This is a genomic window from Nocardia amikacinitolerans (assembly GCF_900215415.1).
Taxonomy (GTDB): Bacteria; Actinomycetota; Actinomycetes; order Mycobacteriales; family Mycobacteriaceae; genus Nocardia; species Nocardia amikacinitolerans.
Map to the genome: position 1 here is coordinate 1,137,731 of NZ_OBEG01000001.1, position 115,343 is coordinate 1,253,073.

At 66.9% G+C, this 115,343-nt stretch carries 97 protein-coding genes and 1 riboswitch (2 of these 98 running past the window's edge); of the genes, 33 read left to right on the plus strand and 64 right to left on the minus strand.

Annotation, left to right across the window (positions count from 1 at the left end; genetic code table 11):
- Positions 1 to 384, plus strand: partial view of a lipid-transfer protein gene (locus CRP45_RS05460; RefSeq protein WP_097244041.1) — the 3' end only. Its footprint begins 819 nt before the window's first position; the window shows 384 of its 1,203 coding nt (coding positions 820-1,203); the start codon falls outside the window, past its left edge; it ends in the stop codon at positions 382 to 384.
- 156 nt (positions 385 to 540) lie between these two features.
- Here the strand turns inward: CRP45_RS05460 and CRP45_RS05465 are convergent, their stop codons facing one another.
- On the minus strand, positions 541 to 1,149 hold the full coding sequence (locus CRP45_RS05465; RefSeq protein WP_218841081.1) for a malonic semialdehyde reductase: 609 nt from the start codon (positions 1,147 to 1,149) through the stop codon (positions 541 to 543).
- Between the two features lie 31 nt (positions 1,150 to 1,180).
- The gene (locus CRP45_RS05470) at positions 1,181 to 1,600 is read right to left on the minus strand and encodes a nuclear transport factor 2 family protein (protein WP_097244043.1); all 420 of its coding nucleotides are present in this window, start codon (positions 1,598 to 1,600) and stop codon (positions 1,181 to 1,183) included.
- A gap of 174 nt (positions 1,601 to 1,774) precedes the next feature.
- Here CRP45_RS05470 and CRP45_RS05475 point away from each other — a divergent pair, with 174 nt between their 5' ends.
- Positions 1,775 to 2,557 (plus strand): SDR family NAD(P)-dependent oxidoreductase, encoded by a 783-nt coding sequence (locus tag CRP45_RS05475; protein WP_097244044.1) that lies wholly within the window; start codon positions 1,775 to 1,777, stop codon positions 2,555 to 2,557.
- 18 nt (positions 2,558 to 2,575) lie between these two features.
- Positions 2,576 to 3,070, plus strand: a complete 495-nt coding sequence (locus CRP45_RS05480) for an acetyl-CoA carboxylase biotin carboxyl carrier protein (protein ID WP_097244045.1) — start codon at positions 2,576 to 2,578, stop codon at positions 3,068 to 3,070.
- Between the two features lie 9 nt (positions 3,071 to 3,079).
- Here the strand turns inward: CRP45_RS05480 and CRP45_RS05485 are convergent, their stop codons facing one another.
- A complete protein-coding gene (locus CRP45_RS05485; RefSeq protein WP_097244046.1) occupies positions 3,080 to 3,469 on the minus strand; it encodes a lipocalin-like domain-containing protein in 390 nt (129 codons plus the stop codon).
- A 29-nt stretch (positions 3,470 to 3,498) separates the two neighbouring features.
- Positions 3,499 to 3,993 (minus strand): luciferase domain-containing protein, encoded by a 495-nt coding sequence (locus CRP45_RS05490; protein WP_097244047.1) that lies wholly within the window; start codon positions 3,991 to 3,993, stop codon positions 3,499 to 3,501.
- Between the two features lie 102 nt (positions 3,994 to 4,095).
- Between CRP45_RS05490 and CRP45_RS05495 the strand changes: the two genes are divergently transcribed.
- Complete coding sequence (locus tag CRP45_RS05495) at positions 4,096 to 4,464, plus strand: winged helix-turn-helix transcriptional regulator (protein ID WP_097244048.1); 369 nt, start codon at positions 4,096 to 4,098, stop codon at positions 4,462 to 4,464.
- A 50-nt stretch (positions 4,465 to 4,514) separates the two neighbouring features.
- Here the strand turns inward: CRP45_RS05495 and CRP45_RS05500 are convergent, their stop codons facing one another.
- From CRP45_RS05500 to CRP45_RS05530, 7 genes are all read right to left on the minus strand, one after another.
- Positions 4,515 to 5,276 carry an alpha/beta hydrolase gene (locus CRP45_RS05500; protein ID WP_097244049.1) on the minus strand — a complete coding sequence of 254 codons (762 nt, stop codon included), beginning with the start codon at positions 5,274 to 5,276 and terminating at the stop codon, positions 4,515 to 4,517.
- Between the two features lie 2 nt (positions 5,277 to 5,278).
- Entirely contained in the window at positions 5,279 to 6,535 is a 1,257-nt protein-coding gene (locus CRP45_RS05505; RefSeq protein WP_097244050.1) for an FAD-dependent oxidoreductase, read from the minus strand.
- A complete protein-coding gene (locus CRP45_RS05510; RefSeq protein WP_097244585.1) occupies positions 6,523 to 7,449 on the minus strand; it encodes an MBL fold metallo-hydrolase in 927 nt (308 codons plus the stop codon). The genes CRP45_RS05505 and CRP45_RS05510 overlap by 13 nt, the downstream gene beginning before the upstream one ends.
- Positions 7,446 to 8,366: an aromatase/cyclase gene (locus tag CRP45_RS05515; protein WP_097244051.1), complete on the minus strand. Its 921-nt coding sequence runs from the start codon at positions 8,364 to 8,366 to the stop codon at positions 7,446 to 7,448. The genes CRP45_RS05510 and CRP45_RS05515 overlap by 4 nt, the downstream gene beginning before the upstream one ends.
- Before the next feature lie 85 nt (positions 8,367 to 8,451).
- The gene (locus CRP45_RS05520; RefSeq protein WP_179830764.1) at positions 8,452 to 8,712 is read right to left on the minus strand and encodes an acyl carrier protein; all 261 of its coding nucleotides are present in this window, start codon (positions 8,710 to 8,712) and stop codon (positions 8,452 to 8,454) included.
- Complete coding sequence (locus CRP45_RS05525) at positions 8,709 to 9,947, minus strand: ketosynthase chain-length factor (RefSeq protein ID WP_097244052.1); 1,239 nt, start codon at positions 9,945 to 9,947, stop codon at positions 8,709 to 8,711. The genes CRP45_RS05520 and CRP45_RS05525 overlap by 4 nt, the downstream gene beginning before the upstream one ends.
- Complete coding sequence (locus CRP45_RS05530; RefSeq protein WP_097244053.1) at positions 9,944 to 11,212, minus strand: beta-ketoacyl-[acyl-carrier-protein] synthase family protein; 1,269 nt, start codon at positions 11,210 to 11,212, stop codon at positions 9,944 to 9,946. Before CRP45_RS05530 ends, CRP45_RS05525 begins: the two co-directional genes overlap by 4 nt.
- Positions 11,213 to 11,413: 201 nt before the next feature.
- On the opposite strand from CRP45_RS05530, the gene accA reads away from it, so the two are divergent.
- Together accA and accC are read left to right on the plus strand one after the other, a co-directional pair.
- Positions 11,414 to 13,102: an acetyl-CoA carboxylase carboxyl transferase subunit alpha gene (accA, locus tag CRP45_RS05535; RefSeq protein ID WP_097244054.1), complete on the plus strand. Its 1,689-nt coding sequence runs from the start codon at positions 11,414 to 11,416 to the stop codon at positions 13,100 to 13,102.
- Between the two features lie 11 nt (positions 13,103 to 13,113).
- On the plus strand, positions 13,114 to 14,463 hold the full coding sequence (gene accC / locus CRP45_RS05540) for an acetyl-CoA carboxylase biotin carboxylase subunit (RefSeq protein WP_097244055.1): 1,350 nt from the start codon (positions 13,114 to 13,116) through the stop codon (positions 14,461 to 14,463).
- A 41-nt stretch (positions 14,464 to 14,504) separates the two neighbouring features.
- Here the strand turns inward: accC and CRP45_RS05545 are convergent, their stop codons facing one another.
- The 6 genes from CRP45_RS05545 to CRP45_RS05570 form a co-directional block, all read right to left on the minus strand.
- Positions 14,505 to 15,374, minus strand: a complete 870-nt coding sequence (locus tag CRP45_RS05545) for an AfsR/SARP family transcriptional regulator (protein WP_179830765.1) — start codon at positions 15,372 to 15,374, stop codon at positions 14,505 to 14,507.
- Between the two features lie 129 nt (positions 15,375 to 15,503).
- Entirely contained in the window at positions 15,504 to 15,845 is a 342-nt protein-coding gene (locus tag CRP45_RS35245) for a hypothetical protein (RefSeq protein WP_425436912.1), read from the minus strand.
- 375 nt (positions 15,846 to 16,220) lie between these two features.
- Entirely contained in the window at positions 16,221 to 16,400 is a 180-nt protein-coding gene (locus CRP45_RS05555; RefSeq protein WP_097244057.1) for a hypothetical protein, read from the minus strand.
- A gap of 263 nt (positions 16,401 to 16,663) precedes the next feature.
- Entirely contained in the window at positions 16,664 to 17,098 is a 435-nt protein-coding gene (locus CRP45_RS05560) for a nuclear transport factor 2 family protein (RefSeq protein WP_143861346.1), read from the minus strand.
- A gap of 114 nt (positions 17,099 to 17,212) precedes the next feature.
- The gene (locus CRP45_RS05565) at positions 17,213 to 18,322 is read right to left on the minus strand and encodes a type III polyketide synthase (RefSeq protein ID WP_245910004.1); all 1,110 of its coding nucleotides are present in this window, start codon (positions 18,320 to 18,322) and stop codon (positions 17,213 to 17,215) included.
- A gap of 186 nt (positions 18,323 to 18,508) precedes the next feature.
- Positions 18,509 to 19,120 carry a phosphoribosylanthranilate isomerase gene (locus CRP45_RS05570; protein WP_097244060.1) on the minus strand — a complete coding sequence of 204 codons (612 nt, stop codon included), beginning with the start codon at positions 19,118 to 19,120 and terminating at the stop codon, positions 18,509 to 18,511.
- Positions 19,121 to 19,291: 171 nt separating this feature from the next.
- Here CRP45_RS05570 and CRP45_RS05575 point away from each other — a divergent pair, with 171 nt between their 5' ends.
- A complete protein-coding gene (locus CRP45_RS05575; protein WP_245909916.1) occupies positions 19,292 to 20,926 on the plus strand; it encodes an MFS transporter in 1,635 nt (544 codons plus the stop codon).
- A 22-nt stretch (positions 20,927 to 20,948) separates the two neighbouring features.
- On the opposite strand, the gene CRP45_RS34450 is transcribed toward CRP45_RS05575, so the two are convergent.
- Entirely contained in the window at positions 20,949 to 21,668 is a 720-nt protein-coding gene (locus CRP45_RS34450) for a DUF6463 family protein (RefSeq protein WP_245909919.1), read from the minus strand.
- Between the two features lie 324 nt (positions 21,669 to 21,992).
- On the opposite strand from CRP45_RS34450, the gene CRP45_RS05585 reads away from it, so the two are divergent.
- From CRP45_RS05585 to CRP45_RS05595, 3 genes are all read left to right on the plus strand, one after another.
- Positions 21,993 to 22,709, plus strand: a complete 717-nt coding sequence (locus CRP45_RS05585) for a metal-dependent hydrolase (RefSeq protein ID WP_067783282.1) — start codon at positions 21,993 to 21,995, stop codon at positions 22,707 to 22,709.
- A 562-nt stretch (positions 22,710 to 23,271) separates the two neighbouring features.
- A complete protein-coding gene (locus CRP45_RS05590) occupies positions 23,272 to 24,276 on the plus strand; it encodes an SMP-30/gluconolactonase/LRE family protein (protein ID WP_245909921.1) in 1,005 nt (334 codons plus the stop codon).
- 45 nt (positions 24,277 to 24,321) lie between these two features.
- Positions 24,322 to 25,572, plus strand: coding sequence for a lipase family alpha/beta hydrolase (locus CRP45_RS05595; RefSeq protein WP_097244061.1), 1,251 nt, complete (start codon positions 24,322 to 24,324; stop codon positions 25,570 to 25,572).
- Positions 25,573 to 25,580: 8 nt separating this feature from the next.
- Here CRP45_RS05595 and CRP45_RS05600 read toward each other — a convergent pair whose 3' ends face one another.
- Positions 25,581 to 26,672, minus strand: a complete 1,092-nt coding sequence (locus tag CRP45_RS05600) for a hypothetical protein (RefSeq protein ID WP_143861347.1) — start codon at positions 26,670 to 26,672, stop codon at positions 25,581 to 25,583.
- Between the two features lie 94 nt (positions 26,673 to 26,766).
- On the opposite strand from CRP45_RS05600, the gene CRP45_RS05605 reads away from it, so the two are divergent.
- Positions 26,767 to 27,564, plus strand: a complete 798-nt coding sequence (locus CRP45_RS05605) for a HugZ family pyridoxamine 5'-phosphate oxidase (RefSeq protein WP_067783276.1) — start codon at positions 26,767 to 26,769, stop codon at positions 27,562 to 27,564.
- A gap of 609 nt (positions 27,565 to 28,173) precedes the next feature.
- On the opposite strand, the gene CRP45_RS05615 is transcribed toward CRP45_RS05605, so the two are convergent.
- A complete protein-coding gene (locus CRP45_RS05615) occupies positions 28,174 to 28,797 on the minus strand; it encodes a TetR family transcriptional regulator (protein ID WP_097244064.1) in 624 nt (207 codons plus the stop codon).
- Between the two features lie 147 nt (positions 28,798 to 28,944).
- Here CRP45_RS05615 and CRP45_RS05620 point away from each other — a divergent pair, with 147 nt between their 5' ends.
- Together CRP45_RS05620 and CRP45_RS05625 are read left to right on the plus strand one after the other, a co-directional pair.
- Positions 28,945 to 29,820 (plus strand): TIGR03619 family F420-dependent LLM class oxidoreductase, encoded by an 876-nt coding sequence (locus tag CRP45_RS05620; protein ID WP_097244065.1) that lies wholly within the window; start codon positions 28,945 to 28,947, stop codon positions 29,818 to 29,820.
- Positions 29,821 to 29,849: 29 nt separating this feature from the next.
- The gene (locus CRP45_RS05625) at positions 29,850 to 30,695 is read left to right on the plus strand and encodes a fructosamine kinase family protein (RefSeq protein WP_097244066.1); all 846 of its coding nucleotides are present in this window, start codon (positions 29,850 to 29,852) and stop codon (positions 30,693 to 30,695) included.
- A 1-nt stretch (position 30,696) separates the two neighbouring features.
- Here the strand turns inward: CRP45_RS05625 and CRP45_RS05630 are convergent, their stop codons facing one another.
- The 3 genes from CRP45_RS05630 to CRP45_RS05640 all read right to left on the minus strand — a co-directional run bounded on the left by CRP45_RS05630 (position 30,697) and on the right by CRP45_RS05640 (position 32,873).
- Complete coding sequence (locus CRP45_RS05630) at positions 30,697 to 31,476, minus strand: helix-turn-helix domain-containing protein (RefSeq protein ID WP_097244067.1); 780 nt, start codon at positions 31,474 to 31,476, stop codon at positions 30,697 to 30,699.
- 56 nt (positions 31,477 to 31,532) lie between these two features.
- A complete protein-coding gene (locus CRP45_RS05635) occupies positions 31,533 to 31,892 on the minus strand; it encodes an RsbRD N-terminal domain-containing protein (protein ID WP_097244068.1) in 360 nt (119 codons plus the stop codon).
- 351 nt (positions 31,893 to 32,243) lie between these two features.
- Positions 32,244 to 32,873 (minus strand): chymotrypsin family serine protease, encoded by a 630-nt coding sequence (locus tag CRP45_RS05640; protein ID WP_097244589.1) that lies wholly within the window; start codon positions 32,871 to 32,873, stop codon positions 32,244 to 32,246.
- Positions 32,874 to 33,123: 250 nt separating this feature from the next.
- Here CRP45_RS05640 and CRP45_RS05645 point away from each other — a divergent pair, with 250 nt between their 5' ends.
- Positions 33,124 to 34,713: a serine hydrolase gene (locus CRP45_RS05645; RefSeq protein ID WP_097244590.1), complete on the plus strand. Its 1,590-nt coding sequence runs from the start codon at positions 33,124 to 33,126 to the stop codon at positions 34,711 to 34,713.
- 6 nt (positions 34,714 to 34,719) lie between these two features.
- Here the strand turns inward: CRP45_RS05645 and CRP45_RS05650 are convergent, their stop codons facing one another.
- Complete coding sequence (locus CRP45_RS05650) at positions 34,720 to 35,229, minus strand: mycothiol transferase (protein WP_097244591.1); 510 nt, start codon at positions 35,227 to 35,229, stop codon at positions 34,720 to 34,722.
- A gap of 165 nt (positions 35,230 to 35,394) precedes the next feature.
- On the opposite strand from CRP45_RS05650, the gene CRP45_RS05655 reads away from it, so the two are divergent.
- Positions 35,395 to 35,766 (plus strand): hypothetical protein, encoded by a 372-nt coding sequence (locus CRP45_RS05655; protein ID WP_097244069.1) that lies wholly within the window; start codon positions 35,395 to 35,397, stop codon positions 35,764 to 35,766.
- A 42-nt stretch (positions 35,767 to 35,808) separates the two neighbouring features.
- Here the strand turns inward: CRP45_RS05655 and CRP45_RS33685 are convergent, their stop codons facing one another.
- Complete coding sequence (locus CRP45_RS33685; protein WP_157107692.1) at positions 35,809 to 35,970, minus strand: hypothetical protein; 162 nt, start codon at positions 35,968 to 35,970, stop codon at positions 35,809 to 35,811.
- 141 nt (positions 35,971 to 36,111) lie between these two features.
- On the opposite strand from CRP45_RS33685, the gene CRP45_RS05660 reads away from it, so the two are divergent.
- The 5 genes from CRP45_RS05660 (at position 36,112) to CRP45_RS05680 (ending at position 39,160) form a co-directional block, all read left to right on the plus strand.
- Positions 36,112 to 36,936 carry a DUF72 domain-containing protein gene (locus tag CRP45_RS05660; RefSeq protein WP_218841082.1) on the plus strand — a complete coding sequence of 275 codons (825 nt, stop codon included), beginning with the start codon at positions 36,112 to 36,114 and terminating at the stop codon, positions 36,934 to 36,936.
- Between the two features lie 127 nt (positions 36,937 to 37,063).
- Positions 37,064 to 37,127: riboswitch (guanidine-III (ykkC-III) riboswitch) on the plus strand.
- 10 nt (positions 37,128 to 37,137) lie between these two features.
- Positions 37,138 to 37,452 carry a DMT family transporter gene (locus CRP45_RS05665; RefSeq protein ID WP_097244071.1) on the plus strand — a complete coding sequence of 105 codons (315 nt, stop codon included), beginning with the start codon at positions 37,138 to 37,140 and terminating at the stop codon, positions 37,450 to 37,452.
- Position 37,453: 1 nt separating this feature from the next.
- On the plus strand, positions 37,454 to 37,804 hold the full coding sequence (locus CRP45_RS05670) for a DMT family transporter (protein WP_097244072.1): 351 nt from the start codon (positions 37,454 to 37,456) through the stop codon (positions 37,802 to 37,804).
- Between the two features lie 83 nt (positions 37,805 to 37,887).
- Positions 37,888 to 38,628, plus strand: a complete 741-nt coding sequence (locus tag CRP45_RS05675; protein ID WP_097244073.1) for an enoyl-CoA hydratase/isomerase family protein — start codon at positions 37,888 to 37,890, stop codon at positions 38,626 to 38,628.
- A gap of 25 nt (positions 38,629 to 38,653) precedes the next feature.
- Positions 38,654 to 39,160 (plus strand): SLOG cluster 4 domain-containing protein, encoded by a 507-nt coding sequence (locus tag CRP45_RS05680; RefSeq protein WP_084482817.1) that lies wholly within the window; start codon positions 38,654 to 38,656, stop codon positions 39,158 to 39,160.
- Between the two features lie 198 nt (positions 39,161 to 39,358).
- On the opposite strand, the gene CRP45_RS34915 is transcribed toward CRP45_RS05680, so the two are convergent.
- The 4 genes from CRP45_RS34915 to CRP45_RS05700 form a co-directional block, all read right to left on the minus strand.
- Positions 39,359 to 40,843, minus strand: a complete 1,485-nt coding sequence (locus tag CRP45_RS34915) for a DUF4153 domain-containing protein (protein WP_097244592.1) — start codon at positions 40,841 to 40,843, stop codon at positions 39,359 to 39,361.
- A gap of 755 nt (positions 40,844 to 41,598) precedes the next feature.
- Positions 41,599 to 42,531, minus strand: coding sequence for a HAMP domain-containing sensor histidine kinase (locus tag CRP45_RS05690; RefSeq protein ID WP_372508117.1), 933 nt, complete (start codon positions 42,529 to 42,531; stop codon positions 41,599 to 41,601).
- 143 nt (positions 42,532 to 42,674) lie between these two features.
- Positions 42,675 to 43,391, minus strand: a complete 717-nt coding sequence (locus tag CRP45_RS05695) for a response regulator transcription factor (RefSeq protein WP_097244074.1) — start codon at positions 43,389 to 43,391, stop codon at positions 42,675 to 42,677.
- Between the two features lie 81 nt (positions 43,392 to 43,472).
- Entirely contained in the window at positions 43,473 to 45,482 is a 2,010-nt protein-coding gene (locus CRP45_RS05700; RefSeq protein WP_245909923.1) for a heavy metal translocating P-type ATPase, read from the minus strand.
- A 484-nt stretch (positions 45,483 to 45,966) separates the two neighbouring features.
- On the opposite strand from CRP45_RS05700, the gene CRP45_RS05705 reads away from it, so the two are divergent.
- The 6 genes from CRP45_RS05705 to CRP45_RS05725 all read left to right on the plus strand — a co-directional run bounded on the left by CRP45_RS05705 (position 45,967) and on the right by CRP45_RS05725 (position 51,753).
- Positions 45,967 to 47,370, plus strand: coding sequence for an FAD-binding oxidoreductase (locus CRP45_RS05705; RefSeq protein WP_097244076.1), 1,404 nt, complete (start codon positions 45,967 to 45,969; stop codon positions 47,368 to 47,370).
- A 62-nt stretch (positions 47,371 to 47,432) separates the two neighbouring features.
- A complete protein-coding gene (locus tag CRP45_RS34460; RefSeq protein ID WP_245909925.1) occupies positions 47,433 to 48,110 on the plus strand; it encodes a S1 family peptidase in 678 nt (225 codons plus the stop codon).
- A 115-nt stretch (positions 48,111 to 48,225) separates the two neighbouring features.
- The gene (locus CRP45_RS05710) at positions 48,226 to 49,032 is read left to right on the plus strand and encodes an SGNH/GDSL hydrolase family protein (RefSeq protein ID WP_245909927.1); all 807 of its coding nucleotides are present in this window, start codon (positions 48,226 to 48,228) and stop codon (positions 49,030 to 49,032) included.
- A gap of 87 nt (positions 49,033 to 49,119) precedes the next feature.
- On the plus strand, positions 49,120 to 49,647 hold the full coding sequence (locus CRP45_RS05715) for a hypothetical protein (protein ID WP_097244078.1): 528 nt from the start codon (positions 49,120 to 49,122) through the stop codon (positions 49,645 to 49,647).
- 350 nt (positions 49,648 to 49,997) lie between these two features.
- Entirely contained in the window at positions 49,998 to 50,558 is a 561-nt protein-coding gene (locus tag CRP45_RS05720) for a copper chaperone PCu(A)C (RefSeq protein ID WP_097244079.1), read from the plus strand.
- Positions 50,551 to 51,753 (plus strand): Dyp-type peroxidase, encoded by a 1,203-nt coding sequence (locus CRP45_RS05725; RefSeq protein ID WP_097244080.1) that lies wholly within the window; start codon positions 50,551 to 50,553, stop codon positions 51,751 to 51,753. The genes CRP45_RS05720 and CRP45_RS05725 overlap by 8 nt, the downstream gene beginning before the upstream one ends.
- A gap of 43 nt (positions 51,754 to 51,796) precedes the next feature.
- Here the strand turns inward: CRP45_RS05725 and CRP45_RS05730 are convergent, their stop codons facing one another.
- The 8 genes from CRP45_RS05730 to CRP45_RS05765 all read right to left on the minus strand — a co-directional run bounded on the left by CRP45_RS05730 (position 51,797) and on the right by CRP45_RS05765 (position 64,478).
- Complete coding sequence (locus CRP45_RS05730; protein WP_067783232.1) at positions 51,797 to 52,147, minus strand: hypothetical protein; 351 nt, start codon at positions 52,145 to 52,147, stop codon at positions 51,797 to 51,799.
- Positions 52,148 to 52,390: 243 nt separating this feature from the next.
- Positions 52,391 to 53,719 (minus strand): hypothetical protein, encoded by a 1,329-nt coding sequence (locus CRP45_RS05735; RefSeq protein ID WP_143861348.1) that lies wholly within the window; start codon positions 53,717 to 53,719, stop codon positions 52,391 to 52,393.
- Between the two features lie 17 nt (positions 53,720 to 53,736).
- Complete coding sequence (locus tag CRP45_RS05740; protein WP_097244082.1) at positions 53,737 to 55,149, minus strand: hypothetical protein; 1,413 nt, start codon at positions 55,147 to 55,149, stop codon at positions 53,737 to 53,739.
- Positions 55,146 to 56,612, minus strand: a complete 1,467-nt coding sequence (locus tag CRP45_RS05745) for an ATP-binding protein (RefSeq protein ID WP_143861349.1) — start codon at positions 56,610 to 56,612, stop codon at positions 55,146 to 55,148. The genes CRP45_RS05740 and CRP45_RS05745 overlap by 4 nt, the downstream gene beginning before the upstream one ends.
- Positions 56,609 to 58,678: a CHAT domain-containing protein gene (locus tag CRP45_RS05750; RefSeq protein WP_143861350.1), complete on the minus strand. Its 2,070-nt coding sequence runs from the start codon at positions 58,676 to 58,678 to the stop codon at positions 56,609 to 56,611. Before CRP45_RS05750 ends, CRP45_RS05745 begins: the two co-directional genes overlap by 4 nt.
- 223 nt (positions 58,679 to 58,901) lie before the next feature.
- A complete protein-coding gene (locus tag CRP45_RS05755) occupies positions 58,902 to 61,259 on the minus strand; it encodes a S8 family serine peptidase (protein ID WP_097244085.1) in 2,358 nt (785 codons plus the stop codon).
- A gap of 397 nt (positions 61,260 to 61,656) precedes the next feature.
- Entirely contained in the window at positions 61,657 to 63,348 is a 1,692-nt protein-coding gene (locus CRP45_RS05760) for a DUF6345 domain-containing protein (protein WP_143861351.1), read from the minus strand.
- 422 nt (positions 63,349 to 63,770) lie between these two features.
- Positions 63,771 to 64,478, minus strand: coding sequence for a LuxR C-terminal-related transcriptional regulator (locus tag CRP45_RS05765; RefSeq protein ID WP_179830767.1), 708 nt, complete (start codon positions 64,476 to 64,478; stop codon positions 63,771 to 63,773).
- 636 nt (positions 64,479 to 65,114) lie between these two features.
- Between CRP45_RS05765 and CRP45_RS05770 the strand changes: the two genes are divergently transcribed.
- Both CRP45_RS05770 and CRP45_RS05775 read left to right on the plus strand, forming a co-directional pair.
- Positions 65,115 to 65,777, plus strand: a complete 663-nt coding sequence (locus tag CRP45_RS05770; protein ID WP_143861352.1) for a hypothetical protein — start codon at positions 65,115 to 65,117, stop codon at positions 65,775 to 65,777.
- A 151-nt stretch (positions 65,778 to 65,928) separates the two neighbouring features.
- Positions 65,929 to 67,020, plus strand: a complete 1,092-nt coding sequence (locus CRP45_RS05775) for a TetR/AcrR family transcriptional regulator (protein WP_097244089.1) — start codon at positions 65,929 to 65,931, stop codon at positions 67,018 to 67,020.
- A 15-nt stretch (positions 67,021 to 67,035) separates the two neighbouring features.
- On the opposite strand, the gene CRP45_RS05780 is transcribed toward CRP45_RS05775, so the two are convergent.
- The 7 genes from CRP45_RS05780 to CRP45_RS05810 all read right to left on the minus strand — a co-directional run bounded on the left by CRP45_RS05780 (position 67,036) and on the right by CRP45_RS05810 (position 80,455).
- Entirely contained in the window at positions 67,036 to 68,532 is a 1,497-nt protein-coding gene (locus CRP45_RS05780; protein ID WP_097244090.1) for an AMP-binding protein, read from the minus strand.
- A 133-nt stretch (positions 68,533 to 68,665) separates the two neighbouring features.
- Positions 68,666 to 69,361, minus strand: coding sequence for a DUF8020 domain-containing protein (locus CRP45_RS05785; RefSeq protein ID WP_097244091.1), 696 nt, complete (start codon positions 69,359 to 69,361; stop codon positions 68,666 to 68,668).
- 114 nt (positions 69,362 to 69,475) lie between these two features.
- On the minus strand, positions 69,476 to 70,864 hold the full coding sequence (locus tag CRP45_RS05790; protein WP_097244092.1) for an MFS transporter: 1,389 nt from the start codon (positions 70,862 to 70,864) through the stop codon (positions 69,476 to 69,478).
- A gap of 618 nt (positions 70,865 to 71,482) precedes the next feature.
- Positions 71,483 to 74,770 (minus strand): protein kinase domain-containing protein, encoded by a 3,288-nt coding sequence (locus CRP45_RS05795; protein ID WP_097244593.1) that lies wholly within the window; start codon positions 74,768 to 74,770, stop codon positions 71,483 to 71,485.
- Between the two features lie 165 nt (positions 74,771 to 74,935).
- Positions 74,936 to 75,934 (minus strand): ABC transporter permease, encoded by a 999-nt coding sequence (locus CRP45_RS05800; RefSeq protein ID WP_097244093.1) that lies wholly within the window; start codon positions 75,932 to 75,934, stop codon positions 74,936 to 74,938.
- A 46-nt stretch (positions 75,935 to 75,980) separates the two neighbouring features.
- Positions 75,981 to 78,614 (minus strand): oligopeptide/dipeptide ABC transporter ATP-binding protein, encoded by a 2,634-nt coding sequence (locus CRP45_RS05805; RefSeq protein WP_425436913.1) that lies wholly within the window; start codon positions 78,612 to 78,614, stop codon positions 75,981 to 75,983.
- Between the two features lie 74 nt (positions 78,615 to 78,688).
- The gene (locus CRP45_RS05810) at positions 78,689 to 80,455 is read right to left on the minus strand and encodes an ABC transporter substrate-binding protein (RefSeq protein ID WP_218841083.1); all 1,767 of its coding nucleotides are present in this window, start codon (positions 80,453 to 80,455) and stop codon (positions 78,689 to 78,691) included.
- Between the two features lie 320 nt (positions 80,456 to 80,775).
- Between CRP45_RS05810 and CRP45_RS05815 the strand changes: the two genes are divergently transcribed.
- Together CRP45_RS05815 and CRP45_RS05820 are read left to right on the plus strand one after the other, a co-directional pair.
- Complete coding sequence (locus CRP45_RS05815) at positions 80,776 to 81,852, plus strand: 2OG-Fe(II) oxygenase family protein (protein WP_097244594.1); 1,077 nt, start codon at positions 80,776 to 80,778, stop codon at positions 81,850 to 81,852.
- Positions 81,853 to 81,872: 20 nt separating this feature from the next.
- Entirely contained in the window at positions 81,873 to 82,406 is a 534-nt protein-coding gene (locus tag CRP45_RS05820; protein ID WP_097244096.1) for a DUF6879 family protein, read from the plus strand.
- On the opposite strand, the gene CRP45_RS34465 is transcribed toward CRP45_RS05820, so the two are convergent.
- The 17 genes from CRP45_RS34465 to CRP45_RS05910 all read right to left on the minus strand — a co-directional run bounded on the left by CRP45_RS34465 (position 82,342) and on the right by CRP45_RS05910 (position 108,411).
- Entirely contained in the window at positions 82,342 to 83,730 is a 1,389-nt protein-coding gene (locus tag CRP45_RS34465; protein ID WP_342746997.1) for a glycosyltransferase family 4 protein, read from the minus strand. The two genes, CRP45_RS05820 and CRP45_RS34465, sit on opposite strands and share 65 nt — an antisense overlap.
- Positions 83,621 to 84,505, minus strand: coding sequence for a phytanoyl-CoA dioxygenase family protein (locus CRP45_RS05830; protein WP_097244098.1), 885 nt, complete (start codon positions 84,503 to 84,505; stop codon positions 83,621 to 83,623). Before CRP45_RS05830 ends, CRP45_RS34465 begins: the two co-directional genes overlap by 110 nt.
- 49 nt (positions 84,506 to 84,554) lie before the next feature.
- A complete protein-coding gene (locus CRP45_RS05835; RefSeq protein WP_097244595.1) occupies positions 84,555 to 85,442 on the minus strand; it encodes a phytanoyl-CoA dioxygenase family protein in 888 nt (295 codons plus the stop codon).
- A 57-nt stretch (positions 85,443 to 85,499) separates the two neighbouring features.
- Positions 85,500 to 86,849, minus strand: coding sequence for a cytochrome P450 (locus CRP45_RS05840; RefSeq protein ID WP_097244099.1), 1,350 nt, complete (start codon positions 86,847 to 86,849; stop codon positions 85,500 to 85,502).
- The gene (locus CRP45_RS05845; protein ID WP_097244100.1) at positions 86,846 to 87,301 is read right to left on the minus strand and encodes an ester cyclase; all 456 of its coding nucleotides are present in this window, start codon (positions 87,299 to 87,301) and stop codon (positions 86,846 to 86,848) included. Before CRP45_RS05845 ends, CRP45_RS05840 begins: the two co-directional genes overlap by 4 nt.
- Positions 87,302 to 87,320: 19 nt before the next feature.
- Positions 87,321 to 87,590, minus strand: coding sequence for an acyl carrier protein (locus CRP45_RS05850; RefSeq protein WP_097244101.1), 270 nt, complete (start codon positions 87,588 to 87,590; stop codon positions 87,321 to 87,323).
- Between the two features lie 59 nt (positions 87,591 to 87,649).
- Positions 87,650 to 88,447 carry a cupin-like domain-containing protein gene (locus CRP45_RS05855; protein ID WP_097244102.1) on the minus strand — a complete coding sequence of 266 codons (798 nt, stop codon included), beginning with the start codon at positions 88,445 to 88,447 and terminating at the stop codon, positions 87,650 to 87,652.
- 50 nt (positions 88,448 to 88,497) lie between these two features.
- Positions 88,498 to 89,151 (minus strand): hypothetical protein, encoded by a 654-nt coding sequence (locus CRP45_RS05860; RefSeq protein ID WP_143861354.1) that lies wholly within the window; start codon positions 89,149 to 89,151, stop codon positions 88,498 to 88,500.
- Between the two features lie 30 nt (positions 89,152 to 89,181).
- Positions 89,182 to 95,445 (minus strand): type I polyketide synthase, encoded by a 6,264-nt coding sequence (locus CRP45_RS05865; RefSeq protein WP_179830768.1) that lies wholly within the window; start codon positions 95,443 to 95,445, stop codon positions 89,182 to 89,184.
- Positions 95,446 to 95,518: 73 nt separating this feature from the next.
- The gene (locus CRP45_RS05870; RefSeq protein WP_245909931.1) at positions 95,519 to 96,571 is read right to left on the minus strand and encodes a 2OG-Fe(II) oxygenase family protein; all 1,053 of its coding nucleotides are present in this window, start codon (positions 96,569 to 96,571) and stop codon (positions 95,519 to 95,521) included.
- A 127-nt stretch (positions 96,572 to 96,698) separates the two neighbouring features.
- Entirely contained in the window at positions 96,699 to 97,703 is a 1,005-nt protein-coding gene (locus tag CRP45_RS05875) for a 2OG-Fe(II) oxygenase family protein (RefSeq protein ID WP_245909933.1), read from the minus strand.
- A 1,128-nt stretch (positions 97,704 to 98,831) separates the two neighbouring features.
- A complete protein-coding gene (locus CRP45_RS05880) occupies positions 98,832 to 99,236 on the minus strand; it encodes a hypothetical protein (protein ID WP_143861355.1) in 405 nt (134 codons plus the stop codon).
- A gap of 457 nt (positions 99,237 to 99,693) precedes the next feature.
- Positions 99,694 to 105,156, minus strand: a complete 5,463-nt coding sequence (locus tag CRP45_RS05885) for an ATP-binding protein (RefSeq protein WP_097244106.1) — start codon at positions 105,154 to 105,156, stop codon at positions 99,694 to 99,696.
- 293 nt (positions 105,157 to 105,449) lie between these two features.
- Complete coding sequence (locus CRP45_RS34470) at positions 105,450 to 106,223, minus strand: Zn-ribbon domain-containing OB-fold protein (protein WP_245909935.1); 774 nt, start codon at positions 106,221 to 106,223, stop codon at positions 105,450 to 105,452.
- 33 nt (positions 106,224 to 106,256) lie between these two features.
- Positions 106,257 to 106,706, minus strand: coding sequence for a hypothetical protein (locus CRP45_RS05900; protein WP_143861356.1), 450 nt, complete (start codon positions 106,704 to 106,706; stop codon positions 106,257 to 106,259).
- A gap of 190 nt (positions 106,707 to 106,896) precedes the next feature.
- Entirely contained in the window at positions 106,897 to 107,487 is a 591-nt protein-coding gene (locus CRP45_RS05905) for a protoglobin domain-containing protein (protein WP_218841084.1), read from the minus strand.
- A gap of 177 nt (positions 107,488 to 107,664) precedes the next feature.
- The gene (locus tag CRP45_RS05910; protein ID WP_218841085.1) at positions 107,665 to 108,411 is read right to left on the minus strand and encodes a type 1 glutamine amidotransferase; all 747 of its coding nucleotides are present in this window, start codon (positions 108,409 to 108,411) and stop codon (positions 107,665 to 107,667) included.
- Between the two features lie 156 nt (positions 108,412 to 108,567).
- On the opposite strand from CRP45_RS05910, the gene CRP45_RS05915 reads away from it, so the two are divergent.
- The 3 genes from CRP45_RS05915 to CRP45_RS05925 all read left to right on the plus strand — a co-directional run bounded on the left by CRP45_RS05915 (position 108,568) and on the right by CRP45_RS05925 (position 112,648).
- On the plus strand, positions 108,568 to 109,188 hold the full coding sequence (locus tag CRP45_RS05915) for a MarR family winged helix-turn-helix transcriptional regulator (protein WP_097244109.1): 621 nt from the start codon (positions 108,568 to 108,570) through the stop codon (positions 109,186 to 109,188).
- A gap of 228 nt (positions 109,189 to 109,416) precedes the next feature.
- Positions 109,417 to 111,288 (plus strand): multicopper oxidase family protein, encoded by a 1,872-nt coding sequence (locus CRP45_RS05920; protein ID WP_097244110.1) that lies wholly within the window; start codon positions 109,417 to 109,419, stop codon positions 111,286 to 111,288.
- Positions 111,289 to 111,457: 169 nt separating this feature from the next.
- A complete protein-coding gene (locus tag CRP45_RS05925) occupies positions 111,458 to 112,648 on the plus strand; it encodes a L,D-transpeptidase (protein WP_245909937.1) in 1,191 nt (396 codons plus the stop codon).
- A 63-nt stretch (positions 112,649 to 112,711) separates the two neighbouring features.
- Here the strand turns inward: CRP45_RS05925 and CRP45_RS05930 are convergent, their stop codons facing one another.
- The 3 genes from CRP45_RS05930 to CRP45_RS05940 form a co-directional block, all read right to left on the minus strand.
- Positions 112,712 to 113,770 (minus strand): YeiH family protein, encoded by a 1,059-nt coding sequence (locus CRP45_RS05930; RefSeq protein WP_097244111.1) that lies wholly within the window; start codon positions 113,768 to 113,770, stop codon positions 112,712 to 112,714.
- Between the two features lie 98 nt (positions 113,771 to 113,868).
- Entirely contained in the window at positions 113,869 to 114,639 is a 771-nt protein-coding gene (locus CRP45_RS05935; protein ID WP_097244112.1) for a DUF8020 domain-containing protein, read from the minus strand.
- 69 nt (positions 114,640 to 114,708) lie between these two features.
- Positions 114,709 to 115,343, minus strand: the 3' portion of a protein-coding gene (locus CRP45_RS05940) for a 3-oxoacid CoA-transferase subunit B (RefSeq protein ID WP_097244113.1). 37 nt of this gene lie beyond the right edge of the window; only the last 635 of its 672 coding nucleotides appear in the window; its start codon lies beyond the right edge, outside the window — the gene reads right to left on this strand; it ends in the stop codon at positions 114,709 to 114,711.

Here is a 115,343-nt window from a genome sequence, read left to right on the forward strand (position 1 = left end):
GCGTTCCGTTCCGACCTCGCGCACGCCGCGTACGAGGAGGCCGGGCTCGGTCCCGCCGACCTGTCCCTCGCGGAGGTCTACGACCTGTCCACCGCGCTGGAGCTGGACTGGTACGAGGACATCGGACTCTGCGAGACGGGCGGCGCTGAGGAACTGTTGCGCAGCGGCGCAACAACATTGGGCGGACGCGTGCCAGTGAACCCCAGCGGCGGCCTGGCCTGTTTCGGTGAGGCGATCCCCGCACAGGCCATCGCCCAGATCTGCGAGCTCACCTGGCAGCTGCGCGGCCAGGCCGACGGCCGACAGGTGGACAACGCCCGCGCGGGTATCGCGGTGAACCAGGGCCTCTTCGGCCACGGCTCGGCCATCATCGCCACCCGCTGACATCGCGTCTTTCGGGTCACTCTCCGAAACCCGGGCCATGCCCGGGTTTCGGTCCAGATCGATCAAGGGTGCTTCGGTTGATGCGTCCGTGTTGCAGGCGTTTCGCCACCGAAGATGAGGTTCAGCGATTCGGTGGCGCTACGGGGCAGGAATGGCTCAAATCGTGCTGACCACCTCGTCGTAGTCCAATCGCGGCGAGCGCGGGAACCAGGCGTTCGCGCCCGGCTTGCCGATATTGACCACGACGAGACCGGTGTGATCGCCGTCCGGGAAGAAGTCCTTGTCCAGCCCCGCGCCGTCGAACCCGTTCATCGGGCCCGCCGCCAGCCCCGCCGCGCGGATACCCAGGATGAGGTAGCCGATCTGGATCAGGGCATTGAACCGCGCCGACTCGGCCCGATAGTCCGTATCGGCGAAGTAGTCCTTGGCCTCGGGCGCGTGCGGGAACACTGTTGGCAAGTTGTCGTGGAAATTCAGGTCCGCGGCAAGGATCGCCGAGAGCGGCGCCGCGGCCGTCTTCGGCTTGTTGTTGTCGATCATGTGGGTGACCAGCCGGTCCCGCGCCTCCTGGCTGCGCACCAGCACGATCCGCAGCGGCTGCTGGTTCATCGACGTCGGCCCGTATTTCACCAATTCGTAGATCGCGCGGATCTGCTCGTCGGTGACCGGCTCGTCGGTGAAGGTATTCGCCGTGCGGGCCTCCCGGAAGAGCAGATCCTGCGCCTCGGCGGCGAGCGTGAGCAAGGCTGGCTGAACGGAGTTCACGTATTTCTCCTCGAAAAGTGTCTGGGGACGGTCAGTCGTGGACGACGCGCCGCGATCGGGTCAGCAGCGCTCCGTCGACGCGGACGAGCACGTCGTGCACGACGCAGCTCGGCGCGATCTCGGGCTTGCTGTTCGGGCGGATCTTGACCACCAGGCAGTAGGTGGTGGACACGATGGTCCCGTCGTCCTGGGGTTGCAGGTTGATCATGTTGAACCAGTGCCTGCGCTGCATCGGGTCGGTCTCGAAGCGCTTGTGGAACTCGACCAGGTCCGCGATGATGCCCGCTCTGGTCCGGGCGGGTGGAATGCCCGGCGAGTGCTCGAATTCCGCGTCCTCGGTGAACGTATCGGCGTAGCCGGGGATGTCGCGGTTGTCCAGTCGCTGCATCTGCTCGGCGTAGAACTGCTGGACCTCGGCGTACAACTCGGTGCGGCTTGCGACAGTGGTCATGGTTGCTCCCTAAGGTTGCGGCGGGGCGCGGCTGCCAGCCACGGTGGCCGACGCCGCTAGAGCTTCGGTCGAGCCGCCGCATGTGACCGTCGGTTGACCGGATCTATAGGACGCGCGACGACGCTGGTGGTCGAAAAGCCCGGCGAGTTCGGAAGATCGACCGATGGAGGAGTCATGGCGGAAAATCGGCGTGTCGCGCTGGTCACCGGAGCGACCAGCGGAATGGGCCTGGAGATCACCAGAAGCCTGGCGGCCCAGGGCATTGCGGTGTTCCTCTGCGCTCGCGACCAGCAGCGGGTGACCGACACAGTGAAGAGCCTGCAGGACGAGGGTCACGAGGTGGACGGCACCGTCTGCGACGTGGCCGACGCCGCGCAGGTCCGCGAGTACGTCGACGCGGGCGTGCGACGGTACGGCCCGATCGACATCCTGATCAACAATGCCGGCCGCAGCGGCGGCGGCGTCACCGCTCAGGTGACCGACGAACTGTGGTTCGACGTGATAAACACCAATCTCAACAGCGTGTTCCTGATGACGAAGGCGGTGCTGAACGCGGGCGGCATGCTGGAGCGCGGCAGCGGCCGCATCGTCAACATCGCCTCCACCGGCGGCAAGCAGGGCGTGGTGCACGGCGCCCCGTACTCCGCGTCCAAGCACGGCGTGGTCGGTTTCACCAAGGCGCTCGGCCTCGAGCTGGCCAAGACCGGGATCACCGTGAACGCGGTGTGCCCCGGATTCGTGGAGACACCGATGGCCGAGCGGGTGCGCGAGGTGTATTCGGGTCTGTGGGGTGTCGACACCGACGAAGTGCACGCCAGGGTCAGCGCGCGGGTGCCCATCGGTCGTTACGTACAGCCGTTCGAGGTGGCGGCGATGGTCGACTACCTGATCGGGCCCGGGGCGGGCGCGGTGACCGCCCAGGCGCTGAATGTCTGTGGCGGACTCGGCAATTACTGAGCTGAAGGAGTCACGGCAATGACCGCAGTCGACGACAACCCCGCCGACGCTCGCGCCACCGGGCACGATGATTATCTCCGGGTCCTGGACGCCATACAGACGGGTGCGCTGCACCTGCTCGCGGGCTTCCCGCGCCAGCCGAGCGCACTGCGCTTCCAGGTCGGGGAGGTGACCGTGGAGGCCGAGTGGCAGGCCGTCGCGCCGCCGTCCACAGCTATGACAGTCACCGAAGCTCCGGTGGAATCCATTGCGGCGCCGGAGAGCCCGGCGATCGGACCGGTGGTGCGCGCACCCAGTGTGGGCGTGTTCTATCGCCGCCCCGAGCCGGGCTCGGATCCCTTCGTCGAGGTCGGAGACCGGGTGCAGGCCGGACAGCAGATCGCCATCGTGGAGGCGATGAAACTGATGATCCCGGTGACCGCTCAGACCGGCGGAGTGATCACCGGGATCCTCAAGGAAGACAACGAACCGGTGCAATTCGACGAGCCCTTGTTCTCGTATTCTCCGGAATGACAGCGGATTTCAGGCAGGCGGGCGGCTGCGTCGCCAGGTGAGCACCCGGCGTTGGGTCCGCCCGCCGACCTGTGCGGAACCGATCAGGGTGAGCACGTCTCCGGTCAGCGACATCTGGCGCACCTGCTCGGTGTCCGCCCACGCCGGGTTGGAACACACGCTGATCGCGTGCACCATCTCGGTGCCGGATCGCCGCCAGGTACCCGCGTAGCCCATGAACGGGGTCGCGCCCGCGGCGCCGTCGGTGCGCATCATGCTCACCGACATGTAGCCGTGGGCGCCGTAGATCAGCAGGCCGCGCGGCGCGTCGCCCAGTGGCCCCTGGCTGGTCGCATCGTTTTCGTCGATGTCGAAATAGGACACGAGTTCCCATGTCCCGACGAGGTCGGTCGCGTTCATGGGCCCAACGATTGCGGCCGCCGCTCTAATCACGCTGTAGCCGAGCCTCGGGCGAAGCGATGACTGATCCGCACCAGCCGCCAGATGATGTCCAGTTCCTCGTGGTCGCGCGGCCCGTAGACCATCACCAGCGTCCCGGGCAGGAATCCCTGCCTGGCCATCGGATGCAGCTCCGCCCAGCCCTGCTGGACGGTCTGCGCCACCACGTCGTTCGGCAGGCACATGTGCAAGCTGCCATCGCCGTGTCCGTGCAAGTGGGCGAATTCGGTGCCCGCGAGATAGGCCTCGCCGGGACCCGTGGCAAGGGTCGGCCGCAGGTGCAAGGCACGGGTGTCGGGCAGGGAAACGCCGCTGCGGCCGAGCAGGACGCCGTCCAGCGTGGTCATCCGGGACCACAGCTCTTCTTGCAGATCGGGCGGTGCGATCTGGCTGAGCTGCTGATGCGGGTTGTGCTCGCGGGTGCGCGGCCGGTCGCCGGAGCGGCGCGGCAGGTCGAGCCGCCCGTCCACTGTTGTCGTCGTCATGACTGTGCTCCCTTCGGTTTTCGCGTGCTCGCGTCCCTGGAACCACAGTACTTTCATAAGTATAGTAGTAACCAAGCGGAAAGTGACCAACCGGGAGGACGCATGACGACCGTGCCCGAAACCGACCCGTGCCCGATCACACCGGTCATCGATCTGGTCTTCGGCCGCTGGTCGACCCAGGTCCTGTGGGTGCTCACCCACGACGGCCGCCTCCGCTTCACCGAACTCCAACAGCGCATCCCCGGCCTCACCCCCAAGGTCCTCACCCAGCGCCTACGTCAACTCGAACGCGACGGGTTGGTATCGCGGACCTACCACGCCGAGGTCCCGCCACGGGTGGAATACGAGGCGACGCCGCTGGCCAAGACACTGACCCCGGTGTTCAGCAGCATCGTGGAATGGTCGAGCGAGCACCTCGGCGAGGTTCTCGCGGCACGCGCCACCTACGACGCGGGCGGGGACTCGAGCTGAGTGGCGGCTCGCAAACCCGCACCCGAGGATGACTGTCCGCTGTATCGAGGCTATGGCGCGGCTGGCGTGCGAGGTGCCAGCGCCAGGAGATGCGCCGCCAGTTCGCGCGGCATGGTGATCATGCAGTCGTGGCCGGTCGGCAGGACGAGCAGGCGGTCCGGCGGGAGGTCGGTGGGCGGGAGGGTGCGGGGCATGGCGGTGCGCATGGCTTTGAAGGCCTCACCGCCTTCGCTGCAGTAGACGTGGGACACTGGAATAGGCGCCAGCGCTTGCGGATTCGTCAGTTTCATCGGCTGCTGGAAGGTTTTCAGGGACTGGGGGGTCTGCATCGCGGCGACCCAGCTGAAATCGGGTTCTTCCGTGACGCCGTAGAGCCCGCCGTCGCCCATGCGTTCTGTTTGCGGCGGCACGCGCCAGCCGTCGCCGTGGGCGGCGGCTGCGGCGACGAAGGCGTCGACCATGCCGGGCATGATGTCGGCGACCGCTTCGCCGTCGTTGGGCACGAAGGTGTCGATGTAGACGAGTTCGGCGATACGGTCCGGTAGGGCGTCGGCCAGTGCGGTGACAACGATGGCGGCGTAGCTGTGGCCGACCAGGACGACGTCGGTGAGGTCTTCGGAGGTGACCAGGTCGATCAGGTCTCTGACATGGGTGTCGAGGCCGACGTCGGCGGTGAGCAGGTGGGCGCGGTCGCCGAGACCGACCAGCGAGGGCGCGAGGACGCGGTGCCCGGCGTCCTCGAGCAGCGGGGTGACCCGCTGCCAGACCCATCCGCCGTGGAAGGCGCCGTGGATGAGCAGGTAGGTCGACACGATCAGTTCTCCCTGGATTTCGTGAGGGCCGTGACGGTTCCGCTCGCCGGAGGTGGGACGGGCTCGGGCCGGATGCCTAGTCCGATCACCCGGGCCACCAGGCGGGGCAGGCGGGGGAAACGCCGGAGCAGACGGACGAGTAGCGGTTTGTCGGTGCCGGGGCGACCGGCGCTGGGGTACAGGTCGGACAGCAGGTGCAGTTGCGCGAATTGCACAAAGCGCATGGGTAATTCGCGGCGGCGCTGGATCGTGCGCAGCGCGGCCGTGCCCGGGGTGGCGCCCGCGGTGAGAATCGGTGCCAGCAACCGGGCGGTGGCGATGGCGTCCTGCACCGCGAGGTTGATCCCGACGCCACCCGCCGGAGACATCGCGTGCGCCGCGTCCCCGATCGCGACCAGGCCGGGACGGTACCAGCGGCGCAGCCGATCCACCCGGACGTCGAGCGGCTTCACGTCGTCCCAATCCAGGATCTCGGCGTCCAAATGCGGGGCGAGCACGGGGTAGATGGCGGCGAGATCCGCGCGGAACCGCGCCAGCCCCGCATCCCTGATGGTCGCGAAGCCGCCCTTCGGGATCATGTAGGCGACCTGGAGATAGTCCCCGCGGTCGATACAGACGATGAAGAACCCCTTTCCGCTGCGGACCGTGGGCAGGCGTTCACCGTCTGGTTTGCTCACCCGGAACCACAGCACGTCCATCGGCGCCGCGCTGGCCGCGATTTCGAGCAGACCCGACCGGCGCACGATCGAATGGCGTCCGTCGGCGGCGATCACCAGATCGGCGGTGACCTCGAGCGGTCCTGCGGAGGTTTCGCCACGTACCCCGACCACCACGCCGTCGCGCTGGATCAACTCCGTGACCTCCGCCCGCTGCACCAAACGGAACCCGGGGTAGCGGCGGCCCGCCTCGGCGAGGAAGTTCAATACGTCCCACTGCGGCATGAACGCCACGAACGGGAAACGTCCCGGCAGCGCGCTGAAGTCGGCGAACACCACCGGACCGGTGGCCGTCGCCATCGGCAGCTGCGGCAGCTCGACGTGCGGCAGCGCGAGAAACTCCTCGGCCAAGCCGAGTTCGTCCATCGCGAGCAGCGTCGAGGTGTGCACCGTGTCGCCCCGGAAATCGCGCAGGAAGTCCGGATGCTTCTCCAGCACGAGCACGTCCACGCCGGAACGGGCCAGCAGCAACCCGGTCATCAGTCCGGCGGGTCCGCCGCCGATCACGCAGACCCGTACCGATTCGGTTCTCACGCCAGGCATGCCGGCACCTGCCCGCCGTTGTAGAGCACCATCTCGTCGAAGATGGACAGCACGTCCAGCGGCTCGCCGAGCGGGCCACCGGACAGTTCGGCATCGGCGCGGTACAGGTTGCCGACCAGCCGTTCCTGGTCGACCAGGCCGCCGAACTCGCCGTGATCGGCCTCCAGCGCGATAGCCAGCGGCGTCAATCCCAGCGCGCGTCCCTCCGCCGCGAGATCCTGCACCCACCGCAGATACCGCAACGTCTGGTCGAAAATCTCCGGGCCGGTCACCGGACCGTGCCCGGCGACGACCGTCTCCGCGCCGAGCGCGAACAGCCGCCGCACCGCGGCGATCGACCCGCTGACCGACCCCATCAGGCAGAACGGCGCCGCGCCCGACATCACCAGGTCCCCGGCGAACAGCACGCGCTCCGCGGGCAGCCAGGCCACCACGTCGTTGGTGGTGTGCGCGGCGGGACCGAGATGGATCAGCTCGACCCGCCGCTCGCCCACGTGCAGGGTCACGTTGTCGCTGAACGTGATGCCCGGCAAGGTGACTCGCACGTCGCCCCAGTCCACGTTCGGCCACAGTTTCGTCAGCGCCAGACCGGTTTCGGCCATCTCGGGCCGGATCCGGTCGTGGCCGACGACGACGGCGGCCGGCCCGAACAGGTGGTTGCCGAAATTGTGGTCACCGTGGTGGTGGGTGTTCACGATCGTGCGGGCCGGGCCGGCGCCGAGCCCGTCGACGAATTCGACCAGGGCGCGGGTGCGTCCCTCGGTCGCCAGCGTGTCGATCACCACCGCGCCGTCCGGGCCGGCCAGCACACCGGCGTTGCTCACACACCAGCCGCCGCGGCTGTGGGTGTAGGCGTAGACGCCGTCGGCGATCTCGGTCACGGTGGGCGCCGCGGATGTTTCGGTGGCTGTCATGTCGGCGACTTCGTCTCGGCGTAGCGCACCGCGCACAGCAGCGTATTGCGGCTGTTGGTGGACAACGCTTCGGTCAGATAGGCGCGGGCGTCGGTGAGATCCGTTTCAGCGCCGAGTATCTCGCGGGCGGCGTCGGGATTGATCGCGACGGTGTGCCGTGCGGTGACCACCGCGCCGTCCGGGCCGTCGGTGAACTCCCACGCGCCGCTGTGCCCGAAGAGCATCGCCGGTGGCAGCAGCTGCTTGTAGTCGATCCGCTCGCCGGGGAAGCACACCCGCACCGACTTGGTGGTATGCGGGATGCCGCCCGCGGTCACCGTGTCCATCTCCATCAGCTGCACGCCGTCGTCGTCCTCGGTGAGCTCGATCCGGCTGACGTGCGGGACATGTTCGGGCCACCGCTCGCTGTGATAGACGAAGTCGTACACCTCGGCGGCCGAGCATCGCAGCGTCACCGTGTCTTCGAAGGTGTGGACAACCTCCTCGACCGGGTGGCCCAACTCGGCGATGCGGGCCAGCGCCGCGAGCTCGGTCTCGCTGTTGCGGTCCACCGCCGCAGCGACCTGCTCGGGGTCGGCGCCGTCCACCACGGTGAAGTGGTGATCCAGCGTGACTTTCGTCGCGCCGGAACCGACCTCGCAGAACGACCAGCCGCCGCCCATGGATGCGATCGGCGCCTGGCTGCGCTCCTGCTCGAAGACGATACGGCGCTGCTCGGCGTCCAGCACGCGCCGCGAGGTCCAGTTGTTCACCGCGCCGTTCACGGTCGCCCACAGCCGGAACCGCTCCTCGTCCGGGCCGCGGTGCAGGTGGCGCACCAGCACGCTGGGCGCGAAGATCACCGGCCACCGGGTCACGTCGGCCACCAGGTCGTAGACGACCTCCGGCGCGGCCTGCACCACTTTCGTATGACTCATCACCCGGATATTCACGCTCTGTCCTCCTTGGCATGCGCGGTGCCCTGCGCGGTCACACTCCGCTGCCGCCTCCGCGCCTGACGGCTCATGCCACGTCCTGTAGTTGGGCGTTCACGATGTCGACCAGCTCCTGTGGCGTCTTGACCTCGACGAGCTGCTCTTCCGGGATCGTCACGCCGAAGTCGCGCTGGATCCGCGCCGCGGTCTCGATGAGCGCGAGCGAGTCGTAGCCCAGTTCCTCGAATTCCACGGCGGCGATATCGCCGCCGAGCTCGGCGAGATCCTCGCCGCCTGCGCATTCCACGAGAATCCGGCGTAGTTCGGTGATGGTCATGGTCATGGTCATGATTCGCTCCCGGGAAGTACTCGATCGGACACGGCACGCACGACGACCGCGGAGTTGAAACCCCAGCGCCCGCGCGCGAGGACGAGCGCACCGCCGACGGTGGCGGAGCGCGGGGCGCCGAGAACCAGGTCGATCCGGCAGTCCTCGGCGAGCGTGGTGGTGTACGCGGTGGGCGGGATCACCGAATCGCGCATCGACAGCAGAGCGGTCACAATGTCCAGCGGCCCCCCGCCGGAGAACAATCGTCCGGTCAGGGGCTTCGGCGCGGTGACCGGAACACCACCGGGCCCGAAGATCGCTTCGATGGCCGCGGCCTCGTCGCGGTCGCGATCCGGGATGCCGGAGGCGTCCGCGAACACCACGTCGATGTCGCCGGGCGTCATCCCGGCGTCGGCCAGCGCGAGTTCGGCGGCCCGGCGCAGACCCGACGGACGCCCCGAACCGGGTGGGGGATCGAAAGTCGATGCGTACCCGGCGATTTCGCCGTGCACCTTGGGCACGCCGCGCGCCCGCGCGGCGGCGGCGTCCTCGACGACCAGCATCGCGCCGCCCTCGCCGGGCACGTAGCCGGCGGCGCCGATGTCAAACGGCAGGTACGCGCGCTCGGGCTCGGTGGACGTGCTGACCGAACCGCTGGCCAGGTGCGAAGCCCAGCCCCACGGGTCCAGCGCCGAATCCACACCGCCGGTGACCACCAGCGGCGTGCCGCGCCGCACGGTGCGCCGGGCGTGACCGATCGCGTCCAGTCCGCCCGCTTGCTCGGCGACCAGCGCGCTGCTCGGTCCGCGCATGCCGTGCCGGATCGAGATCTGGCCGGTGTTGACCGCGTAGAACCAGGCGAACGACTCGTACACGCTGACGTGCTCGGAGCCGAGCGACCACAGCTTGTTGAATTCGCGGTGGGTGAATTCGAAGCCGCCGGAGGCGTTTCCGGTCACCACGCCCATGTCGTAGTCGGTCATCGTCGCGGTGTCGACCTTGGCGTCGTCCAGCGCCCACTGCGCGGCGACCAAGGCCATCCGGGTCGAGACATCGGTCTGCGGCAGCAGCCGGCTCGGCAGATGCTCGGCCGCGTCGAAATCGGCCACCTGTCCGGCCAGACGCGCCGCCGAACGGCTGGCGTCGAACCGGGTGAGCGGCGTTATCCCGCCGCGTCCGGACAACACGGCATCCCAAAAACGCTCCACGCCCATGCCGTTCGGCGCGAGCACTCCCATTCCGGTGACGAGGATCATGCCGCCACCGCCTCCGCCTTGCGCAGCACCATCGCGCTCTGGAATCCGCCGAACCCGCTGCCCACGGTGAGCACCGTGTCCATCCGGTGGTCGCGGGCGACCAGTGGCACGTAGTCCAGATCGCATTCCGGGTCCGGTTCGTGCAGGTTGGCCGTCGGCGGCACCACCTGGTACTCCAGCGCCAGCAGCGAGGCCGCGATCTCGACCGAGCCGATCGCGCCGAGCGAGTGCCCGACCATCGACTTGATCGAGCTCATCGGCGTCGCGTAGGCGTGCGCGCCGAGGCTGCGCTTCACCGCCGCGGTTTCGTGCCGGTCGTTCTGCCTGGTGCCGGACCCGTGCGCGTTGATGTAGTGCACGCCGGTCGGGTCGATCCTGGATTCGTCCAGCGCGACCCGGATCGCCTCGGCCATCTCGCGGCCGTCGGCCTTGAGTCCGGTCATGTGATAGGCGTTGCACCTGGTCGCGTACCCGGAGATCTCGGCGTAGATGTGCGCGCCGCGCTTACGGGCGCTCTCGTACTCCTCGAGCACGAACAGCGCGGCGCCCTCGGCGAGCACGAAACCGTTGCGCGAGTTGTCGAACGGTCGCGAGGCCACCTCCGCCTCGTCATTGCGCGGGGTGGTCGCCTTGATCGCGTCGAAGCAGGCCACCACGATCGGGGTGATCGGAGTGTCCGATGCGCCCGCCAGCATGACGTCGGCGGAGCCTTCGCGGATCAGCTGCACCGCGTGGCCGACCGAGTCCAGTCCCGACGTGCACCCGTTGGAGACCATCGCCACGGGACCCTCGGCCCCGACACTCCAGGCCACTTCCGCAGGCATCACGCTGGGCACCATGTAGTCGAACATGTGCGGCGAGAGATACGACTCGTCGACCAGCCAGTTCTTCCCGGAGTCCGACAGCACCAGGTATTCGCGCTCCAGGCTGGTGGCCGCGGCGACCGCACTGCCGAGGCTCACGCCGAGCCGGTACGGATCGACCGTCGCGAGGTCGAGTCCGCTGTCGGCCACTGCCTCCCGCGCGCAGACCACGGCGAACTGCACCGCACGGTCCATGCGCCGGATCTCCCTGGGCGACAATCCCTCCCGCACGGGGTCGAAGTCCGCCTCGCCCGCGACCTGGGACCGGTACGGTGAGGCGTCGAAGAACGAAATCCGGCGCGTCGCGGTGCGGCCTTCGGACAGCAGCTTCCAGAACTCGTCCTTGCCCGACCCACCGGGCGCGCGGACACCGAGTCCGGTGACGACAACGCGGCGGCTCATCGCGCACCACCGGATGAGTGGGTGTTCATGGCGTTATCTCCCTTCGATCGTGCGACCAAGCATCGGGGCCGGTCCTCGAACCTCGCTCGAGCCAAGGAGTCGAGTTGTTCTCTAGCGGGAGGGCGCAGGCTGTCGCTGTGATCGCCCGGCCGGCGCTGTCCGGACCGATCACCCGTTCCCCGAGCACAGGAGACACGCGTGATGAAGTCAGCTCATGGCACCGACGGCGCCGCGGACTGGGTGCTCTGCCCGGCATGCCTGATCCCGCTGTACGGCAAGCGATTCGCCCGCGACCTCGGCGTCTGCGGCGAATGCGGCAGGCACACTCCGATCACCGCCGAGCAGCGCGTCGTCCAGCTCGCCGACGACGGCCGGTTCGAGCCGCTGCCCGGCACCACGACCGGCGACGACCCGCTGAGCTTCACCGACACCAAGCCGTACCGGGATCGGCTGGCCGCCGCCCGCGCCCGCACCGGCATGCACGACGCGGTCCTGTGCGCGCGGGCGACGATCGAAGGTCAGCCGGTGGTGATCGCCGCGATGGACTTCCGCTTTCTCGGCGGCAGCCTCGGCACCGCGGTCGGCGAGATGATCACCGCCGCGGCGGAAACCGCACTGGCGCAGTGTATTCCGCTGCTCATCGTCACGGCCTCGGGCGGCGCGCGGATGCAGGAAGGCCCGCTGTCGCTGATGCAGATGGCCAAGACCAGCGCGGCGCTGGAACAGCTGGACCGGGCCGGCGTCTTGACTGTCACCCTGATCACCGACCCCACCTACGGCGGCGTGGCGGCGTCCTTCGCCACTCTCACCGACGTGCTCATCGCCGAGCCGGGCGCGCGCCTGGGATTCGCCGGGCGGCGGGTGATCGAGCAGACCATTCGCCAAGAGTTGCCGCCGAAGTTCCAGACCGCCGAATTCCTCTTGGAACGCGGGCTCATCGACATGATCGTGCCGCGCGCGGGCCTGCGCCAGGCGCTCGGCGGGCTGCTGCGGGTCGCGGCGCCGGTGGATCCGACCGAACGCTTCGTTTCCGCGGACGCGGGCGTCATCACCGATCCCGACCGCCTCGCCGAGAACGATCCCTGGACACAGGTACGCCGTGCGCGCACCCCGCAGCGGCCGACCGCGCTCGACTACTTCGCGCTGGCCTTCGACGAGTTCCGTGAGTTGCGCGGCGACCGGATCTCGGGCGACTGCCCCGCGGTGGTCGGGGGAACGGCCTGGCTCGGCGCGCAACCGGTGATGGTCATCGGGCACCAGAAGGGGCACGAGCCGAAAGAGCTGATGGAACGCAACTTCGGCATGCCGACACCCGCGGGGTATCGCAAGGCGGCGCGACTCATGCGGTTGGCCGAGAAGCTCGGGCTGCCCGTCATCACCTTGATCGACACGCCCGGCGCCTATCCCGGCGCGACCGCCGAGGAGCAGGGGCAGGCGATCGTCATCGCGGAGAACATCCGGCTGATGTCCGCGCTGCGGGTGCCGGTGATCAGCGTCGTCATCGGCGAGGGCGGCAGCGGCGGAGCGCTGGCGCTCGGCGTCGCCAACCGGGTGCTGATGTTCGCGAACGGGACCTATTCGGTGATCAGTCCCGAGGGCTGCGCGGCGATCGTCTGGAACGACCCGGCCGCGGCTCCGAAGGCCGCCGCCGCGCTTGCGCTGACCGCGCGGGATCTCCTGCGGCTCGGTGTGGTCGACGGGGTGCTGCCGGAGCCGGGCGACGATGTCGGTGCCGCACCCGTGGCCGCGGCCGAACAGCTGTACCGCGCGGTGGCCGCGACGCTCGGCGAGCTGGTCGGGCGCAGCGGTGCGGAGCTGGCCGACGAGCGGCGCGCCCGGTTCCGGCGGTTCGGTGCGCGGCCGCAGGTCTTGGTCCGGTCGGTGGCGTAGGGGGCGGGACCATGTTCGAGAAGATTCTGATCGCCAATCGCGGCGAGATCGCGCTGCGTGTCGCGCGCACCTGCCGTGAATTGGGTGTGCGCACCGTCGCGGTGCACTCGGTCGCCGACGCCGACTCCGCGGTGGTGCACTTCGCCGACGAGGCGGTGCAGATCGGTCCGGCCGCGGCCAAACGCAGCTACCTGAACGCCGCGGCCGTGCTGGCCGCCGCAGAGCTCACCGGGGCGGACGCGATCCACCCCGGATACGGATTCCTTTCCGAATCACCGGATTTCGCCGACGCCTGCCGCGCGGCGGGTATCACGCTGATCGGCCCGCCCGCCGACGTGATGGCAGAACTCGGTGACAAGCAGTCGGCACGCACGCTGATGGCGAAGGCCGGACTGCCGCTGCTGCCCGGCAGCCTCGACCCGCTCGAACTCGACGAGGCGCACGCGCTGGCGGACTCGATCGGATACCCGGTGATCATCAAGGCCGCCGCGGGCGGCGGCGGGCGCGGCATGCAGGTGGTGCACGACAGCGCCGCGTTCCCGCGGGCCTACCAGGAGACCAGGGCGACCGCGCGGATGCTGTTCGGCGACAGCCGGGTGTACTTGGAGAAGTACCTCGCCGCGGCCAGGCATGTCGAGATCCAGGTGTTGTGCGACGGACACGGCAATGGAGTACACCTCGGCGAGCGGGACTGCTCGGTGCAGCGCAGGCATCAGAAATTGATCGAGGAATCTCCGGCGCCACTGCTTCCGGACGGTCTTGCCGAGCGGATGGGCAAATCCGCGGTAGACGGTGTACTGGAGGCGGGTTACGTCGGCGCCGGAACCGTGGAATTTCTGGTCGATCGGGACGGAAATTACTATTTTATGGAAGTGAACTGCCGAATTCAGGTCGAACATCCGGTCACCGAAATGGTGACGGGCATCGATCTGATCGCCGAACAGATCCGTATCGCGTCCGGGCAACCGCTCGGCATGGCCCAGGACGATATTGTCCTGCGCGGCGCGGCGATCGAATGCCGGATAAATGCCGAAGATCCGTCCTCTGAATTCGCGCCCGCTCCCGGAGCGCTGGCCGAATTCACTCCACCCGGCGGCCCTTTCGTCCGGGTCGACACGCACGCGCACGCCGGTTATTCGATACCGCCGCATTACGATTCGCTGCTTGCCAAACTGGTGGTCTGGGCGCCGGACCGCGACCGGGCACTCGCACGGATGCGGCGGGCGCTGGAGGAGTTCCGGATCTCCGGCGCCCGCGTGGCGACGACAAGGGACTTTTTGCGTGAGGTGCTCGACCACCCGGCCATGCGCGCGGCGACGCACACCACCGCGCTGGTGGACGAACTGCTCGGGCGGAGGTGAGACGGGGCGGCGTCGACCCGGCCTCCACGGACTTGCGGCGGTCAGGCGGTTTCGGCGGAGGCGGTGCGGAACTCGGGGGAGTACCACCCGATCAGGTAGCCGGCGTGGCGGCTGTTCAGCATCGCGCTCACCGAGACGTCGGAGGCGGCCAGGATGTCCTGGTGCAGCTTCTGCAGTTTCTGGCATGGGTCGAGGCCCAGCTCACGCTGCATCGACCTGCTGAACTGCTGGAAAGAGGCCAAGGCGCGGTCACGTTGGCCCGAGCGGCACAGGGCGAACATGTAGTACGCCTGCAACCGCTCGTGCAGTGGATGCTGCATGGTCAGCCGCGCCAGGTCGGGGCACACCTCGCGGTGCCTGCCCAGGCGCAGCTCCGCCTCCACCCGCAGCTCGACGTTGGTCAGCCGCAGGTGGTCCAGGTGCGAGATCTCCGCGGCGAGCGGGATGCCGCCCTCCACGTCGACCAGCGCCGGACCGCTCCACAGCGCCTCCGCCGCCCTGAACAGATTCACCGCGCGCTGGTCGTCGCCGGTCTTGGCGGCGCACCGGGCGGCCGCGGACATGGACTGATAATCGCGCAGATCGAAAACGCAGTCCTGCACATCGAAAGAATAGCCCTTGCTGCGTGTACGGAGAAAGCGCTCGGCCACCTCCGCCTGTCCCACACCGAGCTGTTCGGCCATTTTCTTCCGGATTCCGAGCACATAGGTCTGCACGACCGTTACCGCGCTGCGCGGTGGATCGTCGTTCCATAATTCTTCGATCAGCGTAGTCACCGGGACAACGGTGTCATGCCTGACCAAGAGCAAAGCCAGCAACTGCCGCTGCTTCTGCGCGGTCGGCGTTGCGTTGTGATTGTTGAGAGCGAGTGTCAATGGACCTAACACGCGAGCGCACACTGGATACTTCACTGGGAGCTCTCCTACGAGCGACATTCCCCCCGACCGACGTGAGATTCTCAATTCCCACCGCACTGTAGGTATCGTCATACAATATCGAGAAACCCGTATCGAATCGATGAAAACTGGGTAATATCGGAGTTAACTCATCGCATTCGTACGTTTAATTTCCGTCTGCCGCAAGGAGATCCACGCGCTATTTGCGGAACTGTCAGCGACGTTAATTCGTAGGATGTTGTCTTTCCTGGTACCCGGAAACTTCGCAGCGTACAACACCGCCGAAGGCGCCGCCGCGTGCTCGCGCGCCAGCCTGCGAATCGTCTCGGCGTCGACTCCCGCGTGCGGCGCCATCGCCTCCGGCGTCAGCCCGGCCACCAGGGCACGCAACTCCGGCCACCCCGAGCACTGCGCACGCACCGAGACCTGATCGCACAACCCCTCGGTGACCACCACGTGCAGCATGCCCAGCAGCAGATACCACATCACCGCCCGGTGCCACGGCACATGCTCGTCGGCCAGGCGCGCGGTCTCGGTGCGCCGGCGGGTCGATCACGACCGTGCCGCCACGCTTGCGCACGTCCTTGATCCGCGTCTTCGCCCCCGGCATGGTCGTGATCGACCCGTTGGACACCGCCGGGTTCGCGCCGAGGATCGCAGTGGTGTTAGCGCTCATGGGTTTTCGACACCTTGCGCCGGTCGCTGGCCCCAGGCTACCGCGCAACCCCGTCGCCGTAGATCCACTTACGGTCGGAATTCGGTCTCCCGCTCGAGTCGGATTCGATGGTTCGCGGACCGGCACACAAGGCGAGACCTGGCTACCCGCGCAGCCAGGTCTCGGGTTTCCCGTCGCGGCGGGACTCAGATGCAGAAGCTCAGGGACACCGATCCCAAGGGGATGTTCAGGCAGATCACCACCGGACCCAGCGCCGGGGTGGTCTCTGGTTGCGGCGCGGCCGACGCGGTCGGAGCGGCGAGGGTACAGACGGACAGGGGGATCACAATCGCCGCGAGCGCCGCGGCGGCCTTCTTGGCGAGCATTTCGACGGTCCTTTGCTGAGAGACGACAACGAACAACAACCCCGACTCCCTATCGATCGTGCGCCGCGACAGCGGCGCGGGACAAGACCTACCCGCACATCGCCCGGTCACCGGGGGATTGTTGTCCGAAAAAGATACTCACGGTTGCGTGTGTCGGATTTTCGCAGGCCCCGGCCTTGTTGCCGAGCGTGTTTCAGACCGGAAGCCGTGAATTACGCTTCGGCGCGAGCTCCGAACCGAATCGCCCAGCGGGAATCCCCGACTCAGTCCTCCCGCGCCGCGCCCGGCGGGGGACCGATCGACTCGAGCACGCGCTCCACCAACGCGGTGTTGCAGTACTCGACGACCTCGACGAGCCGCCCCTCGGCCACGCGAAAGATCATGCAGTACGTCTGCTCATATGCCGCACCGCGGTTGGTGACACCATGGCCGCGAGCCTGCACCACGACACGATCACCATCGCCGACAATACTGTCCGCCTCCAGCCGATAGCTGCTGAACTGCGCCATCAACGGCCGCAACATATCCCGCAGCACAACCGATTTCGGCGCCCACGTCCCCGCCCAGGACCAGTCGCCGGGGAAAATCCACGCGAAATCGTCGGCCATCGCCTCACCCAGCGCGCGCATATCGCCGCGAGCCATCCGATCGAAGATGCCCCGCACCAGTTCCTTGTTCGCGTTCTCCACCGTCGTCATGATCGTCACCGTACGCCGGGCACAGCGTGAGGAACACCGATCCGACTACGCCACAAGCGTTTCCAAACCACGGATCGCGAGTGAGACCCACAGACGTTCAGCACCGAATCACGATCACCGGCCGACGACGTCGAAAAGGAATCCCTCGATCGTGACGCCCGGCGCGAACGAGAACGCCACACCCGCGGAGATCGACTTGCCCGCCACTGCCGCACCGGCGATCCGTTCGAGCACGAAGATCAACGAGACGCTCGACATGTTTCCGTATTCAGCGAGCACCTCCCAGCTCGTCGACGCGGCTTCCGGCGCAAGGCCGAGCGATCGCGCGGATTCCAGCAAGATCTTCGGCCCGCCAGGATGGATCGCCCACACATCGATGTCCGACTGCCGTAGTCCATTGCGGCGCAGCACATCTCCTACGACAGGAGCGACACCGTCGTAGATGTACCGAGGCACGTTCTCGGACAACTCGCAGCTGATCCCGTCGTGGTTGACGCCCACCGCGATGCCGTCCTCGGTCCCCTCGAACAGGTGAGTGAACTGGTCCCGAACAACGATAGTCCCGGCTTCCGCCCGCTCCGCCCCTCGCCGCGCCCCGATGACCACCGCGCCGCACCCGTCACCGAACAGACTGTGGGCGACCGCGTCACCGACGTCTTCGACGGGAACGGCATGCACCGAATTGAGCTCGATGCACACGACCATCGCCTTCTTGCCCGGATTGGCCCGCACGAAGTCCGAGGCGGTGCGAATTCCGTTCATCGCTGCCGCGCAGCCCATGAAGTTGACAACCAAGCGAGCGATCGACCGAGGCAGTCCGAGGTTTTCGACGACCGCCACATCGACTCCGGGCGCGATGACGCCGGTGCTCGTGGCGAACACGAGAAGTCCGAGATCGGAGGGGTCGACACCGGCGAGCGCGCGCCGCGCCACATCGGTCGCCAGCGGAACGGCGTGGTGGTAGAACAGCCGCATGCGATCCTGAATCGTCACCGCGTCGGCGCCGGGCGCGTGCAGTTCAGGATCCAGCGGGTCGACCGCGAACCGGCGGGTGTCGATCATCGTCTTGCCGAAGATGCGCCTGACCCTGGTTTGCTGGTCGAGATCGGTGAATTGCCCAGCCATCCAGTCCGCCGCGACGGATTGGTCGAGGACCAGACTTGGCGCACCGGTCGCTATCGCTTCGACGACGGGCACCGTCGGCGGCGGCGCCGACAACGTCATGTGCCTGCGCGTGTGCGCAGCCGTGCGGGTGAGCTGGTCGAGAACTATTGACATAGAGGCGGTTCTTCCTCGCTCGAGCGATGGGGGATACGTACTCCCATCGTCAGTGAGCAAATGTCCGGCAAATAGGCACCCAAGGGGTGTGCGGACCCCCACCCCGGTGTTGCCCAGAGCCCGTCGACGCGGTCAAGCCTCGCCTGTGCTGCGCGCCGCGGCGATAAAGTCACGAACCTTCTGCGGATCCTTCACGCCCGGGCTCGCCTCCACACCGCTCGACACATCGACGCCCCACGGCCGAACAGCGCGAATCGCCTCGACGACGTTGTCGGGACTCAGCCCACCCGCGAGCATCCACTTGCCCTCGGGTGTGCGTGCCTCGAGCTCCGAGAGATCCCACCGCTCACCGGACCCCGGCTTCGGCGCGTCGAGCAGAAGCGCCTCCTCGCCGAATGCGCCGATCGTGAGGTCGGGGTCGGCCTTCAATGACGTCGCCCGCCATACTCGTGGCACGATCGCCAACGCGTCCGTGAAGTCCTCGCGCGTGTACGCACCATGCAACTGCAACACCGCCACACCGAGCTTCGCGGCGGTCTCCGCGGCCTCCACGGCGGACATGTCGTTGACCACGAGAACCGTGTCCACCCGGCCACCGGCCGCCGCGACGATCTCGGCAGCGGCACCGAACTCCAACCGCCGAGGGCTGGTCCGGTTCATCACCACACCGATCGCGTCGGCGCCGGCCGCGATCGCGGCCTCCGCCGCGGCAACGGAGGTCAGTCCGCAGATCTTCACATACACGGGAACGAACCTACCGCGCGCCGAGATCGCCGCTCCCAGGCCTGGTCGTGCTGATGTGGGACGATGACACCGAGTGCGGTGCGGCCGATTCTCGTCGCAGCAGCAGGCCATCAGGGGTAAGGCACCGAGGTAACGCCGACGCCGTCCACATTGCCACTGAAGGAGCGCCATTTGGCACCGGTGCCGACAGAAAGGTCCAACTCCACCCTCGTGCTCGTGGTGCTGGCCTCGGGCCAGTTCTTGATGACGCTCGACAGCTCCGTCATGAACGTATCGATGGCCACCGTCGCCCAGGACATCGGCACCACGATCACCGGAATCCAGACCGCCATCACCCTCTACACGTTGGTGATGGCATCACTGATGATCACGGGCGGCCGGGTGGGCACCATTCTCGGCCGGCGCCGGACTTTCGGGTTCGGCCTCGTAATCTACGGCGCGGGCTCGTTCATCACCGGGCTGGCACCGAACCTCCCGACCCTCCTCCTGGGGTGGTCGCTGCTGGAAGGCATCGGCGCCGCCCTGATCATGCCCGCGATCGTCGCCCTCGTCGCGGGGAATTTCCCACCCGAACGCCGATCCGCGGCCTACGGACTCGTCGCGGCGGCAGGAGCGATGGCCGTCGCGGTAGGCCCACTGCTCGGTGGTGCCGTGACCACGTTCGCATCATGGCGGTACGTCTTCTTCGGCGAGGTGGTCGTCGTCGTGCTGATTCTGCTGGTTCTGCGCCGGGTCGAGGACGCGCCCGCCGAACGCGTCCGGTTGGATCTCATCGGATCGGTCCTGTCCGTGCTCGGGCTCGGCATGGTCGTCTACGGAGTCCTGCGGTCGAGCGAATGGGGCTGGGTGCGCACCAAGCCAGGCGGCCCCGACGTGCTTGGTTTGTCACCTGTCGTCTGGCTGTTGATCGGTGGTCTGCTGCTGTTGTATCTGTTCTTGCAGCGCCAGACGTATCTGGTGGCGCACGGCCGCGACGCGCTGGTCGATCCTGGCCTGCTGGCGAACCGGCAGCTCGTCGGGGGCGCGAGCATGTTCTTCGCGCAGTTCGCCGTGCAGGCCGGGGTGTTCTTCTCCGTGCCGCTGTTTCTGTCCGTGGTGCTCGAACTCAGCGCGCTCGAGACCGGGGTGCGGATCCTTCCACTCTCGATCGCGCTGGTCCTCGCCGCGGCGGGCATCCCGAAGTTCTGGCCGCACGCCAATCCGCGCCGCGTCGTTCGCCTGGGTCTGTGCGCGATGATCGTCGGCGTTCTGATCCTCGCCGCCGGAATGGACCCGGGCGCCAACGCGGGCATCGTGTCGATCCCGATGCTGCTGATGGGACTCGGCCTGGGCGCCTTGGCTTCTCAACTGGGGGCCGTCACGGTATCCGCCGTACCCGATTCGGAGAGCGCCGAGGTCGGGGGACTACAGAACACCGCGAGCACTCTCGGCGCGTCCCTGGGCACCGCACTGATCGGATCGGTCCTGATCGCCACACTCACGACATCCGTCATCGAGGGAATAGCCAACGATCCGGCCATTCCGGCCTCCGTACAGCAGCAGGCCACCACGGAGTTGGCCGACGGCGTGCCATTCCTGTCCAACACTCAGTTGGCGGAAGCTCTCGACAGCGCCGGAGTCGGCGACACCACAGGCGACGCCATCCTCGCGGCCAACTCCGCCGCCCGTCTCGAGGCCCTACAGGTGGCATTCGCCGTGACCGCTCTGCTCGCGATCGCCGCACTCTTCGGTACGGTCCTGCTACCTCGCCGACCCGTTGGCCCACCGGACACGAAGGTCCCTGGCACGCCAGGTCGGGGTGAATAAGGTTGTCCAGCAAAGCTTTTCGTCACGGTGACGTTTTGAAGGTCGCCCGCGTATCCTGCAACCACCATGCGGGGAAGTGGATCGAGCTCGAATCTTGGCCGAACACTAGAGATTCGGATAGAAACCGCCGATCGCCGGAAAATTTCCGACCATGAAGTGTGCGGCCAAGGGGACAGCGCTTCGACGTTCCGTACACAGCGCACGAACCAGCGGGCGCGAGCGTCGCCGAAGCATCCCGGACAGCCCGATGCGGCGATACAAGATGCGAACAAGCGCTGGCACAGCCAGATTCAACCCCTTCCAGCAGCTCCGTTCCTGCGCCGATAATCGACATTATGTCAAGCGGAGGCGAGCTCACCCTCCTCCGCGAGACGGCGGGCGCGGCGGGAACCGACCAGTAATAGACCGGCGGCGACCAACAGGACCAGCAACGGCGATGGGCGCCGGCTGCGACGGTAACCAACGTCCATCCGGCCACGATCCACGCGACGAACGCCGGTGGCGTGATGCCCCGGCGGTCCAGCCACAGCACGAGCAAGCCGATCACCAAAAATGGCACACCGAAGCTGAACACGGTGTACCACAGCGCGGCCTCGGCGTAGTTCATCGCGGTGGCGTCGGCCTTCCACCCCTCGCCGTCGAACCACGCCCCAGCGTGATCCGGGGCCGTCTCCACGAGAGCACCCACCGTGTGCCCGATTCCCGGGAACAACACGATGAGCCAGCCTGCCCACTTGATCATGCGAACTCCCTCTCTCGCGCGCGGTGCCGTGCGGCTCCGCCTCGCCTTCTCTGGCGACCGCGGCCGCGCGACAGGGCTTCATCGCCGCGCCGGCCGCATGCGATGAGGCTAGTCGCGGTATACGGTGCCGTATAGATGGAGCGGCACAGAGGAGTCACACCGGTAGGCGGCCGAACGATCGCGCAGGGACGAGGGGCGCCGAACGGTACTTCAAGCCAGAGATCGACTCCCCCAGGATGATTCGTGAGCCACGCCCAGCGGTTGACATAATCCGCCAGGCTGGGATTATGTCGGATGGTCGGCTGTTCAACTAATCTCGAAGTAGTGCTTGGACATTCACATGCGACCAGCGGCGCGTTCGCTTGGTCGGTGGCGGCGGCGACGCTGCCTCTCGCGGCGTTGACCTATCCGGTATTGCAGAGCGGTGAGGCTCGATTGGGGCCGGTGGACGTCGTTCTCGGCGTCTTTCTCACCGCGGGCGCGGCGCTGCTCCCCGATGCCGATCACCCCAAGGGAACGATCGCGCATGTGCTCGGACCGCTCTCCTATTTCCTCTGCAAGGTCATATCGACGATTGCCGGCGGACACCGGCAAGCCACGCATTCTTTCGCGTTCGTGATCGCGGCCGCGTACGGCACGTGGGCCGGAATGCATTGGATCGGCCGGGGATTCACGCTCGCGCTGGTGTTCTTCCTGCTGGCGTTGGCGGTGCGCGCCCTGCACCTGTACCCGCCGGGCGACGGAATCCGCTCTTGGGGCACCATCGTCGTTCTCGCCACGGCGGGCACCTTCGCAATGGACCACTGGATCAGCGATCGACCCGCCTGGCTGCCGTTCTGCGTCGGCCTCGGCGCCTTCGCCCATCTCATCGGCGACTGCCTCACCGACCGCGGCTGCCGCCTCTTCTGGCCCTTCAAGCTGCGCACCTGCCTGCCGATCATCGAACGGACCGGCAACAAGGTCGAAACCTGGATCCTCACACCACTTTTCGCCGTCGCCACCCTCGGCGTGCTGTGGCACGTCTTCACCACAACTCCGTAGCGGACTGGGGTGGGCTGCTCAAAACGACCCACCCCTCCCCCGTCTGTGCGTCTTCAATCGCTAGGTCGTGAGCTATAGCGCGGTACCAAATGGATTGGCAGATAGGTGAATACGCATATCTGAATAGCAGAATTCCCAACTGATCCTCGAGGGTGAAGTACGTCGCTCGATCCCGCTCGACAACCGGGCCGAAGCGCCCCGGCGACCCGCCCGAAGGCAGCTGCGGCGACGCCACCGCTCCCCCGGGCGCCCTCGGCACCGAACTTTCGCCGCGCGCTTCCCCGCGAAACGTTGTACCACTCCCCGCCCCACCAACTCCAGCGGTGCCTCGGACGAGGCGGAAAACAGCTGAGCCGATTGCGGACTCGCACGGGCGATCGCCCAACACTCCCCACCACATCTCGCCCCCTGCGCCGTCGTTGCTTCGCCCGGCTTGCCGGGCGTTGGGTTTTGGGTCGAGGGTGAGAAATATGGTTAGATGCGCATATCTACATAGCGGGATGTTCTATCGCATCGCCTCGGTTTCCGCCGAGAGCGACCCGCCCACGGATACGCTGACCGCATGCTCGCAGGCTGGACCATGCAACCGCACCGCTGGACACCCCCGCCCGCCCCGGATCGGGCCCGCGCGAAGCGCAGTTCTCCCCCACTGCCGCCGGTCACCCGCATCGAACTCCCCGGCGAGGCACCCGAGGACGTGGTGCGCACTCCGGACGGAAAGGTGATCGCGGGGCTGGCGAACGGTGCGATCGTGAGCGTCGACCCCGTCGACAGGTCGGTGCGGGAACTGGCGAACACCGGCGGCCGCCCGCTCGGGCTGCACGCCGATGCCGACGGCTCCCTGCTGATCTGCGATTTCGCGCGCGGCCTGCTGCGCTTGGACCCGGACGGCACGTTGGAGGTGCTTGTCGACGAGGTGGACGGCGAGCGACTCGCCTTCGCCAGCAACGTTGTTCGCGATATCGACGGCACCATCTACTTCTCCGCGTCCTCGGCCCGTTACCCGCTGGACCAGTGGATGGGCGACCTGCTCGAGCATTCGGGCACCGGTCGCCTGTTCCGGCGCGACCCTTCCGGCAAGGTCGAAACCCTCGTCGACGGACTGCAATTCGCCAACGGCGTGGTGCTCGCCCCCGATCGGTCCTGCGTGCTGGTGGCCGAGACCGGCGCGTATCGAGTGACCCGCTACTGGCTGACCGGGCCGCGAGCAGGCACGCACGATCGGCTGATCGAGAATCTGCCCGGCTTCCCGGACAACATGGCGCTGGGCAGTGACGGCCTGGTCTGGATCACACTGCCAGCGCCGCGAGATGCGTTGCTCGACCGTCTACTCCCCCTCCCCGGCGTGCTGCGCCGTGTGGTGTGGTCGCTGCCCGACTGGGCGCTTCCGAAGCCGCCGAGGACGGTGTGGGTGCTCGCGGTCGATTTCGAGGGCACGGTCGTGCACGATTTGCAGACCGAGGGCACGGACTACTCGATGGTCACCGGGATGGTCGAGCACGAAGGCACGCTGTATTTGGGCAGTTTGACCGAGTCGGCGCTCGCCATAACGAGCGTGCCCGGCTGACCCTTCCACGGACGAAGTTCAGTGCACGGTTGTACACTGAATTTCATGTTGGAGAGTGTCCCGCAGCGCCAGGCAGAGGTCCGCGCCCTGGCCCGCCTCGCGGGTGACGAGCTGGGCGGTGCGGTGGACGGCATCGCGACGATCCACCGGGCGGTGTCGGATCGCGTGTTCGCCGCGGTGCGCTGGGGCGTCGGTCCGGCCGCCGAGCCGGTGAAGGTGGTGCACGATGCGATCACCGATGGCGTGTACCGGATCGTCGGCACCGCGGCCGTCACCGCGGGAGCGGTGGGCGGACGGGCGGCGGATCTGCCCGGCGCTCCCCCGTCGCGCACGGTGTGGGGTTCGGGCTTCCTCGCGGCGCTGCAAGGTCTGATCGGCGACCGCCTCGAGAACGGCATGCCGATTCTCGCGGGTCCGATGACGCTGCGGGTGGATGGGAATCCCGTTGCGCCGGAGTCGATTACCGAGCACGTGCCGCCGAGTGGGCATCTGGTGGTGTTCCTGCACGGTCTGGTCGAGACGGAGCACGCGTGGCGGTTGGGTGGGCGCGCGACGTACGCCGAACGCTTGACGGCGGATCTGGAGTGCGCGTGCGTCCAGGTGCGCTACAACAGCGGGCTGCACATCTCCGAGAACGCGCGGGAGCTGTCCGATCTGATGGAGCGGCTCGTCGCGCAGTGGCCGGTGCCGGTGCGCCGGATCTCGCTGGTGGGGCATTCGATGGGCGGGTTGGTGGCGCGGGCGGCGTGTTTCGGTGCGGCGCAAGAGGATCGGGTGTGGGTGCATTCGGTGCGCCAGGTGGTATGTCTCGGCTCGCCGCATCTGGGGGCGCCGCTGGAGCAGGTGGTGCATCGGTTGTCGGCGGCGCTGGTGCGGTTACCGGAGACCCGGCCGGTGGGCCGGATGTTGCGGCGGCGCAGTGCGGGGATCCGGGATCTGCGGCACGGTTCGCTGGTGGACGAGGATTGGCGCGGGGTGGACGCGGACGCGTTGGAGCGGCGTGCGGTGCGGGAGGTTCCGCTGTTGGAGGGTGCGGACCACTATTTCGTGACCGCGACGTTCACCAGGAGTGCGCGTCATCCGCTCGGCCGTGTCCTCGGTGACGGTCTGGTGTTGACGCCGAGCGGTTCGGGCCGTGGGCGGGCGCGGCGGCTCGGTTTTCTCGAGGAGAACGGTCTGCATTTGCCTGGCGCGAATCATTTCACGCTGCTGAATCACGAGGCGGTGTACGCGGCGTTGCGCGGGTGGTTGGGTGGTGAGCCCGCCGCGGCCCTCGGTGCGGGCCGGGCGGGTTGAGGTTCGTCTCAGAAGAGTCGTTCGGAGTGGTTGTCGGCGGCGTAGCGGACGTCGGCGGCGAAACGGTCCTCGATGTCGGTGTCGTCGTCGTGGTGCGCGGCGTAGAGCAGCAGGCAGCCGCGGATGCCGTCGAGGAGGTCTTCCAGTAGGTCGAGTGCGGGGCGGGCGGGGTCGAGCCTGCTGACCCGGAATTCGGCGAGCAGCGCGGCGCGGGTGGCTTTGTCGACGTCGTAGCGGTGGGCGTGCTCTTCGAGTTCGGCGACGCGTGCGACGACGGCCCACGGGGCGGGCAGGTGGCCTTCGGAGACGGCGACGGCTTCGGCGATGAGGTCGGTGACGATGTCGGTGGCGGTTTCGCCGCTGTCGAGTCGTTCCAGGACGAGGGTGGGTGTTTCGACCGGGATGGCTTCGATGTCGTCGGCTTCGGCGATGACGTCGGTGATGGGGAGGTCGGCGAGTTCGCCCGCGACTTCGGCGGCGGCGTGCAGCCAGTGGGCGGCGGCGACGGAGGCGGAGGCGGGGTCGAGGTCGGTGAACAGTTCGGGTGCGCCGAGGGGGTCGGTGCGCAGCAGGGTGTCGGCGGCGTGGACCTGGGCGGGTGAGACGTCGGGGCGGGAGAGTTCGACGGCTTGGCGGGCGCGGCCGGAGAGGTCGCCGAGTTCGGCGGCTTCGATGGCGGCTTGTTCGCGGTGGATTTCGGCGACGATGGTCTCGGTGAGTTCGTCGGTGCGGATGCCGTGCAGGCAGCGGCCGACGCGGTGGGCGGATTCGACGACGCCGCTGTAGGAGACGAGCAGTCCGGCTTCGGTGGGCAGGTTGGGGTTGCGCAGGCCGTTCTCGACTTCGGTGAAGTTGCGGCGTTCTTCGGCGCGGCGCCAGGCTTCGCTGTCGGGGATGTCGGGGTCGCCCGCGGCGGCCGCGGGGTGGGTGTAGGTGCGCCAGTGGAAGCGCGACAGCGTGGTCAGATTCGACGCCAGATCCGTTGCCAGTTCGGGTGTTGTCGGTGGCAGCAGCGCCACCGTCTCGGCCAGGTCGCCGCGTCCGGTCGCCCAGATGGCGACGAGTGCGTTGCGGTCGGCGTCGAATGCGTATCGGGTCACCTGGCACATCCTCACGTATCGGGTGGCGGTGCGTGGGCATTGGGTTGCTTTGGTTGGGGCTCCGGCGGCGTTTCGGCGTGGCACGCTGGTGGTCATGACTCTCGATCACGGTGATCCCGGTGATGCGCCGTCGGTGCCTGGGCCGCTCGGTGCGGTGGTGAACGCGGCGCGGCCTTCGGCGGCGGAGGAGGCGAGAACGGTTGCGGCGTCGACGAATATCGCGACGTTGGCGAGCCTGAGCGCGGACGGTTCGCCGTGGGCGTCGTTCGTGACGTACGGGTTGTTGGACGGTGCGCCGGTGTTGTGTGTGTCGCGGTTGGCCGAGCACGGCCGGAATCTGGCGGGCGATGCGCGGGCGAGTCTGTCGATCGTGGCGCCGGAGGGCCCTGCTGATCCGTTGGCGGGTTCGCGGATCACGCTGGCTGGGGTGGTGGAGCGTCCGGTGGGTGCGGAGTTGGCGGCGGCGCGGGAGGCGCATGTCGCGGCGGTGCCCGCGGCGCGGATGTATGTCGAGTACAGCGATTTCTCGCTGTGGGTGTTGCGGGTCGGCCGGGTGCGGTGGGTCGGCGGGTACGGGCGGATGGATTCGGCGTCGGCCGAGGAGTATCTGGCGGCGGAGCCGGATCCGGTGGCGCCGGTGGCGGGGCGGGCGGTCGCGCATCTGAACGACGATCACGCCGATTCCTTGTTGTCGATGGCGCGGGTGCTTGGTGGTTATCCGGATGCGACGGCGGCGCTGTGTGAGCGGGCGGATCGGTACGGGCTGGATTTGCGGGTGGAGACGCCGCGCGGGGTGGCGCGGACGCGGGTGGGTTATGCGGAGCGGCTGGACGGTGTCGATGGATTGCGGGCGGCGACAGTGGAATTGGCGCGGCGTTCGCGGGAGGGGTGAATGGCGGGCGGCTGAGTAGTCCTACGCTTCCGGCCGTGGGTGGGAGCGGTGATGCTGGCTGTCATGGAGCGGTATCGGGGGTGGCGGGCGGCATGGCCGCGGGTCGTGGCGGATTCGGTGGTTGTCGGCGGCGAGGGTGGTGCGTGATGCGGCCGCGGATTCTGGGGCGAGTGTGCGGCGATCGCTGTGGGCGGTCGGGCTCGTCGGTGGCACCGAACCCGCGCGGGGAGACTTCCTCGCAGAGGCGACCCGGCTCGTGGATCGAGCGAACTGTTTCCTGCCGTGAACCCGAGTCGAAGTAGCCGCGGTACGCGTGTAGGGCCGAGCGATGCGTCCGGCGCCGCTGAATTCGGTGTACGCACTGTCGCGACCGGGGCGGCGTGTACCGCGCATGACCTGCTGAGCGACGAAGACTACCGCCGGTGATCGTGCGCGCCGACAGCGACATGGAGACGCAGAGCGACTACCACCCGCACCCCGTCCTGCGTGGGGCACTGCGGCGCGCCGACCATGGACGACCGCAGCGGGTCGTGGAGGCGGGTGAGCAGCTGGATCGATCGGCACGGAGCCGGTCGGACGAGGTGCGCGGCGGTCACGCTCGGTGCGTGTTCAGGCCGGGTCGCGCGCGGGCACGGTGAGCATCGCGACGAGCATGTCGGCGATTTCGGCGGTGTCGGTGTCGAGGTGCGGGGTGCGGCTGCCGTCTTGGAGTGCGCGTTCGTAGTCGGCGACGAGTGCGAACAGGACGGTGGTCATGGTTTCGAGGCGTCGGCGGCGGTGGCGGGGCGACAGTTGCGGGAGGGCGGCGTCGAGGCGGGTGGCGATGATGCGGACGGCGGCGCGGTCGGCGCCGGCGAGGCGGCGGGCGTCGGCGATGACGGGGTGGGTGCGGACGACTTCGAGGAAGCGGCCGTAGTGGCTGGTGCGGTCTTGGCCGACGAGTTCGAGCATGGGTCCGACGAGCATGCCGACCAGTGCGTGCGGGTCGGTGCCGGTGCCGTCGGCTTCGTGGGCGGCGAGCAGTTCCATGCGGCGTTGTTCGAGCCGGTTCATGCGGCGCTCGACGATGGCTTCGACGAGTCCGTTGCGTGAGTCGAAGTAGTAGTGCACCGCGGAGTTGTTGCGTTGGCCCGCGGCGGCGGCGATGTCGCGCAGCGGGACGTCGACGCCGCGTTCGGCGATGAGTCGCTCCCCCGCGTCGAGCAGGGCGGCGCGCGAGTCGTCGGCTTGCATAGGCACCCACTGTACTGAACCCGAGTCTTGACCAAGTTAAGCACCAGTGATTAATTGGCTGGGAGATGTTCGCCATGGCGATGCCGTGGGCATACCGTCCACCGACGAGCCGTTGCCCGGCGACGACCGAGCAGGAAGGCTGATTCCATGCGGTTCACGTACGCGGAGACGATGACCGACCCGTCCTACTACGTGCCTTTGGCGCAGGCCGCCGAGGCGGCCGGGTACACGTCGATGGCGGTGGCCGACAGCGTCGCCTATCCGCGCGACTCCGACGCCACCTACCCCTACACCCCCGACGGCAGCCGGGAGTTCCTGGAGGACAAGCCGTTCATCGAGGCGTTCGTGCTCTCGGCGGCGATGGCGGCCGCGACGACGAAGCTGCGGTTCACCCCGTTCGTGCTGAAGCTGCCCATCCGCCCGCCGGTGCTGGTGGCCAAGCAGGCGGCGTCGGTGGCGGCGTTGAGCGGCAATCGGTTCGGTCTCGGTGTCGGGATCAGCCCGTGGCCGGACGATTTCGAGATCATGGACGTGCCGTTCGAGAAGCGCGGCGCGCGCATGGACGAGTGCGTCGACATCGTGCGCGGGCTCACCGCGGGCGGCTATTTCGAGTACCACGGCGAGTTCTACGACCTGCCGCCGATCAAGATCAATCCGGTGCCCACCGAGCCGATCCCGATCCTCATCGGCGGGCACAGCGGTCCGGCGCTGCGGCGCGCCGCCCAGCGCGGCGACGGCTGGATGCACGCGGGCGGCGATCCGGCCGAGCTCGATGGGCTGCTGGCGAAGCTGGACAAGCTGCGTGCCGAGTACGGGACGCGCAAGGACTTCGAGGTGCACGTCATCTCGCTGGACGGTTTCACCGTCGACGGCGTGAAGCGGCTGGAGGACAAGGGCGTCACCGATGTCATCGTCGGCTTCCGCAATCCGTACACCCGCGACCAGGACACCGAGAGCCTGGAGACCAAGATCGCCAACCTGTCCCGGTTCGCCGAGCACGTCATCGCGCGCACCGCGTCCTGAGATCGCACGAGGCGGCCTACGGTGGTGCGGTGAGTATCGCCGATCGGCTGGGTGAATCGCTGGGCGTCGCCGTCCACGCGGTGACCGATCTCGGGTCCAGTCACGACTGGACGCTGCACCGGGCGGAGCTGGCCGACGGTCGCGTCGTCTTCGTCAAGGCCGCCGCGGACCGGGACGGGGTGTTCGCGGCGGAGGCGGCGGGTCTGCGCTGGCTCGGGGCGGGCAATTCCGCGCTGGTTCCGCCGGTGCTGGCCGCCGAGGACGGCATGCTTGTGCTGCCGTGGTTGCCAGACGCAGCGCCCTCCCCCGCCGCCGCGGACCGCTTCGGCCGGGATCTCGCTGTGCTGCACGCGGATTCGCCGGGGGTCTTCGGTGCGCCGTGGCCGGGCTGGATCGCCGAACTCCCGCTGGACAACACTCCGAGCGAGGGTCCGTGGGCGCGCTGGTACGCCGAGCGCAGGGTGCGGCCGTTCGTGTCGCGCACCGCGGACGTGCTCGGCGCGGACGGGGTGCGCCTGCTGGAGCGGGTGATGGAGTCCGTCGAGGAGCTGGCCGGTCCGCCAGAGCCGCCCGCCCGCATCCACGGTGATCTGTGGTCGGGCAATCTGCGCTGGACCGAGGCGGGCGTGGTGCTCATCGATCCGGCGGCGCACGGCGGACACCGGGAGACCGATCTGGCGATGCTCGCGTTGTTCGGCGCACCGCACCTGGATCGGGTGATCGCCGCCTACGAGCGGACCCGCCCGCTGGCGGCGGGGTGGCGCTCGCGTGTTGCGCTGCATCAGCTGCATCCGCTGCTGGTGCACGTCGCGTTGTTCGGCGCCGGATACCGCTCGCAGACTCTCGCCGCCGCCCGCGCCGCGCTCGCGGCGTGATTCAGGAACTCAGCGCGTTCAAGTACTTTCGTGTCTCGGCGTCGGCGGGGAAGAACGATTCGATGGCGAGCTCGGCGACGGTGACGTTCATCGGCGTGCCGAACACGGTGGTGACCGAAAGGAACGACAGTTCCTCGCCGTCGTGGCGCAGCCGCAGCGGGACGGTGGCCTGGTCCGGTTCCGGTAGCGCGACCTCGGTTTCGCCGCCCGGGTAGCCGCGCAGTTCCGAACGCAGCGCGATCAGTTCCGGTGCGCCGGTGATCTCGATCTGGCGCGACAGCCGGGCGAACAGGTGCCCGCGCCATTCGGGGAGGTTGGCGATCCGCGGCGCGAGGCCGCCGGGGTGCAGGCTCAGCCGCAGCGCGTTGACCGGTGCGGTGAGCAGCCGCGAGTCGATGCCGGTGAGCATCAGGGCCACTCCGGCGTTGGCTTCCACCATGTTCCAGTTCCGGTCGATGGCCAGCGCCGGGTAGGGCTCGTGGCCGGCGAGGATCTGGCGCATGGCCTGTCGTACCGCGTCCATCTCGGGGGTGTCGATGCTCGGTTCGGCGTAGGCGGGTGCGTAGCCCGCCGCCAGCAGCAGGCGGTTGCGTTCGCGCAGCGGGATGTCGAGGTGATCGCACAGGTGCGCGAGCATCGCGCGGCTCGGGGTCGCGCGGCCGGTCTCGATGAAACTGAGGTGGCGGGCGGAGGTTTCGGCGCGGCCTGCCAGCTCGAGCTGACTCAGCCTGCGTTCCAGCCGCCAATGCCGCAGCAGATCGCCCGCTGTTTGCGTAGTCATCCCGCCGATCCTACGAATCCGGCGGGCGCCAGACGATTACCCGCGAGGTAATGCCCTCAGAGCGCGGTGCCGCGCACGGTGCGGTCGGCCGCCACGTACGCGCGCGACACCGCGGAGGTCATGACGTCGAGCAGATCCACGACGAGCACGCAGTCGAGTACCGGTCCCGCGTCGTCGCGCAGCTGGGCGAGCCCGGATCGGACGCCGTCGTGGACCGCGTGCTGGATCTCGTCGATGGGTACGCCGTCCAGCGCCCACCGGGTGGTGTGGCGTTCGAGGGTGCGCAGCATCCCGTCCAGTGAGGTGTCGGTGTCCTCCACCAACGCCAGCGCGAGGTCGAGGCCCATGCGGATCGCCGTGCCGAAGTCGCGCACCGGAGCAGGCATGCCGTCGTTCTCGGCGTCGTTGGGGCCCATGTGGATTCCGCTTCCTCCCGATGTGCCCCCACGGTATCGACCGGCAACCTCGGAAGCGATTCGGTGGCGCGAATTCGGCAAACTCCCTCGCCCGGAGATCTGGTCGTTGTGACCAACCCCAAACCGCAGGGCTCGAGTTGAGATTCGAGCGTCACTTGACTAGTGGAGGAAACACGGAATCCATTGGGCCCTGGTGAAATCGGTGCGATACCGTGCGCTGGCCGGAAAGGATGCTCGATTCACTTGGTGGCTCATCGCTCCGACCGGCGCGGGCCTCCCGCGAAACGCCCGGCAATCGCCGACCTTCGGCAACGCGCGAGCACTCGCCGAGCTTTCGCGGACGGCGCCCGGTCAGATCGGCCAGAAACCGGCGCCCACGAGGCCGCGTGCGTCCAGATCGGCGGCCACGGCGTGGATATCGGTACCCACTTCAGGCCCGAAGCAACCCACCCCGAGGTAGGCGTTCACCATGCCGACGAGCGTCGTACCGACCACCACGGGCGCGCCGGAGTCGCCTTCGAGCACGCACAGCTGGGTCCAGGTCTCGGCGGCCGGACCCACACCGCCCCAGGCGACGCCGCAGGTGGTTCCGGTGGTGCGGCCCTTCTTGCAGACGACCGCCGGGAACCGCGCCGGAGCGCCGAGGCCGGTGATCGCCATGTCGCCGAGCTGGCGCACCGGCGTGACCCGCTCGGGGTCGAATTCGATGACCGCGTAATCGAGCACACGGTCGGTATGGGCGAACCTGCCGACCACGCCGTAGTTGGGATCGGATTCGGCGAGCACCGTCGCCCCCGCCGCCCCGCAGTGCCCCGCGGTGAGGCCGACCAGACGCCCGGCGCGGTCGTGGCCGATCGAGGTGAGCGTGCACTCGGCCTGGTTGGCGATGACGATGCCCGATCCGCCGCCCAGTACCGGCGGATCGGCGGCGGACGCGGTGCCGGTGACCGGAGCGAGAAATGCCGTGGCCGCGATCGCCATGGCGGATGCGCCGCGCACCGCGACGGTGTGCCGTCGGGTGACGCCGCGGCCTTTCGGCAGCTGACTCATCGAAGCTCCTCTCCGCGGGTCGGCGATCGGAGGTGTCCGCCGACGGTCAGTGGTTCGGGGTGAGGACTACCGCGAATCCCGTGGGGCAAACACCGCCGCCGTCGGCGAAGCCTTTCGCCGCAAGATCGGTTGATCTACGCTCGAGGAGGGTTTGTGTCGACAACGAGCCCCGGGAGTGGCCGTGCGCGGAGATCGGCGGAGAATTCCGGGTCTCGCGGCGCTGGTGGCCGCGGGACTGCTCGTCGGTGGCTGCGTCGACGCGCCGGCTCCGCAGTCTCCCCCCACCAGTACCTCTGTCGAGTCGCCGAACCAGGTCGCCGGGGTGACGATCCCCGACGGACAGGTCGGCCAGGCGGTGGATCGGCTCGACGAGCTCGCCCAGAGCCTGCTGGCGACCTCGCGCGTCCCCGGCCTCGCCGTCGCCGTCGTGCACGACGGAAAAGTGGTGTACCGCAAGGGTTTCGGCGTGCGCGCGGTGGGTTCGGACGCCAAGGTCGGTCCGGAGACGGTGTTCCAGCTGGCGTCGGTGTCGAAATCGCTCGCGGCGACGGTCGTCGCACGGCAGGTCGCCACGGGCGCGGTGCAGTGGGATACGCCGGTGCGCACGCTGTTGCCCTCGTTCGCGTTGAACGACCCGTACGTCACCGACAAGGTCACCGTCGGTGATCTGTTCGCGCATCGGTCCGGGCTCCCCGATCATGCCGGTGATCTGCTCGAGGACCTCGGCTACGACCGCGACCAGGTGCTGGAGCGGTTGCGCGAGCTGCCGCTCGGCGCCTTCCGCGATTCCTACGCCTACACCAATTTCGGGCTCACCGCCGCCGCCGTCGCGGTCGCCACCGCGGCGGGCACCGACTGGGAGACGTTGTCGGACAAGGAGATCTACCAGCCGCTCGGCATGACCTCGACGAGCTCGCGGTACAGCGACTTCCGCGCGCGCACCGACCGCGCCGACGGCCACGTGCTCGTCGACGGCACCTATCGGGTCACGGACCCGCCGCGCGACCCCGACGCCCAGTCCCCCGCGGGCGGGGCCAGTTCGTCGGTGGACGATCTCACCAAATGGATGACGATGGTGCTGGCCGACGGCGCGTTCGAGGGTCGGCCGTTCCTCGCGCCCGACGCGCTGCAACCCGCGCTGTCGCCGCAAGCGGTGTCGTCTCCGCCGACGACCCTCGACGCGCGCGCCGGGTTCTACGGCTACGGCTTCAACATCGGCATCTCCCCGGCGGGAAGGGTCGTACTCGGGCATTCGGGAGCCTTCGACCTCGGCGCCGCCACCGCGTTCACCATGATCCCCTCGGTGAACGTCGGCATCGTGACGCTCACCAACGCCGCGCCGATCGGGCTGCCCGAAACGCTCAACGCCGAGTTCGCCGACCTCGTCCAGTTCGGCACCGTCCGCGAGGACTGGCGCACGCTCTACCGGGAAGCGTTCGCACCGTTCAGCGCGCCGAGCGGCAGCCTGGCGGGCGCCACGCCACCCGAGCGACCCGCCCCCGCGCAACCGCTGCCGTCCTACGCGGGCCGCTACGACAACGACTACTACGGTCCGGCCACCGTCGCCGTCGAGGGCGACGATCTCGTCCTCACCCTCGGCCCGAAGAACATGCGCTTCCCGCTGCGCCACTGGGACGGCGACACCTTCGTGTTCACCCCGACCGGCGAGAACGCCGCCGCGGGGTCGGTCTCCCGCGCCACCTTCGCCGGAAACACGCTTACCCTCGAATATTTCGACGCCAACGGTCTCGGCGTCTTCACCCGACCCTGACGCCGTTCACCTCGTGCGGTCGAACACCCCGCGCACATATGCCGCCTGGCCCGCGTGCTGGAGGTCGTCGGCGATCACGCTCACCAGCCGCACGGCGAGGGTGACCGGCGGATCCCAGCGGGTGTCGACCACCTCCGCCAGATCCGCGTCGGTCAGCTCGCGCACGAAGTCCAGCGTCCGCTCGTGGACGGCGTCGTAGTAGCCCGACAGCGATTCGGCGGACGCGCGCACCAGCGCGACCTCGTCGGGGCCGTCGCCGTAGCCGGTCGCTCGTTCGTCCAGCGGCAGGCCGAAACGGCCGTACCAATCCTGGGCGGTCCAGACCTGCTCGGTGCCAGCGACGTCGGCGATGTGATCGTCCTGCACCCGGGTCAGATGCCAGATCAGCCAGGCGATCGTGTTGGCGCCCGGATCGATCCGGAAGGTCAGCGCGTGCTCGTCCAGGCCGTCGACGGCCTCGTAGACCGCCTCCCTGACCCGCTCGTACCCGTCGGTGAGCAGCTGCGCGCTCGTCATCGCCATCGCCTCCTCGCGTCGTCGATGTGCCCCGTGCTCGGGACCTACCCACTGCCGGGCGATCCACGCGAGAGTGTCACGGCGCTGGGTACACCGGCGATATGCCTCGCACACAGGCACCCGAGAGGAACCACTCGTCGCCACCACGCACCCGGTGAGGACATCGTGACGTCACCCGAATCCGCCCATTTCGGCGCCCGCCTCGGTGACATCGAGGCCCTGCGAACTCAGGCGCGGCTGTCGGTTCGTCGCCGCGACCCCGCGGGCGCGGTACGCGATCTGCACCGGGCCGGGGCGATCGCCGAGGAATTGGTTCGCGATGCGCAGACGCGGACGCCGCGCGATGCGGAGGTGCTGCGCGTCCTGGTGCGGGTGATCGAGCTGGAAGGCGAGATCGCCCGTGCGATCGACGCCAGGAGCCTCGCCATCGATGACGTCGGCGCGTTGAGCGCGGCGTTGGCCGAGTTCTCGGCGAGGCCGTGCGGGCACGGTGTGCTCTCAGTCGGTGGCGACTGCGGCCCCGGGTGCGGACGATGAGAAGGCCCGAGCCGACCCTGCATTCGGCTCGGACGACGCGCCTCAGGCGCCGTGCCGCCTGCGCTGCGCGTCCTCGGCGATCAGACGCAGGCACGTGTCGTGCTCGTTCTCGCCGGGATACCGCTCGTTGCGCAGCCGCAGCATCGCCTGCGCCACATCGATGCCCAGCACGCTCGACAGCCGCACGGCATCGACCTTCGACATGTGATTCCTCCGATTGAACTCAGTTGAAAAGCGAATGATCCGACCATGACGTACCCGAACGACGGGCCGTCGAACCCTCGGAGATCCTGCCGCGCCCCGTTTTACGGCTTTCACCCACCCCCGCCTGCCACCATGGAATTCATGGGCGACATCCGGATCGGCACCTCGGGATGGTTGTACCGAGGCTGGCGCGGCGTGTTCTACCCGGTGGGACTGACCCAGCGGCTCGAGCTGGGCTACCTGTCCGAGCGCATGAACAGCGTGGAGATCAACGGATCGTTCTACTCGTTGCAGCGACCGTCGAGCTACCTGCGCTGGGCCGAACAGACGCCCGAGGATTTCGTCTTCGCCGTGAAGGGCAGCCGGTTCATCACCCACATGAAAAGGCTGCGCGACGGCGACACGCTGCTGGCCAATTTCCTCGCCTCCGGCGTCTTGGCCCTCGGCCCCAAGCTCGGGCCGATCCTGTGGCAGCTGCCACCGACGATGCGGTTCGATCCGGATCTGCTCACCGGCTTCTTCGCCCACCTGCCGCGCGGCACCGCCCAAGCGGCCGAGATCGCGAGCAGACACGATCACCGCGTCGACCCCGCCCACACCACCACCGACGCGGACCGGCCGCTGCGCCACGCGCTGGAGATCCGACATCCCAGCTTCGTGACGCCGGAGTTCCCGGAGTTGTTGCGCGAGCACGGGATCGCGCTGGTGGTCGCGGATGCGGCGGGCAAGTATCCGCTGCTCGAGGACGTCACCGCGGATTTCGTGTACGTCCGGTTGCACGGGCACGACGAGCTCTACGTCAGCGGGTACACCGACGACGGGTTGGACATGTGGGCCGAGAAGATCCGGACCTGGGCGCGCGGCGGCGACGTGTACGTCTACTTCGACAACGACGCCAAGGTGATGGCGCCACGGGACGCGCTGGCGTTGCGGGCCCGCGTCACCGACGCCACCGAGGCCGGATGACCTCGGCGATGGCATCGAATGCAGTGTCGCAGCAAGCGCATCGGCGCGGACTCCGCCGGAAGCGGACAGTAGCGAGCCGGTAACCGAGCTCGCCCTCCGCCGCCCGCGTCGCGTGCTAGCGTCGGAGACAAGGCCCGCGGCGGGCCTCCGGACGAGGGCTCAGTACCCGGACAGCGACAAGACTGACCATGGAGGTCGGTCGTGGCTTGGGTCGTTCTTCTCGTCGCCGGGGTGTTGGAGGCCGTTTGGGCCACGGCGCTCGCCGAATCCCGCGGTTTCCGGCGTCTCGTTCCCACCCTCGTGTTCGCGGCGGCGCTCGTCGTCAGCATGCTCGGTCTGGCGTACGCCATGCGCACCCTGCCCACCGGCACCGCCTACGCGGTGTGGGTCGGTGTCGGCGCGGTGCTCACCGCGGTGTGGGCGGTGCTCACCGGTAAGGAGCGGACGAGCTCGGCGCGGACGCTGCTGCTGTGCGGGCTGGTCGCCTGTGTGGCCGGACTGAAGGCGGTGAGTTGAGATGGCGTGGGTGCTCCTGATCGTCAGCGCGGTGTTCGAGGCCGTGTGGGCGACCGCGCTCGGCATGTCGGACGGGTTGTCGCGGCCAGCGCCCACGGCGGTCTTCGGTATCGCGTTGGCGGCGAGCATGATCGGGTTGGCGCTGGCCACCCGGCGCATACCGATCGGGGTGGCCTACGCCGTGTGGATCGGCATCGGCGCGGCGCTCACCGTGGGGTACGCCATGGTCACCGGCGCCGAGACCGTCTCGGCGGGCAAGATCGCCTTCCTCGGCGGCATCATCGCCTGCGTCATCGGGCTGAAGTTCGTGAAATCGGCTCCCGCGCAGGCCGCATCGGGCCGCGACGATTAGGCGTCGACGGTCCGGCAGCGCCCGTTAGGGTGCGAAGACACCGGCGTGACGCGCACGGCGGTGCGCTGACACGGAGGTGACCGATGAGTGCAGAGCTCGTCCTGTGTTCGATCGACGGCGCGATCGCCACGCTGACGCTGAACCGGCCCGAGAAGCTCAACGCCCTCACCGCCGACACCTTCGAACGCTTGCGCACCCACCTGGAAGCGCTGGCCGGTGACGACGCCGTGCGCGTCGTGGTGCTCACCGGAGCGGGCCGATCCTTCTGCGCCGGACACGATCTGGCCGCACTCGCCGAGGGCGACGCGCTCGCGCACCGGTTCCGCGAGGCCGAGACCATCGGACTGCTCGAGGACTTGCCGAAGCCCACCATCGCCAAGATCCACGGGCACTGTTTCACCGGCGGCCTGGAACTGGCCCTCGGCTGCGACCTGCTGGTGGCCGGGGAATCCGCCCAACTCGGAGACACCCACAGCCAGTGGGGGCTGGTCCCGCTGTGGGGCATGTCGGTGCGGCTGCCCGAACGGGTCGGCATGTCAAGGGCCAAGGAACTCAGCTTCACCGCCCGCAGGATGCCCGCCGCCGAAGCCGCGGGCATCGGGCTGGTCGACCACTGTGTGCCCGACGCCGAACTCGACAGGTACGTTGCCGACCTCGCCGACCGCATCGCCGCCAACTCGCCCGGCTCGCACCGCATCTACAAGGCGCTCTACGCCAACGCCCGGTCGATGGACCGGACCGCCGCGATGCGCGCCGAGACCGAGATGACCTTCGGCTTCCCCGACGACGCCGCCGCGCGACTCGCCGGAGGAACCCGCGGCTGACCGTCCGACCCGGCACACTGTCGATATGGCAGCGCTGACGACCCGACGCACCTACGCCAAGCAGGTCGCCGTGTGCGGGCCCACCGCATGCACCCGCGCCGACGCCGCGAACGCCACCGAGGTCGGACGACTGCTCGCCGCCGCGGGCGTCACCGTGCTGTGCGGCGGCGGCTTCGGCGTGATGGCCGCCGTCGCCGAAGGCGCGTCGCGGGCGGGCGGGCTGGTGATCGGAGTGCGGCCCGACATCGACCGCGACGCGGCCTGCCAGGGACTCTCCGCCGTGCTGTTCACGAACATGGGCGAGGCGCGCAACGCGATCCTGGTGCGCTCCGCCGACGCCGTCATCGTCATCGGCGGGTCCTGGGGGACGCTGTCCGAACTGGCGCTGGCACGGCACCGCGGCGATATCCCGGTCGTCTCGCTCGGCGGTTGGCAGATCCTCGACGCCGCGGGTGAGCCGTTGCAGGCCACGCTCACCGCCGCCGATCCCGCCGAGGCGGTGCGGCTCGCGATCGGGTCGCGGCGGGGGTGAGCGCAGTTCGGTGGTTCTGGACGTGACCTTCATTCACCCGACCTACGTACCGACCGAGGGTGACCTTCAGCACGGTGGGCCGATGAATGGTGACCTTCGGTCAGGGTTGCTTGGCCGACTTTTGTGGACGGGGACTAGTAGGCGCCGAGACCGAAGTCGCTGGGGTGCGGACTCGGTCGGCGATGCCGGGCGCTGGGTTCAGCGGGCGGAGGCGCGGGAGAGGTTCCAGCTCTGCCAGGTGTCCTCGGGCAGGTCGTCCCGGATCGGTTCGAGGATCTCGGCGCGCAACGGTTCCGGAAGTCGGTCCAGCGCGGGGACGACGTCGGGCGAGAGGGTGCTCAGATAGTCCGTGTCGAGCGTCTTCCCGTTCGTCCAGCGGTCGATGTTGCGGTCGGCGACCAGGCGCTCCGGGTTCAGGATCGCGAGCACCAGCAGCGTCGCGAACGCCGTGCCGAGCGCGGCGCGCGGCAGCCAGGCACGGCGCAACCGGAGCACCGCCACGAGCACGAGCACGTACATCAGACCGAGCCACAGCTCGAACGCCTCCACCAGCACGCGCAGCACCGTGAAACCGTAGGCCTGCTGATAGGTCCACATCCGACCAAGCGCGGAGGCGACCAGCACCAGCGACAGCGCGGTCACCGAGCCGAGCAGCGCGCGCAGCCACGTCCGGTCGCGCGCCGAATCCTGGTCGGCGAACCGCAGCACGGCGAGGATCACCGCCAGCGCCAGCATGGTGACGATGGACAGCTGCCAGAACCCGCTGCGCGCGTACTGCGCGTAGGTGAGGCCTGCGGTCTTCTGCACGTAGTCGTCGCCACCGAACAGCGCCGCGAACTGAGCCGCGACGAACGCGGCGAACAGCGCCGTCAACGCGCCCACCGGCAACGCCCACTCCCACCGGCTCACCGTGCGACCCGAAACCTTCTCGCGCGGCATCGAATCCGCCGACATCGGCGGACCGGCCAGCAGGTACATCGCGCCGAAGCAGCCCAGCGCCACCAGGCCGGACACCAGCGTCCACCGCAACAGCGACGCCGGCTCGACGGTCGGCACCAGCCGGTTCAGCATCGAACCGAAGGTGGCGTCGGCGCTGCCGAGCAGCGGGGCGAAGACCGCGAGCAGCGCGACGGTCGCGCCCACCGACAGTCCGGCCCGCCAGGTGCGCACCGTCCGCGCGTCACGCGCCCGGCGCGAACCCTCGGACACCCACAGCACCGCCGCGGTCGCCTCCAGCGGCACGGCGATCGCGTCGTACCAGATGCCGTGCACCGAGCGGCGCGGAACCACGGCCAGCGAACCAGCGAAGACCGCCGCCAGGAGGCACAGCACGAACAACCACCCCGCCGCCCGCACCGCGCCCACCGCCAGCAGCGCCAACGCGAGCGCGGTCCACCACAGCCGCGCCGGATTGCGCCGCAGTAGCGCGCGAATCGAGCGATCGGTGGACTCGCCCTGCTCGACCGCCCCGCGCGCCCGTCGATCGACGACGAACACCGCGCCCGCGGCGACCAGCGCGGCGAGCACCCAGCCGATGCCGGGGCGATCCCACGGAATCAGCACCGCCGCCGAGACTCCGGCGATCGCGGCGGCGGGAACTACCGCGGGCGGATAGCTGACCCTGCGCCACTTGGGGATCGGCGGGGCACCCGGTGGACCGGATCGATCGGCTACCGGAGTCATCGGCGGGAGTGCGCCTGTGGTCGAATTCGGCTGGCTGTCGGATTCTTTCGCGGTGGTGTCCGCGGTCTTCACGAGCTTCGTCGCGGAGTCGGCGGCAGATGCGTGCTGTTCGGTGGCCTTGTCGGCGGAGGTCGGCGTCTTGCCGGAAGCGAGAGCGTCCGACGATGTCGCCGTTCGAGTGGCGGCCGGAGCATCCGACGTGGCCGTCTCGCCATCCGCAGGAGCATCGGGCGATGTCGTCGTCTCGACATCGTCTGCCGGAGCATCCGAGGAATCGGCGGCGGACCCCGTGCGCGCAGTTCGCTTGCCTGCACCGGACGAGACCGTGCCGGACTCCGGGGACTTCGCGGATTCGTCGGCACCCGGCGATTCGGAACTCCGTTTCGCGGCGGCCTCATTCGATGACGAACCTGCCGTCGCGGCGCCCACTGCCTTGCCGCTTCCGTCGACGGACGCGACGGCCGCCGTGTCGGTGTCGAGAGCGGCGGTCGTCCGGTCGGCTCCACCATCGGAGGCTTCCCGAGTTCCGGCAGCCGCCTGGCTCGCCGCCGTCTCGAGTGCGGTCGACCGCGCGGAACCGGCGGTGGCGCTTTCCGTGGCTGCGGCAGCCGCGTCCGGCGGTTCGGACATCGAATCGTTCCGTCCGGTCGGTTCTTTACTCATGATCCCCTCCGATTTCGGGTGTGCGTGGTCGCCCCGGGACCCCGTGGTGGGTCCGGGTTGCGGTGTGTGGGTTGTCGATCGGGTCCGGCCCGTCAGGGGGCGGGCAGGACCACGCGGATGCGGGAGCCGGGGTCGGCCACGGCGATGGTGCCGCCGTGCAGGTCGACCAGCCAGCGAGAAATGGCGAGGCCGAGTCCGGTGCCGCCGCCGTTGGTGCGTCCGCCGCGGGTGAAGCGATCGAAGACGGTCGCGCGTTCGGCGGCGGGAATGCCTGGACCCTCGTCCTGGACGTCGATGACGAGCTCGCCGTGCTGGGCGCGGGCGGTGATCCGCACCTCGCCGCCGGCCGGGCCGTGCCGCGCGGCGTTGTCGAGCAAATTGATCAGCACTTGGTGCAGGCGTGCACGGTCGGCGTCGACGCACGCGGTGTCGGGCCGGACGTCGGTGCTGAATCGCACGCCGCGGCCCAGCGCCGCCGCCATCACCTCGGCCTCGGCGACCACCTCGGCGAGCAACGGCGCGACCGGCACGTTCTCGCGATCCAGCGCCAAGGCGCCCGCCTCGATGCTTGACAGGTCGAGCAGTTCGGAGACCAGCAGCCCGAGCCGTTCGGTCTGGGCCAGCGCGGTGCGCAGCGTGCTCGGATCGGGTTCGGAGACACCGTCGACCAGGTTCTCCAGCACGGCGTGCAGCGCGGTGATCGGAGTGCGCAGTTCGTGCGAGACGTTGGCGATGAGGTCGCGCCGCTGCCGGTCGGCGGCGGCGAGGTCGGCAGCCATCCGGTTGAACGCCTCGGCGAGCTGACCCACCTCGTCGCGCGAACTCGCCCGCACCCGGCGGGTGTAGTCGCCCTGGGCCATGCGCTGGGCGGCCGCGGTCATGTCCCGCAACGGCCTGGTGATGCCGTGCGCCAGAATCTGGGAGGTGATCAGGGCGATCAGCACGGCGGTCAGCGTGGTTCGCGGTGGTAGCCAGCCGATCTGGAAACGGAAGAACCCGAACGCGAGACCACCCGAGACCACCATCAGGATCGCCAGCTTGAGTTTCACCGACCGCACCGGATCCAACGGCCGGGGCAGCGCCTCGGCGACCGCGTCGGCGAGCACGCGGCATCGGCGCGTGAGCTCGGAGCCAGAGGATGTGGCGTCCTTGGTGCGCGCGTCGGTGGTCATCGCGCCTCCAACGCGTAGCCCACGCCGTGCACGGTGCGAATCAGATCCGCGCCGAGCTTGCGCCGCAACGCCTTCACGTGACTGTCGACCGCACGGGTGCCCGCGGCGTCGGCCCAATCCCAGACCTCCTCGAGCAGACGCTCCCTGGCCAGCACCACCCGCGGCCGCCGTGCCAGCCGGGCGAGCAGCTCGAATTCCAGCGGCGTCAGTTTGGCTTCGGTGTCGCCGCGCCAGACCCGATGCTGCTCCAGATCGATGCGCAGATCGCCGACGATGATCGCGGCGCCCTCCCGGTCGGCGGCACGCTCGACCCGGCGCAGCAGCGCGTGCACCCGGGCCGCGAGCACGCGCAGCGAGAACGGCTTGGTCAGGTAGTCGTCCGCGCCGACGCCGAGCCCGACGAGCTGATCGGTCTCGTCGGTGCGGGCGGTGAGCATGAGTACCGGCACCCCGCGCCCGGCCTGGATGCGCCTGCACACCTCGAGTCCGTCGAAACCGGGCAGCATCACGTCCAGCACCACCAGGTCCGGCTCGTTCGCCTCGACGGCGGCCACCGCGCCGGGCCCGTCGTGCGCAAGCTCGACGGCGAACCCCTCCGCCCGCAACCGCGCGGCAACGGATTCGGCGATGGTGACCTCGTCGTCGACCACCAGAATCCGCCGCGCCGCCTGCCCGTTGGCCGCCCCGCCGCGCTCCCCATTCCGAAGCTCCATGCACGGAACCCTAACCACCCGCTGTGGAGAGCAGCGTCGGCAATTGTGGAGATTCCGTGTGCACGGCGGTCGTCGTGTCGGCTAACTTCGCACCGGCCGCGCCTCGTGGACGATGCCCTCGTGTTCCGCGCCGCGACGGAAACGCAGCAGCCGCAAGGCATTCGCCACCACGAGCAAGGTGGAGCCCTCGTGGACGAACACCGCGGGGCCGATGGGCAGGCCGATCAGTGTGGCGGGCACCAGGATCGCGACGATCAGCAGCGCGAAGGTCAGGTTCTGCCGGATGATCCGGGCGGTGCGCCTGCTCAGCGCCACGGCGAAGGGGAGGCGGCCGATGTCGTCGACCATCAACGCGACATCGGCGGTCTCCAGCGCGACCGCGGACCCACCCGCGCCCATGGCGATGCCGACCGAGGAGTTCACCATCGCGGGCGCGTCGTTGACGCCATCGCCGACCATCGCGGTGCCGTCGCGACCGCCGAGCCGCCCGATCATGATGACCTTGTCCTCCGGCAGCAGCCCGCCGTGCGCGGCGTCCAAGCCCATGTCGGCGGCCACGGCGTCGGCGACGCGCTGATGGTCGCCGGAGATCAGCACCACGTCCTCGATGCCGAGCGCGCGCAGCCGCGCGATGACGGGCGCGGCCTCGGCGCGCGGGGTGTCCATCACGCCAACGACACCGAGGTAGGCGCCCGCGTGCCGGACGATCATCGTGGTGCGTCCGCGCGCGTGCACGTCGTCGACGATGTCCGCGATCGAGGCGGGAACGCCGTCGGTCTCCAGCTCGCCGAACATGGTGAGGTTGCCGACCTCGGTGGGATGTCCGTCCACCAATGCGGTGATGCCGCGCCCGGTCACCGAGTTCACATCGGTCGCATGACGAGCCGACCCTTCCGGCACAAGCGGTGCGAGGTCGCGGGTGATGGCGGTGGCCAGGGGGTGGTCGCTGTAGGACTCGACCGCGTGCAGCGTCGCGATCAGCTCCGCGCGCGATTCCGGACGGACCGCGACGATGTCGGTGACGCGGGGCAGGCCCCAGGTGAGCGTGCCGGTCTTGTCGAAGGCGATGGAACGAACCCGGCCCAGCGTCTCCAGCGGCCCGCCGCCCTTGGCGAGCACACCCGCCTGCGCGGCTCGCGCCACACCCGCGAGCACGGCGCTCGGCGTCGCGATCGCCAGCGCGCACGGGCTGGCCGCGACGAGCACGACCATCGCGCGGTAGAAGCTGTCGGCGAACGGTTCGGCGAGCGCGACCACGCCGAAGGCGAGCACACCGACGACCGCCGCCAGCACGGCGGGCACGTAGAACAGCTGGAAGCGGTCGATGAACCGCTGGGTGGGCGATTTGTGCGTGTCGGCCTCGCGGACCATGGTGATGACGCGCGCCAGCATGCTGTCCGCGGCGCGGCTGGTCACCAGGACATCCATCGCGCCCGCGCCGTTCACCGTGCCCGCGAACACCCGGTGCGCTTCCGGCACCGGCGTGCGGTCCACGGTCGCCCCGGTCAGGGCGCTCTTCTCCACCGGGATGCTCTCACCGGTCACCGAGGATTCGTCGACGCTGCTCGCTCCGTCGACCACGATGCCGTCGGCCGCAAGCCGCGAATTGGGCAGCACCACGACGACATCGCCGATCGCGAGGTCCTCGACATCGACCTCACGCACCGAGCCGTCGTCGCCGCGAACCAGCGCGGTGCCCGGCGCGAGTTCCGCGAGCGCCTCGATGGAGCGCTTGGCGCGGCCCATCGCGTACTCCTCGAGCGCGTGCCCGAGGCTGAACAGGAACAGCAGCACCGACCCCTCGGCCCACTTGCCGACCGCGGCCGCGCCGAGAGCCGCGACCAGCATCAGGAAGTCGACCTCGAATCGGCCGCGCCGTACCGTCGCGACGGCCGCGCGGACCGTGAAGAAGCCGCCGAAGAAGTAGGTCGCGGCGAACAGCGCGATCACCACCCACGGCGGCGCGGAGAACAGATACTCCGCCGCCATGCCCGCGGCATAGGTGACACCGGCGGCGAGGGCGAAGATCAGCTCGCCGCGCTCGCCCAGAATCGAGTGGCCGTGTTCATGTGCGTTCGCTGTCGACTTCACACCAGGGATCATATGCATACATCACTATGTTTGCATAGCATCAGCGTGGCCTCGGCGCACCCCGAGCGAGCCGTCGAGGTGTTCGACGCTCACGGCCGAATGGCCATCGAACGCGCGCCGAGGCCACGCGACCACGTCGTCACCGAACCGTGTCTCCGCCGCGACGAACGCCCGCGTCGAGTCTCGGCCTCGCCACACCCGCGCCGGATAACTTCGAGACGCGATGGCAACGCCACAGCGGACGCCAAACCTGTTGGTAGACCGACATTTACCGTGCTCCGCGCACTACGGAACAGCCCGCCCGACCCGACCGGCAAACTTCTCGCACCGCCACGGCGACCGCACCGAACACCACCGCGACGACGGGATTGCATCTCGGCATCGCTCTCGGCAACCGCGCCAACCCCCGCCTCCGCGCGCGTAGCGTGGCTGGGCGGTTGAAAGTTTGCCGACACGATGCCGACAGCGGTCCCACGGAGGCGGTATGACCACTCACTCCCCCTACGCTGCCGCGGACGACCTGCGGCCCCAGTTCGCTGGGTCGGTGCTGACACCCGAGGACCCCGGCTACGACGCGGCGCGGGCGATCTTCAACGCGATGGTCGACCGCAGGCCCGCGGTGATCGCCCAGTGCACCGGCGCCGAGGACGTGCGCGCGGCACTGGCCTTCGCCGACCGCAGGGGTCTCGAGGTGGCCGTGCGCGGCGGCGGCCACAGCGTCGCGGGCGCGAGCCTCACCGAAGGCGGACTGGTCGTCGACCTGCGCCGTATGCGCTCGGTCACCGTCGACGCCCAAGCGCGCACCGCCGTCGTCGAGGGCGGCGCCACCTGGGCGGATTTCGATCGCGCCTGCCAGCCGCACGGCCTCGGCACCACCGGAGGGCGGGTGTCCAGCACCGGCGTGGCGGGGCTGACCCTCGGCGGCGGCTCCGGATGGTTCGAGCGCAAATTCGGATTGGCTTGCGACAGCCTGCTTTCGGTCGACCTCGTCACCGCCGACGGAGTCGAGATCCGAGCCTCGGAGGACGAGCATCCCGACCTGTTCTGGGCGCTGCACGGCGGCGGCGGGAACTTCGGGGTGGCCACCCGGCTGACCTTCCGGCTGCATCCGCTGCCGGTCACCACGCTCGCGCTGCTGCTGTGGGAGGCCGGGCGCGGACTCGAGGTCGCCACCGCCTACCGCGACCTCGTCGAGGGTGGTGTCACCGACGATCTCGGCGGAGCCGTCGCGTATCTGACCGGACCGCCCGAGGACTTCGTTCCCGCCGAACTCCACGGCAAGCGGGTGGCGGTCTGCATCGCCGTCTACGCGGGCACCGCGGCCGAGCTGCGCGACGTGCTCGCGCCGATGTTCGCGCTGGCCCCGGACGGCGTGCTGCTCACCGAGATGCCCTACTGCGACATCCAGTGCGCGCTCGACGATCCGCCGGGTGTGCGCAACTACTGGTCCGGCGAACACCTCGCGGGCCTGCCGGACGAAGCGGTGCGACGGTTCGCCGAACAGGGCATGACCATGCCCTGCCCCACGCCGTCGCAGAGCCTGCTCCTGCCGTGGGGCGGGGCCGTCGCGGCGGGCGCGCGGGACTGGCCGCAACCCCACCGCGACGCGGCGTGGGTGGTGCACCCGTTCGGACTGTGGGAAGACCCGGCCGACGACGCCTACGGCATCTCCTGGGTCAAGGACACCATCGCCGCGATGCGGCCCTACGGCATCGGAGCGGTGTACCTGAACTTCATCGGCAACGAGGGAACGGACCGGGTGATCGCGGGCTACGGCAAGGAGAACTACGCGAGACTGGCGGCGGTCAAGCTGGAATACGATCCGCGCAACGTCTTCCACCTGCATCACAACATCCATCCCGCGGCCGCCGCAGGGCCACGCTCATGAATCCCGCGACGGCGCGACGTCGCCGGCCCGCCACGACGGCCGGACCCGCTCTCGTGCGGGTGGTGTTGACCGCGATCGCCGCGCTGGTGATGGGCATGGTGTCGCCAGGCCACGCGTCCGCCGCCCCGGCGGTGCTCGGCGGCGGCTCGGGCATCGTGATCGGGCAGCGCGCGGCGTGCACGCTGACCACGATCGGCTACGACAACGCCGGGCGACTCGTCGGGCTGACAGCGGGCCACTGCACCATGCGCGGCATGCCCGTGCACGCCGAACACGCGCTGACGGCGGGTCCGGTCGGTGTCGTCGTCCATGTCGACGTGGTCGACGACTACGCCGTCATCGTGTTCGATCCCGAACGGGTCACACCGCTGCGCAGCGTGGGACCGCTGGCGATCGCCGGCGTTGGCGCACCGCCGCAGCCCGGCACGATCGTCTGCAAGAACGGACGCACTTCCGGTTACGGGTGCGGGGTGGTGTGGGACCAGAACGAGTCGTGGTTCCGCAACCAGGTCTGTTCGAAGCCGGGCGATTCCGGTGGACCGGTCACGGTCGGCGATCGCCTGGTCGGCATGAACGTCGGCCACGTGGGCGTCACGGCGTTCGGGGTGACGGTCTTCGATGTGGCCTGTCAGCATCCGCAGATCGCGGTGCACGATCCTGCGGTGGCCACCCAGATCGGCACAGTGTTCGCCGATATCGACCGGGTGGGCGGGCCCGGCGCCGGCTTCCGACCGTTCTGATCCGACACCGGCGGCCGCTCGATCGAATGGCTCGATCACCCCGGCGCTCGTAGGATGTTGCTGCGCCGGAGGTGCCCGGTGCGCGCGCGTCGCCGCCAACCCGCAGGAGCCGAACGTGGACACCGGATCCGTCCCCTCCTACCTCCGCTACGTCGCCATCGGCGACAGCCAGACCGAGGGCATCGGCGACCCCGACGGCGACGGCGGACACCGCGGCTGGGCAGACCGATTCGCAGCACTTCTCGGCGCGGGCACACCGGCCCTGCGCTACGCCAATCTCGCAATACGCGGCCGTCGCGCCGCCCAGATCCGCGCCGAACAGCTCGCCCCCGCCGTGGCGTTGCGGCCCGATCTGGTCACCGTGATGGCGGGCATGAACGACATCATCCGTCCGCGCCTCGACCGCGCCGCCCTGCTCGCCGACCTGCACGCCATGTTCGAAGCGCTCACCGCCACCGGCGCCCGGGTGATCACCTTCACCTATCCCGACATCGGCGGCATCGCGCCCTTCGTGCGACCGCTGTCGCCGCGGGTGCGCGAGCTCAACGCCGAAATGCGCCGCCTCGCAAGTTGTTACGGCCTCACCCTGGTCGATTTCGAAACCGTCGCCGCCACCACCCACCCGCTGGTGTGGTCGGCCGACCGCCTGCATCTGAGCCCGCTCGGCCACGACCTCGTCGCCCGCGCCGTCGCCGACGTCCTCACCCTTCCCGGCGCGGACGCGAGCTGGCGCGATCCGCTGCCACCGGTGCGGCACAGCGTGGCCGAGATCGTCGCGACCGAGCTCAGCTGGACGGCGCGGCACATGCTCCCGTGGGTCGCCCGCCGGGTGCGCGGCCGATCCTCCGGAACCGGCGTGCAGCCGAAACGACCCGAGTTACTGCCGGTGCTCGTCCGCCGCCCGGACGGCGCCAACGCCTGAGAAGAGCGCCACACTCCCTGCGGGGCGCGTGAATCCGCCTACGAGGGCCGTCTGGCCGGGAACTACGACCGGCGGTAGTATGGCCCGGTGCGTAAACCGGCGGAGGGAGCGGCGCGACTGCGCGGTGCTTTCGTCGGATCGGCGTCGGGAGCGGTCGGTATCGCCGCGCACGCGCTCGGCGGTGGTGTCGTCTCGCCGGAACGGCCTTCGCTCGCCCTGCTGATCGGGGCATGCGCGGCCGTTGGCGTGCTCGTCGGCTCGCAACGGCGGCGCGCCGGGTTCGTCGAACTCATGGGGTTGCTGGCGATCGGCCAAGCCGTCGGGCATACCGCGCTCACCATGTCTCCGGGCCACCACCATGGATCGCACGCGACCGCGGTGATGCTGGCGGCCCACCTCGCGGCGATTCCGGTTGGGGCGTTGCTGATTCGCAGCGCCGAGGCGGCGCTGGCGAAGGCGGCGTCCAGTGTGCGGGATGTCGTGCGCGTGCTGGGGCCCGTGCCCGCACCCGCGTCGGCGCCGATCATCCGGATCGCACCACGCGCTGCCGCCTGCCCTCGAAGGCTGCTGCTCAGTTCCGGCATCGGGACGCGGGGACCACCGGCTTTCCGGTAGCGACCCATACCGCCACCAAGAGTCACCGGTTTGCCGCGTCCGCCGAGATGTTCGGCCGGGTGATTCGCTGTCGTGCCTGCCGAATATCGGACATCGCGTCACCGCGGACTTTCCGAGAGACGACGGTGGATCTCGTACGCGCGAAACGCTATTCGTGCGATCGCGGTCGTTTCGGCCTGCGAGCACTGCGCTGCGCCTCGGCGCACATGCTGTTCGCACTTCGTCTGTAATCCTCTGCGCGGCAACGCGAAGCCTCAGCGGGACACAGACGGCACCGTTCCGCGTGTGAACGCGCCCCCGGATCGTGGCGGTCCCCCATACATATCCCGAAATCCGAACGGAGCTTCTCCATGTTCCCCATCACCCGACCTTCCCGCGTCATACGCGGAGCCGTCGCACTCGCCGCCGCGCCGGTGCTGCTTGTCGCCTGCTCGTCCAACGACAGCACCCCCGCCTCGGCGCGCGCCGCCGACGCGATCACCATCCAGGACCAGTGGATCAAGGCCGCCGACAGCGGTATGTCCGCCGCGTTCGGCGAGCTGACCAACACCGGCGACAAGGCGCTCACCGTCGTGTCCGCGACCAGTCCCGCCTCCGAACGCGTCGAGCTGCACGAGGTGGTGGCCGATGCCAGTGGCACCAAGACGATGCGCCCGAAGAAGGGCGGTTTCGTCGTTCCCGCGGGCGGCTCCCTCGCACTCGCACCGGGCGCCGACCACATCATGTTCATGGGATTGAACGGTCCGCTGCGCACCGGTTCCGAAACACCGGTCACGTTGTCCTTCGACGACGGTTCGACCATGACCTTCACCGCCCAGGTGCGTGACTTCCCCGGCAACCAGGAGAACTACGTGCCCGACGGCGACCATCACGCGGGCGCGCCCGCCCCGACCCCCGCACCCGGTGCCTGAGCCGAGCAGACCCCGGGGCTTCACCCGCAGGCGCCTCCTCGGTGGAGGCGCCGCCGCGGCGGGCGCCGTCGGGCTCGGGGCGGGGGCGCTCGCACTCACCGGCCGCGACACCGGCGCGCACACCGCACCGGCGATCGAACCGTTCTACGGCCCGCACCAGGCCGGAATCGCGACCGCGCCGCAAACGCACGCCGCGTTCGTCGGATTCGATCTGCGCCCCGGGCTGGACCGCGACGACATCGCGGGCATCCTGAAGATCTGGACCGGCGACGCCGCCCGCCTCACCCGGGGCGCCGCGGCGCTGGCCGACACCGAACCCGAGCTGGCGGCCCGCCCGGCGCGGCTCACGGTGACGGCCGGATTGGGGCCCGCGGTGTTCACCGCCGCGGGTCTCGAGCACCGCAAACCGGCCTGGCTGCGGCCGCTGCCGCCGTTCGTGATCGACCGGCTGGAACCGGCTTGGAGCGACGGGGATCTGCTGTTGCAGGTCTGTGCCGACGAGGCCACCACCGTCGCGCACGCGGTGCGGGTGTTGTGCCGCAGCGTGACCTCGCTGCTCACCGTGCGCTGGGTGCAACGCGGGTTCCGCGACGCGGCGCCCGGCCAGACACCGCGCAACCTGATGGGCCAGGTCGACGGCACGGTCAACATCCCCGCCGGGACACCCGACTTCGACCGGCTGGTCTGGGACGACGGCGCCGCCCAGCCTTGGCTCGCCGGCGGCACCTCGCTGGTGCTGCGCCGGATCGCCATGACGCTGGACACCTGGGACGAAATCGACCCGGAGGGAAGGGAACTCACCGTCGGGCGCAGAATCGGCAACGGCGCGCCGCTCACCGGAAGCCACGAGTTCGACGAACCGGATTTCGCGGCCGTCGACGCGCACGGCATTCCGGTGATCCCGCCGTCGGCGCACATCGCTCGCGCCCGCCACACCCACGACGGCGAACGGTTCCTGCGCCGCGGCTACAACTACGACGACGCACCCGCGCCCGGCCAGACCTCCAACTCGGGGCTGCTGTTCGCCGCGTACCAGCGCGACGTCGACGCCCAGTACCTGCCGGTGCAGCAGCGGCTGGCGGATTTCGACGCGCTGAACATCTGGACGACGCCGATCGGATCGTCGGTGTTCGTGATCCCGCCCGGCGTGCCGGAACCCGGCGGCTATCTCGGGCAGACCCTGTTCGAGTCGTGAGACGGTCCGGGGCCACCGCGGCCCCGGACCTTCGCCGGCCCGCTCAGCTCCAGAGCACGGCCACGAAGACGTTCACGATGCCCAGACCACCGGCCGCGTGCGTCATCCACGGCACATCCTTGCCCCGCTTGGCATCGGCGCGGGCCACCTCGGCGAACCCGGCGACCAACACGGAGATGACCAGCTTGACGCCGATCTTCACCATGTCGAGGTCTTTGTCCAGCGAACCGATCGACTCGGCCATCCCGACCAGCACGATCCCGGTAACGATCTGCGCCCGCGCACCCCACACCATCACTTCGTTCACCTTGGGCTGTCCGGCCGCGTACCCGCCGATCACCGCGGCCATACCGAGCAGGTGCGTGACGACCACAACGTTGTAGACCAGTTCCATAGCGCCACACGCTAGTTCATCCGCGCGGCGTCTACTACGCAGTGTCGTGAATTGGGTCCGTGTCGCCGGCCTCCTACCCCGCAACCCGCGCCGCCATACCCCAGCATCCCGTCACGGCATACGTCAGCCTGCGGCACAGCGCGCAGACCTCAGGCGACTGACCGTGGAAATCCGGCGCGTGCACGCCGAGAACTTCGGCGTGCGCACCTTCTTCCGATCCGCCGTGGACAGGTCGGGGCCTTGTTACGGCGCGTTGATGGCTTCCCAGGCAAGATGAGCGATTTCGGGATGGCTGATATCGCTGTGCGCACCTGACGGGCCCCGGCCGGACTTGATTACGGCCGTGGCGTCGATATTGAAAACTTTGTCTGGGGTGAATTCATAGTCCGTCGAAAGAGGACCGATCGGGATGTCCTCGGCAGCAAAACCCGTTCCCTGTGCGCCAAACGTCCCGATGCCTCCATATTTCGGTAGGGCTCCCGGTGCGAACTCGATGTCTCGGGTTGCCGATGCACCGAGGGGATAGAAGAAGCGGACCGCTCGATCGTGGATAGACCGTGTGGTGATTACTGGTCCCGCGACAAGATTGTCCGCTAGCAACCGATGGAAGTAGCCGGATCGATTCCGCACAGCTGGGATTGTCGAGCTGTACGACCACAGCGACATTGCACCCTGCACAAGCAGGACCGAGTGGACCGGTCTGCGAGACTTGGTTCCGGGCTTTCCCGCAACGCATGCCGAGACGACGATGCATCCGAAGCTGTGACCGGCGAGGTGGATTCGCACCGCACCGTCTTCCGGTACCGCCTCTTGCAAGAGACGTAGCAAGCTATTCGCACCACCTTCACCGAACCGCAGCGCCCTGCGCTTCATCGACCAGAAGGTGAGCATGCGTAAGGGGGCCAGTACGCCACCCAAGCCGATTCCGCCGAAGTCTGCTGACTCCTCCTCGGTCAACGCTGCCTGGTACGCCGCCTCCGCGTCGAAGACTTCTCGATCATCGCCTGGTGCGGCTCCTTCCCCACTGTTGCCGAGCCCAATTCGACTGTCGATCCGGGCATACGCGTCGACAACATCGGGCGGCAGATGATCGGGCGTGATATCGCTGTTGGCCGATTCCAGGATGATCCGGACGGCGGCTACCGTATCTGCTCCACCACCCAGGGCGTTCGCGAAGTCGTCTACAGCCCGGTCGAAGGAGCTATCGGCGCCAGCGCCGATAGCGAACGAACTCGGGTGGCCGTCGAGGTTCTCGTCGCCCCATGCCAGGCTCGGCCAGTGTAATCCGACGATCAGCGGGTTGAAGCCGGGTCTGTGCAGTCGGACGTTGTTCCGGTCGGCTGTACAACTCAGCATCGCATTGATCCATCGGTCGTACTGATCGATGGCGGATGGAATGTCACCCTTCCAGCCGTGGCTGACCAGGATCACGTCGGTTATCGCCTCACTCCGAAGCCGGTCCGCCACAGCTTCGCTCGTGTTCACTCCGCCCTCGGGCCGTTCCACTCCTTCGGCGTCGTAACAGAGCAGTTGGTAGGTGACATCACTGTTGGGTACGGTCCGGGTCGGCATTGTGCACTTCCTTTGTCCTACTCGCCGACCGCGCTCGGTGCACGAACGGCGGGGTCACCGATTACGACGTAGCTGCGGGCGTCGTTGTTCGAGGTCCAGAGCCGGACGAGGTCCGAGTCGAGGAACCGCTCGCCGTAATGGCTTTCCCGGTACCATCGATCGCTCAGCTCCGTGGAAAGATCTGCGTACCGTTGGTTGAAGACTTCCACCGTGTGACCCACTCGCCAACCGGCGATGAGGGCTTGCAGGCAACTGGCGAACGGCTCGCATTGTTCGCCGACTTCGGGCGAGGCGAAAGAGCAACTCCAGGCGCGTTCGACATGACCGACGAACGCCAGCGTCGACATTGTCGGCGCGGCCAGTAGATGTACGGGCAGCTTTGCGACGAAAGGCGTTGTTTCATCGGGGGATCCACCCAACGCGAGGTGAGGAAAGTCGTCGCGATGCGGCGTCCCCGCGCCGAAACACGCGAAGGAGAACACGATCTCCGGACGCACACCAGCGGGGACATCGGCTGCGGCAAAGTAGAACCCCTCGCTGATCGGCTTGTTCCCCCAGCTCAGCGGTCCCGGCCAATCCTGGCACAGCAGTGCGCCCTGAGCGTCACGTCGGCGTACATCGGTACTGGGAAAACACATTCCATGACTGGCCGTGAAGAGGACGCTTGGCCCATTCGTGTCGGAGAAGAGTTCAGTGAGGCAGTCTTTGGTGGCATCATCGCCGATCGAGACGTCGACCTGCCAGTCGACAGATCCGGAGAGGTCGGCCTCGAGCGGCGCAACCAACTGCTCGGCGCTGAGTTTGGTTGCGCGGTCTCCCTTGTTCCGTGGGCCGAAGAGCGTGATCTTCTTGGTTTTCGGCCGTTCGCCACATTCGGCGGCTACAACGGATCGTGCGTATCCCGAATACTGCTCGATCGTGTCGAAGCTGATGCGGCCAACCGCGTACTGCACGTCGAGTTGATACTGGAATTGATAGGGCAACGCCGTAGGGTCTCCCACGATCAGCAGATAGTATGGAACTTTTTCCGGATTGGCGGGCCCGGGGCCCATCTTGTGCCGGGCGAGCCATCGCTGTTTGGTCTCGAGCGGGCGTGGCGCACTCTCGCCTCGATACTCGCGATACCGATCGCCTGCTTGCTCGCGCCGGAGCTCGAGCAAGGGAGATAGCGCCTCGACAGCTTCTGCCGATGTTCCATCGGCGAAAATCACACCCCACCCCGATTGCTCGAGGTTCTCGAGATCCACACCGAACACCGCGCCGAAATGATCCTCGGCACCCTGGGAACGGAGCTTGATGTCGTTCTCATCCTCGAGACGTTCCGGTTCGCCGCGAATCACTTTTGCGAGCGCGTCGACATTCTGCGGCGCCGGCAGGTATGCGCCCGTCGATCCGTCTATTCCATTGAATGTGAATTCGGGAGTATTCATGGTGTCACCAGTAGGTAGATAATCAAGACCAGCTCGATCAAGGTGAGGATGAGCAAAACGATGATCAGAAAGGCGAGACGAGTGCGTAGGATTGCCTGGCCATTGCGTTGTCGAGATCGTTCGATGAACTCACGTTCGAGGTCACCAACGTCGTTGCGCTGCCGAATCAGCCAGTATTTCGCTTCCGCCAACTCCTCTCGCGAGAGCAGGTCGGAGTCGTCGCGGCCGCCATGTGACCAGACGGACGCACGGTACTCGATCGGGTGCAGGTTGTTCCGCCGCCATTTCCTGTTGCTGCGAATCACGGGCGCGACCAGGCGATCATGGGTTAGCTCGTACCAAACGACACCGGCTCGGCGATCACTTCGAATCAAATAACGATCCTCCAGCGCCGCGAGCACGGTCGAGGCGTCGACACCGCCTGTTTTCGGCCCACGTCGGCTTTGGCTGCGCCATTCCTTTTCGGTGATCAGTTCGCTGTCGAACCAGTCACGCAGCGCGCGCTCGTCGGTATCGGTCTCGGCGACCACGTCGCTGATCGCGTCGGAATAGAACCCGGCCAACGTGGTGTCGATATCGGCGTAATTCTTGACGTCCGCCGCCGTGATGGTGCCAACCGAACCCGAACGATCATGGCGCAATGTGCGCCACAGTCGATGGCATGCGACCTGCAACTGCACCGGCTCGACGTGCGGTCCGACGCGTTCCTTGGAGAAGCCGCCTGGGCACTCAACGCGCACCCGGGCGAGGTCGGCGAACATCCGCTCGGCACCCTCGTCGGTGAAGTCGCCGTCATAATCTTCGGCGGGCTTCTGGATGGCCCTCAGTGCGGCGTCATGTTGCAGGAAGTCGAGCCGATATCTCGTCCGTAGTCGGCCGGGAATGTGGCGCAAGAACGGCTCGAGCCCGCCGATGAAGTCCTCTCGCATCGAGAACAGCGCCCACCGACCTGCGTTCTCGAGGGCAGCGCCCAACTGTTCGAAGAATTCCTCCTGCCCACGCCTATCCGTCGGATCGAGGTTGAGGATCTCCTCGAACTGGTCGAATATCAAGACTCGCTCGGCATCCGGCGCCTGTTCTGAGTCCAGCCGCTCGAGGACGCCGGTAAGCGTCGCATGCTCGATGCCTTGGTAATCGTCGAGACGATCCTCACCGACCAATGCGAGTGCGACGCTGTAGACCCAGCGATTGGCTACCGGTTTCGGTGTAAACGCATTTACCCGGAGAGTGTGAGAGACGCTGAGGCTTTCGCGGGCCAGTTCCGGTAGCAACCCAGCCTGGATCAGCGAAGTTTTTCCGGCACCGGATGGCGAGTGCAGCAGGACTATTCGCTCCGCTATCAGCAGGTCGGTAAGCTCTCGACGTTCCCTCTCTCGACCGTACAGGGCCTCATTGGCCGTGAAGGCTCGCGGTCCGACATAGGGGTTCTTCCAGTGGCTCTTTGCAGACACGACGTTGGTCATTCTTCATCCTTCAATCGAGCCTGTAGCTTGCGCAGGAATTCGCTCGTTTCACCCCAGAAGATGCGAACTGTCGCAAGATCAAGATAGGATTCGAGGTACTCCTGAGCCGCGTCCGATTCCATGAGCTGACTGTCAGGCCTGAGCTGGACACCGACGTGCTGCCGCTTTTTCAACTGGTCGCGTCCGCCGAAGCTCTGCACGCCCTGGAACAGCACGCGGAAATCCCAGTCGTCGAGCTCGTAACCGAGAAATAACAAGGATCGTCGAGTGAGAGCCGTTCCGATGATCGGCGTCTCATTCCGTCGCTCGATCCAGCTCTTTATCCAAGCGAAGTAATCGTCCTCCGACAGCACCAGCGTGTCGGGATGCTCCAGTCGACCGAACATGTGGTAGACGAGCGGCCTCTCGACCCTTGGCTCTTCTTCGAGCGCTTGGGCCGCGTCAACGGTTTGGGCGGTCCAATCGAAGGATCGAACGACCGGTTGCTTGCCCGCCTCCGTCAGCGCGGCTGCAAGCAAGCCTGTCCAGTTCGTCGTGACGAAGATCGGCGCTGGTAACTCCGCAATAATGCGGAATGGGTCGTGTTCGTCTTGCGCGCGCTGTAACCGCCCGACCTCGAGCACTGCCGGTTCAGGATCTTGTCCCTGTAACAATTCGCTCGGAAGGGTCTTCGCGTAGCGCTCACGCAGCTCCGCCATCACATACTTGCGGAGCTCGATCTCTGGATGGCGCTGGGCGACCCGCACGGTCAGGTACTGCGCTACCTTGGACAGATCCGTCCGGTTGTGTCGACTTATCGGTGCCTGCCACCGCTCGACCCACCGTTGAGCGATCCCTGACCGCGAACCCAGAATGCGGTCGGCCACCCCCGGACCGATGACTGGTGTGCACATTCCGGTTTGGATGCCGTCGATCAGCGCCGTCCAGGTGGCCTGGGACCTCTCACTGAATTCCGGCAGGTAGTAGGTCCGTCCCGTCCGGAGCCGAGAAAACAGCACCGGCATCCACCAGTCCCGCCGATCCGCGATCTGACCGCGTGCGTGAGCCACCGCGCGGTCTACCACGCCGTCACGGCCGAGCGCCTCGAAGAAGGAAGGGATGAACCGCGCTGCGGACTCGACCGTGAAGTCGCCCTGCATAGCGAGGACAGCGGGTATCCCGGCTTCGGCCAGCCGCGGACCGAGCGACTTGAGGGCAACCTCGTCCGAGGCCTCGTCTCCGCCGCCGACACTCCGGCAAGCACAGATGACCGCGATTGTGGGCCTGTGTTGGAGCCCTGCGATCATCTCGCTGATCTGAGAACCTGTCACGCCGTCGTAGGTTCCGTCCGGCTTCTCCAGGTACAGAACCGACTCGTTCGCCAAATAGGCACCATGGCACACGACGTACAGCACGTCGAACCGATCGCCGTGCGCATCAGCACTGAGGGCTTCCCGTACTGCGGGCAGCGTGGCTCTCTTCTCCTCACCGGCGAGCAGCGTCACCTGCATACCCGCGAGCGCCTGTCTGGCGCGGTTCTCCTCCTGCGGCAAATCGAGAGCCGCAAGGCTGCGCCCGCCAGGCGTTACTGCGCCCAGGTCTGGATTCGCGATGACGGCCAGCGCGCGGAGTTCGTGCTTCCGGGGTGGCGAGATCGTGCGCCAATCCGACGTACTCAAATAGCGGGAGAAACTGATGTTGTTCCGAGTGGCGATCGGGCTGTCGTCGTCAGGATCCCCAAGCAACTCCCAGCGCAGGGCGTGGTACCACGCGGGCGCCTTCGGATCGAGCAGTAATCGCACGTGTACCGGCAGTTCGCCATTGTCCGCGATGGCCCGCGCCTGTCGGTACATCTTGAGTACGTCGGACTCCGAGCGCAGCACCTGATCGGTGAGCTGCCGCCCGTAGGCGGTTGGATCGCCGTGCAGAAACGCGAGCGCATCGGCGTCGATCGACAGCGGCTCCGCCCCGAGTTCGCGAACGTCGTTCGCGCTATCCGGGTCGTCGTAGTGGATGCTGACGTCGAACCTGTCGTCGTCGTGACGCCAGCGCAGGCCCAGCTCGAGTTCGGCACATTTGGTACCCATCCTGATCACCCCAATTCTCTGGGGATAAATCTATTCGCACGAGATCCAGCTACACGGGTAGTCGACTACCTGAGATCGTGGGGCGATGCGCGCGTCGAATGCGTAGTGTGAACCAAACATCGACGAAGACTGGACCGGCATTCTCGCGCGCCCGTTCGGTCACGATTGCGCTGCGTAGTCGAAGAGGAAGCCGGTCCTCGCTGATTTGCGTCGACTGGGAGCGTCATATCGGATCTTCTCGGATGACCCAACGCTGGGTGTCGTTGTTCTGGGCGGGCCGGGTGACCACCGCGAAGTCGCGCGCGGTGCTCTGATGGGCATCGATGAAGCGGCGGCTGCTGAGCTGCTGGATAGTGAAGGTGTCGTTGTTGAAAGGCAGAAGCACCCAGCGCTGACTGTCGTTGTCCTGATCGGATCGGGTCACGACCGCGAAGTCCTTGTCTGAATTTCCATGAGCGTCGAGGAATCGGTTGTTGCGCACGTGCTGGATGCTGTACACGAAACCCACGTGCGTATACACCCAGCGCTGCGTGTCGTTCTGCTGCGCGGGCCGAGTCACGACCGCGAAGTCGTTGTCGTCCGAAGTGTAGGCATCCAGGAAGCGGAGGCTGCTCTTCTGCTGAACGGTGTACCCGCCGCCGGCCTGAAACAGTGAGGTCCAGCGCTGGCTGTCGTTGTGCTGCGCGGGCCGGGTCACGACCGCGAAGTTGTTGTCCGCGGAGGTGTGGGCGTCCAGGAAGCGACCGGTACTCACCTGCTGAAGTGTCGCCGTATCGGCATCGCCGGGAATCCTCCAGTACACCCAACGCTGGCTGTCGTTGTTCTGCGCGGGCCGGGTGACCGCGGCGAAATCGCGCGAGGAGGTTTCGTGGGCATCCAGAAACCTGCCGCTGCTCTTTTGCTGGATGGTGTAGACGGACGCCACCGGCAAGAGCATCCAGCGTTGGCTGTCGTTGTTCTGCGCGGGCCGGGTGACAGCAGCGAAGTCTTCTCCCTGCGACGTGTAGGCATCGAGGAAGCGATAGTTGCTGCGCTGCTGAATCGTGCAGCGACCCCGCACGGTCTGGATAGCCAAGTCGACCGCGGCATGTGCGTTGATCCGGCCGCGACCGAGCATGCCGACAAAGCCCGGGTTGACCTCGTCGATGTTGTCACAGCTTTCTTCGATGATCTGACGAACCCGCTGGTTGGTCATGGCGGTGTTCCGAGACCAGATCAACGCAGCCAAACCGGCCACGTGGGGTGCGGCCATGGAGGTACCGCCGAGGAGTCCGTGGGTGTTGTTCCGAGTGGTCGACCAGATATTGACACCCGGTGCGGCAACGTCGACATTCGTACCGAAGTTCGACGACTGGGTCGCTGAGAAGGTGCCCCTGCGGTCCTGCTGGTCGAGGGCAGCAACGGCGATGACTTGCGGATACACACCGGGGAACTGCGGCGAGGTGTCGGTGTTGACGCCGTCGTTTCCTGCGGCGAACACCACGACAATATTGTTGTCGACCGCGTTTTCGATGGCGGTCCGCACTCCGGCATGGTCACCGTTCATTCGCCAGCTGCAATTGATGACGTAACGGCGGTTCGGATGTGCCGTCGCCTGCGCGGAGACGTAGTTGATGGCGTCGGCACGGTTCTGATTCTGTCCGGCGGTCAAATTTATGCGCAGCGGCATCAGCCGACAGCGCGGCGCGACACCGATCACTCCAACGGCGTTATCCACCGCCGCGACTGTGCCGCACACGTGAGTGCCGTGGCTGCCGCTGTTCTCGTCCTCAGGCACGCGGTCGGCCGCGTCGGAGAAGTCCCAGTCCTCGGTCCCGCGATCGAGAATATTGGCCTGCAGATCGTCGTGATCCAAATCCGCACCGGTGTCGATCACCGCGATTACGATGTCCGGGTCTCCGCGGGTGAGATCCCAGGCATCCGCGATGGCGATATCGGCCCCAGCAGTGCCTGCCGTGCCGTTCACGGTCTGGCCGGTGTTGCGTAGCCCCCAGAGACGACCGAAATCTGGGTCGTCCGGAATGTAGGCCAGGGCACTGTTGAAGCTCACCTCACTCGGCTCGGCGAAGGCCACCTCGGTGAGTTCCGCGAACTCGCGGATCGTTTCGAACAGCCCATGACCAGCGGGTACTGCCACCGTGTAGTAGCCGGGAGTGCGTTGCCTGACGACAACGGCGCCTCCATTTTCCTCGATGATTGCCTCGGCCCGGGTCGAATCGATCTCGTGTCGGAACTGCACCGTGAACTCGTCTGGCAGGAAGTATCGGGATGCGCCGTTCTCGTCGATCATCACGGGAATGGAGTTGGCGACGATGGGTTGCTCCGCCAGCGAACGCGCCGCGGTATCCATTGTCACAGCCGGATCCAAGTAGACCGCGGCGAAACCGTGATCCAGATTGAAACCCTGACTGACGGACAGAAGAGGTGCCGCCGCCACGATTTCGTTGATCGCCGTCTCGGAGGCGAGCCCTTGGAAGGTCACCATGGCCTCGTCCGGTTTGGGGGTGAACGACACGCCGTGGCCGTTCGTCTTGTCGACATAGTTGTACTGAGCCTCGGAGCTCACTTCGGGACGCGTCATGACAACCTCACAATGGTGCTCGGTAACTGGATGAGTTGAATCTTGCGCGCCGAATGGAGCCTGATCGTGAGTAGTCCGCTACCTGCAATTCGCCAATTCGTTCCGCGCTCCGCGGATGACTCGACACTGGCAACAGAGCACAACCGACTGAGCATCGTCCGCACGTGCTGCACTTATCCGTAGAGTGGAGGGCAGAACTCGATTGGTCGGCGCATCACCGCCATTCAGTCGCCCAAATATCTATGATTCGGCAGGTAGGGCAAACGCAACTCGCGTGTGCCCTACTTGTTCCTGTGTGATTTGTGGAGACGCTGGGTGACGAACCCCCAACCCCTCCGACTACCACCGGAGTTCAGTTCGATGGAGTCGATCGTTCGTGGCACACGTGGATCCAGGCTCACGCAAGCACCGGCGCCTCTACGACGTACCGTTTCGCCAACCCCTGTCCGAAATCGACCTCAACCTCTTGGCGTGCGACGACGACGGCATCGCCGTCTCGAAGTGCGTAGCCGATCTCCGAGGAGTTGGGTACGACCCGAACATCCTGTGGGACGCGCCCGCTCGCAGCGACTCGGCGCAGTCGATGCTGCAGCGCGCCCACGAGCAGCTCGTCGACGATCGTGCCGTCCCGTCCGGTCACCTCGGCCCCACCGGAAGGATCGCCCGTGTTCTCCCGCGGCGACGAATCACGCCTGCGAGCGTTAGGATCCGGCGGTGACGGCGGGTGATCCCGCAAGTCCGCGACCCGCAGGGTCGTGTCCGCAATCCCGGTGACCGTGCCCTCGTTGTCCACGCGAACCTGCAAGAACCCGCTGCCCGGTGTCACCACGGGCAGCGAGTCGATGACCTGGGTGAAGACGACCGTCGTTTCGCGAACCGACTCGTCGATCAGATCATCTGCACTGCCTCCAGCCTGTCTGTCGAACCTCGTGTGGTCGAGTATCAGATCGATCTCGTCAGCGAGCCCGTACTCTTCGACCGCTCCCCTGGCGACTCGGACGGCCTCGGCAGCTGCCAATTGCTGCGGGGAATCCGACGTCTCCGCAAGGGCAATCTCACGCGACCCGTCCGGCCCGATCGCGAGCCGCAGGTTGGAGCTGCCCTCAAAGGACGCACCCCGTTGCAGATCTCCTGCGCCGGCGTCGCCAGGAAGGGACAGGCCAAAACGGTCGGCGAGCCCCCGAATCGACTCGAGTGGCGGCGCCAGCCGTGCTGAAACAAGCCGCGCTGGAAGGCGAAGATTGGGAGAACGCATTCGAGCGGCGTCATACCACCGCCACCACCACCACGAGGTGTTGGCCGGTGTCCCCTCAAAGAACCGCTCATTGAAGGCGCGGCCCGACGCCTCGCTTTGCGTCGCACCGCAGGCCACGACCGAGGGCTCCTGCCTCGAGCTGATCCGCCACGACGCATCTAGGAACGCCGAGCTCAACGACTTGTTCTTATTCCACTCCTCGAAGAACAGACGGCCGTAGCGACCGTCGTCGACACTGACTGTTTCGTAGCCGAAGATCATCCTCAATCCGAGATTCGCCGCCGCCCAGGTGCGTATCGGCGTGTGGCCACCCTTTACCCGCAGCGACAGACAGGTCGACCAGAATACGTACCGGGCGTATTCGTTGCCCAGCCGCATGTCATTCGACGAAGTCCAATGATCTCCGCCCCAGTCGTTCCCTACGGGGATTGAAAATACTCCGGCGGCGGACATGTCACCGTGTCCCGAGTGGTAGACGACTCGTGCGGAGTCGAAACCATAGTCGTCAAGATAATTGTCGAACGTTTCCTGGTAGATCCACTGGCCTACCGAACCGTCACGATACCAGCCGTTGGGTGTATTGAATTGTTTTACATAGTTGTAAAATCCCCCAGTATCGTCATGTGTGAGAGAGAGGTCACCGATACCGGGAGGAAAGTCCTCGATAGAGGTAAAGAAGTACATATCTTGCGCGCTACCGCGCACCGCTCTGCCTCCGGCGGCAACGTCGGCTTCCGCTAGCGGATCCATTGGCCCAATACGGACCGCGCTACCTGTCTTGATGCCTGCGCCATCTGGACCACCGCCACTTTTTAGGGTGCTCATCAGTGTCATCGTTTCTTCCCCTATTCTCGACGAATATTTGCACGCCACACAGGGCGTCCGGGTGTATCTACAGCTCGAGCCGACCCCGACACGCGTGCACCGGAACCCGCTGGGCGCATGATCCGTCCACCGATCTGTTCAAGCTTCGGCCGTGGGAGCCCCCGCCATCCTCGACCACCGCCAGATCGGCATGAGCTCCTGAACAGCTGCGGATCAGGTCGCCGATGACTCCCGAGCATGCGACCAGCGCTACGGTCGTCCCAGTTTTGTCGTTCATCGGTACCTCGAAACCGACGCCGCCTACCGACGCCATCGGACCAAGTAACACTCCAGGCGCCCTTCCGTAGCAATGAATCGCCGGATCTGTCTTTCGTTGAACCCGATCCGGATCGGGTAGTCAAACGTTTCGTCGGCGGCTGCCAAAGAGAGCTTCAACCATCCATGAGGAAGCGAGCGACATCAGCACGCTGCATCGCGCCGAGCTTGTCGAGGATGTTGTGCACATGATTCTTGACGGTGCACAACTCGATGCCCAGCCGGTCGGCTATCGCGCGATTGCTGAGACCGAGCGCGATCTGATCGGCGATCTCCCGCTCGCGTGCAGTCAGGCGGAACCGTGCCCGGTGTGGTCGCTGGTCGCCGGCCAACGTCGCAACCCGGCGCATCAGCCCGCCGGCAATCATCGGCGGGCACAACGTCTCGCCGATCACCGTATGCCGCACCGCCGCAATCAGGTCGTCAAGGGTGCCTTCTCTGGGTACGTAACCCACGATGCCGGCTTCTGCGCAGGCGACCACCGATTGCTCGGTTTCCGGCAGCGCCAGCGCTACGACGCTCACCCCGGGCAGTTCCCGGGTGAACAGCCGTGCGGCCGCTGTGCTGGTCACCGCCGACATGTCCAGCAGGACCACGTCCGCATCCATTCGCCGCGCCGAGTCGATACCGTCCAGCGACCGCTCGCACGCTCGAACGTCACCGACGTCATCGAGCGCCAGCAGTACCGCAGCCAGCCCGTCACGGTACAGCCGGATCGGTGACACGATCACGATCCGCAAGGTGGCCGGTTGAATGCGACCACTGATCTCAGCGGCATCGCCGCCTTTGGCAGCGGATTCGTCTGGTACGAACTGATGGACCATCGCGCCCTCCTTGGACGCTGTGCTGTGGAGTCTCGCCGGGCACTGCCCCATGTGTGCGCTCCGCAACCCGACGCGGCAATTCTCGATCGCCCGTAGCGAGCCGTGAAGAGTACCGGTCTACTCGACCTCGCACCCGACGGCTCGCGAAGTGCATCCCCGAGCTGGGGTCAGACCGCTGGCTGCCACTCTTGACCGCTATCGCTGAGCAAGACCGCGATCGAAGCCGACGCGTCCGAGGTGGCCGGTCGGCCGGTCGGAATCCTGCGGAGTGGTCGGGATGCGAGCACAGCCGTGGTTACTGCGGTGAATGAACTCGGGCTGGGCCTCGTCGAGCAATTGCCACCGGCGAACCCGCGTCTGATTCACCCTCCACACTGCTACACCAAAGTCGAGTAGCAAACTACTCGCTACGGCTGCAGCGGCGCCCGATAACCTTCGATCACAACCAAGACCGCCGCCTCGCGGCTCATCGAAACCCTGCTCCGTCAGCCAGTCGCTGCCAGATTCCGAAGCTGTTCGCACGCGATCAACGACATTGCGCGTCATCCGAGCAGGTAGGAGAGGAAGCCGTGGCTACTTCTCGACCGGACGCCGGTGTTCGTGGGAAGGAGCCCCGCAACCATTGGAGGCTCGCGCATGGCTACGCCATCGCCTTCTGGCTCCGCTGAGGTCGAGGCGACCGCAGAGAACCTGGAGTCTTCGGCTCTGATGCGCTGGTTGAGCGGCACCGTAGCAGTCTTTGCAGCTTGCACAGGGGCCGTCGCGGTATTCACGACCGAGAATCAGGTCGGTACAGCAGCGTTGCTGGCGATCGGCGCATACTTCGCGATCACCACCCTGATCGGCCGCTTCCCCAAACTCAAGCTGGGTGAGAACGAGATCGACCCCTCCGAGTTCAGGGCATTCAAGACGACCATCGTGGCGACGACAACCGGTTTGGCGGAAACGAAGGATCGACTGCAAGAAGCGAAAGCCGAGACCGACGAGAAGATCGGGCAGATCGAGAGCGAGGTAAGCGACTTGAACGAGCGTGTCGCACGGGCCTTCTTGTCATCGATGTCGGAACCGATGTGGCACAACCTCGCAAAGCTGGGCAGCGGTAGGTTCGGCCAATACGTGATGGGGAAGGCGCTCGACCGTGAACTGCGATACCTGCGCGATGTCGGATACATAGATGTTCGATCGGTCGCGCAGATACCCCCAGAAGGAGACAATTTGTCCGACTGGGTCGAAGTCACGCCAACCGGCCATGACTTCATCGCCTTGCGCAAGGAAATCGCTCGAACGGACGCCCACTGAAGTCGCTGCACATTCCGCCAGGCGACCCAGACGATCCGCTCGAGTTGCCGGGGAAACGCTTTGGGACCTACGCCGATCGGTGGCAGCGAGTGCCCTGGCAGCGTGAGCGGTCAGAAAGTCAGATAGACCGCATGGTCGCATCGGCCGATGGATGCTTCGCTCGGCGGACCAGTCCGCGTTCTTCGAGTTCGTCGACGAACCCGATCATGGCGTTTCGGCGCACTTTTCTTCTCTGTGCCTATGTCGCAAAAGGATCGATTCCTCGGCCGCTGAAAGGACAACGCGCGGTGCATGGCGTCCGCGTCGGCGTTCATCCGCGCGCATACTTCAGGCGGTCAGCGACAAGGCCGAGCTGACATTCACCAATGTGGCGGGATGGGCCAGCGGCACCGCCTTGGACTCGGCACGAACCGGCCCGGAGTGGCAGTCGATCAAACGGTGCTCGACGACCCGCGCTCGAGGTCACGCCGCGCCCCGTGGTCTACCGGACCGCGATCGACGTGGCGCCCGGCGACCGGCTCCCGTAGGCCTTTTCGTCGTTGCCACTGGCCCGTCGGCGTTGCGGCGGGGCGTGATTTGCGACGATGGTGGTGTGTCGCAATCGGTGAACACCAGGGGTGGTAAGCAAGCGCCGGCGTTGACGCCGCGGGGTGAACGAACTCGGGCCAGATTGGTCGAGGTCGCCGAGCTCGTCTTCGCACGACTCGGGTATGTGGAGACCCGGGTCGCCGACATCGTCGCGGAGGCCGGGGTCGCGCACGGGACCTTTTATGTCTATTTCGAGTCGAAGGAAGCGATATTCCACGCGGTGGTGCTGAATCTCATCACCGATATGCGCGCCAAGGTGCGCTCGCGGCTCGGCACTCAGCCCCGGACCGCCGCCGAAGCGATCGAATCGGCGGTACGCGCCTACGTCCTCGCCTTCCGTGATCACCAACGCCTGATGCTCATGTGGGGCGAGGTCGCCGGCCTCAACCCCGACATCGAGGAGCTTCGTCAAGCCGAGATCGATCTGTTCATCGACCGGGCCGAAAAGATGATCATCCGGCTGCAGGACAACCGCCTGGCCGCTCTCGACATCGACGCCAACTATGCGGCGACGGCGCTGTGCGGCATGGTGCGTGAATTCTGTTATCAGTGGGCCAAGGCCGATGTCGATATCGACGCCGACGCGGCCGCCGCGACCCTGTCCACCCTGTGGGTGCGTGGCATCGGTGTCGTCCACCGCGCGCCGCCGGTGTGATCGCGGCGAGCAGTTCTACCGCGTCGATTCACGCAATGATTCCCGATCGATGGCCCGTTTGAGGATCTTGCCCGTCGCACCCTTGGGGAGGGCATCGGTGAACCGAATGATGCGCGGAATCTTGTATGCCGAGAGGCGTTCCCGAGTCCATCGGGAGACATCGTCGGCATCCAGCGCCGAGCCAGGCGTGGTGACGATGAGCGCGGCGATTTCCTCACCGTAATGAGCGTCCGGCACCCCGACGACCGCCGCCTCGACGACGTCGGGGTGCTCATAGAGAACCTCCTCGACCTCGGCCGGATAGACGTTGTAGCCGCCCCGGATGATCAGATCTTTGACGCGGTCGACGATGCGCAGATCACGGTCGCCATCGAATTCGCCCAGATCCCCGGTGCGGAACCAGCCGTCCGCGGACAGCACGTCGGCGGTCGCCTCGGGCCTTCGCCAATATCCCTTCATCACGGTGTCTCCCTGGATGAATACCTCGCCGATCTGGCCCGGCGGGCACACATTCGAGTCAGGATCGCGCACCTCGACCCGCAGCCGGGGGACGGCGCGTCCGGAGTATCCGATCTTCGCCCCGCGATCGAGATCGTTGAACGTGCCGAACCCGGTGGTCTCGGTCAGCCCATAGCCCTCGAGGATCGTGCAACCGAACTTCTTCTCGAAGTCGCGGGCGATCTCACCGGGTAGTGATGCGCCGCCGGAGATCGCGACGCGCAACTGTGCGAAATCCGCGCGATCCGCCGCATCGGCCGCGTGCAGCATGGCATTCCACATTGTCGGCACCCCCGCGACGATGGTCAGCCGGTCGCGCCGGATCATCCCGAGCATGGCGACCGGATCGAAACGGGCCAGCAGCGACAGCGACCCTCCGGCAGTGAAACACGGCATCATCACCGCCGACTGTCCGAAGACGTGGAACAGCGGCAGGCCGGTCCCGGTGCGATCGGCCTCGGTGCCGCGACTGGCCAGCGCCCCGATCTCCCCGCCCGCGAGCAGATTGCCGACCGTCAACTGAGCGCCCTTGGGTCGCCCGGTGGTACCGGAGGTGTACAGAATGGCAGCGGTTTCCCCCGGATCGCGGTCGGCACATTCGGCCGGTTCCGCGGCTACCTGCGCGCCAGGCGCCAACAACCACAACGGAATACCCAAGCGCTCGGCGGCCTCGGCTACCGCAGGCCCGAGGCCGTGCCATACGACGGCGAGCGAACACTCGGCATCGGTGAGGAAGTACTCGATCTCGGCGCGAGTCGACATCGTGTTCACCGGCACGACAACACCGCCGGCGATCTGGATACCCAGGTAGGCCACGGCGAATTCCGGCACCGACGGCGCGGCCAGCAGCACCCGGTCGCCCGCTCGCAGCCCCGCTGTCGCCAACGCTCCCGCGAACCGCGAACTCGATCTGTCCAATTGCCGATAGCTCCACTCGATCCGCTCGGACCGCAACGCGACACTGTCGGGAGCCATTTCGGCGCGGCGGCGAACGGGATCGAAGACGTTGACCATAGTGGGATTCCCTCGCGAATCGAATGTGACCGGGGCCGGAGCGGAAGAACGACCTGGTTGGCCTGCTTTGAGCGATGAGTGGTCCACGGTCGCCGACCGTGGACCACTCGGAAACGCCGCGCGGGCCGGATCGCTACTTCACCGGGAACGGTTCGTTGATCGTGGTGAAGTACTGGATCACCGCTGCTGTCGCGACCGGGGCGCCGACGAAGAGGGCGCCGGTGAGGGCGCCGACGGGCGCCAGCGCACCCGCGCCGATGAGGCAGCCGACGACCGGACCCGCGCCGAACATCATCGCGAGCGGGCTGGTCGCCGCGGCCAGCGTGACCCCGCCGACGAGGCAGCCGATCACTCCGGCGCCGACCGCCCCGACCAGACCACCCACCACACCGGCGACCGTGATCGTTGCCGCCATTCGGGAGAACGCGGCGACCTCGCGGTCGTACGGCGTCTTCCACGGGGCCTGGTCCTGGAACGGCAGTGCCACCGGTTTCGCCTCGGCGCGAGCGGGATCGAGGGACGGCGTCAGGCGGGCGGTGTGCTTGTCGATCTGCACGTCGATGGGAAAGGCGACGTTGTTGACGTTGAATTCGAGTGGCACGCCGGCAAGTACCGTGCCGTCGTCGGCGCGAATCTGGAACCTGCCCTTGTCGACGATCAACTGGCCGGCGTCGACGGTGATCACCGCTGTGTTCCCGTCCTGGTAGGCGGTGTAGTTGACGCCGGGTGCGACGTCCACGCTCAGGGGCTCGGCGTGGACAGTGCCTGCGCACACTGTCAGAGCGGCGACACCGATCGCGGCGGACGCGACGGACTTGCGAACTTTCATGAATCTCTACTCTCGGATCGTTATCTCGATGGGTTGGCGGTCGCTATTCGATGACGCGGGCGCCGGATTCGGCGACAGCTGTCGGCTTGTCGCTGCCCTCGCACCCGAACTGGTTCAGGCGTAGAGCTGTTCGCCGGGGACGGCGTCAGGATCCGCGCGGACCTCGGCGGGATTGGTTTCCCGCAGTAGCCAGGCGCTGAAGACGGTGACCAAGCCCATCAGCGCCAAATACGCCGAGACGAGCGTGGTTCCACCCGTATTGGCGATCAGCGCCGTCATGATGAACGGCGTGCCTCCGCTGACGGTGATCGCGGCCAGTTGATAGGCCAGGGACGCACCCGAGTAGCGCAGTCGAGGCTCGAACAGCTCGCCGAGGAAAGCCGCCAGCGGACCATAGGTCAACGATTGCAAGATCGTGCCGACGGCGATGGCGATGAAGAACATCGGCAGTTTCCCGGTGTCGACCAGCAAGAAATACGGGAAGGCCCAGGCCGCGAGACCGATTCCGCCGACGAGGATGAGCGGTCTGCGCCCCACTCGGTCGGATCGATGGCCCGACCAGAGGATCACCGCGCAGCCGAACAGGGAGGCGACCAGCGAGACGGTCAAGATGTCGTTTCGCTTCATGCCGAGCTCGTGTGTGCCGTAGCTGAGCACGCCGGCGATGCTGATGTAGAAGGCGGTATTGGTGGCGGCGAGCAGGCCGCAGCCGAGCAGGATCTTGCGCCAGTGCAGCCGGACCGCCTCTGACAGCGGGGCTTGGGCGACCCGGGCGGGGCGCTTCTCGGCCACTTCCCGCTGCAAGTCCCGAAATTCGGGCGTGTCCTCGACCTTGGTCTGGATGTAGAGCACAACCGGGAAAAGCAGTGCGCTGCACCAGAACGGCACCCGCCAGCCCCAGCTCAGGAACGCCTCAGCGGAGAGGGCTGAGGTCGCGACCAGGAATACCAGATTGCCGAGGACTACGCCGAGCGGGACACCCATCTGTCCGAAAGTCCCAGCGAATCCTCGTCTTTTCGGGCTCGCGGATTCGGTGAGCAGCAACACGATGCCGCCCCACTGTCCACCGCAGGCGATGCCCTGCACGAATCGCAAGGCGACCAACAGGATCGGCGCCGCGACCCCGATCGCGCTCGTGCTCGGCAGACAGCCGATGAGGAAGGTCGCCAAGCCCATGCCGAGCAGGCAGGTGACGACGGCGGGCTTGCGTCCGTACTTGTCGCCGAAGTGCCCGGCGAGCACGCCGCCGAGCGGACGGGCCACGAAACCCGCCCAGAACGTGCTGAACGACAGCAGCGTGCCCATCAGCGCGGAGCTGTCCGGGAAGAACACGTGCGGAAACACCAGCGCGGCCGCAGTCCCGTAGAGGAAGAAGTCGTACCACTCGATGGAGCTGCCGATCAGACCGGCGGCGAGGAGTTTGCGATGGGCTCGCCCGCGTTCGGCGGCCGGCGCGAGGGGGGTTTGGCCGGGGCCGGCTGGTTCCAGTGGTGGTGCGGTCATGCGCGTACTCCTGGTCGAGATGTGTCCCACTGATCGAGATCGAGTGGAATAGAACTTGACGCCAAGTTCAGTTTGGTGGGAACAGTGTGGAGTAGCGGCGAAGTAATGTCAATCACACTTTTCGCGAGCGACGCATCGGTCGGTTTCGAGTGCCGAGCGCCTGTCTACACCGGAGCCTGGCACATACATCCAGTTCAGAGGCATGAATGTCCTCACATACGATGGCGCGCTGCGGCATCGAACCGTCCACTCGGGTCAAGCCCTCGGGTCATCCCGGCGGCCGATTCGGCCTGAATGCCCGGCGAATCAGCGTGAGATTCGCCTGCAAAATTGGACTCGATGTCAGTTGCACCCGAGTGTGGCAGGGTCGGGAACGCTCACCCGGCCGCAGTTGTCGGCACCACCTACGCGACATCGGGTGCTCGGGCCGTTGGCCGCGGCCTGAACCGCGCCCGGAGCTACTCGCATCCGGCGCGGCACGAGCGCGATCGCCATCCGTCCCAGGTTCGCCACGACCGCACGGAGCCATCCGCCGTACCAGGAGCCAAGTGCACTGGGCGTGCCATCGAGACCGCGTTCCGAACGCGGAACCGCGCTCGAACTCCGGGTAGCCCCGGCTCAGGAAACCCCCTGATGGGCCCGGTCCACGAACCAGGCCGCGATCTGGGCGCGGGAGGTGAAACCGAGCTTGGTCAGGATGTGTTCGACATGGCCTTCGGCGGTGCGCTGGGAGATCACCAAGGTGGTGGCGATCTGCTTGTTGGTGAGTCCTTGGGCAACCAGTTCCGCGACCTGCCGTTCGCGCTTGGTCAGCTTCCCGCCATCGCCTGTCGTAGGCATTCCCTCGCTCGGCTGCTCGGCGAGTGCGTAGGCGACCGCGACATTCATCGTCATGGCCCGCCCACGCCGGAAGGCCACGTCGAATCTTCGCTCGCCGAGCGCGCGACGCACCATGCTGTCGCACTCGTCGTGCGACAGGGACAGTTGTGGGAAGAAGATCGAAGACCCTGAGCTCGACCGTGACAGACTTTCCGCGGCACCCATCAGAACCGCCGCCCGCTCAGCGTTCTCCTCGGCGATGATCCAGGCCATTCCCTCGAGATCGAGGACCGCGACGACCGGGCTGCGGACAGACCGGTTCACCCGCAGCGATTGATGCAGTACGTCCTGCGCGCGAGACCTTTCGCCCTGCTGCCATGCGCAGATTCCCAATCCCCACAGCGTGGTCGACCGGAACAACGATTCGCCGCTCGACTCGGTGATGGACAGGACCTGCTCGAGGTTCTCGATCGCTTTCCGGGTATCTCCGCGAGCCGCGTGCGCCCAGCCGAGCGTCATCAACGCCGCTACATGGAGATGTCCGCTGGGGTCCGAACCGAACACCTCGACCGCACCTTCGAAACAGGAGACCGCGCGAGCGGGCTCGCCCCGATACAGCGATAGAACGCCATCGGCGGAGGCGACGAGAGCCCGATGCAGTGGAGCAGGGTCGCGTTCGGCGAGCGCGCGAGCCTGCTCCAGCAATGCCTCCGCCGTGTGAAAGTCCTGTTGCTCCGCGGCCATCACGGTGCCGACATTCACCACCCGGATCCGGTCGGGTAGCGAGCGAGCGCCGGGGTGGGCGAGGACGCGCTCGATCCACCGTCGACCTTCTCCGTACAGACCCCGAAAGCTCCAGAACAGCCACAAAGCGGTGACCGTGCGCAGCCCGGCCTCGCCCGACTCGGGGCTGTCGTCGGACAGGCAGAATTCGAGTGCTTCGCGCAGGTTCAGTTGCTCGCGTTCGAGCCGAGCCAGCAAGTCGGGTTGCCGTTCACTGATCCACCCGGCTTCGGCGTCCAGCGCCAGCCGCTGGTACCAGTCGCGGTGCCGCCGACGCAGATCCCGGTCTTCGCCGACCTCGCGCAGCTGCTCGCGCCCGTAGTCGCGCACCGTCTCCAACAGTCGGAACCGCACGGCACCGTCGAGCTCCTGGCGGAGCACAATCGACTTGTCGACCAGCGAAGACAGCGCGTCCAGGGCACTCTCCTCGCCCAACTCCGCGCCGCAGACCGGCTCGACCGCGTCGATGTCGAAGCCGCCGGCGAACACGGACAACCGAGCCCACAGTCGTTGCTCGACCGGCGTGCACAACTGGTAACTCCAGTCGATGCACCACCGCAGCGTCTGCTGCCGCTGCGGCGCACTGCGGCTGCCACGGGTCAGCAGCGCGTAGCGGTCGGTCAGCCGCGCCATGATCTGCTCGGGCGACATCGTGCGTATCCGCGCCGCAGCGAGCTCGATCGCCAGCGGCAACCCATCCAGCCGGGCGCAGATCCCCGCCACCGCGGCCATGTTCTTCTCGGTGATCTCGAAACCGGGCACCACCGCCGCGGCACGCTCGGCGAACAACGTCACCGCGTCGTATCGAGGCAGTCCCCGCAGCGTCGGCGCACCGTCGTGGCTCGGAACGGTCAGCGGCGGCACCCGCAGCACCGCTTCCCCGGCGATGTCCAGCGGCTCCCGCGTGGTTACCAGGACTCGCAGGCTCGCACACGCCTGCAACAGGCTTTCGACCAAATCCGCCAAGGCGTCCACGACCTGCTCGCCGTTGTCCAGAACCAGGAGCGCTTCCCGCGAACACAGGAATTCGACAAGGACTTCCCGCATCGGCCGCGCCGCGTCGTCCCGCAAGCCGAGACCGCCCGCCACCACATCGATCAGCAACGCCGGATCGGTCACGTCGGCGAGCTCGATCAGAAAGACACCGTCGGCGAAATCGCGTCGGACGGTCGACGCTGCTCGCAACGCCAGCCGTGTCTTACCGACGCCACCGATCCCCGCCAGCGTCACCAGCCGCGACACCGACAACAGGCTCTCGAGCTCGGCCATCTCGGTGCGGCGGTCGATGAAACTGGTCAGCTCGAGCGGCAGCTCGCCGGTGCTGCCGCGGCCCCGAACCCGTTGCGGTGGGGACGATTCCGGCTTCGGCGACGTCTCGGCGCGTGGCTCGTGCGCGGCGATCGGTCGCCCACGCAGGGCCATCTCGCCGACCTGGTATCCGTGGTCGCGCTGCACCTGCCGCAGCGCCTCGCCCAACCCCTGCGCCGACGGTCGCGCCTGCGGATCCCGGCTCATCGCCAACTCCACCACCGCCGCCACATCCTCCGGAATGCCACCCTCCCGCAGGTCCGGTACCGGCTGGCTGGTGATCCGCAAGAACTGCGCCACCACCTGCTCACCGCTGCGCCGCTCGAACGCCGCGTGCCCCGTCAACGCCGAGAACAGCGTCGCGCCAAGCCCATACACATCCGCGGCAGGTGTCGCGGCCTCCCCCGCCAGAACCTCGGGCGCGGTGAACGCGGGCGATGCGGTCACCACTCCCGTGGCGGTGTGGAACCCCCCGGCAATGCGGGCGATGCCGAAGTCGGTCAACGCCGGCTCCCCGTACTCGGTCAGCAGAATATTGCCCGGCTTCACATCCCGATGCAGGATCCCCAACCGATGCGCGCTCTCCAGCGCACCCGCGATCTTGACACCCAGCGCCAACGCCTGCTCGATCGACAACGGTCCTTCCCGACGAATCGACGCGTCCAGCGAATCCAACGGGTGATACGGCATCACCAGATACGGCCGCCCACTCGCGGTCTCCCCCACCTGCAACACCGTCACGATGTTCGGATGCCCGGTCAACCGGCCCATCGCCTTCTGCTCACGGAAGAACCGCGCCCGATTCTCGGCGTCCAGTTCCCCGGTCAGCACCTTCACCGCCACCGTGCGGTCCAGCTCCCCCTGCGTGCACCGAAACACGACACCGAAACCGCCGTGCCCGATCTCCTCGGCATCCTCGAAACCGGACGCGCTCAATTCCACCGCGACGGGCATATTCACGTCGCGACTGGTCCGCAGCGGATCCTCGTCGACCATCAGTCGTCCGCGAACCACCGGGCACGGTCACCGGGCACCATGCGCTCACCTTCCGACACCGCCAGCGTATCGCTGGCCAGCGGCGAGGCGCAGATACCGCGGAATCGAGCACGTTCGCGTCGGCGGTGATGGCGACCCGACCCGCGGCGTCATGGTGAGCGCCCGTCAATCATCAGGGGTCCTGGGATCGGCGAGTGCTTGGCCGAGGTCGACGAGGAAGTTCGTCAGGACGTAGATCGCGCCGAGTGTCAGGGTGATCCCGGCGATGGTGGTGTAGTCGCCGGCTTTGATGGCTTGCGCGGTGTAGAGGCCGATGCCGGGCCAGGCGAAGATCAGCTCCAGCAGAATATCGGCGCCGAACATGGCGGCAACCTGCATGCCCGCGATCGACAGAGTCGAGTTCACCGAATTCCGCAGCGCGTGTTTGACGACGACCCGTAGCTCGGTCATGCCTTTGACGCGGGCAGTGCGAACGAAATCCGAGCGAAGCGTGTGCTGCAGGCTGCTACGGAGCGCACGGCCGATGGCGACCGCTGGCACCATGGACAAGCACACGACGGGAAGAATCAAGTGCTCGACGGCATCAACGAATACGCTTGGTCGCCCCGCGAGCAGCGAGTCGACGAGCAAGAACCCGGTCGGTCCGCTGGGCGCGTCACCGTAGGAGCTGCGTCCGCGAGCGGGCAGAACCCCGAGTTCTTTGTAGAACAACAGGATTCCGAGCAATGCCGCGAGGAATATCGGCATCGACGATCCGCCGATCAGCACGAATCGCAGGGCGCCCGAACCCGGCCACCGCAGTGCTGTCGCCGCTCCGAGCAGCAAGCCGAGCAGCACGGCCAGCACGAATCCACAGATGACCAGTTCCGCTGTAGCGGGCAGGAAGTCGGCGATATCGGAGCTGACCGGTCGGCGAGTCACCGCGGACTGTCCGAAGTCGCCGGTGGCCGCCTTCTCGACGTAGTCGACATACTGCACCGGCATCGGCCGATCGAGGCCGAGGTCGTGCCGTGCTCGCTCGACGACCTCGGCGGACGCCCTGTCGCCGACGAATGCTCGGGCCGGATCGACTGGAGAGACTTGCCGCAGCACGAACACCACCGCAGCGAGCGCGAGCAGCACGAGGACGGTCGCACCGCAGCGCCGGGCTATGACTTTGAGCATCGAAGTCTCCCTCGCGGTGGAAGAAGGGGGCAATGGCGGAGTGCGGTCAGCGATCGGTGAGGCGGTCGCGGAGTACGTCACCAGCGAGGTTCGCGATCGTGGCGAGTACGAAGAGCCCGATCGCGGGCATGATCGGCACCCACCAGGAATCGAGGAGGTAGGGCAAGCCCCTCGAACACATCGCACCCAACTCGGGAGCCGGCGCGGGAGCGCCGAGCCCGACGAAGGAAAGGCCGGACAGCATCAGGATCAACGCGCCGACATCGAGGCTGGCCGCGATAATGGTCGGCGGCCACGCGCCGGGTAGCAGGTGCAACCAGCCGAGCCTCAATCGGCCGGCACCGGACAGTCGCGCGGCGTCGATGTGCGGCAGCGATCGGAGCCTGGTCACCTCGCCCCGCACGACTCGTGCGTACAGCGGCCACCAGACGAGTGCCACCGCCGACAGCGTATGCACATACGACGGCCCGATCGCGGCTACGACGGCGATCGCGAGCAAGGCTGCAGGCAGGGCGATGAAGATATCGGTGACGCGCATGAGGATCCGGTCGACGAATCCGCCGAGGGCGCCTGCGACGAGCCCAACGGCGCCGCCCAGGGCGACTCCGGACGCGATCACGCCGAGGGCACCCCACCAGCTGGAGCGCATGCCGATCAGGACACGGCTCAGGATGTCGCGCCCGACCTCGTCGGTACCGAGCCAATGCGCCGCGTTCGGTGGGGAAGTCGGAGGCCCGACCGGTAGATCGGGGTCGTAGGGGGCAATCCACGGCGCGCCGAGCATGACGACGATCAGCGTCGCCAGCACACACAGGGTGATCACATCACCCGGTTTCGCGCGTCGGCGTGGCGTTACTGACGCGGCCGCCGATTCGCTGCCCGCGCCACTGGTCGTGTCGGGCGCCGTCGACGGAACGTTCGTCGCGCCCGTCGGCTTGGTGCGCTGCTGTACCGGTGCGCTCCTGGGATTCGGCACCGCAGCCAGCAACGCCTTGCTGTAGGGGTGCGACGGTGCGAATGCCACCTCCTCGGCGGCACCGATCTCCACGATCTCGCCGCGATACATCACCGCGACGCGGTCGGCGATGAAACGCGCCGCGGCCAGATCGTGGGTGACGAAGACGACCGTCAGCCCGAACTCGCGCCGCAGTGTCTGAATCAAGTTCAACGTCGACGCCGCCAGCGGCGCGTCCAACGCCGAGGTCGGCTCGTCGCACAGCAACACCGCGGGAACAACGATCGTCGCCCGCGCGAACGCGACGCGCTGGCGCTGCCCTGTCGACAAGCTGTCGGCACGTAGGTCGGCGACGGCTGCCGGAAGCCCGACGCGTTCGAGCGCTGCGATGACCTGAGCGCGGCGACTGGCCTGGTCGAGCGTCCGCGGCAGCCGTTCGCCGACCTGTCGGCCGACGGTCAGCCACGGTGTCAGCGACGCGCTGACGTCTTGGAAGATCATCTGCGTCGATGATCCGGACACCTCGACGACACCGCTGTCCGGTTTCTCCAATCCCGCCATCATCCGCAGCAGTGTCGATTTGCCCGACCCGGACTCCCCCACCACCGCGACGGCCTCGCCCGCTTCCACCCGCAGGTCGAGGTTGCGCAGCACCGGCAACATCTCGCGCCCGCCCAGACGGTTGCGAATTCGGAAGCCCTTGCCGACTTCGACGCAACGCACGGCAGGTCGCGAACGGACCGGGATGACCAGCGGCGGGAATGCGAGAGTCGGCCCGCGCGCGTGGGTCCGGTCGACCTCCGCCGGGAGGATGCACGCCGCGCGACCGGAGTGTGTGGCAGCCGGTGTCAGGGGGATCAGCGACCGATCGCATTCGTCGGTGCGAAGCGAGCAACGCGGAGCGAACGGACAACCCGGCGGGGGGTCACGGGGATCCGGTGGCATACCGGTCAGCACCGGTATTCGATGGCCCAACGGCAGACCGAGATCGAGCCGCGAACCCAAGAGGCCGACCGTGTAGGGATGAGAGGGGGCGGCGAGGACGTCGGTCGTGGCGCCGATCTCGACGAGGCGCCCCCCGTACATGACCGCGACACGGTCGGCGACCTCCGCGGCGACGCCGATGTCGTGAGTGATCAGCAGCACCGAGCAACCGAGCTCCGCCCGCAGGTCGGAAAGCAACGCCAGAATCTGCGCCTGCACTGTGACGTCCAGCGCCGACGTCGGTTCGTCGGCAATGATCAGGTCCGGCTCTGCCGCGATCGCGATCGCGATCATGACCCGTTGCCGCAATCCCGCGGAAAGCTCGTGTGGGTACGCCCGCAGCCTGCGGCCGGCCTGCGGGACGCCGACCAGGTCGAGCAGCTGGACTGCCGCCGCGGTCGAGCCGGCGACTTCCCGCACCTGGTCGCCGATTCGCATCGTCGGATTCAACGACGTCATCGGATTTTGAAACACCGCACCCAGGTGGGCGCGACGGATCTTGCGTCGCTCGGCACGCGGGGCGGTAACCATGTCGACGCCACACACCTCGGCCCGTCCGGTTACGACGGCAGGCGGATCGCCGACCGGGAGCCCGAGCAGGCTCAGCCCCAAGACACTTTTGCCGGAGCCGGACTCGCCCACGAGCGCGAGGATCTCTCCGGCGGCGATCTCGATGCTGACGCCCCGGACCGCATGTAACGCGACGCTTCGGCGGCGAAACACCACATGGAGGTCGCTCACACGTGCACGGGGCGTGCGTGTGGCGGCCGACTTGCCGCCTTCGTCCGCGCGAGCCGCGCCGTTCAAGGAGCGCTTCACCTCGCTTTCACCTTCCGGAGCAGGTTGATGGGCACCATTCCCAAGCCGAGCAGCGTATGCACGATCTGGCCGATGCCGGAGTTGGTCACAATGACGTCTCTGATGTCGTAGAGGTTGACAACCCACGCCTGATCCATCACTATCTCAGCGCCCTTGACCCACTGCACTTGTGCGTCCGCTTTGCTGCGGGATCGCTGCCCCGCGTCCATGACGGCGTCGAGAGCGGTGTTCGAATAGTTGAACCAGTTGATCGGCGACACGCCCGTGCGGAAGAAGATCCGCAGTGTGGTGTCGGCGTTGAGCGCGTCACCGCCGGACCCGTGGATCAGCATGTGCGGTTGCTGTCCGATAGGCGTCGAATGCAGTGCGAACACCTGCGAGGTGGGCATGGCCCGCACCGTGGCAGTGAATCCCAGCGCTGCCAACTGTGTCTGTAGTAGCTCGGTGACGCGGGCATCGGTCGCTCCGCCTGCCTCGTCGTAGGCGAGGTCGATCTGTTTGTCACTGTCCCGCAGCTTCGCGATCAGCGCCTTCAGAGGGGCGACATCATGGTCGGGCGCGTCCGGGGCAGCGCCCTCGGGCAACACTCCGGCCGGGTAGAACTGGGTGGATCGCGAGGCCGTCGAGCCGTACGCCGGCTCGATGAGCGCGGGAACGTCCACCGCCGAGCGCATCGCCTGGCGGAACTCGCGATCGGAGAACACACCCTTCTTCCAGTTCAGGAAGATCGACGACTTGAACGCCGTCGGATGCTCCACCACGGTCAACGCCGAGTTCGTCTTCATCGCCTCGATCGCGGCGATCGGCAGCCCCTTGGTGACGATGTCCAGCTGCCCCTGCTCGAGCAAAAGGCGTTGTGTCGTGATATCAGGAATGATCTCTACGCGCAGCGAGGTGAATTCCGGTTTCGTTCCCCAGTACCCGTCGTAAGCGGTCAGCGTGTAGTGACTGCTCGGCACGAACTCCGTGATCTGGTAGGGCCCGGTCCCCGCATCGTGCGTACTCAACCAACCCTGCGCGAGATCTCCGTTCACGCCGTGGGTCCGCACCGCGGTCGGGCTGACCGCCTTGAGTCCCCACGGGCAGGCGAGGTAGTCCAGGAACGGCTCCACAGGATGCGGGAGCTCGATAACGAGCGTGGTGTCGTCGGGCGCGGACATCGATGCCACGTCGGCGACCAGGTAGGCCGGCGCTTGGTTGACGGCGGCACGCCGGTGAAAACTCTCGATGATCGTCGCGGCCGTCATGGGCGTGCCGTCGTGGAAGGTGACACCCGGACGTAGCTTGAACGTGTAGGTGAGGCCGTCGTCGGTGGTCGTCCACGACTCGGCAAGGGCGGGCCCGATTTCGGGCGAATCGGGTTTGTAGGCGACCAGACCTTCGTAGACACTCAGGGTGACCTGGAGACCCTCGCCCTCGTAGAAGATGTCCGGGTCGGGCACTTGCATGTCGGCCAGAAATCCGAACCGGATAGTGTCGCCAACCGGTCGGGCTCCACGGGATCCGCCCGCACATGCCGACAGCAGCGCCGAGGCGCCGAGTGCTCCCGTCGTGGCGACGAGCGCAGTGCCCTTCAGAAATGTCCGACGGTCCGCGGTCATGCTCATATCGCCACGCGCCTTTGCACAGTCGTCGTTGACCCGCGAAGCCATTGCCGCACCTGACGACCCTCGAGCCTTCGCGGGCGCGGTGCCGAGACTCCCGACACCGCGAGCAATACCTGATTTTCGTTCCGAGGTTCCGCCACCGACCGCCGCGGCCACCCACCGATACATGATTCGAATCCCAAGTGTCGCACAGGAATCCGCCCCCGCGTATCGAAATCGCCAGTGGCGCAACCGAACTTCCGGACCCGGGGTCCATGGGTCTTGACACTCGAGCGGCTCCCTCGGATCGCCGAAAGCCGCACTGTACACGCGTAGAGAGAGTTCCCTATCGCGACGCGAACGCCGCCTTGATCAGCGACTATTGACAGCGCAGCTGTGGTGATGCGATGTTGAATACACCGCAGATCCGCGTCATCAATATCAGGCACCGCTCCGATATTTTCGCTTGGATATCATCGTCCGACAGGGGTCACGACGTGAGCAACAAAGAAGCCGACGATACGGTATCCAACTTCGGAGGGGTATACGAGGATCTCGACTATTCCGGGTACACGCTCATCGAGAGCCCCGGCGACAATTTCGACGACGATTTCCGGCCACAAGTCTGCGACATGGTGGATCTGCAGGGCAGCTCGGCGGGACGAGATCGCTTCGTCAACCTCCTAGGTACCGCCATGGAGGACGTCGGGATCGCGATTCTGATCAACCACGGTATCGGCGCCGAAGAGCTTCAGGCCATCGATACACACGCGCTGAACATTTTCACGACGACACCCGATCAGCAGAAAATGAGGTTCGTCTCACCGGACTGCGCCTATGGTGAGCCCTATTATCTGGGGTACGTGCCGCTCCAGGAATGCATGCCTTCGCTACCCCATGCGGTAGAAGCGTGGGAATTCGATAGATCTGCCTTCCGAATTCCAGGGGAAGATGGGGACAAGGCGCTCGACCACTGGCCGGACGCGAAATTCGAAGCCGAATTCAGAAGGTTTTGGCAGGCGTGCGAGGAACTGACCCCGCGGCTCGGCAGAGCACTGCTCCGATATCTCGATGTCGATCCTTCGCTTTATGACGAGAAGATCTTCCCCACGAACGATGTGCTGAGGATCAATCACTACCCGCCCATCAGCACTGCCGCCGGGAGCCTTGCCTCGCCGGCTCGCGTTCTCGCTCACGAGGACTACGGACTCATCAGTCTGATGCTGGGTAGCCCTATCGAAGGGCTGCAGGTGTACAGCCCGCGCAGCAAGGCTTGGAGCAGGGTCCACACTCCAGCCGATTCTCTTGTCGTGATCAGTGGTGAATGGCTGAGGTTTATCAGTGGCGATCGCTTCCGTGCCTGCACCCACCGCGTCAGCGTGCCACGCGACCCTGCTCAGCGGGCCGCGCCCCGGGTCACTGTGCTCTATACGCTTCATCCGTTCGAAGCGTCGGTCGTCGAAGTGCTGCCGGGCCTCCAGCCGAATTATCAGCCGATCAGTGGCCGAGGTTTCATGACACGGGTGGCTGACAGACTATCCGAAAGATGCAGAATGTCGACAGATCAGTTTTGAGATTTCGGAAGGGCGCCACTATGTTCTTTCTTCCCCGGTCCGACATCGCTTCTCTGTTCGGCCAGGCTCGGTATCGCGCCTTTCAATTCGAGAGAGAAGACGAACATATCGTGAGCGACGAGCACGAACCGATGCGTCGCTATCAGGCGGGGCTGGTGCCGCTGGACCCGGACGACTACCCGACCCTATGGAAGGAATGGGAGGACCTGAGTGACGCGACCACCGCTAGAGGAGTCGCGATGCAGCGTGTCCGGGTAGTCACCGAACCCTTGACCGAATACATCCGTTTTCTCCACGCGGTAACCGGGCGCAACCAGGCACACGGTGAGGATATTCGCTGGCTCCCTCGTCATTGGTTGAAGCCCGAGGACTACACCGCGGACGAGTGGTGCCTGATCGACGATGACACGCTTGCCTGGACATTGTTCGACGACGAGGATTTCGTGGGCTACGGCCTGACGCACGATCCGGTCGAAGTCGCGCGCGCAATTACCGTGCGCGACGCGCTGTGGGCAAAAGCTGTCCCACACACCGAGTACGTTCCGGGAGCTTGATAGGCCGCTTACTCGATCCGCGAGGCTGCGTCCAAAAGCCGAGATCACCACCCGATCGTCGATGCCACACCAACCCCCGAGCCAGTTCCAGCACGCCCCTGGCTCGATGCCCGAACGATCGTGGCGGCAGCGACCGGTACACCCGCAGATAGGCCTCGACCATCCGGTCCGGGTGCCCGTCTCCGGCGACCGAGGCCAGCGCGCCCGCGACGATCCTTTCCCGGATCCGCGTATCGCCGAGCTCGCGCAAACAACGGGGAATATCGGAGAATGCCTCGCGCCGACGGTATTTCAGCCCGGTCACCCCGTCGGTGACCATGCCGAAGCCGGGACTGTCGGGCACGATCACCGGACAGCCCGAGGCCATCGCCTCGAGCATCACCATCGGATGCCCCTCGAACCGCGAGGTGGAGATGAGCGCGCCGCCACCGGCGGCCACATCCCGATAGCACTGCACCAGAGCGGCTTTCGAACGCAAGCCGGGCCGGTAGTCCACCCGCCCTGCCAACCAATCGTCGAGCCCCAGTGTCTCCGCATTGTCCTCGATGTCGATGATCACGACCTCGAAATCCGCCAGTACACCGGCCGCCACCAGATACAACAGCCCGTGGATGCCTTTGGACGGCCAGTCGGTATCCACCGCGCGCCCGACCCACAGCAGCTGCGGACGCGGACCCGCCCGACCGGGCCCCGGCGTGCACACCGCCACGTCCGGAGCATTCGCGATCACCTGAGGCGAAGTCGCTGTGCGCGTGATCAGGGCCGCGGCCGCCTCTGCCGACACCGCTGTGTATTCGTCGAACCGCACCTCGGTCACATCGGTCGGGGTGCTGACGTGCGCGGTCACCACCGTCCCCGCGAACAGCGACGCCCACCGCAGCAGCGACCCCAGACCAGGCCAGGTCGGGCACGCCGATGTCGCGTGCACCACCGTGAATTCCCCCCGCGCGAGCCGTGCCGCCACCGGCGCGGGCGACCCGATCCACCCGCCGAGCGCACACAACGTCCCGACCCGGCCAGGGCTGCCCTGCGGCGCATACACGCCACACCGCACACCACGCTCCTCCAGCCCCCGGATCAGCACCTCCAGCACCGCTTCCACCCCACCGTCGATGACCGTCGCGACGAAGAGAACACGCTCCTCGCCTGCTCGCCGCACATCATCCGGCCACGCGCCCGACCTCAGCAGGCCTCCGGGCTCACCGGAGGGGGATTCAGTCATGTCCCCAAAGGACTGGACAAATCTTGGGATCGCTGTAGTCGACGTCCCCGTTCGGCAGCCTGCCACACAACCGATCGTTGACATGTGACTGCAGTTTCCCATTTTCGTCGTAAACCCGTTGGTATCGGTTCGCGGCATCCTGCATGTGCACGATCAGCCCTACTCTCGCAAGGTCACTCAGATTCGAGCCGCTACCGTGAATCGTCATGCAGCTGTGGAAACTCACCTGTCCTTTGCGTAACAGGAGCGGCACGCGACGAATCGGCATTCCGGTGCTCTCGAGAAGCCTCTCCGCCTTCGCCGGGTCGGGGCCACAAAAGAAGGTGTCGTTGTAGCGAACCGCGCGAATTTGCTCGGTATCCGGCCATCGATGACTCCCATCGATCATCACCACTGGCCCCATGTTCTCATCACAGTCCTGCAGAGCGATCCACGCACTCAGCATCTTGGTGGAGGTACACGTGTGCCAATGAACACGGTCGGCATGCCATTCGAGAGTGACTTCCGTGCGCGGGGGCTTGTAGATCAAGCTGCTCAACCAAAGCCTGATCTGGCTGGTCTGCGCCAGCCGCGCCGCGATCGCACCGATTACCGGCTGCAGCATGAAGCTGCCGAGACTGTCGTTGGTCAGCGCGACGTGGTCGTTGAATCGGATCCGATGGGCCGATCCCACGGTCCAGTCGTCCATTTCGTCGAGCACGATCGGCAACTTCCGGTCGCGCTCACCTCGGTGGTGTGCCGCCAAGGCAGCTGACGCGGCGTCCACTTCTTCGTCGGTGAACAATCGTGGGGTGACGAACCACCCGTGCTGCTGGTAGAACTCGACATCGTCGTCGGACGGCAGCAACCCTTGTTCCGCAGTTGACAACTCGAACATGAGACCTCTTCTCGAAACGGTACATCCGTACGGATACGGCGATGGCGCGTCACGCATCCCACAGCACTGGACAAATCGTGGGATCGCTGTAGTCGACGTCCCCATTCGGCAGCTTGCGGCACATCCGATCGTTGGCATACGACTGCAATTCACCTGCTTCGTCGTAAACCCGTTGGTAGCGGTTCAGGTGATCCTGCATGTCGACCGCTGCACCGATCCTGGCCCGCTTACTCAGATTGGCGCCGCTGCCGTGCACCGTCAGGCAGTTGTGAAAACTGACTTGCCCCTTGCGCAACAACAAGGGCACGAATCGAAGTGGCATACCGGTACGTTCGAGCCGGTCCTGCAACAGCGCCGGATCGGCGCCGAAAAAAGTTCGACCGAATCTGAGAGCGCGAACGGCCTCCGTATCCGGCCAGCGGTGGCTTCCGTCGATCATCACCACGGGTCCCATGTCCTCGTCACAGTCCTGCAAAGCGATCCATGCGGTCAGCATTTTCGTCGAGGTACAGCTACGCCAGTAGGCGCGGTCGGTGTGCCAACCGATTGTGGTATCGCCGTCTCCGGCCTGTGGTTGCTTGTACACAATGCTGCTCTGCCACAATCTGATCTGGCTCGTTTGCGCCAACCGGGCCGCGATCGCCGCGACTATCGGCTGCAGCATGAAATCGCGGAGGCGGCGATTCGTCAGCGCCACATAGTCGTTGAACCGGATCTGGTGCACCGCACCGGGGGCCCAGTCGTAGAGTTCGTCGATCGCACCTGGCAGTACGTAATCACGCTCCCTGCGGTGATGCGCTTCCAACGCGGCCAACGCATCGTCGACCGCTTCGTCGGTGAACAATCGTGGTGCGATGAACCAGCCGTGCTGCTGATAGAACTCGACATCGTCATCGGAAGGCAGCAATTCCTGTTCAGCTGTTGTCAATTCGAACACCGAATACCTCTTTTCACATCGCGACACGACGCCCGGAAGCCGCGACTCGTCTCAGCTTTATCGACCCGTCCGGCGGTCGAGAACACGCAGATGCAGTCCTCCTGGTATCAATGACACGGAGAGGGGCGGGCGAATGCGTGAACCGGCGACGGTCTGCAACCGCCAGCGACTCGCGATAGTCACCAAGGCCAGAACGACCTCGGTCATCCCGAAGGCTTCCCCGATACACTTTCTCGCCCCACCACCGAAGGGCAAAAAGGCTCCGGGGGACGCCGCGGCGCGTTCCGGCAGCCAACGGTCCGGGTCGAAACGATCGGGTCGGTCGTAGAGGTCGGCCCGCCTGTGGATGAGGTACGGGCTCAGGGCGACAGTGCTGCCGACCGGTAGCTCGTATGGCTCGAGTCTGACCCCGGCGGTGACGATGCGTGTGAAAAACCATGCGGGAGGATAGAGACGCAGGGTTTCGGTGACGATCCTCGTCGCCACCCGCAGCCGCTCCATGTCGCTGTAATCGGGCTGCCGTCCCGCGAGCACGCTGTCGATTTCGGCATGTAGCTGCGCCTCGACCTCGGGATGTTTCGCAAGTAGGTAGAGCACCCACGCCAACGCGGAGGAAGTGGTCTCCGTTCCCGCCACGAAGAACGTCACGACGGCATCGCTGACATCGTCGTCGATCGTGCCGCGCGCGTCGCTCTCACGGTCGTGGACCGTCAGGAGCGCCGAGAGCAGATCACCGTTGTCGATGCCGCTCGCTCGGCGTTCGGCAATGATGTCGTTCATCGTCGTCCGTAAGCGACGATTGGCGTGGTTGTACCGTCGGGTGCCGGGAATCGGCAGACGGCTGATCGCGTCGGGCAGCAACGTGCGTTGAAACGTACCGTCGAAGGTGGCGGTGAGATCGCTGATCACCTGATGCAGCACGCCTGCCGGAAGGGTACTGGAGAACATGGCGGCGCCGAATACCCTCGAGGTGATGGTGAACATCTCGGGACAGACGTCGAGGATCTGACCAGAACGCCAACCGTCTACGACGGCGGCTATCTGAGAGGTCATCGTGTGCGCGTAGTCCGCGAGACGTTTCGGATGAAAGGCAGGCTGCGCCAGGCGGCGCTTGTGCCGATGCCTGCTGTGCGTACACGTGGCAACGCTTTCGCCCAGCCACTCCCGCTCTCGCTCCAGGAACAGACCCCCCTTGTCGAAGGTCCGGTCGTCTACCAGCACTTTGCGAGCCAGCCCTGGATCACATATCACGACAGCCACTTTCGGACCAAGGCGGATCTTCACGAGGTCCCCGTGGTCGGGCAGCTGAGCCAGAAAGGTGAACGGCTGCTTCAAGAACGGCACGAGATGGCCGATCAAGGGCCGGGCGCCCGGCGCAGTCGGTATCTCGCGGGAGAGCTCTGTCATGAGACGCCTTGTTTCCCTTCATAGATGCCGGGGCCATCGCCGCTGACGGCGCCGACCTGGCGAAGCCAACCGAACCAATCCTCGAGACCCCAGGACCGAACGACGAGGCCGTCGGCGATCTCGTGGAATTCATGGATCCGGATCCGGACCGCTCTTCCGGTCGCGGGCACACCGAGCCACTCTCCCTCGTGTACGCCGCGCATCTCCCCGCGGACCGCGACCATCCCGTTGCCGTCCTCCCCGCGTCCGTCGACGATCGTCCGCACGACGATCGTGAATCGAGAGAAGGCGTGATTGATTGCGGCGACGAGACTTTCGATCTCGTCACGTCCTGATGCCTGCCCGGATGAGTCGTCGCTCCAGTCGGGGGCCATGACGCCGTCCAGTAGACCGACGTCGCCACTCAAACCGCGGTAAAGAGTCTCGATCAAGTCGTCGACCGATAGCGTCACCCGAGACCTCCTTCCGCTTCTACTGCTTATCCTGCGTCGCCAAGAGTTTGTTGACGTACTCGAGCGCGAGCCGTGGAGTCCGGAGAATCTCTACGGTCTCGTTCGGCAACAGGATCGGCATGCGGACATGCCATTCCCGTTGTATTCGTTCTGCCAATTCGATCGTGCCAAGCGAGTCCAGGCCGAGGTCGCTGAAGGGCTCGTCGAGCGCCTTCTCGGTGAGTTCCAGGTCGACTCCCTCACATGCCCGGTACAGCCGACTCAGGTCGTCGAGGACGAACTCTCTCATCAGTGCTCCTTGTCGGGAAAGCGGCGCCGCCTGCGCCTGAACCGGATTGGATGACGAAATCAGCCGACAGTTTCATGACAGGTACACGCGGTGCCGCCGTCGAGGCGGGCGAGGTGTGCCAGGTGGCGCGCAGCGACCCGGATCGCGCACATCGCGACGTGTTCGTAGGTGCCGAAGAAGCCGCTCAACAGGATGCTGGCCGAGCGATTGTAGACTTCATGCCACCAATGATCTGGTACGTAAATTACATCTCCGGCCCCGAGTTCGACTTCGTACAGACTCTCTTCCGAAGTTCGCGTCGCGGCGGCTATCTCGACCAGCGGTAGGGCCGACAGGCGCGCCCATGGGTCGTACTTCGTCGACAACGCATCGGCCCGTTCGACGAAACCGGGAGGAGCGATGCGGAAACGCTTGTTCCCGCGGATTACCACGGCGATGTTTCCCAGTAGGTCGTAGTGAGCGCCGGTGCGCGCATCAGCGGGACCCACCCAGACTCCGGGAGGAGGCGAGAACACCCGCCGCGGGAAGAGCTCCTTTCGAGCAGATATGTCGGACCGCAGCTGCGGGAACCACCGCAGCAGGTTGAATTCTTTGAGGTACAAGGATTCCTCGCCGGAATCGTCGTTGGCGAGGAGCTCCATGTACGCTCCCAGCGTCGACTCGGTGAAGTGCGTCGCGGCGCTCTCCCGGTCTCCTCGAACCAATTCGATGGACAGCTCCGGCCGTAACCTTCCGAGGAAGTGAAATTCCCACCGCTGCACGGCAGGCCAGCCGGCGGCCAGCCCCGGAAAGAACGCAGGCTCTCGCTTGGCGATGTACTCGCTCAACGGCGCGGTCGCAGGTCGTAGCTGCGGCATATTTCCCTTCTCCCCTTCCCCTGCGTCTCGTGCAGTGGCCCGCAACTCGATCAAAGACTCCGATGGATGACTGCCCCGTAGTCGAGGGACTGCGGGTGCGGAAAGTAGTTGGGCTTGAGCGCGATGATCGTCCGGAAACCGTTCAAGTGGTAGTAGCGCAGCTGCCGATCCAGGGGCATCCCATCCTCATTTGTCGCATAGACATACGACGTGGGCGAACCCTCCGGATTGGCCTTGATCCATTCGCGTAGTCCAGGAACGGTCGACCCCCCGTACAGGTTCCGATAGCCCAGTAGTGCCAGTTGCGGCAAGAAGGAGCGAAACAGAGCTTCCGCCGCGCAGGCGCTGGTGCTGGTCAGACTCACGCCGAACAGACAGTCGGTACTGCCGGGCGGGGGCAATGGCGCGTAGGCGCACGCCCGCCAGCTTTCCGACTCGCGAATCGTCGTCATCGTGACGGGTCGAGCGAACATGGATGCGAGGAGCCTGCCCCCACTCCGCTCGAACGCGCCTGCGGCGTGCTGGGGTAGCTGATCGATTCTCTCGAACAATTCCTCCGCTGTCGCGCCCTGTTCGTGGTCCCACTTGGCGCGCTCCATGTCCACCAATTGATCCAGATCGGATAACCGAAGGTTTCGAACCTCGATATCGTTTCCGTCGACCGTTCGCGCGGAGACGCGCGGCATGTTGTCGCCTGTTGGCATTTGTTTTCCCTTCGAAAGCGATTACCCCATCTACGGGAGGTCGACGAGCCGGGAGCGACGGTCGTGGTCGAGAACCTCGTTGATGTAGACGGCGAGTCGAGTCGGAGTGGGATGGTCCAGGATGACCGCGACCGTGAGCCGGACGCCGGTGGCGCTGCTGAGCCGAGTGCGCAGTTCCACATTGGACAGCGAGTCGAACCCGGCGTCTCGGAAGGTGCGGTCCGCCGCGAGCGCGTCGGGATCCTGGTGTCCCAGCACGAGAGCGGCGTGGGTACGAATCAAGGCGGTCAGCGCTTTGACTCGTTCGCCGGGTGGCAGCTCGATGAGCTCCGGTCGCGGGAGGTCTTCCGCGGAGGAGCCGGACCCGTCGCCGGCAGACGAAGGCGTGAGTTGTCGAGGCAGATCGGCCAATACAGCAGCCAGCGGCGTACTGGGGTCCATGGGCGACAGCGCCGTCGCGGCGAGAAGAGGCTCGTCCAGCTCGAGTGCCATGTCGAAGATGGCCAGAGCGCCGGCGGTGTCGAGTGGGGCAAGACCGTGCCGGGCGAGACGTGCTCGGTCGGTGTCGTCGAGGTGGGCGGTGAGCGCACTGGATTGCTGCCACAGCCCCCACGCGATGGAGGTGGCAGGCAGGCCGACGCTGTGCCGGTAATAGGCAAGCGCATCGAGGAAGGCGTTCGCTGCCGCGTAGTTCGCTTGTCCGGCCGTGCCAACCACGTTGGCGATCGAAGAGTACATCACGAAAGCGCGCAGGTTCATTTCCGCGGTGAGCTCGTGGAGATGTCGCGCGGCGATCGCTTTGGACGACAGAACCCCGTGGAGTCGATCGAGAGTCAGGTCGGTGAACAGACAATCGTCCAAGATCCCTGCGGCATGAACGACAGCGCCGAGAGGGTGGCGCGACGGGATATTCCGGATCACCGCGGACAGAGCGGCGCGGTCTGAAACATCGCACGCCGCCAGGATGATCTCCGCACCCATCTCACTGAGTTCCTCTGCCAATTTCCGGGCCTCGGCCGCCTGGTCGCCCTGGCGACTGAGAAGGACGAGATGGCGACAACCGTGCGCGGTGACGAGATGGCGCGCGAGCAATCCACCCAGACTTCCCGTGCCGCCGGTTATCAGGACGGTCTCTTCGGGAACGAGCGAAACGGGTTGCGTCAGAACGAGCTTGCCCGTGCTGTGCCCCTGGCTGAGGTATCGCAGTATTTCCCGCGCGTGGCCGATGTTCCAGGCTTGGACGGACAGCGGGCTCAGAAGACCGTCTGCGAACAGCGAGTGGAGGTGGTCAAGGATTACCTCCACCTGGGATATGGGAAGTACCGCGATGTTGATACTCGCGTAGGTGATTTCGGGGTACCCGACGGTGACAGTGGCTGGATCTCTGAGGTCGGTCCTACCCATCTCCAGATAGATCCCGCCGGGCCGTAAGAGCCGTAGCGAAGCATCGACCGCTTCGCCAGCCAGGCTGCCGAGGACGACATCGACGCCGGTGGCACCGGTGACCTCGTTGAACTGGTGTTCGAACCCGAGGGTGCGGGAATCGGCGATCCGTTCTCGCGGGATCCCCATCGCCTCGACGACCCCCTGCTTCAAGAGACTTGCGGTCGCGTAGATCTCCGCTCCGAGCATGGCCGCGATCTGGACTGCGGCCATGCCCACTCCGCCCGCCGCCGAGTGAATCAGAACCCGCATGCCCGGTTTGACCTCCGCGAGCTCGACGAGCGCGTGGTAGGCCGTGAGGAAGACGATAGGCGCGCCGGCGGCCTGGGCATGACTCCAGTGCGCGGGCACGGTGAGCAGGGCACGTCGGTCGACGACGACGAAGGGTCCGTAGCCGCCCGGCCTCGATCCCGCGTGCAGCACCACCGCGGCGACCCGTGCACCGAGTTCTACGTCGCCGACCTGCTCGCCCACCTCCACGACTTCACCGGCCACTTCGAAACCGAGTGCGGTTTCGTCGAGGATGCCGAGAGCGACGAGGGGATCACGGAAGTTCACGCCGGTGGCCAGCACGCGGATCCGCACTTGGCCCGGCTCGAGCGGCACGGTGAGGTCGGGTGCCGGTGCGGCGATGACACTGTCCAAGGTCTTGTCCCGACCTCGGACCAGCCTCCATGGTTGCTCGATGGCGGGAGGCCGGAGCAGATCATCGAACGCCGGAGCGAGCCGTGGGACGAACGCCCGCGCGCCGCGCAGCGCCATCTGCGGATGGCCCGCGCCGATCGCGGCGATCATCAACCGGTGATCGAGCGGGCCGGTGTCGAGATCGATCAACTGCAGACGGCCCGGATTCTCGCTCAGGACCGAGCGCATCATGCCTGCGCATGCTGCTCCGATCGCGTCCGGCACGCTCTCGGCGAAGCTCGCGCTGTGGGCGCGGCGAGTGACGCAGACTATCAGCGATTTGTCGAGCGGACCTTCGGACAGAAGTGTCTGCGCATCGACCATCAGACGCGAAAGGTGTTCACGCAGTGCGGTTTCGCCTGGCAGCTCGTTCACCTGAGTCGAGGAACGAAGATCGAGCAAGACGACTTCCGGTACGCATCGCCCGTTCTGGAGCGCGAGGGACAACGAGCGGGCATCGGGGTGAACATCCGCGCCCGGAAGGTCACGGCGTGCGCCGACAACCGTCCATCGTGAACAATCCTCTTCCCTGTCGCTGCCCAAATCCACCGGCCGCCAGAGCAATCGGAACGCATGGCGAGCGCCAGTGGCGAGCATCCTGCGAAACCCACGCTCCGTCACCGGACGCAGGAGTAGATCTTGGAAATCCGCGACAGGGTTTCCCTCGGGATCGGTCACCCGAACGTGGTAGCGGTCCTGTCCGGCCGGGCTTATCGTGGCGCGCAGATCGGTGGCCCTCCGCGGCAGTATCCGCGCGGATCCGATCGAGTACGGCAAAACGGTGCCCCGCTCGGATCCGGTCAGCAGCAGAGCATGCAGGATCGAGTCGAGCAGAGCGGGATGAACAGGGAAACCCTCGGTGTGCGCGCGCTGTTGCTGCGCCGGACGGACTTCGACGTACAGCGTGGTGTCTTTGCTCCACACAGACGTCAGGTTCTGGAAGGCGAAACCGTAGCCGTAGCCCCTGTCTCTTAGCGCGCGATAGCATCCGTCCACAGAGACGCGACGACTGCCTCGCGGGGGCCACACTTGCTCCTGTGTGCCGTCCTCGGCATTGTCCTCGGTTTCCGCGGTGACTGTGTCGATGACTGTTGTCGCGGCTTCACCATGGCAGCGCCATGGCCCTCTGGCCCCGTGTTCGCGGGAGTGCAGGGTCACCCGGCGGCGGCCGTCCTTTCCCACCGGGCTGCACATCACCTGGATGTCGACTGCTGTGTCGGTAAGAAGCAAAGGAGAACTCAGGACCAGGTCCTGCACCCCGCTTCCGCCGGCCCTCGAAGCGCACCAGGCAAGAATTTCGACCGTCACGGTAGCCGGCACGACGACCCGGTCGAAGACCTTGTGGTCCGCCAGCCACGACTGTTCTTTCACATCGAGGTGGCCGATACACACCGTGCCGCCGTCGGAAAGTTCGGTGGTGGCGGTGAGCAACGGGTGATCCGCAACGTCGAAAGATCCCGCTCGCATAGTCCGTGCGGTACTCGTCGTGGGTAGCCAGTAGGACCGACGTTGAAGCGAATACGTGGGCAGGTCGACCTCGCGGGCACCGCGATACAGTGCCTCCCAATCGACATCGGCGCCCTGTGCGTGCGCGGCGGCGACGGCGGCGAGAAAGTCCGCACCTCCTCCTCGCCCGCGCTGAAGCGTGCCCGTGACCCCGGCGTCGATGTCGCCCGCGGAGGCGATTTCGGCGATGGCGCCGGTCAGTACGGGATGCGGCGACACCTCGATGAATTGCCGATATCCCGCGGTCAGCGCACGACGTATCGCGTCGTCGAAATGCACAGTCCGGTGGAGGTTTTCGAACCAGTACGAAGCATCCAGGCTGGTCGAATCGACGATCTCGCCGGTGGTCGAGGAGATGATGGGCAGCCGGGCTTCACGCGGTGTGATCCCCGCGAGATCGGCGAGTATACGATCGCGCAGCGTCTCCATATGCCGGGTGTGGGAAGCGTAATCCACGGGTAGTAGCCGACTCTCGACTCCGTCGTGTTCGCACTGCTGCAGAAACCGCGTCATCGCTTCGGCATCGCCGGCAACCACGGTGGCCGACGGTCCATTGACCACCGCCACCTCGAGCCGGTCGTTCCACCGCGACAGCAATTCCCGCGCGCGGTCGGCGGGCATCACCAGGGACGCCATGGCCCCTCGCCTGTCGACGGCCCGCAGAGCGGCGCTGCGCAGCGCAACCACGCGGGCGGCCCCATCGAGTGTGAGGGCTCCGGCTACATGAGCTGCGGCGATCTCGCCCTGACTGTGCCCGATGACGGCGGCGGGAGTAACACCGAGGCTCTGCCACAATTCGGCCAGCGACACGTACATGGCGAACAGGACCGGCTGGATCACCTCGGCACGCTCGACTGGCGCATTCCGTTCTCCGCGCAACACTTCCATGACGTCGAAGTCCGCGTAGGGTCTCAGAGCCTCGGCGCAGCGTGCCATCGATCGAGCGAAAACGGGCGAGTCGGCAAGCAGCCGGGTTCCCATCCCGACCCATTGCGACCCTTGGCCAGGGAAGACGAAAACCGGACCCGGTCCGTGCCTCACCTGCCCCACGGCAACGCCGAGCGGGGCCGGTACCGCCGCCGCGGCGAAGGCATCCAGCCTCGCGATCAGTTCCTCTTTCCCGCCTCCGGTGACAACAGCTCGATGCGTCAGAGCGCTGCGCGTGGTGCCCAGCGACCAGCTGAGATCCACCTCGGAGAGGTCCCGCCGGCTCCGCACATGCTGAGCCAGCGCCGCGGCTTGGGCGACGAGAGCGGACGGCGACGCCGCATACAGCGGCAACATCGGCATTTGCTGCCGCAACGGAGAAGGCTCGCGCCGGCGCGGGGTCTGATGCCTGACATGGGCAGGCGCAGGAGCCTCTTCGAGGATCACGTGGGCGTTGGTGCCGGTGATCCCGTACGACAGGACGCCGGCGCGACGCGGTTCGGTCGTTCGCGGCCAGGGACGAGGCTGACGCAGCAGCCGCATCCCCCCTGCCGACCAGTTCACCCCCGCGATGGGGTTCTCCACATGCAGCGTGGCGGGCAACCGCTCGTGTTGTAGCGCCAGCACCATCTTGATGAGACCCGCGAGACCGGCTGCGGCCAGTGTGTGGCCGATGTTCGATTTGACCGAACCTACCCACAACGGGTCGTCCGCGGAGTGGTGCCGTGCGTAACTGGTCTGCAGAGTCGCGGCCTCGGTGGCGTCGCCGAGCGGGGTTCCTGGACCGTGCGCTTCGATCGCGCCGATGTGCTGGGGAAGCAAACCGGCGTCGTCGAGTGCGGCATCGATCACCGCCTGCTGCGCACGCCCGTTCGGCGCCTGCAGAGTGGCACTGGCCCCGTCCTCGTTGACCGCGCTGCCTCGGATCACCGCAAGCACCGGCTTCCCGAGGAGTTCGGCCCGCTCCAACGGCATCAAGACCAACGACGCGACACCCTCTGCCGGAGCGAATCCGTTGCCGTCCGCGGAGAACCCGCGTGAGTACCCATCCACCGAAAGGACCCTGTGCCGCGAATATCGTGCCAGCATCGAAGGATCGGAAATCGCGGTGGCACTGCCGACGATCGTTACGTCACACTCACCTGACCGGAGTGCTCGAATCGCCAAGTGCACGGCCACCAGAGCGGACGAGCAGGCTGTATCCACTGTGATGGCAGGGCCGTTCAGGCCAAGGGCATAGGCGATCCTTCCCGAGGTCGCACTCAGCATCGTGCCCATCAGCAGATGCCGTTCCAGGCCAGGGATTCTCGAGCCCGCAAGGCCGTAATAGCTGTCGGTCGCCCCGACATAAACGCCGGAGCGGAGACTGCTCAACGACCGTGGGCTCAAGCGCGCACGTTCCAGCGCCAGCCAAGAACTTTCCAGCAGCATCCGTTGTTGCGGATCCATCGAAGCGGCCTCACGCGGGCCGATCCCGAACAAGGTCGCATCGAAGTCGCCGATATTCCGTAGGAAGCCACCCCGCTGGATATACGTGGATCCCTCGACGGACGGGTCCTCGTTGTACACGCGACGAAGATCCCACCCACGTTCCGTGGGAAGGTCGAAGGAGACGTGTCGCCCTTCGGAAAGAATCTTCCAATACCCATCCGGATCATCGGCACCGGGGAAACGACAGTCCATGCCTACGATCGCAATCAATCTGCCCAGCCCGGAGTCTCTGTGGTCAATCATGGCACCATTCATTCATCGCGATTACGCACAAGCTCGAACCGAATGTCAGGAAGAGATCTCGCCCGGAACGCGTCTATGCGTCGTAGTCCACATATTTGCCGGCCAGCTTCGCCATGAAGTCCTTGGCGCCGATGGGGCTGTACTTCGGGCTGCAGCCCGGCCAGACCTCGAGAACCGAAGCTTCGCGGGGCAGAACGAGATACGGAACAGAGATCCGGGACACCGCCCGGTGCCCGGGCTCCCGGGGCGCGCACACACGATGCGAACACGACCGAAAACGATCGTTGCTGACCATTTGGAGCCAATCGCCGCTGTTCAAGATCATGGACCCCTCGGGGGCGGTGACCCTGCTCCAGGTTTTGCGCTGAGGGTGAAAAACCTGCAATCCCTCGATCGGATTGGCCGGCAGCAAGGTGATCAGGCCGTAGTCTTCGTGGGTCATGAAACGACCCGGGTTCTCGGCACCACTGTCTCGGCCTTCGAAGGGCGGGTAGTGGTTGATCCTCAGCACGCCATTCGGTGGTGAGAGTTCCTCGTCGTAGATCGACGGATCGATGTTCAGATACCGGAGCAAGGCCCGCACGAGCGGGAGAGTCAATTCCTCGCACGCCTGCCAATACGGCCGCAACCCAGCTTCGAACTTCTCATCCGGCCAGAAGGTCAAGGCCTTGTCGTAGTCCTCGCCGGGCAGACGGAAGGAATCGCGAAAGAACTCCCACGCTTCCACGGCATTCGGCCGCGTCGGTGTCCACTGTTGGACCGCGAAGTACCCACGACGGAATGCTCCGCCGTACACGTAGTCCGTCGCGGCGAATTTCAGCTTCTGCTCCTCGGGCACCGAGGCGAACAGTTCCAATGCACAGGCATCGGTGGCCCGAAGCGAGTCGGTATCGATTCCATGGTTGATCAATATCGCGAGCCCGGTATCCTCCATGGCTCGACCGAGCATATCGACGAAGCGCCTCTGGGCGGTCGCATCGCCTTTCAGGTCGGACATATCACAGACCGGCGCGGCGAAACTGTCGTCGAACACGTCGTCGGGGCTTTCCTCGAGCGTGTAGTCGAGGTCTTTGTCCACCACCCCGAACTTGCGGAGTTCCTTGTTGACATTGTCGTCGATATCCACGTTGTCCCCTCCAGAAGAATTAGCGCCGTCAACGGGCGATGATTTTGCTCGCTGCGCCGAGTGGGCAAGACAGTCCGGGACCTTTCACCACCGAGCTGCCGGTACGTCGATCCGAGCGCCGAAGATCTCAGCGGTCCAGATACCTGGCTGCCAGCCTCATCATGAAATCCCGGCCACTGATGGGCTGATATTTCGGCTGGAAGCCCGGCAATACTTCCACGATCGACGTTTCGTGTGGATGAACGACATACGGAATGGTGAGGCGCGGCACGGCCCGCTGGGCACGGTCGCGAGGCACGCTGACGCGATGGGTGCAGGAATGGAAATGGTCGTTGCTGATCATTTTCAGCCAGTCGCCGCTGTTCAATACAAAAGACCCGGCCGGCGCACGGAGCCTGCTCCACGTCTTGTTCCGAGGGTGGTAGAGCTGCAGTCCCTCGACCGGGGTGGCCGGCAGCAGCGTGATCAAACCATAGTCCTCGTGGGCGATCACACGGCCCGTCTTTCCGGAATCTGCCACGGCATCGTCGATCGGCGGGTAGTGATTGAACCTCAGCACGCTGTTCGGTGGAGAAAGTTCATCGTCGTACAACGAAGGGTCGACGCCCAAATATCGGAACATCGCGTGCACGAGCGGAAGCACCAGCCGCTCACAAGCCTGCCAATAGGGCCGCAGCGCGACTTCGAATCGCTCGTCCGGCCAAAAGGTGAGGGCCTTTTCCGCATCTTCCCCCGGAATACGGAAAGCCGCTTTGTCGAGTTCCCACGCTTCTACCGAATTCGGCAGCGAAGGCGTACTTTCCTGGAGCGGAATGTACCCCATCTGTAACGGCTCTCCGAAAGTGCAGTCCGACGCGACGAATCTCAGCTTTTGTTCGAGGGGCGTCGTCGTGAACATCTGCAGCGCCGCGTCTGCGGCTCTCGGCAGAACCGCTTCGGCTCCGTGGTTGATCAAGATAGCGAGTCCGACGTCCGCCATTGCCGCGCCGAGTCGATCGATGAATCGAGCTTGTGCCGCCGCATCGCCGTCGAGGTCCGAGATGTCGCAGACTTGCGGCTCGAAACTGTCGTCGAACACATCGTCGGGGTTTTCGACGAGTGAATACTCCAGATTTTCGAGATCGTTCTCCACGACTGCGAATTCGGTGTTTCTTGTATCGGATATATTTGCACCCACGCGAGCCCCCTACAAGATGTTCGATCAGGCGTCCGGGCAGTGATCCACGCGGTGGCTGGATAAGCTCGAGAAAGATCATTTAAGGTGGAACTACTGCGTAGATCAAGGTTGCCTCACCACAGATACGCTGTCAATAGCCACCGTACAAGTGACAAGGTGCGAAGAATTTGCTGCGCCAAAGGCTATATTTCAGCAATCGAACTATCCAGTCGGACAGGTCGTCCGGTCCGTAAGCATTTCTCGATGCACAAGGATTCGCAATCGGGCGAACGCAACCAGCGTGCCGCGTATTGTTGCCGGCTGCCGGCGCAAACGGTCCACCGACCCCGGGAATACATGGCAATAGCTGTCGCGTCACCGATCCGTTGCCATTTCTCTGCTCAGGCCAGCAGTAGCCGAGTCCAGGCGTTGGTTTTCGAGACTGTCGCTGGACAATCGTCGAGAAGTTCGACGGCTCGTGTGGGCGCAGGAAAACAATAGCGATTCGTCCCTCCATGCCCTGCTGAGCAGAAGGTGCCCGGCTATCAGCGCTGGGGCGAGGAATGCCGTTGTTATCGTGCGATAAGTGAACTCCCGCTTCGTCGTAGTTACGTTGGTATTGATGTGCGACTTCGCCAGGAGGCGCGGTCGGTATGCCATCCGATGGTGACCTCGCCGCCCGACGTGTTGGGCGAGACGGGCAACTCGGCGTCACCTTCACCTCGGTGGTGGGCATCGACGACTGCCCTCGCTCGCCATGGACCATTCTACGGCGATAGGCCTTGCGGCAGTGGACATTCGGCCATACGCAAGCCGATCCCGGTTTCGCCAACGTCCCCGAGTTGGCCCGAAAATCGCTGCCCGAGCGTAGTTTTCGCGCCCAAGAGGGTGCGGCGGCCGGAGACTATCCGCGATCGGGTGCGATCGCCGCCGGGTCCGCGCTCCGCCGGCGCCGCCGAATCGCAAGGCCTCCGCCCGTGCGCCTCTGCCCGACAGCCGGACTCGCGAGGTATCCAGGACCGACTGGACCAAGACCGGCGCCGACGGCGACCCGGCATGGCGCCGCTCAGGACGCGGCGATCTCGTCTCCCCGCGGACCCGCCACTACGGCACGGTGAACTTCTTCGCCTGTCCGGAGACCACGATGCCGTCGCGGTCGACGAGCGCCACCCGTACCTGTGCTTCGGAACCCGAGGTCGGCTGGGGCTGGCTGGGATCCGCCGTCAGGGGGACGGTGGTGCTCTGCGGGGAACCGTCGCAGTCGACGGAGCTTTGAATGCCCTGGGCGGCGGGACGGTCGGCGTTGGGGTCGCCCATCATCGCCTGAATGCTCACCACCCCGGCGGAGTCGTCACAGCTGTAGTCGACCTGGATCATGTTCGATCCGGCGCCGGTGATGTCGAGGGTCGTGCCGGCGAGCGCGGGAGCGGCAGCCACCACCGAGGCCGCGGCCATAGCGGTGAAGACAACAGCGATGCCGGCAGGGCGCCGGGAGTTCGGGGTAGTCATTCGTTCCTCCTGTGTGGCGGACATAGATCGCGGAACACAACGGAAGAGACGCAGTGCGCATCGCACCGCCCGCATCCATGGTCCAGCCCATTCCCCGCCTGCAGTGGGTAAACCGCTCGAATAGCCCGTCGCGGCGGTGTGCGCCTGGTTGCGCTTCCATGCCGTGCCGTGGCCGGTGCCCAGGATCCTGCCGGATCGAGCGATGCGCTATATCACAGGCTGATCGCGCCGCCGCCCCGCAGGTGCCGAATCACTGTGCGGCGCGGGGGCCGCCTGGCTGCGTCGCGGCGTTCACGAGCTGTCGATAGAGTCGCGCCAGGTCGCCACAACGCGACCTCGGCTTCAGCCGAATCCGATCGCAGCGAAAGATCAGCGGAAGACGGTCGAAGGTGCTCTCGTCCGCCCTCTCGGTTGCTCACCGCCGAACGGCAGCGAGCAACCGAGAGGACATAGAGGATCACCCAGGCAGACCCGCCTCGATGGCGGCGATGATGCGGGGGCGCATGTCGGAGGCGCTGATGATGGCGTCCACCGAACCGACCTCGACGGCGCGCTGGATATCGTGCACGCGATCGAATTCCGCCGCGACGTCACCGAGCTTCTCGGCGCGCACCGACGAGCGGATCTCGTCGAGCTCCGCGGTCAGGGTCATGCGGTCGGCGCCGGTCGCGTCCGCTGCCCGCGCCTCCAAGGCCCGCACTCGTGGATCCGCCGCGGTGCGAGCGTCGACCTCGCCGGAGAACACCACCGCCGCCGCCGGTGCGCCGCCGAGCACCGAGGCGAACGAACCTTCCAGCGCAAGCACGGTCATGTTCGGGTTCAGCGCCTTCGAGAACACCACGAACGCGCCGCCGTGGTAGCGGGAGATCACGCAGAACACGATGGGTCCCTGGAAGTTAACGATCGCGCGACCGATCTCGGCGCCGTACTCGAGCTGCAACTTCCGCATCGATTCCGGTGAGCCGTCGAAGCCCGACAGGTTCGCCAATACCACAAGGGGCCGATTGCCGCTGGCCGCGTTGATCGCTCGCGCCGCCTTCTTCGACGACCGCGGGAACAGCGTGCCCGCCGTGTAGGTGTCCGGGCCGTCGGTGGACGGGAAGCCGCGCCTCGGCACGCTTCGGGATTCGATGCCGAGCAGACACACCGGGATGCCGCCGAGCCGCGCGTCCTGCACCACCGCGGTCTCGGCGTCGGCCATGCCCGCCCAGCGTTCCAGCACCGGGTGGTCCTGGTCGGACAGCGCCCGCATCACGGTCCGGATGTCGAAGGGCTTCTTGCGGTCCGGGTTGGCGGTGGCGGAGAAGATCTCGCCGACGGTCGTGAAGTCGCTGTCCGCCATGACATGCGGGAAGTCGCAGACGTCGCGATCGAGCGGGTCGGCGGTCGCCGACCGCCGCGGCGACTGCTCACCGGGAGCCACATAGGTGTGGTCGTAGTGCGACATCAGCACATCGCGTGCGGCGAGCAGGTTCGGCGCCCAGTACTGGGCCTGGCCGTTGGGGCCCATCACCCGGTCGTAACCGCCGATGCCGAAGTTGTCCTCGGCCGACACACCGCCGGAGAAGTCCAGCGACTGCTTGCCGGTGAGCACCATCGCGGAGTCCGGTGTCATCACCAGGATGCCCTTGGTGTGCATGAGCATCGTCGCCTCGGCGTTCCAGTACGGCTGGGCGCCGACATTGATGCCCGCGACCACGATGTTGATCTCGCCGCCGTCCTGGGTGAACTCGACGATCCGCTTGAGCGCCGCCGCCACCCAGTCCATGTTCTCGGTGCCCGACTCCATCGAGATCCGGGCGCCCGAGGACAGCGCGTACCACTCCAGCGGAACCCGCATCCGTTCGGCGAGGTCCAGCGCGGCGATCACCCGGCGGCATTCCGGTTCGGACAGCGCGCCGAGCGATTTCGTGGGATCACCGAGCAACACCACCCTGGTGACGCCGTCGGGATGCTGCTCGGTCGGCGTGGTGACCACACCGGCGACGAGCGCGGCAGTGTTGCGTCCCTTGGGCCGGTCGACCGGGACGAGCGTGTGGGTGTCGTCGAGGTCGTATTCGGCGAATTCGCCGAGCAGCCCGGTCAGTTCGTACGGGTACACGGTGTTGCGGCTGCTTGCGCGTAGCACCTTCTGCCGGTACGCGTCGAGCGGCTCGACTACCTCGTCGGTCCGTTCCCCGATGGTCACCGTGGTGCCGCCGGTGACGTCGAAGGCGACCCGCACGACGATCTTGACCAACTCGCCGGTCTCCGGATCGGGCTGGCGCGCGATGAGGAGCAACTCCTCCAGCCCGGCGCCCACGGTCGTGGCTTCCACGCGCTCGATGATCGACTCCAACTCGGCGCGGGTGAGGTCGAGCGGCGGCCAGACGTACATCACGATCCGATTGGTGTTCAGGCGTTTGCCCGACGGCCGCCGGGACTGCGCGCGCCGAATCGCGTCGACGCAGGCGGTGATGGTGCTCTCGGCCGTCGGCAGCGCGAGCAACCTGCCATCCTGCTCGCGCAGTGCGGCCAGGTCACGGACCTGCGTGAACGCGACGAGTCGCTCGTCCGACGGGTTCTCCTTCGCGACGCAGCGGAACAGGTAGACCTCTTCGTCCGAGGACGGCAGGCGGGTGAGGTCGAACTTGCGCAGCCGCTTCAACTGCATCCGCTCCGCGATGTACGGGTGCAAGCCGCGGATCAGTCGCTCCTCGGCCAATCCGGTGGCCGACGGGCGGAAGGTGAAGTGGTGGTGCATCACCGCGCCGCCGCTACCGGCGACCGTCGCGGTGATGCGGGACACCTGATTCGGCAGCGGTTGTGCGCTGAGCACCTCCTGCAAAGCCTCGGCCATCGCGTCGAAGTCTTCCGGCTGCTTCTCCCAGCCGAGGTAGATGTCGGCCTCGATGGACGCGGCGCCGCTCGCCAGTTCGGCGAGCCCACGCAGGACGGTGGCGAGGGCGTCGAAGCGCACGGCGGCCGAGACAAGGGACAGGCCACGACGCTCGGCGATCACGAACGTGCAGCCACCGACCTCGCGGGTCCGCACGTCGGCGAGGCCCTTGTTGCCGTAGTACCGCCGGGTCAGCACCTCGAGCATGACCGAGTTGTCCGCGCTTCCGCGCGCCAGCCGCTGGCCGAGCAGCCGCACCAGCGGCTCGGTGCTGCGCACCATCTCGGCGAGGCGCTCACCGCGATCGGGGGCGTCCGGGTGCGCGTCCAGGTGGTTCAGGTGCTTGCGCACATCGGCGTACACGCGGGCGCGATTGCGCCGCAGCAGCGGCTGGCCGAACCAGGCGTACACCACCCCGCGGGTGAGGTCCGCGATCACGGGGAAGCGCACCTGCGTCGCGGCCACCAGCCGCTCCAGCGTCAGACCGACGGGCTCGCGCAGCGCGCGGTCCGGCACCGGCTCCCGCAGCCACTCGCGCAGCAATGTCGTCATGATCGTGACGGTGTCGGCCGGACGTTGCTGGGCGAGGAAGATCCGGAAGACCGCGGCCTCGAGCTCGGGGGTGCGCTCCAGATCGGTCACGCCGTAGTGCGCGAGCGCCTTGGAAAGTTTGGCCTGGTACGACGCGGGCAGTCCGGCCCGCTCGACATCGAGGCTCTGCAGGTAGGTGTGGAAGTACTCGCGGGCACTGTGGACGTGGCTCTGGCCGCCGTCCTCGTCCCAGGACCGGTTGTGGCTCAGTTCGGCGAGGTCGGCGAACACCTGCACGAGCTCGAGTTCCTCGGCGAGGGGCCTGCGATTGTCGGCGATGGCGGCCCGGCGCGCGGCGAGGTAGTCGTCGACCACCCGGCGGTCGTCGTGCGGGTCGACATCGAAGCCGAGCAGCAGGCTGCGCAGATCCTGCTGGCCGCGGGTCAGGCGCACATGCGGTTGAACCGAGGCGGGCTCGCCGGGCAGATCCAGCTCGACCGATCCGGCCGCCGCGGCGCCCGAGTCCTCGTCGTCTTCGGCGAGCGGTTCCAGCCGCAGCAGGGGCGCGCCGGTCTCGACCTGCGTGCCGACGGAAACAGCGCACTCCTTCAACCGGGCACGGAACGGCGCGCGCAGCACGGTTTCCATCTTCATGCTTTCCAGCACCAGGACCGGCGCGCCCGCCTCGACCTCGTCGCCGATCTCCAGCGGCGCGGCCACGACGAGCGCGGGGGCCGGGGAGCGGACGACGCCGCCCTCGTCGCGGCTGATCCGATGCGCGACACCGTCGACGTCGACCATGTGGATGGGGCCGTGCGTGCCGGTGATCAAGCGGTACCTGGCGCCGTTGACGACGATCTGCCCGGAGTGCCGGTCGAAGCGTTCGAGATCCACGTCGGCGGTGCGAATATCGCCACCCGCCTCGACACCGACACGGAACCGATGGGCGCCGATGCGTGCGACGCGCACGCGGTAGCCGACTCCGCGCAACTTGAGGTCGCGCGGCCTGCCGCTCTCGTGCTGCACCTGGGGCCGCCCGCCGGCCGCCGTGGACAGCAGACGATGCCGCTCCACCCGCTCGTCCTCCTCGTAGGCGTCGATGGCGGCAGCGGCCAGCGCGACGGTGGAGTGCCGGTGCGAGACGAGACGGCCTTCGGCGCGAACACGGTCGATCCAGCCGGTGTCGGCGCTGGCATCGAGTACCTCGGGCTGGGTCAGCAGGTCGAGCACGAAGCTCTTGTTGGTCACGCCGCCCTCGATGACGACCCTGGTCTGCGTCAGCGCCCTGCGCAGCCTGGCGAGGGCCTCGTCACGATCGCGGCCGTAGGCGATGATCTTCGCGATCATCGAGTCGAAATCGGCGGGAATCGTGTCGCCCTCGCTGACTCCGGTGTCGACGCGGATGCCGGGTCCGGCAGGCAGATCCAGCCGCGCGATGCGACCGGGGGCGGGCGCGAAATCGCGGTCGGGGTCCTCGGCGTTGAGCCGGGCCTCGATGGCGTGCCCGCGTTCCGCGGGAGGTTCACCCTCGAGCCTGCCGCCGGACGCGACGACCAGCTGGGCCCTGACCAGGTCGAAGCCGGTGGTGGACTCGGTGATCGGATGCTCGACCTGCAGGCGGGTGTTGACCTCGAGGAAGGCGAACTGCTTGTCACCGGGGTGGTACAGGAACTCCACGGTCGCGGCGCCGCGGTAGCCGACGGCGATCGCCAGCCGCTCGGCCGACGCCTTGAGCTCGGCCGCCTGCTCGGGGAGCAGCACCGGCGACGCCGACTCCTCGATGATCTTCTGGTTGCGCCGCTGCACGGAGCAGTCGCGGACGCCGAGCGCCCACGCGGTGCCCTGGCCGTCCGCGATCACCTGCACCTCGACGTGCCGGGCGCCGGTGACCAGCCGCTCCAGGAAGACAACGCCGCTGCCGAAGGCGCGGGCGGCTTCCTGCCGGGTGCGCTCGTATGCGTCGACGAGTTCGGCTTCGTTCGTGATGACGCGGATACCGCGGCCGCCGCCGCCCGCGGTCGCCTTCAGCATCAGCGGGTAGCCGATCTCGGCCGCGGACGCCAAGGCGGCGTCCACGTTCTCGACCGCGCCGCGGCTCCACGGCGCGACCGGCACGCCGACCTCCTCGGCGATCAGCTTCGCGCCGATCTTGTCGCCGAGCTTGCGCATGGCCTCCGGGCTCGGGCCGATGAAGGTGACGCCGATCTGCTCGCACAGCTCCGCGAACGCCGGGTCCTCCGCGACGAAACCCCAACCGACCCAAGCGGAGTCGGCCTCGGTCGCCACCAGCGCGCGCTCGAGCGACTTGAGATCCAGGTACGGGCGCGCGGACGCCGCACCGAGGTCGTAGGCGATGTCGGCCTCCCGCACGAACGTCGCGTTCCGGTCCACGTCGGTGTACAGAGCGACGGTTTCGATCGGTAGCCCGGTTTCCGCTGCCAGATCTCGAGCTGCGTGGATGAGGCGCATGGCGGCCTCTCCCCTGTTCACGATGGCGATGCGGTTGAACACTCGCCGGCTCCTTTCCCAGAACTGGCCCGGTCGGGCGGGTTGCGACTACCGGTCAGGCGTAGTGTGCACCTCCGTTTCCGCTGGTGCACGGCGTGTGGCTGTTACCCACGCGTAGCGTGGGAAATGTCTCCGCTGAGGTTATGACACAGTCGAGGAATTCCGTCGGCGGGCGGCCGAGGGAACTGTTCGAACGCGTCGGAGTACCACACGGATATCGCAACTGGATGGAGTAGCGTTCCGGGTCTTCGAATGGAGAGGATCGGCGCGAGGCTGGAACAGCGCAGCTCGGCCCGTCAACCGACCGAAAGCAGGGAGTCCACCTCCCACGCCTCCGTCAACGACTCCCGCAAACGACCTTTCAGCTCACGCACCGCGATGCTGTCGCTGCCCCGCGGGCACAGCGCCTCGTCCACCATCAGCAGGAACCGGCGGCGCGTCACGCCGAAAGTCACCAGCAACTCCCCCGCGGTCGCGCCACCGAACGGAGCCCAGCGGATGGCGAACCCGATCAACGACTTCGCCGCCGAGTCCAGGCACCCCGCACCCGCGAGCCGATCGCACTGATCCAACGCCGCCCGCATCCACGACCCGTCATAGCGGTGGTCGGTGTCCCGAGAAGGCGTTGAGATGACGTCCGGCGCACTCCGCGACGGTTCGGGCAGCTCATCGCTCGCCGAATCGCGCGTGTCGGGACAGACGACGAACACCGGAAACCGATCCACCCGGGGACGCGGCTGGAATCGGACCCGCACCGACTCGTCCATCGGCAGCGGACCATCGCCCTCGATCGTGGTGAACACCCACGGCCCCTCGTCGAGCTCGACCACAGCGGTCGTCAACGGCTCCACTTCCGCGTGCGGACCGCCGACACTGCGGTGCACCAGCCGCCAGGACACGATGGACCCGTAACCGGCCGAGGGCACCCACTCGAGCGCCGAGGACTGACACGTCGCGCACGCGGCGGTCAGCGGGGCGAACAACTTGTCGCACCTGCCGCAGCGCCGGATCATCAAGGTCCCGGTCCGCGCCACGGAAGTGGCCTTCGATTCGTGTGTGTGCTGATACATGGAAAACCTCGGGGTGATGGCTGTATCCCGTCCTCACCGAGCGTCATCCTTCGAGGGAGTTACCACGACCGTAGAAATACGGTGATGGATACCTATTTCTGCCCGAACCCGAACATCGGCTGCGACAGGTAGCCGAGTCGCTGGGATCGCCAACCGTGGCGGCCCTGGGAACACCACCGCCCGGCCGCGCTCCAGACGGTAGTGTCCCGCCGCCCCGTGCGAAGAACCCTCCAGGAACGCGACATCGTCCGGCAGCACATCGCCGTCGGTGTCGACCTCCACGACGACGCGATCCCGACGGACACCCATGTATCCGCTCACGCGCTCGACCAAGGCGCGAACCTCCGGCTCGCTGCCGGAGTACGCGTCGGGGAAGAAGTCCGAAGTCGGCAGGATCACCGGTGTGCGCAGCGTCCTCGGCCCGAATTGCGTTGCGCACCAGCTCAACATCTCCTCGACCCACATGCGCTCGATCTCCCCCACCGGGCACCTCGGCTTGAAAAATCCCATGCGGCATTATCTCTGGCGAAGCGGGCTCAGGCCTCGTCAGCGCCATACGCTCAGGCGCGGCTCCCGACCGCGGTCGCCGCCGACAACTGCCAGTAGGCGGTTACGGCGACCTCGGCGGTGCTCCTCGCGACGGCGACGGGAGTTCGGAGCTGAGTTGGGTTGGCTACCAGGCGGATCCGGCGTAGGGCTGCGACCACAGGGCGATCTGCAAGGTGACGGCTTTGAACCAGGCTTGGTACATCGCCTCGACCTGGTCGTCGTCGTGGCCGCCCGCGGCGAGGAAGGGCCGGATCGTCGCGGTGATCGGGTAGATGAAGGCGATGAGGTAGCGCAGCGGGATGTGCGGCACCGAATCGGCGTGATCGGTCTGGTTCTTCTTCGCGCGGGTGTGGCGTAGCGCGATTTCCTGCTGGTAGGCCAGCCACTGCTCGTCGTAGGGGCGGGTGCAGGTGTCGATGATCCAGCGCCCGAACCGGGCACGCACGCGCTGCAGATAGTCACCGATCGGCTCGCCGGAGGGTGTGGAGAAGTACGCGAGCAGGTGGGGGTGCGAACCCACGAAGCCGTACCAGACGTCGAGGACCTCCTCGACCTGGCCACCGAGGACTTCTCCGGCGGTGCGCAGCGCGGCCTCGTCGTCGGGGCCGAACAGGACGCCGGCCCGCAGAGCGGCGAGATCGTCGAGGGTGACCGGCGAGCGGTGGAGCGCGGGATCGTCGTGGTCGTATCCGGGGATAGGGGTGGTCATGCTCATCAGGGACTCCTTGGTTGCGTCGGTGAACAAATGGGCGTGACGGCCTGTTCGGCGGAGCTGTTCAGGTCGGGCTGTGCATGTAGTCGTGGTGTTCGGTGTCGCCGTGTTCGTCACCGGTGAACCGCCACGTCGAGGGCCGCGCGGCGCCGACGGACACGAGCAGCACTCGCGCCTTGGTCACGGTCGGACCTTTCCCGGTGACTGCTGGGATCGACGGTCGGCCGCGGTCAGCGCATGCTCGGCCCAGCGCGCGAGGATCTGGGCACCCGTCGCGGCCACGGCTTCGGCGGCATCGGGTGCCACGGCGATTCCCGAGGGTAGGTGCGGCCGGACCTCGTCGAGGGCGTCCGCGTCGAGTTCGACATGGAACTGCACGCCGTAGGACGCACCGACGCGAAACGCCTGGTGCGGGTAGACCTTCGAGCTCGCCACATGGACAGCGCCGTTCGGCAGGGTGAAGGTGTCGTGATGCCAGTGCACCACCGGCAGCTCCGGTCCGGACGGCCCGAAGACCGGATCGGTCGACCCCGCACCGGTGAGCGTCACGGTTCCGGCGCCGACTTCCAGCACCGGACCGCGCAGCACTCGCGCTCCCAGCGCCGCGGCAAGCAGCTGCGCGCCGAGGCAGATCCCGAGCACCGGTCGGTCTTGCTCGACGCACCGGGCCACGAGGTCCCGCTCGTTCACCAGGTAGGGGTGGTCGCGATCATCGAGCGCACCCATCGGCCCGCCGAGCACCACGAGCACATCGACCTGCGACGCGTCCGGCAGAGGCTCGCCCCGATCCACACGCACCACCCGCGGCTCAGCACCTGCCGCCGACAACGCCGACGCGATCAGTCCCGGGCCCTCGAACGGCACATGCTGCACCACCACCGCGCGCACGCCGACCTCCTGCATATCCGTAGCGACAACGCCAAGCATGCCACAAGCTACATAGGAGTCCTACCTAGTTACTCGAACTGGCTTGTCCAGCAGGCGTCACGCACCCGAACGGATCTTCGATCGGCAGATCGGGCGCGAAGACGGTAACGACGTATCATTGCAGTGATTAGGAGTCCTACGTTCGAGGCGGATGACATGACCGAGCACGCGCGAAAAGCCGACGACAGCGGCGGGCTGGACCGCCGGCTGGCGGACGCGCTCGAACGGCTCGGACACGGCATGCGCGCGCTGGCCCAGCGCAGCGCCCGCGAACACGGACTCTCGCCGCTGCAGCAGCAGGTGGTTCTCGCGTTGTCCCGGCAGCCGGCGACCCGGCGCGAGGTGAGCGCATTGGCCGCGGAGTTCGACGTCACCACACCGACGCTGTCCGACGCCGTCGCCGCACTCGAACGCAAGCAGCTGGTATCCCGCTCGCCGGGCACCGATGGGCGCAGACGGCTGCTCACCCTGACCGACGACGGCGAACAGGTCGCGCGCGAACTCGCGCGGTGGGACGAGCCGCTGCTGTCGGCACTGGCCGGGTTGTCGGTCGCGGACCGAGCGACGACGCTCAACAGCCTCCTGCATCTGATCGGCGACCTGCAACGCCGCGGCGTGGTGAGCGTCGCGAGGATGTGCACCACCTGCCGCTTCTTCGATCCCTACGTCCACCCCGATCCGGCCGAGCCGCACCACTGCCACCTCCTGCAACGGCCACTGCCGCTGACGGACTTGCGGACCGACTGCCCCGAGCACGAACTCGCCACCGCCCGTTGACACAGGCGGAGGGCTTCGCCGATCTCCACCGACACGACGACAAGGCTGGTCGGCAATCACGTGCTGGGAGCCTGGGGGGTTGGACTGTGCCGCACTGTCGCACGCGGCGGAACCGGGACGCCGCGAAGTCCCAACGGCCGCGCTTCGCCGAATCGAGGCCGACCAGCGTGTAGCGTCGCTTCTCCTGGTGTAGACGCAGATCGAGACCATCACCGGCGGGAGCATCGGATGGATGGATCCTGGCAGCGCCCTGTTGCCGAAGCGGCGCAGGCACTTTCACGGCGCGGTTTCGTGCTCGGCGCGCTCGGTGCGATCGGCGTGGCCGCAGGCGCACCGGCCGCCGCGGAGATCTTCCCGCTACCGCCCGCTCCGCTGCCGCTGCCGCCGCTGCCCCCACTGCCGATCACGCCGTTCAACTACCATTCGCCGCCACTCGAACCGTTCGCCGATCCGCTGCCGATCCCCGAGACTCGCCCCGCCGCAGGCGAACTGGTGGCCACGTCGGGCGTGCACCGCTATCACCGCGACCTCCCCGAGACCCGCTCGTGGGGATACTCCCGCCCGGTGCTCGGCCCGACCCTCGAGGCGCACCGGGGCCGCCCCGCACACATCACCTTCCGCAACGAGCTCGGTCCGCACGTGCTCGCCGCACACGTCGACACCGGCATGCACGCCACCACCGACCTCGACCGCACCGATCCCCGCATGACCGTGCACCTGCACGGTGCGCACAACCACCCGGATTTCGACGGCCATCCACTGATCACCTGGCGCAACGGAGGCCGGATCCGCAACTGGTACGGCAACCGGCAGCAGGCGACCACCCTCTGGTACCACGATCACGCGATGGGCATCACCCGGCTCAACCTCCAGGCCGGGCTCGCCGGAATGTACTACCTGCGCGACGAATTCGACACCGGCGCACCGGACAACCCGCTCGGGCTGCCCACCGGCGAATACGAGATACCGCTGATCGTGCAGGACCGCACGTTCAACCCCGACGGCAGTCTGCAACCCATGGTCGGGACCTATATCGCCGAGGGCTACAACCAATCCGGCCAGTTCGGTGACGTCGCGTGCGTCAACGGCGTCGCATGGCCGTCGTTACCGGTCCGGCGCACCCTGTACCGATTCCGGCTGCTGCAAGCATCCAATTCGCGGACCTACACCTTCGAGTTCGACAACCGGATGCCGTTCTGGGTCATCGGCAACGATCTCGGTCTACTGGACGCACCGGTGCCGACCACCGCGGTCCGGTTGAGTTCGGGCGAACGCGCCGACCTGCTCGTCGATTTCAGCGGGCTGCGCGACGGCGAGAGCGTGGAGCTCACCAACACCGAGCTCAACGATTTCGGCAACACGGTCTTCATGGTTCCCGCGCTGCCCCGCATCATGCGGTTCACCGTCGCAGGGGACGGTCCGGCCGCTGCCGTGCCCGCCCGGCTGCGCGGCGGCGACGGGCAGCCCGCACCGCTGGAGCCGCTCGACGCCCCGCAACTGACCAGGACCATGACGATGATGGGCCTGACCGACACCCTGCGACCCCCCTTCGCCTCCACCCTGCTCGCGCTGAACAACCTGCCGTTCCGCACCACCGATGTCGACGTCGCGAAAGCGGGCACCGTCGAACAATGGGACCTGATCAACGCCACCCCCTTCGACCACCCGATCCACCTGCACCTGGCCCGGATGCGCATCCTCGGCAGGCAACCCATCCTGACCTCGGCCTACTGGCTGTCCAACAGCCCCGGACCGGCCTGGGGCACACGATGGAATCCGCCCGCCGACGCCTTCGTCCGGGGCCCCCAGCAGCCACCCCAACCGTGGGAAACCGGATGGAAGGACACCGTCCTGTGCCCGACGGACGCCATCACCCGCGTCCTGGTGTACTGGCCCTCCATCGACGAACTCGGCTTCGACCCCGACACCCCACTGCGCGTCCGCGACGGCGCCGAAGCCATCGCACCCTACGGCGACCCCGCACCCCGGCACCACGCGAACCACACCGACGCGACCACCATCCGCGGCTACGTCTGGCACTGCCACAACCTCGACCACGAGGATCACGACATGATGCAACAGATCCGCATCACCGCCTGATCAGGATTCGGCGCCGTCCATCGCGCTGTCCGGAATCAATCGCGGAATGGTGTCGGTTCTGCGACGGATCGATGGAGTTACCGCTCGTTGGCGCCTCGCGCGGTGGGTAGCTGACACATGCTGACGGACAGAGGTCGGCCCTGCTACACCCGGCGAAGGGAGATGCGCGGTGGCTTTGGGACGTCGTCGGCTGTTGATCGGCTTCGCCGCCGGTGCGGGAGGCCTCGCCCTGACCGGATGCGGGCAGCGGGAACCCGCACCGCCCAAACCCGCCACGATCCGATTCGATCCGCCACCCGGCGCCCACGATGTCGATGCGCGCAGCCCCGGCACGGTCACGGTCACCGACGGGACACTGCGCTCGGTCGAGTGGATCGATGAGACAGGCAGATCACTACCCGGCGCACCCGCACCCGATCATCGGACCTGGACCAGCACCGAACCACTCGGCTACGCACACACCTACACCGCCAAAGCCGTGGCGCACGGCGAAGCCGGCGACATCACCGCGACGACGACCTGCACCACGGTGCGACCGCACGAGCTCGTCGACGTCTCCCTGCGCTCGGCCAATCTCGTCGAGCTAGCCGAAAACGACACCTACGGAGTGGGTTTCGTACTCGCCGCCCGTTTCGACAACCCCGTCGACCGGGCCGCCGCCGAACGCCACATCGCGGTCACCACCCAGCCGGCCGTCACCGGCGCCTGGTACTGGCTCGACGATCGGAACGCGCACTGGCGACCGGAGCACTACCACGCCCCCGGTACTCGAATCACGGTCGAGGCCAACCTGTTCGGGCGCGCGCTCGGCGAGGGCCGCTACGGCCTGCGCGACCAACGGGTCTCGGTGAACATCGGACCCGCGCACGTCGCGATCGCCGACGACAACACCAAACAGATCGAAGTCTTCGACAACGGAAACCTGGTGCGCACCATGCCCACATCGATGGGCAAGGGCGGCACCACCGTCGTCGGCGGCCGATACCTGTCGTTCTGGACCCGCCCCGGCATCTACACCGTGCTCGACCGAAACAACCCGGTGATCATGGACTCCACCACCTACGGCCTGCCCGCCAGCGCGGGCGGCTACCGCACCAGCATCGACCACGCGGTCCGCATCAGCCACGACGGAATCTTCGTCCACGCACTGGCCGCGAGCATGTGGGCCCAAGGCAACACCAACGTCTCACACGGCTGCCTGAACCTCTCCCCCACCGACGCCGCCTGGTTCTACGACTTCGTCATCCCCGGCGACGTCGTCGAGGTCCGCAACACCGGCGGCGATCCCCTCGACATCTGGCAGAACGGCGATTGGAGCATCCCCTGGTCCGAGTGGCTTCGCGGCGGCGTCCCCGCATGAGCCGCGAAGCCGAGGACGATGAATTTCGTTGCGCCGGGCAAGGTATCGGCACCGGGGACGTGTTCAGGCGGCGAGCAGGGCGCCGGCCAGAGCGATCGAGGTGATCCAGACCGTCGAAGCGGTAGCCAGCAGCAGGGGGCGGATGCCGAGCCGCTTCAGGATGTGTAGCCGGACCCCGGTGCCCAGCGCGAACATGGCGGCGGTGAGCAGAGCCGTCTGGGCGAGACGCGCCGCGTCCAGGAAGGTGGCGGGTAGGACGCCGGTGGTTCGCAGTCCCGCGCACACGAGGAATGCGAGCACGAACAGCGGAATCAGGGGCGCGGACCGGCTTTTCGCTTGTTCGGCGCTGCGGCGCAGCTGCCAGCTGATGGCGGCGAGGACGGGAGCGAGCAGGGCGACGCGCGCGAGTTTGACCACGACGGCGACGGTGAGCGCGGTGCCGCCGAGCGCACCGCCCGCCGCGACGACCTGCGCTACTTCGTGGATCGCGGCGCCCGCCCACACTCCGCCGGCGTGTTCGTCCATTCCGATCGCATGCGCCGCCGGCGGGAGGAGCGCGATCAGCAGCGTTCCGAAGGCCACGACCAATGCCAGTGTGGTGATGAGTTCTTCTTCCCTGGCTTCGATCACGCCGTCGACGGCGGCGACCGCGGCGGCGCCGCAGATGGAGAACCCGCAGGCGATCAGCAGACGTTGAGTCCAGCTCACGCCCAGTAGGCGACCGAGCCACATGGTCGCCCCGATGCCGAGGACGACGACCGCGACGACGACGGCGAGGGTGGCGGGTCCGAGCCCGAGAATGTCGGTGAAGGTCACCTGCAACCCGAGCAGCGCAACGCCGATGCGGAGCAAGCGTTTGGCGCAGAACTGCAATCCGGGTTGGATGCGTTGCGGCAGGGCAACGACATTGGCGATGACCGCTCCGACGATGATCGCGATCAGCAGGGGGCTTGCGCCGGTGATCCACCGTGCCGTCATCTCGATCGCGACGACGACGAGAGCGGCGAGGGCGATTCCTGGCCAGTGCGCGTGTACCCAGCCGGCGGCGCGGTCACGGTGTCGGTGGTCTTGCGGCGCTCCTGGTGGCCGGTCGAGGTGGGCGTTGGCATTCGGCGCAGACATGTGGTGGGCCATGGTCCTCGATCAGGGGTCGGTGCGGCGGGTGGCCGCGCGCCGCCACAGCCACACCGGGCGTGCACCGGGTGTGGCTGTGGCACTGGCTATTTGGCTTGCGGTGCGGGCTGCTGTGCCGGGTCCTTGCAGTAGGCGAGCTCAGGCGGGCACGGCGCGAGGATGGTGGAGAAGTACTGGATGGCGGAGAACAGGGTGATGGGTCCGCCTGCCAGCACGATTCCGGCCATAGAGCCGACCGCGCCGACGGTGGCCATGCCGAGGACGCACCCGGCGACGGTCGCACCGACGAACGGCACGAGCAGCGCGATCAGCGGGCTGGAGATGGCCGCTCCGGCCGCGGCTCCGACCAGGCAACCCACTCCCCCGCCGAGGACGGCGCCGAGCACGGCACTGACAGCGGCGCCGATGGCGGCGCGTTGGGCGAACACGCCGAGCGCTTGGGCATCCCGGGGAGTGAAGGATTCCGCTACCTGGGACGCGGCTTGCTCGACGGTCACGACGTCCGTCGCGGCCACCGGTGTGACCCGTTGGGGGTTGTCCTTCGATGGCGTCAGTGTCGCGGTGGTGTCGTCGACCCGAGCGGTGATCGGGTAGGCGGTGTCGTCGATCCGGTAGCTCAGCGGGATGGCGGCGACGAATCGATCGTCGCGATCGACGAGGACGAGTTGCTGGTCGATCTGGCGCAGCGTGCCGTTGGTGATGCTCAAGACCGCCGAGTCGCCGGAGCGGGTGACCTCGTAATGCACTGCCGCCGAGGCGGAATCGTCCGGCATCGGCGCGGCGTGCGCGGTGGCGGCGGTGGTAGCCAGCGCCGCGGCGGCAAGGGCGGCCGTCACAGCCGTGTTCATCGTCTTCATGACGTGTTTCCTCATCTTCGTTGATGTGCGGTTCAGGTACCGGAGACCGAGCTGGTGGACGCGAGCCGGCTATTCGCTTGGGCGAGTTCGCTTTTGGGTCAGCGGCGCGGCGGTTGCCGCCTGGACGTCGGCCTCGCTGACGCCGGGAGCGCACTCGCGCAAGGCCAAACCGGTGGGCGTGACGTCGATGACGGCGAGATCGGTGATGATGCGGTGCACGACCCTTTCACCCGTCAGCGGGAGCGTGCAGCAGCGGACGATCTTCGGCGCACCGGTCTTGTCGGTGTGTTCCATGAGCACGATGACCCGCCGGGCGCCGTGCACCAGGTCCATCGCGCCGCCCATGCCTTTGACCATGCGGCCAGGCACCATCCAGTTCGCCAGATCGCCGGTGGCCGAGACCTGCATGCCGCCGAGAACGGCGGTGTCGATGTGGCCGCCGCGGATCATGCCGAAGCTGGTCGCGGAGTCGAAGAACGACGCGCCCGCGATCACGGTGACGGTCTCCTTACCCGCGTTGATCAGATCGGGGTCTACCTCGGCCTCGTTCGGGTAGGGGCCGGTGCCGAGGATGCCGTTCTCGGAATGGAGAACGACGCGGACGCCGTCGGGCAGCTGGTCGGGAATCAGGGTCGGTAATCCGATGCCCAAATTGACGTATTCGCCTGCGCGCAGTTCCCGCGCGGCACGCGCGGCCATGGCGG

What these genes read in the sequence shown, in the direction of transcription:
- CRP45_RS05770 (WP_143861352.1), top strand. Translation starts at nt 65,115, where the DNA reads ATGGCTACGCCATCGCCTTCTGGCTCCGCTGAGGTCGAGGCGACCGCA.
- CRP45_RS05565 (WP_245910004.1), bottom strand. Translation starts at nt 18,322, where the DNA reads ATGACGTTGTCGGCGCCGCCGCCGACGGTGCCCGTCGTCGAAGCGATA.
- CRP45_RS05730 (WP_067783232.1), bottom strand. Translation starts at nt 52,147, where the DNA reads ATGGAACTGGTCTACAACGTTGTGGTCGTCACGCACCTGCTCGGTATG.
- CRP45_RS05615 (WP_097244064.1), bottom strand. Translation starts at nt 28,797, where the DNA reads ATGCAAGCCGACGACTCGCGCGCCGCCCTGCTCGACGCGGGGGAGCGA.
- CRP45_RS05750 (WP_143861350.1), bottom strand. Translation starts at nt 58,678, where the DNA reads ATGGGTACCAAATGTGCCGAACTCGAGCTGGGCCTGCGCTGGCGTCAC.
- CRP45_RS05525 (WP_097244052.1), bottom strand. Translation starts at nt 9,947, where the DNA reads ATGATCCTCGTCACCGGAATGGGAGTGCTCGCGCCGAACGGCATGGGC.
- CRP45_RS05670 (WP_097244072.1), top strand. Translation starts at nt 37,454, where the DNA reads ATGGCGTGGGTGCTCCTGATCGTCAGCGCGGTGTTCGAGGCCGTGTGG.
- CRP45_RS05790 (WP_097244092.1), bottom strand. Translation starts at nt 70,864, where the DNA reads ATGACCGCACCACCACTGGAACCAGCCGGCCCCGGCCAAACCCCCCTC.
- CRP45_RS05910 (WP_218841085.1), bottom strand. Translation starts at nt 108,411, where the DNA reads ATGCTTGGCGTTGTCGCTACGGATATGCAGGAGGTCGGCGTGCGCGCG.
- CRP45_RS05935 (WP_097244112.1), bottom strand. Translation starts at nt 114,639, where the DNA reads ATGAAGACGATGAACACGGCTGTGACGGCCGCCCTTGCCGCCGCGGCG.
- CRP45_RS05635 (WP_097244068.1), bottom strand. Translation starts at nt 31,892, where the DNA reads ATGGGCCCCAACGACGCCGAGAACGACGGCATGCCTGCTCCGGTGCGC.
- accC (WP_097244055.1), top strand. Translation starts at nt 13,114, where the DNA reads ATGTTCGAGAAGATTCTGATCGCCAATCGCGGCGAGATCGCGCTGCGT.
- CRP45_RS05620 (WP_097244065.1), top strand. Translation starts at nt 28,945, where the DNA reads ATGCGGTTCACGTACGCGGAGACGATGACCGACCCGTCCTACTACGTG.
- CRP45_RS05510 (WP_097244585.1), bottom strand. Translation starts at nt 7,449, where the DNA reads ATGACAGCCACCGAAACATCCGCGGCGCCCACCGTGACCGAGATCGCC.
- CRP45_RS05915 (WP_097244109.1), top strand. Translation starts at nt 108,568, where the DNA reads ATGACCGAGCACGCGCGAAAAGCCGACGACAGCGGCGGGCTGGACCGC.
- CRP45_RS05695 (WP_097244074.1), bottom strand. Translation starts at nt 43,391, where the DNA reads ATGGAGCTTCGGAATGGGGAGCGCGGCGGGGCGGCCAACGGGCAGGCG.
- CRP45_RS05765 (WP_179830767.1), bottom strand. Translation starts at nt 64,478, where the DNA reads ATGGTCCATCAGTTCGTACCAGACGAATCCGCTGCCAAAGGCGGCGAT.
- CRP45_RS05740 (WP_097244082.1), bottom strand. Translation starts at nt 55,149, where the DNA reads ATGAATACTCCCGAATTCACATTCAATGGAATAGACGGATCGACGGGC.
- CRP45_RS05480 (WP_097244045.1), top strand. Translation starts at nt 2,576, where the DNA reads ATGACCGCAGTCGACGACAACCCCGCCGACGCTCGCGCCACCGGGCAC.
- CRP45_RS34450 (WP_245909919.1), bottom strand. Translation starts at nt 21,668, where the DNA reads ATGATCAAGTGGGCAGGCTGGCTCATCGTGTTGTTCCCGGGAATCGGG.
- CRP45_RS05795 (WP_097244593.1), bottom strand. Translation starts at nt 74,770, where the DNA reads ATGGTCGACGAGGATCCGCTGCGGACCAGTCGCGACGTGAATATGCCC.
- CRP45_RS05880 (WP_143861355.1), bottom strand. Translation starts at nt 99,236, where the DNA reads ATGACTACCCCGAACTCCCGGCGCCCTGCCGGCATCGCTGTTGTCTTC.
- accA (WP_097244054.1), top strand. Translation starts at nt 11,414, where the DNA reads ATGAAGTCAGCTCATGGCACCGACGGCGCCGCGGACTGGGTGCTCTGC.
- CRP45_RS05775 (WP_097244089.1), top strand. Translation starts at nt 65,929, where the DNA reads ATGCTTCGCTCGGCGGACCAGTCCGCGTTCTTCGAGTTCGTCGACGAA.
- CRP45_RS05470 (WP_097244043.1), bottom strand. Translation starts at nt 1,600, where the DNA reads ATGACCACTGTCGCAAGCCGCACCGAGTTGTACGCCGAGGTCCAGCAG.
- CRP45_RS05590 (WP_245909921.1), top strand. Translation starts at nt 23,272, where the DNA reads ATGCTCGCAGGCTGGACCATGCAACCGCACCGCTGGACACCCCCGCCC.
- CRP45_RS05780 (WP_097244090.1), bottom strand. Translation starts at nt 68,532, where the DNA reads ATGGTCAACGTCTTCGATCCCGTTCGCCGCCGCGCCGAAATGGCTCCC.
- CRP45_RS05515 (WP_097244051.1), bottom strand. Translation starts at nt 8,366, where the DNA reads ATGAGTCATACGAAAGTGGTGCAGGCCGCGCCGGAGGTCGTCTACGAC.
- CRP45_RS05605 (WP_067783276.1), top strand. Translation starts at nt 26,767, where the DNA reads ATGACTCTCGATCACGGTGATCCCGGTGATGCGCCGTCGGTGCCTGGG.
- CRP45_RS34465 (WP_342746997.1), bottom strand. Translation starts at nt 83,730, where the DNA reads ATGGGAAACTGCAGTCACATGTCAACGATCGGTTGTGTGGCAGGCTGC.
- CRP45_RS05505 (WP_097244050.1), bottom strand. Translation starts at nt 6,535, where the DNA reads ATGCCTGGCGTGAGAACCGAATCGGTACGGGTCTGCGTGATCGGCGGC.
- CRP45_RS05745 (WP_143861349.1), bottom strand. Translation starts at nt 56,612, where the DNA reads ATGACCAACGTCGTGTCTGCAAAGAGCCACTGGAAGAACCCCTATGTC.
- CRP45_RS05920 (WP_097244110.1), top strand. Translation starts at nt 109,417, where the DNA reads ATGGATGGATCCTGGCAGCGCCCTGTTGCCGAAGCGGCGCAGGCACTT.
- CRP45_RS05660 (WP_218841082.1), top strand. Translation starts at nt 36,112, where the DNA reads ATGGGCGACATCCGGATCGGCACCTCGGGATGGTTGTACCGAGGCTGG.
- CRP45_RS05520 (WP_179830764.1), bottom strand. Translation starts at nt 8,712, where the DNA reads ATGACCATGACCATGACCATCACCGAACTACGCCGGATTCTCGTGGAA.
- CRP45_RS05705 (WP_097244076.1), top strand. Translation starts at nt 45,967, where the DNA reads ATGACCACTCACTCCCCCTACGCTGCCGCGGACGACCTGCGGCCCCAG.
- CRP45_RS05555 (WP_097244057.1), bottom strand. Translation starts at nt 16,400, where the DNA reads ATGCTCGCCAAGAAGGCCGCCGCGGCGCTCGCGGCGATTGTGATCCCC.
- CRP45_RS05855 (WP_097244102.1), bottom strand. Translation starts at nt 88,447, where the DNA reads ATGCCGCAGCTACGACCTGCGACCGCGCCGTTGAGCGAGTACATCGCC.
- CRP45_RS33685 (WP_157107692.1), bottom strand. Translation starts at nt 35,970, where the DNA reads ATGTCGAAGGTCGATGCCGTGCGGCTGTCGAGCGTGCTGGGCATCGAT.
- CRP45_RS05820 (WP_097244096.1), top strand. Translation starts at nt 81,873, where the DNA reads ATGTTCTTTCTTCCCCGGTCCGACATCGCTTCTCTGTTCGGCCAGGCT.
- CRP45_RS05640 (WP_097244589.1), bottom strand. Translation starts at nt 32,873, where the DNA reads ATGGCGATCGCGGCCACGGCATTTCTCGCTCCGGTCACCGGCACCGCG.
- CRP45_RS05475 (WP_097244044.1), top strand. Translation starts at nt 1,775, where the DNA reads ATGGCGGAAAATCGGCGTGTCGCGCTGGTCACCGGAGCGACCAGCGGA.
- CRP45_RS05865 (WP_179830768.1), bottom strand. Translation starts at nt 95,445, where the DNA reads ATGATTGACCACAGAGACTCCGGGCTGGGCAGATTGATTGCGATCGTA.
- CRP45_RS05735 (WP_143861348.1), bottom strand. Translation starts at nt 53,719, where the DNA reads ATGCCGACCCGGACCGTACCCAACAGTGATGTCACCTACCAACTGCTC.
- CRP45_RS05530 (WP_097244053.1), bottom strand. Translation starts at nt 11,212, where the DNA reads ATGAGCCGCCGCGTTGTCGTCACCGGACTCGGTGTCCGCGCGCCCGGT.
- CRP45_RS05800 (WP_097244093.1), bottom strand. Translation starts at nt 75,934, where the DNA reads ATGCTCAAAGTCATAGCCCGGCGCTGCGGTGCGACCGTCCTCGTGCTG.
- CRP45_RS05680 (WP_084482817.1), top strand. Translation starts at nt 38,654, where the DNA reads ATGGCAGCGCTGACGACCCGACGCACCTACGCCAAGCAGGTCGCCGTG.
- CRP45_RS05860 (WP_143861354.1), bottom strand. Translation starts at nt 89,151, where the DNA reads ATGCCAACAGGCGACAACATGCCGCGCGTCTCCGCGCGAACGGTCGAC.
- CRP45_RS05760 (WP_143861351.1), bottom strand. Translation starts at nt 63,348, where the DNA reads ATGACACTGATGAGCACCCTAAAAAGTGGCGGTGGTCCAGATGGCGCA.
- CRP45_RS05755 (WP_097244085.1), bottom strand. Translation starts at nt 61,259, where the DNA reads ATGACGCGTCCCGAAGTGAGCTCCGAGGCTCAGTACAACTATGTCGAC.
- CRP45_RS05675 (WP_097244073.1), top strand. Translation starts at nt 37,888, where the DNA reads ATGAGTGCAGAGCTCGTCCTGTGTTCGATCGACGGCGCGATCGCCACG.
- CRP45_RS05850 (WP_097244101.1), bottom strand. Translation starts at nt 87,590, where the DNA reads ATGAGAGAGTTCGTCCTCGACGACCTGAGTCGGCTGTACCGGGCATGT.
- CRP45_RS05840 (WP_097244099.1), bottom strand. Translation starts at nt 86,849, where the DNA reads ATGACAGAGCTCTCCCGCGAGATACCGACTGCGCCGGGCGCCCGGCCC.
- CRP45_RS05630 (WP_097244067.1), bottom strand. Translation starts at nt 31,476, where the DNA reads ATGACTACGCAAACAGCGGGCGATCTGCTGCGGCATTGGCGGCTGGAA.
- CRP45_RS05930 (WP_097244111.1), bottom strand. Translation starts at nt 113,770, where the DNA reads ATGTCTGCGCCGAATGCCAACGCCCACCTCGACCGGCCACCAGGAGCG.
- CRP45_RS05485 (WP_097244046.1), bottom strand. Translation starts at nt 3,469, where the DNA reads ATGAACGCGACCGACCTCGTCGGGACATGGGAACTCGTGTCCTATTTC.
- CRP45_RS34470 (WP_245909935.1), bottom strand. Translation starts at nt 106,223, where the DNA reads ATGTATCAGCACACACACGAATCGAAGGCCACTTCCGTGGCGCGGACC.
- CRP45_RS05560 (WP_143861346.1), bottom strand. Translation starts at nt 17,098, where the DNA reads ATGACGACGGTGGAGAACGCGAACAAGGAACTGGTGCGGGGCATCTTC.
- CRP45_RS05490 (WP_097244047.1), bottom strand. Translation starts at nt 3,993, where the DNA reads ATGACGACGACAACAGTGGACGGGCGGCTCGACCTGCCGCGCCGCTCC.
- CRP45_RS35245 (WP_425436912.1), bottom strand. Translation starts at nt 15,845, where the DNA reads ATGTGGTATCTGCTGCTGGGCATGCTGCACGTGGTGGTCACCGAGGGG.
- CRP45_RS05595 (WP_097244061.1), top strand. Translation starts at nt 24,322, where the DNA reads ATGTTGGAGAGTGTCCCGCAGCGCCAGGCAGAGGTCCGCGCCCTGGCC.
- CRP45_RS05690 (WP_372508117.1), bottom strand. Translation starts at nt 42,531, where the DNA reads ATGGTGGTCTCGGGTGGTCTCGCGTTCGGGTTCTTCCGTTTCCAGATC.
- CRP45_RS05785 (WP_097244091.1), bottom strand. Translation starts at nt 69,361, where the DNA reads ATGAAAGTTCGCAAGTCCGTCGCGTCCGCCGCGATCGGTGTCGCCGCT.
- CRP45_RS05495 (WP_097244048.1), top strand. Translation starts at nt 4,096, where the DNA reads ATGACGACCGTGCCCGAAACCGACCCGTGCCCGATCACACCGGTCATC.
- CRP45_RS34915 (WP_097244592.1), bottom strand. Translation starts at nt 40,843, where the DNA reads ATGACTCCGGTAGCCGATCGATCCGGTCCACCGGGTGCCCCGCCGATC.
- CRP45_RS05650 (WP_097244591.1), bottom strand. Translation starts at nt 35,229, where the DNA reads ATGACGAGCGCGCAGCTGCTCACCGACGGGTACGAGCGGGTCAGGGAG.
- CRP45_RS05830 (WP_097244098.1), bottom strand. Translation starts at nt 84,505, where the DNA reads ATGTTCGAGTTGTCAACTGCGGAACAAGGGTTGCTGCCGTCCGACGAC.
- CRP45_RS05905 (WP_218841084.1), bottom strand. Translation starts at nt 107,487, where the DNA reads ATGAGCATGACCACCCCTATCCCCGGATACGACCACGACGATCCCGCG.
- CRP45_RS05720 (WP_097244079.1), top strand. Translation starts at nt 49,998, where the DNA reads ATGTTCCCCATCACCCGACCTTCCCGCGTCATACGCGGAGCCGTCGCA.